The organism is Cognataquiflexum aquatile (assembly GCF_003316845.1).
GTDB lineage: Bacteria > Bacteroidota > Bacteroidia > Cytophagales > Cyclobacteriaceae > Cognataquiflexum > Cognataquiflexum aquatile.
Map to the genome: position 1 here is coordinate 173,015 of NZ_QMIK01000005.1, position 115,343 is coordinate 288,357.

The 115,343-nt window shown below is 41.6% G+C and carries 99 protein-coding genes (2 of these 99 running past the window's edge); 47 read left to right on the forward strand and 52 right to left on the reverse strand.

All coding sequences use genetic code 11. The annotated features are described in order from the left end of the window. The 4 genes in view from DQW11_RS15915 to DQW11_RS15930 are tightly spaced (at most 33 nt apart) and all read left to right on the forward strand, a layout consistent with a single transcriptional unit that may run on beyond the window. On the forward strand, window positions 1-1,093 hold the 3' portion of the coding sequence (locus tag DQW11_RS15915; RefSeq protein WP_113925093.1) for a TonB-dependent receptor. 1,661 nt of this gene lie to the left of the window's left edge; the window shows 1,093 of its 2,754 coding nt (coding positions 1,662-2,754); its start codon lies beyond the left edge, outside the window; it ends in the stop codon at window positions 1,091-1,093. Further along, the gene (locus DQW11_RS15920) at window positions 1,093-2,238 is read left to right on the forward strand and encodes a DUF4249 domain-containing protein (RefSeq protein WP_113925094.1); all 1,146 of its coding nucleotides are present in this window, start codon (window positions 1,093-1,095) and stop codon (window positions 2,236-2,238) included. The genes DQW11_RS15915 and DQW11_RS15920 overlap by 1 nt, the downstream gene beginning before the upstream one ends. Before the next feature lie 33 nt (window positions 2,239-2,271). Beyond that, complete coding sequence (locus DQW11_RS15925) at window positions 2,272-3,429, forward strand: DUF4249 domain-containing protein (protein WP_113925095.1); 1,158 nt, start codon at window positions 2,272-2,274, stop codon at window positions 3,427-3,429. A gap of 10 nt (window positions 3,430-3,439) precedes the next feature. After that, entirely contained in the window at window positions 3,440-5,068 is a 1,629-nt protein-coding gene (locus tag DQW11_RS15930; protein ID WP_113925096.1) for a hypothetical protein, read from the forward strand. Window positions 5,069-5,098: 30 nt separating this feature from the next. Here the strand turns inward: DQW11_RS15930 and DQW11_RS15935 are convergent, their stop codons facing one another. The 4 genes from DQW11_RS15935 to tilS all read right to left on the reverse strand — a co-directional run bounded on the left by DQW11_RS15935 (window position 5,099) and on the right by tilS (window position 10,941). Continuing rightward, window positions 5,099-7,822, reverse strand: a complete 2,724-nt coding sequence (locus DQW11_RS15935; protein ID WP_113925097.1) for a hypothetical protein — start codon at window positions 7,820-7,822, stop codon at window positions 5,099-5,101. A gap of 102 nt (window positions 7,823-7,924) precedes the next feature. Further along, window positions 7,925-8,863 carry a malate dehydrogenase gene (mdh, locus tag DQW11_RS15940; RefSeq protein ID WP_113925098.1) on the reverse strand — a complete coding sequence of 313 codons (939 nt, stop codon included), beginning with the start codon at window positions 8,861-8,863 and terminating at the stop codon, window positions 7,925-7,927. A 233-nt stretch (window positions 8,864-9,096) separates the two neighbouring features. Next, on the reverse strand, window positions 9,097-9,621 hold the full coding sequence (locus DQW11_RS15945; protein ID WP_113925099.1) for a Crp/Fnr family transcriptional regulator: 525 nt from the start codon (window positions 9,619-9,621) through the stop codon (window positions 9,097-9,099). Window positions 9,622-9,624: 3 nt separating this feature from the next. After that, on the reverse strand, window positions 9,625-10,941 hold the full coding sequence (tilS, locus tag DQW11_RS15950; protein ID WP_113925100.1) for a tRNA lysidine(34) synthetase TilS: 1,317 nt from the start codon (window positions 10,939-10,941) through the stop codon (window positions 9,625-9,627). Window positions 10,942-10,991: 50 nt separating this feature from the next. On the opposite strand from tilS, the gene DQW11_RS15955 reads away from it, so the two are divergent. The 8 genes from DQW11_RS15955 (at window position 10,992) to DQW11_RS15990 (ending at window position 19,770) form a co-directional block, all read left to right on the forward strand. Next, the gene (locus DQW11_RS15955; RefSeq protein ID WP_113925101.1) at window positions 10,992-12,608 is read left to right on the forward strand and encodes an OstA-like protein; all 1,617 of its coding nucleotides are present in this window, start codon (window positions 10,992-10,994) and stop codon (window positions 12,606-12,608) included. A gap of 184 nt (window positions 12,609-12,792) precedes the next feature. Beyond that, window positions 12,793-13,500, forward strand: coding sequence for a T9SS type A sorting domain-containing protein (locus DQW11_RS15960; protein ID WP_113925102.1), 708 nt, complete (start codon window positions 12,793-12,795; stop codon window positions 13,498-13,500). A 70-nt stretch (window positions 13,501-13,570) separates the two neighbouring features. Continuing rightward, complete coding sequence (locus tag DQW11_RS15965; protein ID WP_113925290.1) at window positions 13,571-14,479, forward strand: outer membrane protein assembly factor BamD; 909 nt, start codon at window positions 13,571-13,573, stop codon at window positions 14,477-14,479. Between the two features lie 27 nt (window positions 14,480-14,506). After that, window positions 14,507-14,818, forward strand: coding sequence for a DNA-directed RNA polymerase subunit omega (locus tag DQW11_RS15970; RefSeq protein ID WP_113925103.1), 312 nt, complete (start codon window positions 14,507-14,509; stop codon window positions 14,816-14,818). Beyond that, window positions 14,818-16,026 carry a bifunctional phosphopantothenoylcysteine decarboxylase/phosphopantothenate--cysteine ligase CoaBC gene (gene coaBC, locus DQW11_RS15975; RefSeq protein ID WP_113925104.1) on the forward strand — a complete coding sequence of 403 codons (1,209 nt, stop codon included), beginning with the start codon at window positions 14,818-14,820 and terminating at the stop codon, window positions 16,024-16,026. The genes DQW11_RS15970 and coaBC overlap by 1 nt, the downstream gene beginning before the upstream one ends. A gap of 41 nt (window positions 16,027-16,067) precedes the next feature. Then, complete coding sequence (porD, locus tag DQW11_RS15980) at window positions 16,068-16,973, forward strand: type IX secretion system protein PorD (protein ID WP_113925105.1); 906 nt, start codon at window positions 16,068-16,070, stop codon at window positions 16,971-16,973. Window positions 16,974-17,020: 47 nt separating this feature from the next. Beyond that, window positions 17,021-18,673, forward strand: coding sequence for a DNA repair protein RecN (recN, locus tag DQW11_RS15985; protein ID WP_113925106.1), 1,653 nt, complete (start codon window positions 17,021-17,023; stop codon window positions 18,671-18,673). A gap of 281 nt (window positions 18,674-18,954) precedes the next feature. After that, a complete protein-coding gene (locus DQW11_RS15990; protein WP_113925107.1) occupies window positions 18,955-19,770 on the forward strand; it encodes an enoyl-ACP reductase FabI in 816 nt (271 codons plus the stop codon). A gap of 85 nt (window positions 19,771-19,855) precedes the next feature. Here DQW11_RS15990 and truA read toward each other — a convergent pair whose 3' ends face one another. The 10 genes from truA to ilvD all read right to left on the reverse strand — a co-directional run bounded on the left by truA (window position 19,856) and on the right by ilvD (window position 31,974). Beyond that, a complete protein-coding gene (gene truA / locus DQW11_RS15995; protein ID WP_113925108.1) occupies window positions 19,856-20,644 on the reverse strand; it encodes a tRNA pseudouridine(38-40) synthase TruA in 789 nt (262 codons plus the stop codon). 111 nt (window positions 20,645-20,755) lie between these two features. Then, window positions 20,756-21,817 carry a 3-isopropylmalate dehydrogenase gene (gene leuB / locus DQW11_RS16000; RefSeq protein ID WP_113925109.1) on the reverse strand — a complete coding sequence of 354 codons (1,062 nt, stop codon included), beginning with the start codon at window positions 21,815-21,817 and terminating at the stop codon, window positions 20,756-20,758. Then, window positions 21,786-23,405, reverse strand: a complete 1,620-nt coding sequence (locus DQW11_RS16005; protein ID WP_113925110.1) for an alpha-isopropylmalate synthase regulatory domain-containing protein — start codon at window positions 23,403-23,405, stop codon at window positions 21,786-21,788. The genes leuB and DQW11_RS16005 overlap by 32 nt, the downstream gene beginning before the upstream one ends. A gap of 75 nt (window positions 23,406-23,480) precedes the next feature. Beyond that, window positions 23,481-24,071, reverse strand: a complete 591-nt coding sequence (gene leuD, locus DQW11_RS16010) for a 3-isopropylmalate dehydratase small subunit (protein WP_113925111.1) — start codon at window positions 24,069-24,071, stop codon at window positions 23,481-23,483. Window positions 24,072-24,088: 17 nt separating this feature from the next. Continuing rightward, complete coding sequence (leuC, locus tag DQW11_RS16015) at window positions 24,089-25,489, reverse strand: 3-isopropylmalate dehydratase large subunit (protein ID WP_113925112.1); 1,401 nt, start codon at window positions 25,487-25,489, stop codon at window positions 24,089-24,091. Between the two features lie 6 nt (window positions 25,490-25,495). Next, entirely contained in the window at window positions 25,496-27,007 is a 1,512-nt protein-coding gene (locus DQW11_RS16020) for a 2-isopropylmalate synthase (protein WP_113925113.1), read from the reverse strand. 7 nt (window positions 27,008-27,014) lie between these two features. Beyond that, on the reverse strand, window positions 27,015-28,058 hold the full coding sequence (gene ilvC, locus DQW11_RS16025; protein WP_113925114.1) for a ketol-acid reductoisomerase: 1,044 nt from the start codon (window positions 28,056-28,058) through the stop codon (window positions 27,015-27,017). Between the two features lie 11 nt (window positions 28,059-28,069). Beyond that, the gene (gene ilvN, locus DQW11_RS16030) at window positions 28,070-28,579 is read right to left on the reverse strand and encodes an acetolactate synthase small subunit (RefSeq protein WP_113925115.1); all 510 of its coding nucleotides are present in this window, start codon (window positions 28,577-28,579) and stop codon (window positions 28,070-28,072) included. A gap of 16 nt (window positions 28,580-28,595) precedes the next feature. Next, window positions 28,596-30,278, reverse strand: a complete 1,683-nt coding sequence (ilvB, locus tag DQW11_RS16035) for a biosynthetic-type acetolactate synthase large subunit (protein WP_113925116.1) — start codon at window positions 30,276-30,278, stop codon at window positions 28,596-28,598. A gap of 19 nt (window positions 30,279-30,297) precedes the next feature. Next, entirely contained in the window at window positions 30,298-31,974 is a 1,677-nt protein-coding gene (gene ilvD, locus DQW11_RS16040; protein WP_113925117.1) for a dihydroxy-acid dehydratase, read from the reverse strand. 645 nt (window positions 31,975-32,619) lie between these two features. On the opposite strand from ilvD, the gene ispE reads away from it, so the two are divergent. Further along, window positions 32,620-33,426, forward strand: a complete 807-nt coding sequence (gene ispE, locus DQW11_RS16050; RefSeq protein WP_113925119.1) for a 4-(cytidine 5'-diphospho)-2-C-methyl-D-erythritol kinase — start codon at window positions 32,620-32,622, stop codon at window positions 33,424-33,426. A 234-nt stretch (window positions 33,427-33,660) separates the two neighbouring features. Here the strand turns inward: ispE and DQW11_RS16055 are convergent, their stop codons facing one another. Genes DQW11_RS16055 through tgt form a run of 3 tightly spaced genes read right to left on the reverse strand, consistent with a single transcriptional unit; the run spans window position 33,661 to window position 36,786 of the window. Continuing rightward, window positions 33,661-34,578: a DMT family transporter gene (locus DQW11_RS16055; RefSeq protein WP_113925120.1), complete on the reverse strand. Its 918-nt coding sequence runs from the start codon at window positions 34,576-34,578 to the stop codon at window positions 33,661-33,663. 1 nt (window position 34,579) lies between these two features. Then, window positions 34,580-35,653 carry an LptF/LptG family permease gene (locus DQW11_RS16060; RefSeq protein WP_113925121.1) on the reverse strand — a complete coding sequence of 358 codons (1,074 nt, stop codon included), beginning with the start codon at window positions 35,651-35,653 and terminating at the stop codon, window positions 34,580-34,582. A gap of 2 nt (window positions 35,654-35,655) precedes the next feature. Next, window positions 35,656-36,786, reverse strand: coding sequence for a tRNA guanosine(34) transglycosylase Tgt (gene tgt, locus DQW11_RS16065; RefSeq protein ID WP_113925122.1), 1,131 nt, complete (start codon window positions 36,784-36,786; stop codon window positions 35,656-35,658). A gap of 132 nt (window positions 36,787-36,918) precedes the next feature. On the opposite strand from tgt, the gene DQW11_RS16070 reads away from it, so the two are divergent. Further along, window positions 36,919-38,055, forward strand: a complete 1,137-nt coding sequence (locus DQW11_RS16070; protein WP_113925291.1) for a glycosyltransferase — start codon at window positions 36,919-36,921, stop codon at window positions 38,053-38,055. Next, on the forward strand, window positions 38,046-38,657 hold the full coding sequence (locus tag DQW11_RS16075) for an RNA polymerase sigma factor (RefSeq protein WP_113925123.1): 612 nt from the start codon (window positions 38,046-38,048) through the stop codon (window positions 38,655-38,657). Before DQW11_RS16070 ends, DQW11_RS16075 begins: the two co-directional genes overlap by 10 nt. Before the next feature lie 4 nt (window positions 38,658-38,661). Here DQW11_RS16075 and DQW11_RS16080 read toward each other — a convergent pair whose 3' ends face one another. The 7 genes from DQW11_RS16080 to DQW11_RS16110 form a co-directional block, all read right to left on the reverse strand. Then, the gene (locus DQW11_RS16080; protein ID WP_113925124.1) at window positions 38,662-39,561 is read right to left on the reverse strand and encodes a hypothetical protein; all 900 of its coding nucleotides are present in this window, start codon (window positions 39,559-39,561) and stop codon (window positions 38,662-38,664) included. 23 nt (window positions 39,562-39,584) lie between these two features. Further along, window positions 39,585-40,436, reverse strand: coding sequence for a hypothetical protein (locus tag DQW11_RS16085; protein WP_113925125.1), 852 nt, complete (start codon window positions 40,434-40,436; stop codon window positions 39,585-39,587). Between the two features lie 48 nt (window positions 40,437-40,484). Beyond that, window positions 40,485-41,264 (reverse strand): hypothetical protein, encoded by a 780-nt coding sequence (locus DQW11_RS16090; protein WP_157966129.1) that lies wholly within the window; start codon window positions 41,262-41,264, stop codon window positions 40,485-40,487. Between the two features lie 291 nt (window positions 41,265-41,555). Next, window positions 41,556-42,122: a nicotinate (nicotinamide) nucleotide adenylyltransferase gene (nadD, locus tag DQW11_RS16095; RefSeq protein WP_113925127.1), complete on the reverse strand. Its 567-nt coding sequence runs from the start codon at window positions 42,120-42,122 to the stop codon at window positions 41,556-41,558. Between the two features lie 13 nt (window positions 42,123-42,135). Next, on the reverse strand, window positions 42,136-42,708 hold the full coding sequence (gene gmk / locus DQW11_RS16100) for a guanylate kinase (protein WP_113925128.1): 573 nt from the start codon (window positions 42,706-42,708) through the stop codon (window positions 42,136-42,138). A gap of 6 nt (window positions 42,709-42,714) precedes the next feature. Further along, window positions 42,715-42,987, reverse strand: a complete 273-nt coding sequence (locus DQW11_RS16105) for a mycothiol system anti-sigma-R factor (RefSeq protein ID WP_113925129.1) — start codon at window positions 42,985-42,987, stop codon at window positions 42,715-42,717. A gap of 42 nt (window positions 42,988-43,029) precedes the next feature. Beyond that, complete coding sequence (locus DQW11_RS16110; protein WP_113925130.1) at window positions 43,030-43,650, reverse strand: sigma-70 family RNA polymerase sigma factor; 621 nt, start codon at window positions 43,648-43,650, stop codon at window positions 43,030-43,032. 125 nt (window positions 43,651-43,775) lie between these two features. On the opposite strand from DQW11_RS16110, the gene DQW11_RS16115 reads away from it, so the two are divergent. The 4 genes from DQW11_RS16115 to murA all read left to right on the forward strand — a co-directional run bounded on the left by DQW11_RS16115 (window position 43,776) and on the right by murA (window position 48,957). Beyond that, the gene (locus DQW11_RS16115; protein ID WP_113925131.1) at window positions 43,776-44,609 is read left to right on the forward strand and encodes a lysophospholipid acyltransferase family protein; all 834 of its coding nucleotides are present in this window, start codon (window positions 43,776-43,778) and stop codon (window positions 44,607-44,609) included. A 62-nt stretch (window positions 44,610-44,671) separates the two neighbouring features. Further along, a complete protein-coding gene (locus DQW11_RS16120) occupies window positions 44,672-46,924 on the forward strand; it encodes an ATP-dependent helicase (protein ID WP_113925132.1) in 2,253 nt (750 codons plus the stop codon). 56 nt (window positions 46,925-46,980) lie between these two features. Continuing rightward, window positions 46,981-47,652, forward strand: a complete 672-nt coding sequence (locus DQW11_RS16125; protein ID WP_113925133.1) for a DUF4290 domain-containing protein — start codon at window positions 46,981-46,983, stop codon at window positions 47,650-47,652. Next, window positions 47,653-48,957, forward strand: coding sequence for a UDP-N-acetylglucosamine 1-carboxyvinyltransferase (murA, locus tag DQW11_RS16130; RefSeq protein WP_113925134.1), 1,305 nt, complete (start codon window positions 47,653-47,655; stop codon window positions 48,955-48,957). A 109-nt stretch (window positions 48,958-49,066) separates the two neighbouring features. Here murA and DQW11_RS16135 read toward each other — a convergent pair whose 3' ends face one another. Then, window positions 49,067-50,101, reverse strand: a complete 1,035-nt coding sequence (locus DQW11_RS16135; protein WP_157966130.1) for a hypothetical protein — start codon at window positions 50,099-50,101, stop codon at window positions 49,067-49,069. Window positions 50,102-50,508: 407 nt separating this feature from the next. Between DQW11_RS16135 and DQW11_RS16140 the strand changes: the two genes are divergently transcribed. From DQW11_RS16140 to DQW11_RS16190, 11 genes are all read left to right on the forward strand, one after another. Beyond that, window positions 50,509-52,224: an IlvD/Edd family dehydratase gene (locus DQW11_RS16140; protein ID WP_113925136.1), complete on the forward strand. Its 1,716-nt coding sequence runs from the start codon at window positions 50,509-50,511 to the stop codon at window positions 52,222-52,224. A gap of 12 nt (window positions 52,225-52,236) precedes the next feature. After that, entirely contained in the window at window positions 52,237-53,001 is a 765-nt protein-coding gene (locus DQW11_RS16145) for an SDR family NAD(P)-dependent oxidoreductase (protein WP_113925137.1), read from the forward strand. 123 nt (window positions 53,002-53,124) lie between these two features. Further along, window positions 53,125-53,568, forward strand: coding sequence for a DinB family protein (locus DQW11_RS16150; protein ID WP_113925138.1), 444 nt, complete (start codon window positions 53,125-53,127; stop codon window positions 53,566-53,568). A 2-nt stretch (window positions 53,569-53,570) separates the two neighbouring features. Then, window positions 53,571-54,233, forward strand: coding sequence for a hypothetical protein (locus tag DQW11_RS16155; protein WP_113925139.1), 663 nt, complete (start codon window positions 53,571-53,573; stop codon window positions 54,231-54,233). Next, window positions 54,217-54,999: an SDR family NAD(P)-dependent oxidoreductase gene (locus DQW11_RS16160; RefSeq protein WP_113925140.1), complete on the forward strand. Its 783-nt coding sequence runs from the start codon at window positions 54,217-54,219 to the stop codon at window positions 54,997-54,999. The genes DQW11_RS16155 and DQW11_RS16160 overlap by 17 nt, the downstream gene beginning before the upstream one ends. Before the next feature lie 78 nt (window positions 55,000-55,077). Continuing rightward, window positions 55,078-55,725 carry a hypothetical protein gene (locus DQW11_RS16165; protein ID WP_113925141.1) on the forward strand — a complete coding sequence of 216 codons (648 nt, stop codon included), beginning with the start codon at window positions 55,078-55,080 and terminating at the stop codon, window positions 55,723-55,725. A 178-nt stretch (window positions 55,726-55,903) separates the two neighbouring features. Beyond that, entirely contained in the window at window positions 55,904-57,193 is a 1,290-nt protein-coding gene (locus DQW11_RS16170; protein WP_113925142.1) for a M20/M25/M40 family metallo-hydrolase, read from the forward strand. 75 nt (window positions 57,194-57,268) lie between these two features. Beyond that, window positions 57,269-57,841, forward strand: a complete 573-nt coding sequence (locus tag DQW11_RS16175) for a zeta toxin family protein (protein ID WP_113925143.1) — start codon at window positions 57,269-57,271, stop codon at window positions 57,839-57,841. Continuing rightward, the gene (locus tag DQW11_RS16180; RefSeq protein WP_113925144.1) at window positions 57,831-58,028 is read left to right on the forward strand and encodes a hypothetical protein; all 198 of its coding nucleotides are present in this window, start codon (window positions 57,831-57,833) and stop codon (window positions 58,026-58,028) included. The genes DQW11_RS16175 and DQW11_RS16180 overlap by 11 nt, the downstream gene beginning before the upstream one ends. A gap of 107 nt (window positions 58,029-58,135) precedes the next feature. Beyond that, entirely contained in the window at window positions 58,136-60,019 is a 1,884-nt protein-coding gene (locus DQW11_RS16185; protein WP_113925145.1) for an alpha-amylase family protein, read from the forward strand. 87 nt (window positions 60,020-60,106) lie between these two features. Continuing rightward, window positions 60,107-61,018, forward strand: coding sequence for a diacylglycerol/lipid kinase family protein (locus tag DQW11_RS16190; protein WP_113925146.1), 912 nt, complete (start codon window positions 60,107-60,109; stop codon window positions 61,016-61,018). A gap of 49 nt (window positions 61,019-61,067) precedes the next feature. Here DQW11_RS16190 and dnaN read toward each other — a convergent pair whose 3' ends face one another. The 6 genes from dnaN to DQW11_RS16220 all read right to left on the reverse strand — a co-directional run bounded on the left by dnaN (window position 61,068) and on the right by DQW11_RS16220 (window position 71,863). Beyond that, window positions 61,068-62,192, reverse strand: coding sequence for a DNA polymerase III subunit beta (gene dnaN / locus DQW11_RS16195; protein ID WP_113925147.1), 1,125 nt, complete (start codon window positions 62,190-62,192; stop codon window positions 61,068-61,070). 137 nt (window positions 62,193-62,329) lie between these two features. Further along, the gene (gldG, locus tag DQW11_RS16200) at window positions 62,330-64,018 is read right to left on the reverse strand and encodes a gliding motility-associated ABC transporter substrate-binding protein GldG (protein WP_113925148.1); all 1,689 of its coding nucleotides are present in this window, start codon (window positions 64,016-64,018) and stop codon (window positions 62,330-62,332) included. Further along, window positions 64,015-64,737 (reverse strand): gliding motility-associated ABC transporter permease subunit GldF, encoded by a 723-nt coding sequence (gene gldF, locus DQW11_RS16205; protein ID WP_113925149.1) that lies wholly within the window; start codon window positions 64,735-64,737, stop codon window positions 64,015-64,017. Before gldF ends, gldG begins: the two co-directional genes overlap by 4 nt. A 4-nt stretch (window positions 64,738-64,741) precedes the next feature. Continuing rightward, a complete protein-coding gene (gene gldA, locus DQW11_RS16210) occupies window positions 64,742-65,647 on the reverse strand; it encodes a gliding motility-associated ABC transporter ATP-binding subunit GldA (RefSeq protein ID WP_113925150.1) in 906 nt (301 codons plus the stop codon). A 507-nt stretch (window positions 65,648-66,154) separates the two neighbouring features. Then, on the reverse strand, window positions 66,155-68,812 hold the full coding sequence (locus DQW11_RS16215; protein WP_113925151.1) for a DUF5686 and carboxypeptidase regulatory-like domain-containing protein: 2,658 nt from the start codon (window positions 68,810-68,812) through the stop codon (window positions 66,155-66,157). Window positions 68,813-69,067: 255 nt separating this feature from the next. After that, window positions 69,068-71,863: a carboxypeptidase-like regulatory domain-containing protein gene (locus DQW11_RS16220; RefSeq protein ID WP_113925152.1), complete on the reverse strand. Its 2,796-nt coding sequence runs from the start codon at window positions 71,861-71,863 to the stop codon at window positions 69,068-69,070. Window positions 71,864-72,124: 261 nt separating this feature from the next. Here DQW11_RS16220 and DQW11_RS16225 point away from each other — a divergent pair, with 261 nt between their 5' ends. The 5 genes from DQW11_RS16225 (at window position 72,125) to DQW11_RS16245 (ending at window position 80,039) form a co-directional block, all read left to right on the forward strand. Beyond that, window positions 72,125-74,605 (forward strand): TonB-dependent receptor, encoded by a 2,481-nt coding sequence (locus DQW11_RS16225; protein WP_113925153.1) that lies wholly within the window; start codon window positions 72,125-72,127, stop codon window positions 74,603-74,605. Next, complete coding sequence (locus DQW11_RS16230) at window positions 74,602-75,678, forward strand: DUF4249 domain-containing protein (protein ID WP_113925154.1); 1,077 nt, start codon at window positions 74,602-74,604, stop codon at window positions 75,676-75,678. The genes DQW11_RS16225 and DQW11_RS16230 overlap by 4 nt, the downstream gene beginning before the upstream one ends. A gap of 714 nt (window positions 75,679-76,392) precedes the next feature. Next, entirely contained in the window at window positions 76,393-77,142 is a 750-nt protein-coding gene (locus DQW11_RS16235) for a DUF6733 family protein (protein WP_232826770.1), read from the forward strand. A 405-nt stretch (window positions 77,143-77,547) separates the two neighbouring features. Next, window positions 77,548-79,473 (forward strand): molecular chaperone DnaK, encoded by a 1,926-nt coding sequence (dnaK, locus tag DQW11_RS16240; protein WP_113925293.1) that lies wholly within the window; start codon window positions 77,548-77,550, stop codon window positions 79,471-79,473. A 191-nt stretch (window positions 79,474-79,664) separates the two neighbouring features. Next, on the forward strand, window positions 79,665-80,039 hold the full coding sequence (locus DQW11_RS16245; RefSeq protein ID WP_113925155.1) for a co-chaperone GroES: 375 nt from the start codon (window positions 79,665-79,667) through the stop codon (window positions 80,037-80,039). A gap of 107 nt (window positions 80,040-80,146) precedes the next feature. Here DQW11_RS16245 and DQW11_RS16250 read toward each other — a convergent pair whose 3' ends face one another. The 8 genes from DQW11_RS16250 to rocD all read right to left on the reverse strand — a co-directional run bounded on the left by DQW11_RS16250 (window position 80,147) and on the right by rocD (window position 88,213). Then, window positions 80,147-80,497, reverse strand: a complete 351-nt coding sequence (locus DQW11_RS16250) for a hypothetical protein (RefSeq protein WP_113925156.1) — start codon at window positions 80,495-80,497, stop codon at window positions 80,147-80,149. A gap of 227 nt (window positions 80,498-80,724) precedes the next feature. Next, entirely contained in the window at window positions 80,725-81,048 is a 324-nt protein-coding gene (locus DQW11_RS16255) for a hypothetical protein (protein ID WP_113925157.1), read from the reverse strand. A 106-nt stretch (window positions 81,049-81,154) separates the two neighbouring features. Next, window positions 81,155-81,454, reverse strand: coding sequence for a hypothetical protein (locus tag DQW11_RS16260; protein WP_113925158.1), 300 nt, complete (start codon window positions 81,452-81,454; stop codon window positions 81,155-81,157). Between the two features lie 299 nt (window positions 81,455-81,753). Next, entirely contained in the window at window positions 81,754-82,929 is a 1,176-nt protein-coding gene (locus DQW11_RS16265; RefSeq protein ID WP_113925159.1) for a porin, read from the reverse strand. A gap of 128 nt (window positions 82,930-83,057) precedes the next feature. After that, window positions 83,058-84,362 carry an ammonium transporter gene (locus DQW11_RS16270; protein WP_113925160.1) on the reverse strand — a complete coding sequence of 435 codons (1,305 nt, stop codon included), beginning with the start codon at window positions 84,360-84,362 and terminating at the stop codon, window positions 83,058-83,060. A gap of 775 nt (window positions 84,363-85,137) precedes the next feature. Next, window positions 85,138-86,109: a porphobilinogen synthase gene (gene hemB, locus DQW11_RS16275; protein ID WP_113925161.1), complete on the reverse strand. Its 972-nt coding sequence runs from the start codon at window positions 86,107-86,109 to the stop codon at window positions 85,138-85,140. Window positions 86,110-86,157: 48 nt separating this feature from the next. Then, window positions 86,158-86,820 carry an HAD family hydrolase gene (locus DQW11_RS16280; RefSeq protein WP_113925162.1) on the reverse strand — a complete coding sequence of 221 codons (663 nt, stop codon included), beginning with the start codon at window positions 86,818-86,820 and terminating at the stop codon, window positions 86,158-86,160. Window positions 86,821-86,938: 118 nt separating this feature from the next. Beyond that, entirely contained in the window at window positions 86,939-88,213 is a 1,275-nt protein-coding gene (gene rocD, locus DQW11_RS16285) for an ornithine--oxo-acid transaminase (RefSeq protein WP_113925163.1), read from the reverse strand. 88 nt (window positions 88,214-88,301) lie between these two features. On the opposite strand from rocD, the gene DQW11_RS22280 reads away from it, so the two are divergent. The 5 genes from DQW11_RS22280 to ftsY all read left to right on the forward strand — a co-directional run bounded on the left by DQW11_RS22280 (window position 88,302) and on the right by ftsY (window position 90,429). Further along, complete coding sequence (locus DQW11_RS22280) at window positions 88,302-88,460, forward strand: DUF5522 domain-containing protein (protein ID WP_157966131.1); 159 nt, start codon at window positions 88,302-88,304, stop codon at window positions 88,458-88,460. 263 nt (window positions 88,461-88,723) lie between these two features. Further along, complete coding sequence (gene rpmB, locus DQW11_RS16290) at window positions 88,724-88,966, forward strand: 50S ribosomal protein L28 (protein WP_113925164.1); 243 nt, start codon at window positions 88,724-88,726, stop codon at window positions 88,964-88,966. Window positions 88,967-89,000: 34 nt separating this feature from the next. Next, complete coding sequence (rpmG, locus tag DQW11_RS16295) at window positions 89,001-89,183, forward strand: 50S ribosomal protein L33 (RefSeq protein WP_113925165.1); 183 nt, start codon at window positions 89,001-89,003, stop codon at window positions 89,181-89,183. Between the two features lie 45 nt (window positions 89,184-89,228). Then, window positions 89,229-89,381 (forward strand): DUF4295 domain-containing protein, encoded by a 153-nt coding sequence (locus DQW11_RS16300; RefSeq protein WP_113925166.1) that lies wholly within the window; start codon window positions 89,229-89,231, stop codon window positions 89,379-89,381. A gap of 91 nt (window positions 89,382-89,472) precedes the next feature. Then, window positions 89,473-90,429 carry a signal recognition particle-docking protein FtsY gene (gene ftsY / locus DQW11_RS16305; RefSeq protein WP_113925167.1) on the forward strand — a complete coding sequence of 319 codons (957 nt, stop codon included), beginning with the start codon at window positions 89,473-89,475 and terminating at the stop codon, window positions 90,427-90,429. 59 nt (window positions 90,430-90,488) lie between these two features. Here the strand turns inward: ftsY and DQW11_RS16310 are convergent, their stop codons facing one another. The 4 genes from DQW11_RS16310 to DQW11_RS16330 form a co-directional block, all read right to left on the reverse strand. Next, entirely contained in the window at window positions 90,489-91,586 is a 1,098-nt protein-coding gene (locus tag DQW11_RS16310; protein WP_113925168.1) for a DUF4221 family protein, read from the reverse strand. A 195-nt stretch (window positions 91,587-91,781) separates the two neighbouring features. Beyond that, window positions 91,782-93,416: an L-glutamate gamma-semialdehyde dehydrogenase gene (gene pruA, locus DQW11_RS16315; protein ID WP_113925169.1), complete on the reverse strand. Its 1,635-nt coding sequence runs from the start codon at window positions 93,414-93,416 to the stop codon at window positions 91,782-91,784. Window positions 93,417-93,632: 216 nt separating this feature from the next. After that, the gene (locus DQW11_RS16325) at window positions 93,633-94,328 is read right to left on the reverse strand and encodes a YjjG family noncanonical pyrimidine nucleotidase (RefSeq protein ID WP_113925171.1); all 696 of its coding nucleotides are present in this window, start codon (window positions 94,326-94,328) and stop codon (window positions 93,633-93,635) included. A 10-nt stretch (window positions 94,329-94,338) separates the two neighbouring features. Beyond that, on the reverse strand, window positions 94,339-94,722 hold the full coding sequence (locus DQW11_RS16330) for an ArsR/SmtB family transcription factor (protein WP_113925172.1): 384 nt from the start codon (window positions 94,720-94,722) through the stop codon (window positions 94,339-94,341). A gap of 194 nt (window positions 94,723-94,916) precedes the next feature. Between DQW11_RS16330 and DQW11_RS16335 the strand changes: the two genes are divergently transcribed. Further along, window positions 94,917-95,507, forward strand: coding sequence for a carboxypeptidase-like regulatory domain-containing protein (locus DQW11_RS16335; protein WP_113925294.1), 591 nt, complete (start codon window positions 94,917-94,919; stop codon window positions 95,505-95,507). Between the two features lie 330 nt (window positions 95,508-95,837). On the opposite strand, the gene DQW11_RS16340 is transcribed toward DQW11_RS16335, so the two are convergent. Then, a complete protein-coding gene (locus DQW11_RS16340) occupies window positions 95,838-96,446 on the reverse strand; it encodes a hypothetical protein (RefSeq protein ID WP_157966132.1) in 609 nt (202 codons plus the stop codon). A 478-nt stretch (window positions 96,447-96,924) separates the two neighbouring features. Between DQW11_RS16340 and DQW11_RS16350 the strand changes: the two genes are divergently transcribed. Next, window positions 96,925-99,873 carry a DNA polymerase III subunit alpha gene (locus DQW11_RS16350; protein WP_113925175.1) on the forward strand — a complete coding sequence of 983 codons (2,949 nt, stop codon included), beginning with the start codon at window positions 96,925-96,927 and terminating at the stop codon, window positions 99,871-99,873. Window positions 99,874-99,938: 65 nt separating this feature from the next. Here the strand turns inward: DQW11_RS16350 and DQW11_RS16355 are convergent, their stop codons facing one another. Continuing rightward, on the reverse strand, window positions 99,939-100,793 hold the full coding sequence (locus DQW11_RS16355; RefSeq protein WP_113925176.1) for an alpha/beta hydrolase: 855 nt from the start codon (window positions 100,791-100,793) through the stop codon (window positions 99,939-99,941). A gap of 353 nt (window positions 100,794-101,146) precedes the next feature. Here DQW11_RS16355 and DQW11_RS16360 point away from each other — a divergent pair, with 353 nt between their 5' ends. The 3 genes from DQW11_RS16360 (at window position 101,147) to DQW11_RS16370 (ending at window position 104,035) form a co-directional block, all read left to right on the forward strand. After that, window positions 101,147-101,761, forward strand: coding sequence for an NADPH-dependent F420 reductase (locus DQW11_RS16360; RefSeq protein WP_113925177.1), 615 nt, complete (start codon window positions 101,147-101,149; stop codon window positions 101,759-101,761). 292 nt (window positions 101,762-102,053) lie between these two features. Further along, a complete protein-coding gene (locus DQW11_RS16365) occupies window positions 102,054-102,668 on the forward strand; it encodes an NADPH-dependent F420 reductase (RefSeq protein WP_113925178.1) in 615 nt (204 codons plus the stop codon). A gap of 131 nt (window positions 102,669-102,799) precedes the next feature. Further along, on the forward strand, window positions 102,800-104,035 hold the full coding sequence (locus DQW11_RS16370) for a protein kinase family protein (RefSeq protein WP_113925179.1): 1,236 nt from the start codon (window positions 102,800-102,802) through the stop codon (window positions 104,033-104,035). Here DQW11_RS16370 and DQW11_RS16375 read toward each other — a convergent pair. Both DQW11_RS16375 and DQW11_RS16380 read right to left on the reverse strand, forming a co-directional pair. After that, a complete protein-coding gene (locus DQW11_RS16375; RefSeq protein WP_113925180.1) occupies window positions 104,025-104,420 on the reverse strand; it encodes a group III truncated hemoglobin in 396 nt (131 codons plus the stop codon). The two genes, DQW11_RS16370 and DQW11_RS16375, sit on opposite strands and share 11 nt — an antisense overlap. Before the next feature lies 1 nt (window position 104,421). Continuing rightward, window positions 104,422-105,816, reverse strand: coding sequence for an alkaline phosphatase family protein (locus DQW11_RS16380; RefSeq protein WP_232826771.1), 1,395 nt, complete (start codon window positions 105,814-105,816; stop codon window positions 104,422-104,424). 27 nt (window positions 105,817-105,843) lie between these two features. On the opposite strand from DQW11_RS16380, the gene DQW11_RS16385 reads away from it, so the two are divergent. Continuing rightward, window positions 105,844-106,467: a Uma2 family endonuclease gene (locus DQW11_RS16385; RefSeq protein WP_113925181.1), complete on the forward strand. Its 624-nt coding sequence runs from the start codon at window positions 105,844-105,846 to the stop codon at window positions 106,465-106,467. A 224-nt stretch (window positions 106,468-106,691) separates the two neighbouring features. Here DQW11_RS16385 and DQW11_RS16390 read toward each other — a convergent pair whose 3' ends face one another. Both DQW11_RS16390 and DQW11_RS16395 read right to left on the reverse strand, forming a co-directional pair. After that, window positions 106,692-107,783 carry an agmatine deiminase family protein gene (locus DQW11_RS16390; RefSeq protein WP_232826772.1) on the reverse strand — a complete coding sequence of 364 codons (1,092 nt, stop codon included), beginning with the start codon at window positions 107,781-107,783 and terminating at the stop codon, window positions 106,692-106,694. After that, entirely contained in the window at window positions 107,773-108,621 is an 849-nt protein-coding gene (locus DQW11_RS16395; RefSeq protein WP_113925297.1) for a carbon-nitrogen hydrolase, read from the reverse strand. The genes DQW11_RS16390 and DQW11_RS16395 overlap by 11 nt, the downstream gene beginning before the upstream one ends. Before the next feature lie 394 nt (window positions 108,622-109,015). Between DQW11_RS16395 and DQW11_RS16400 the strand changes: the two genes are divergently transcribed. Then, window positions 109,016-111,151 carry a M3 family metallopeptidase gene (locus tag DQW11_RS16400; protein ID WP_113925182.1) on the forward strand — a complete coding sequence of 712 codons (2,136 nt, stop codon included), beginning with the start codon at window positions 109,016-109,018 and terminating at the stop codon, window positions 111,149-111,151. A 254-nt stretch (window positions 111,152-111,405) separates the two neighbouring features. Here DQW11_RS16400 and DQW11_RS16405 read toward each other — a convergent pair whose 3' ends face one another. The 3 genes from DQW11_RS16405 to DQW11_RS16415 form a co-directional block, all read right to left on the reverse strand. Next, on the reverse strand, window positions 111,406-114,081 hold the full coding sequence (locus DQW11_RS16405; RefSeq protein ID WP_232826773.1) for a fimbria/pilus outer membrane usher protein: 2,676 nt from the start codon (window positions 114,079-114,081) through the stop codon (window positions 111,406-111,408). Window positions 114,082-114,304: 223 nt separating this feature from the next. Continuing rightward, window positions 114,305-115,135, reverse strand: coding sequence for a fimbrial biogenesis chaperone (locus tag DQW11_RS16410; RefSeq protein ID WP_113925183.1), 831 nt, complete (start codon window positions 115,133-115,135; stop codon window positions 114,305-114,307). 58 nt (window positions 115,136-115,193) lie between these two features. Further along, window positions 115,194-115,343, reverse strand: the 3' end of a protein-coding gene (locus tag DQW11_RS16415) for a DUF4402 domain-containing protein (RefSeq protein ID WP_113925184.1). The gene runs 378 nt beyond the window's last position; the window shows 150 of its 528 coding nt (coding positions 379-528); its start codon lies off the right edge, out of view — the gene reads right to left on this strand; its stop codon occupies window positions 115,194-115,196.

Sequence of the window (115,343 nt, forward strand, 5' to 3'; positions counted from 1 at the left end):
CGAAGAGGTAAATCCGGAACAGGCCTTGGAAACTTCCATATATATAGGTGATAATTTCGAAGTCACTGATGAATTCTCCATCAATTTCGGTATGCGTTACGCTGTTTACAATTACCTCGGACCCAATACTGTCCGGGAGTATAAACCGGGATTGCCAATTTCTCCACCCAACTTAGTCGGAGAGACGACTTTCAACAATGGACAAACCATCAAAACTTACAGCGGTCCCGAATTTCGAATTTCTGCCCGCTATAGCCTCAACAATATTTCCTCTATCAAAGCAGGGTATAACACCAACAGACAGTTTATCCATTTGCTGACCAACAATGCCGCCATTGCACCGACTGACATATGGAAGCTGAGTGATCCAAATATCCGCCCCCAATGGGGAGATCAGGTTTCTATCGGATATTATAGAAATATCAAAGTGGATAAGTATGAGTTTTCCGTGGAGGCTTATCACCGGAATATGAAAAACCTCATTGACTTCCGTTCCGGAGCTTCTTTAATTCTGAATAATGCCATTGAGCAAAGTGTCCTCCGAACAGATGGCAGGGCTTATGGTGCAGAATTTTTGTTAAGAAAAAATACCGGAAAACTTAACGGTTGGATCAGCTACACTTATTCTAGGTCACTTCTCAGAACCGCCCAAGATGAAATGGCAGAAAAAATCAACGGAGGAGAATGGTATCCCAATAATTTTGACCAACCTCACAATGCTGTATTGGTGGGAAATTATGCCTTGAGCAAGCGCTTCAGCACTTCCATCAATGCCAATTACAGTACAGGAAGACCAATCACATTGCCGGTTGCCAAATTCAATTATGGAGGTTCTGAGCGGGTATATTTCTCGAATAGAAATGCCTACAGGATTCCGGATTACTTCAGAATTGATTTTTCCATCAATATCGAAGGTAACCATAAAGTAAAAAAACTTGCCCATTCCTCTTGGTCGATAGGCGTTTATAACCTTTTGGGAAGGAGAAATCCATACTCGGTATATTTCACCCCTGTCAACGGGATTTTGCAGGGATACCAATTGTCCATATTTGCGGAGCCGATCCCATTTATTACATATAACTTCCGAATCTGATGGGAAAGAGGATATCCTATGTAATTGCTGTTTTGTTGCTGTTCCTGTGGGGAAGCTGCCGTGACCCCTTTGAACCTGAAGTGACCAATGCGGACATAGCCCTCCTTGTAGTAGAGGGATATATAGAAACAAATGGAGAAGAATCAACCATCTATTTGAGCAGAACCAACCCGATAAGAAGTGATTCTGCTGCTCTTCCCGTGATTGATGCTTCTGTATTTCTGATTTCCAGTGCAGGGGAAGCGTGGTCTTTCAGCGAAACTGATTCTGGAACCTATTCCTATACAGGCTTTTTTGATACTGACGATACTTACCAATTGGGGATCAATCTACCCAATGGCAAACAATACCTCTCCGACCCGATGAAGCCTATTGTCACCCCGGAGATAAATGAGCTGAATTTCTTGAGAGATGAAGCGGGTGTTGAAATATTCATCAGTACCAAAGGCACGGATGAAGCTCAATACTTCCTTTGGGATTATGAGGAACATTGGATTTTCAGACCGGGGGTGATTTCCTTCCTGAAGTTTGAAAATGGATCGGTTTCCAAAAGAGGACCTGATGAAAGAATTGACCTCTGTTGGAGCAGCAATATTTTCCCCAAAATAATCCTTCAAAATTCTGCCCGTTTTGCCGACAATACAATCATCCAACGTGAACTTGTCAGAATACCGAACGAGTCTGAAAAATTGACACAGCGGTATAGCATTAAGGTCAGGCAAAGAGCCATAGACCAGGCTACTTATGATTTTTGGGAAATTTTGAGAAAAAACTCAGATGATATCGGGGGCATTTTCAGTCCGCTGCCATCGCTGATAGGCGGCAACATTAAAGCCGTCAACTCCGGTGATGAGAATGCCATCGGATATGTGAGTATGGGCCAATCTGCCAGTCAGCGAATTTATATTGATTATGAAGATGTACAGCCTTGGAGAGTTTTCATACCAGAATATGAATTCTGCTTTGTACTTTCTGATACCATTCCGCCCAATGAAGCAGCGACGGCATTTAACAATATTGACCGGGTACCGGCAAGAGAGATTTTCGACGGGATGTTTTTTCTTGGCTATAGGGCATCCACAAAAAAATGCACCGATTGCACACTAAGAGGAACCAATATAGCTCCTGATTTTTGGGAAGATTGAAAACCTTTTATTAAATAAGTAAAGAAGTTTTAAGTGAAAAGAAAATTAAACCATACCATCAAAAGCCTAGCTTTGGCACTCCTTTTTTTGTCAGGATGCAGGGATCCCTTTGAGCCGGAGGTGACAGACCAGGACATATCCCTGCTCGTAGTGGAGGGATTCATAGAGACCGGAGGTGAAGGGTCAGAGATAATCTTGAGCAGAACAAATCCAATCAGGAGCAACCAAAATTTCTTGCCTGAAAGTGGGGCCTCAGTATTTCTAAAATCAGAGAATGGGGAAGAATGGGTTTTTCAGGAGGCACAGGCCGGAGTATATACTGTTTCTGCATCATTCGATCAGGGACTGAAATACCAATTAGGAATCAATCTCCGTAATGGCCAACAATATCTGTCAGAACCTATGACCCCCATTGTCACACCGGAGATTGAAGAACTTGGTTATTTGAGGGATGAGGCAGGAGTTGAAATTTTTGTAAGTACAAAAGGCAATGAGGAAGCCCAATATTTCCTTTGGGATTATGAAGAAGACTGGATTTTCAGACCAGGTGTCAGGAGTCAGTTTTTTTTCAATCCGGCGACAAAAGATGTGGAATTCAGGAAAGCAGATCAAAAAATAGATCTCTGTTGGAAATCAAATTTGTTTCCCAAAATCATTTTACAAAATGCTTCCCGATTTCAGGACAATACCATTCTCCAGCGGGAGTTGGTACGGATTCCTCTCGAATCTGAAAAACTCATGCAGCGCTACAGTATCAATGTCCGACAAAGAGCAATCAACCAAGAAACGTACGATTTTTGGGAGATCTTAAGAAAAAACTCAGATGACATCGGAGGGATTTTCAGCCCTTTACCTTCACTTATCAGGGGTAATATGAAATCCTTGGACCCGAATGGAAACAATGTCATCGGAATGGTCAGCATGGGGAAATCAACTTCCAAAAGGATTTATATCGACGTGGAAGATGTTGCACCCTGGCCTTATTTTATCCAGGAATATGAATTTTGTAAACTCGATCAAGACACTGTCCTTGTTGCGGATTATGAAAGGGAGTTTGCTTCTGGATCCAGATTACCTGTCATACCAGTTGTAGTGGTAACCACTACTATTGGATTTAGGGCAGCTACAAGACAATGTACCGATTGTACTTTGAGAGGAACTAATATCAAGCCTGATTTTTGGGAAGATTAACATTCAGAAAATGACAACAAAAAAAATATTCACCATTCTGTTATTTGTATTGACTGCCCTACCTAAGACCGGATGGGGCCAAAACAAATTGGAAGAATCGGTATTTGCCCATATATCCAAAAATATAGCCGTCACGGGGGAGACTATTTGGTTTTCGATGCAGGCTTTGGATGCTGATCAAAATTTCTATTCAAAAATAGGATATGCTGAGCTTGTTGACAGAAGTGGCCAACCTGTCCATCAAGTAATCTACCCACTTCATCTTGGAAAGTCTGAAGGATATATTGAAATCCCCAAAGACCTGGAATCTGACCATTATCTTTTGAGATTCTATACCAGAATCAGTCCAAAGATGGGTCAAAAAGGAGTTTTCAGCCAGTTTATCACGGTTATCAATCCCAATAAACCTTCCAAAGCCAAGGCTATGACACAAACAGGAAAAACATATCTACCCATAAAAGCTTCAAATCTGGATCAGGGAAAGGTGATTTCCATGTCCAAAAAATCAAATACAGATTTTGATCTTACCGGTTCCAATTTGGGAAAAGTATCCTCAATTTCCATCTCCATAGCAAATCCTTTCTTACCAGAAACCCATTCAGGCTATTTCCACGGGGAGATTTACCAGCAAATCAAGGATAACCTCGAACTCATTCCCGAACCTTACGGACATATTGTCCATGGGAAAAATCTGAATCCGGAGATTGATACAACAGAAACTTTCTTCCTTTCAGCGCATGGTGTCCAGTCATTTTTAAGTTCAGCCAAACCCAAGGAAAACGGGGATCTTTATTTTGAAATCGGAGCCCTAAAAGCATATAACTATCTGATCGCCCAATCATCAGATATCGAAAAACAGCTCAATTTCTCTCCCGAGTTACCGTTTCTTCCCCTGGAGTTCAAAAAGGATTTCACTTTCCCAGTTCTGAAGTTGGAAGAGAAAGACAGGGATTTTCTTTCTGATTTGATCACTTCAGGTCGGGTAACTGCCTATTTTTATGCCAATGATTCTGTAGAGTTTGCTCCGATTGTGATTGGATTTGATGCCGACAAAACCTATCTGTTGGATGATTATACGCGATTTGAAAATCTTGAAGTTACGCTCAGAGAATATGTGCCGGAAGTATTGGTAAGAAAGCAGGATAAAAAAACGCTGTTCAAAGTTTTGAACAGTCCCCTAGGTTCGGTATTTCAGGAAAATCCACTTATTATGATAGATGCCATGCCGGTTTTTGACACGGATGCCCTGGCAGCTTTCAATCCAGTCAAAATCCAGAAACTTGAGGTAATGACCCGGGAATTTTCATTCAATCAGGACAAATACTCAGGAGTGATGAGCTTTACTTCTTTCGGAAATGATTTTGGGAGTTTTCAGCTTCCCTCCAACGCACTTTACCTCAATTACCCTGAAATCCAGAAAACAAAAAAACCAATTTCTCCCCATTTAAATCCTGATCCTGCACAGCCTAACTTTCCTGATTTCAGAAGCACTTTGTATTGGAATGCTGATCAGGATTTTACCGTTCCACTTAAAATCTCCAGTTCCGAAATTCCCGGAGATTTTGAAATCATCATAGGATTTAGAGATGCTTCCGGAAATATGAAATTTGCCAGACAGTCGGTGGAGGTAAAAAACTGAGTAAACTGACTCAAGAAAATACCCATACCGCTATATGGGTAATTTATATGCTGCAAATCCATTGGATCCAATCGCATAAATAGTGTACTCATTTTGGCTTTCCGAAAATTCAATTTCAACCTTATTGTTTCCATTGATCGGTAAAGGATTCAAAAGCTCGCCGTCCAAACCATAGAGGAATATAAACTCTTGTGTGGGATCTACCACCACGAGGATGTCCCTTTCGGATCCAAATGAAAAATATTGAAACTTCAATTCACCTGCCAACATGGGAATTGAAAATATCTCCTTATAATCGGAGTCTAAAACGGTAATCTTATTGTACTCATGCACAACGAATAAATATCTCCCCTCTTTTTGGTCTTTAACCAAATAAAACCTGCTTTCGCGGTCAGGTCGAAGCAGCTGATTGCGGAAAGTGACCTCACCCAGGAGGTTGACCATGACAACTTCCCCTTCCTTCGTCACAGTTACAAGTTGGGTCTCTTTGGCTGTTCCTCTTTCCAATAAGACATATTCTGAACCCAATTCACCTTTTAACTTTACCGGGCTTCCAGGCTCCACCTCACCCCTCCGGCTAAAAAAATGGATGCTTCCCTTACTTCCCATTGCCACCATTCTGTCCCCAATCCCGGCGACACGGTGGTGGGCTGGTTTGATGGCTAGTGGTGAACCGATTGATTTTGTGTTCCAGCCTTCCAAAACTGCTCCGTTTTTATCAAACAGATAGAGATTTCCTTTTTCAGAAGCAGCAAAAATCCTATAGTTGCGGTTTCCCTCATAATCCAAAAGATTCAAATGGGAAAGGGTTTCACCCGCTATTTGAAGAGGAAATTCAGGCAGGGAAACCCCCATCCGGTCCATTCCATAAATTTTTTCTTTGGTAGCAAAGAGAAGTTGAAGTTTGCCGTTCTTATAAAAATCAAATTGAAAAACTTCGGAAATAACCGGTCCGTCCAAGTCTGACGAAAAAACCTCCTCCCCTTCATTGGTCAAAAGGTAAATCCTGTTCAACTCATCCTGAACGACAAATTCAACGCTGTTGTCATTGAAGTTCCGGATACTTACCGGACCATACACCAACCTGTTTGGAAAAGTAACAGAAACAGTCTCAGAAAGGGAAACACTTTCTTCGGATGGCCCCAGATTCACCTTCTTATAACTGATTCCAATATGCAGGTTGGTCTTTTTGCCATGCTGACTTGTCTTTAAATACAACCTATCAAAGGTTTTTAATTCTTGTTCATACCTTTGGAAAAATGACTTCCACCCAACAGAACTAGCTGTTTCAATGTTGTTCCAGAATTTTTGTATATCCAAAACCATACTGAATCCAGATTCTTCCTGCAATTTTTTTACTGTGTTCTCATAGTTGGAAGACTGGCCCCAATTATTGCCACTTTTCCAATCCTCAATGAATAGTTTGATCGCCTTGCTGCTGTTGGCAAATACAATGACATCATCAATCGATGTAAAATAAGAATCTCCAAAACCTACAAAACTCCCATTAAAAAGATGGGCAGGGAACTCTTCTGTTCCTATTATAAAAATTTCTTTCCCCTGATGGACATCCATCAATTTGGAAACATCCGACCCCGGATTTTCTCCAAAAGCAAATTTTTTGAGCAACTCAAGCTGAACATTCGGATTTTCAGTTTTGAGTATCAAAATCTTATCCTGAGGTTCATTGGGGATTTTTTCCATATTCAGGAAAGCGATATGTCCGGGGAGGTATTTTTTAAATCCCTTTTGGATCAGACCATTTTCGATATCTCCCATGACGATGCTATTGAAAGGAAAATCGGATTCCAATCCAGAAAAAAGCTCAAATGGATCTTCGAGCTGGTATTGAAAATAAGTTGCTGTCCTGCCGGGGATCAAGTTTTTGAAATAGTTAATGGTCGGGGAAGCTATACTTTTTAGACCGGCATTTCCTTTTCCATCGAAAAAAACACCGCCTTCAAGCAACAGGCTATCCTCCTTAAATTCCACTTGGAGATTTGCAGACACTTTGTCCTTTCCAAAATTCCAGACTTTGGACAAATTCTGGTCTGCTGCAATTCCATCTACAATTCCGGAAAGTCCACTGCTCCCAATTCTTAATATTCCCAATCCTTGTGGTTGAGGAGAATCCTCAAAAAGCTCTTCGTAAAATTCACTGAAAACAGAAAGGCCCTCGTTTTGGGAATGTCTGATGGCATCTTCCACCAAGAACGAAGTAAAACTCACCGCCAATAGATTATCGATAATGGCATAAGTCAAGGTAATTCCGTTGCTTTTTATTTTCAGTTCACTGATTTCTATCCCGCTGTAATTTCTGGAAGTTAATGTGCCGCTATCCTTAATCTTACTTTCAATATCATGTAGCAAAGAAAAACTCTCAGGATTTTCATAGGCCAAAACATATAAAAAATCAAATTCTTCTTTTCCCGTAGGATGAAGTGAAACTGCAAGCTGGTTTCCTTTGAGGTTTTTTTGGAGAATCCCTGATTTTCCGGCTAAGCTATCCAAAACCAAAAGGTTCTTTTCGGAATTTTCCAAAGCGGGTATAGCGGATACTGATTGCCAGAAAGGCTGGCTTACCAGCTGATTCCAGGCCAATACTGGTTCGGCAGTTTCAAACACAAACAAAGCTTCTGAAGAAATGACATCAACAGCATTCCTGTTTGATTTCTGAATGAAGATTTTCCAGACCAGTAAAGCTCCGATCCCGAAGAAGACCAAGAGGGAAAGGATGATGATTCTTTTTTTCAATTTTCAACTATTTTGGGGAATGGCTATATTTTCCCCTGAAAGCAATAAAATAAAAAATCCCGATACTTGATCGGGATTTTTTCAATAAAATCAGATTTTTGATTATTTCGAAGAAAGTTTGTCCAAGACATTCATAACTTCTTTCACATGTCCCCTTGATACCTCAAGCATGGCTTTTTCTTCAGCATTGAGATCGAGTTCTAAAACTTTCTCGACACCATTTTTTCCCAAGATCACCGGAACACCAAGGTAGCAGTCATCGATACCATATTCACCGTCAAGTTTGATACAAACCGGGAATACCCTTCTCTGGTTTTTGAGGATGGATTCTACCATTTGGGCAGCGGCGGAACCCGGTGCATACCAAGCAGAAGTACCCATCAATTTGACCAATTCCCCTCCTCCAAATTTGGTTCTTTCGATGATGGCATCAAGTTTTTCTTTTCCGATAAGTTCTGTTACCGGAATACCGGCTACGGTAGTATATCTTGGAAGTGGAACCATGGTATCTCCATGGCCTCCCATCAAGATAGCCTGGATTTCTTTTGAAGATACATTTAGCTCTTCGGCGATAAATGCCCTGTACCTAGCGGTATCTAAGATCCCGGCCATACCAATCACTTTGTTTCTGGAAAAACCAGAGGTAATATGTGCCTGATAAGTCATGACGTCCAATGGATTGGAAACCACGATGATTATGGCATTTGGCGAATGCTTCACCACGTTTTCGGTAACAGACTTAACGATGCCTGCATTGGTTTCGATCAAGTCATCTCTGGTCATTCCAGGCTTTCTTGGAAGACCTGAAGTGATGACTATCACATCAGAATCAGCTGTTTTGGAGTAATCATTGGTACTGCCGACAGTTCTGCTGTCATATTGATTGATCGGCGCTTTTTGCCAGATATCGAGGGCTTTGCCTTCGGCTATACCCTCCTTGATGTCCACCAACACAATCTGTTCTGCAATCTCTCTATAGGCCAATACGTCAGCACAGGTAGCCCCGACATTACCGGCACCAACTACAGTTACTTTTGTCATGATATAAGGTTTATTTTTAGTGTTAAAATTGATTTCAAAAGAGGCGCTAAGTTATTAAACAAAGGTTTCTAAATGAAGCATTACGATTGAATACTTAAAAATAAGCCAAGATGTTTTATCAATCAGAAAAAGAATGAGAACCTGGGAAAAGATTTTTCTTTATCCTATTGAATTTCAGGATAAACGCAAAGTCTGGACTTGAATCCGGGAAAAATGAAAATTACCGAAAAATATCATTGGGGGCTTTCAAACATCTCTCCGAGGTTAAAGAAACCAAAGGAATTTTTATAAGATTTAAAAAGGCGTCTGTTGTTTTCATTGTAATACTCTGCCAATGAAGTCATCATTTTGGCTTTGATTTTTGGGTTGCTGTCAAATACCTCCTGGATGGCAAAATGGGGAATGACCATCAACTCCGCCTGATCAGTACTAACGATGGCCGTGTAAATTCTTTTGGCATTTTCAAGAAGGGAATTTTCTCCGAAAGCCTCTATTTTGCCCAATTCCTTGATCACTTCAAAAGAATCTTTGATGTCTATGGTAAGGTTGATTTTACCGCTTTTAATAATATAAAAAGCTTGGCTTGGATCTCCCCTGAAAAATATCACCTCGTCTTTTAAATATTTCCTCTGGTGTATGGCGGGCAAAAATCTCGCCATCTCGATATTTTTGAGCTTCTCAAAAAAACTGACCTGGGACAGAAATTGAAAAATTTCAAGTTCACTTTCATTGAAGGTCCTGGAAAATGGATTGACCATGGTTTATCTTTTTTTGAAATAAATTACTCTTTTTGTATTTGTCCCACATTTAAAATGCTCACCGATCCTTAGTCCAACCACCCAGGCAATTTCATCACCCGACCACAGTACTAAAACCTGCTTTTTTTGGATCAAGGGCATTTTCAAATCTACTAATAAATCACTGATTTTTTTTGGTTTGTCCATTCCAAGTGGAATAATCCTGTCTCCGGCACCCCATTTTTTGAGGACAAGCGGAAACCGGAGCTTGTCCAGATCGAGCATCGCATTTTCTTTGGATTTATCGGTATCTATGTCACCCTCCAAATGGAGAAGGTCATAAATTTTATCCTTAATCCGGATAGAAATCTCATGTCGCTCAATCTTTTTTTCTTCCCATTCAAAATCATTTTTCCCCAAAATCAAATGCTCCCTGTCCTTATTCAGCATAAAATCCGCTGCATAGAAAGTTTTTCCTGATTCCCCTTTATCAATAGAAGAAAAAATATCCTGAACATCTGCAAAAGAAAAACCAAAATCCCTCAACCAATAATACAACATGGAATGTTTTCCCGGGATATTGTGGATTTCTTCTATAGCCAGATATTGGTATTCTCCTTCTGTGGATATTACTTCACTTTTCCACTTTTCATACAAAGAGAAAAATGCCCGTCCGGTATCTTTCAGTCTTTTGAAACTCATATCCATGATCTGAAGTCCTTCCGGAAATTCCTCTTTCAGTAAAGGAAAAACCCTGTTTCGAAGGATGTTTCTTTTGTATTCATTCTTTTGGTTACTGCTGTCCTCCCTCCATGTATGCGAGTTTTGGATCATATATTCAGTGATCTCCGACCTTGAAAATCCCAGCAAAGGCCGGATGACATTTCCCCTTTGCTCGGACATGCCATAAATCCCTTCAATGCCTGTCCCTCTTAATAAGTTGAGAAAAATCGTCTCCAGCTGGTCATCAGCGTGGTGGGCCACCAAAAGCCCTGTGTAGCCATATTCTTTTATGACCTGCTCAAACCAACCATATCGGAATTCCCTTGCCGCCATCTGGACAGAAATTCCAACTTGATCAATTTCTTCTTTACCAGGTCGGATTACGTGGATTTTCACACCCCATTCATTTGCCAACCCACTGACAAAAGCTTCGTCTTGATTACTTTCATCTCCTCTTAGTCCAAAATTGACATGGGCGGGTGCAAAAGAAATTTTAGCAGACCGTAATAAATATCCCAAACATACACTGTCAATTCCCCCGCTGATAGCTAAGAGATAGGTTTTACTTTCATCCAAAAGTTTTTTTGAACGTATATGGTTTTTAAAAAGCTCTTCCATAAATCAAAAATACCATTTTTGGTTAATTTGCGTCTTGATTCAAAATCTCAATGAATAAATTTCCTTATTTTCTTACCCTTCTTTTTTATGTTGGACTCCATCTAGGCCTCCAAGCCCAAAACATGTTGGAAATCCAAAATGCAGAACTGCTTCAAGGGGCCCAGGGATTTGAGAGGTTACTCATTGATGTCAGGATGAAACATCAAAATTCACTGATTTATTGCGACTCTGCCCATTTCTTTAGGGCCGAAAATCGGGCAATTCTTTTTGGAAATGTCCGAATAGTCGATACTGAAGATCCGATCACCACTACGAGTGGATATGCTGAATACGATGGCAATACGAAAACAGCCAAACTTAGAAACAACGTCATTTTCAAAAATCAAACTACTACCCTGACAACGAATTTTTTGGATTACAACAGGGCTACTGGTGTTGCCAATTATTTCAATGACGGAAAAGTAGTGGACAGTACAAACGTCCTTACGAGTGAAAACGGGACTTATGAAACGCTTTTGGAAAAAATCACCTTTACCGATAAGGTCATTTTGGTCAACCCTGATTATACCTTAAAAACAGATTTTTTGATATACCTGACCGTGCCAAAAACCGCTGAAACTGTCGGGGTTACCAATATAGTATCGAAGGAAGGACATCTTCTTAACGCTCAGAAAGGAAGTTTCTATAATACCGAAAGTAAAGTATTTAGGTTTTATGAAGGGGACGTAGAAACAGAAACTAGCCTCGTCTATGCAGAGACGTTATACTATGAAGAAAAAAACAAATACTACGAGGGAAAAGTAAACGTAAGCCTTTACAACAAGGAAAGGAATATTGAAATATTTGGGGATGAAGGGAAATATTGGGAGGACCGCAAATACAGTATCGTATTTGGAAATGCGCTAGTCAGAAAATATCTGGAAACTGATACCATGTATGTGGCAGCCGACACCCTCATCTCAGAAGAAAAGGAGGAATCAGAGGAAAGGTTTTTGTATGCATTTCACAATGTCCGCCTGATCAAATCGGCTATGCACGCAATATCAGACTCTTTGGTTTATATCAATTCGGATTCTTTGATCCATATGTACAAAGACCCCGTAATATGGGAGGATAAAAGCCAGATTACAGCGGACAGTATTAGTTTTTATATCGTAAATGAAGAAATCGACCGGGTAAATTTAATTCAGAATGCTTTCACCGTAAACCGCGATACCCTTGGTAATTACAATCAGATGAAGGGCAGGAAAATGACCGGATATTTCAAAGATCAAAAGATAAGCAGACTGCACATACAAGGAAACGGCGAATCGATTTACTTTGACCTTGTCAGCGACACTTTGCTGAGAGGAATGAATAAAATGCTGTGCGCCAATATCATGATGTTCTTTGAAGATGGAAACATTAAGAAGATAAATTGGCTGGTAAAACCTGAGGGCAATTTCAAACCGCCCCATTTGATAGAAGAAAAAGACAAGCTTTTGGAGGGCTTTGAATGGAGAGGTGATGAAAAACCGACCATGTCAGCCATCAATGAATGGCGAACACCGAAAAATAGAGACAAAAAAAGATTTAATTTTTTTAATGAACCTGATGCGGTTGTTCCCGCTCCAACTGATGAGGAAATACAAAAACTTTTAGAAGAAAAACTAAAATCAGGAAATTAAATACATCCTGTGAAAATCAGGGACCAAAAAAATCCCTCTCAAACGGAATCCTTTAAAAAAAATTTTATAGAAGGTTAACAATTTTTAACCGCCAATGTATGAAAACACCAAACCTATTTGGTAAATTTATACGTAACAATATTTATTGAGACTCAGCTAATACGGCCTATTGATAGAAATTTACATGAAACGGATTTTCTTACTTTTTTCCTTTTGCTTGATGATGCTTCCCCTATTTTCGGAAGCCCAGGTAAAGGTATTGTCAGAAACCATCGAATTCAGCGGAACAATAGGCAGTTCTCAACGAAAATCCCTCATCATCCAAAACGAAAGCAACCAAGCCCGCGAGTATAGTTTAAAATTTCTCAGGGGAAATATCGGCTCTTCACAAAATGTGAAAATCTGTATTGGAGAAAAATGTTTCGACCCAAAAAGAGACCTTTCCAAAATCAAAATTTCCCTCGGCCCGGGAGAAATTTTCACTGATTTATATTTAGAATTTGAAATGGGAATCACAGAAACCAAAGGAAACTTTGATCTTCATTTCTACAACAGTACCAACATCCGGGATGTATTTGTGATTGAATCAGTATATGAGGTCTTCAGCCCAAGTGCAGACGAAACAAACCACAAGGATATCAGTATCGGCAGTGCTTACCCAAATCCAACCCATAGAACAGCACAGATAGATTACATTATTAAAAATCCGAATGCTGTTGTGAAAATCAGCATCAATAGCTTTATAGGAAACCCTGTCGCAGAATTCCAATTAGACCCTCTTCAAAAGAACCTGGTTATCAATGTCGCTGATTTTAATCCGGGTGTTTATTTTTATACATTATTCGTAGACAATAAAAATATTGTCACCAAAAAACTCGTTGTCAAGAAGTAAGCCCCTCCTGCATTTGATAAATAATTGGTTTCAAATGAATATTCCTTTATATTTGCGCCTCCAAAAAGCAATGAAAAAATTCTCCTTATACATACTCCCATTAGTATTTCTTATTGCTGTTTCAAGTTGCACGGGATTCTATAAATTAGAAAAAAGTACCAACTGGGAAGAACTCTATGAGGCCGCCAACAAGTATTACAACGAAGGAGAATTTAGTAAAGCCATCATCCTTTATGACAAAGTCCTTCCCGTAATCAGAGGAAGCGAAAAGGCAGAGCTTGCAGATTTCAATTACGCTTACAGCCATTTCAAATTAAAGAGATACATAGAGTCGGCAGGTTATTTCAATACCTTCTACCAAACCTACAATAGATCTCCGTTAGCAGAAGAGGCATTATTTATGAATGCCTACTCACTTTACCTAGATGCACCGGATTACAATCTGGACCAAAAAAGTAGCCATGATGCGGTAAATGCCATTCAAATATTCCTCAATAGATTTCCTGAATCTGACTCTTATGAAAGAGCAACAGCAATGATTGAGGATCTTCAGATCAGGTTTGAGGAAAAAGCATACCAAGAGTCAATGTTGTATTTGAGGTTGACAGATGGCTTGTATCCGGGAGATTTCTACCGTGCTTGTATCATCAATTTTCAGAACTTTGCAAAAAATTATCCAGACAGCAAGCACAACGAGGAACTTGGATACAAACTGATAGAAGTTTCTTTGGCATATGGTGAAAGAAGTGTTTTTGACAAAAAAGAAGAAAGGTTGAAAGATGTCTCCAAATATGCGTCACAGTTCAAAAGAAAATATCCTGAAAGCAAATACTTGGGAAGTATAGAGGAAATTGTAAAAAAATCCCAAGTAGAAATACTTGCCCATCAGAAAGTGAAGAAAGAATACGAAGAGGAAGTAGCAAGAGCCAAGGCAGAAGAGGAAGCAGCTAAAAGTGAAAACCTCAGTAAAGACAAATAAAACAGCAGCAATTTAAATCAATCAAATATGGCAGTCAATCCGTCAATCATTACCAGAGATTTGGACAAGATTTCTGAAAAAACAGGAAATTTGTATGAGTCTATCCATATTGCCTCTCAGAGAGCAAAGCAGATTTCTTCAAGCATGAAGGAAGAATTGAACAACAAACTCTCTGAATTTGCTTCGACAGTTGATAATCTTGAAGAAGTATTTGAAAACAAAGAGCAAATTGAGATTTCCAAGTTCTACGAAAGAATGCCTAAGCCATCTTCATTGGCGATGGAAGAATTTTTGGAAGACAAATTATATTTCAGACGTCCTGAAGCACCAACAGAATAATGCTTTTAAAGGGGAAAAAGATTTTATTGGGAGTTACAGGAAGCATAGCGGCTTACAAGTCAGCTATCCTTACCAGACTCCTAATCAAAGAAGGAGCAGAAGTACAAGTCATCATGAGTACTTCTGCTCTTGATTTTATTACCCCTTTAACATTGGCTACACTTTCCAAAAGTGCGGTTCACCATCAGTTTCACGACCCAAAATCCGGAGTTTGGACCAATCACGTAGACTTGGGATTGTGGGCCGATTTATTTTTAGTAGCGCCCATAAGCGCTAATACACTAGGCAAATTTGCCAACGGAATCTGCGACAACTTACTGACTGCCACTTACCTTTCTGCAAGATGCCCCGTTATGGTAGCTCCGGCGATGGATTTGGATATGTACCAACATCCTTCTGTGAGAGAGAATCTCAACAAAATCAAGGCCTTTGGTAACATCATCCTCGAAGCAGAAACCGGCGAATTGGCAAGTGGACTTTCCGGTCAGGGGAGACTTATGGAGCCCGAACATATTCTGGAATATGTAATTTCCCATTTCTCAAAAACCGAAGATTTCAAAGGAAAAAAAGTCTTGATCACTTCAGGACCCACCCAAGAGGCGATTGATCCCGTCAGGTTTATCAGTAATCATTCATCAGGAAAGATGGGGGCCTCACTTGCGGATTCTTTTGCAGAGGAAGGCGCTGATGTCTATTTGGTATTGGGACCTGGTGCAGTGAAACCTGTTGATCCCAAGATTAAAATTATTAAAGTGAAGAGTGCAGAAGATATGTTTCAGGCATGTGACAATCTCCACAAGCAGATGGATATCTGCGTATTTGCAGCTGCAGTCGCTGACTACGCTCCAAAACATGTCGCCTCCGAAAAAATCAAAAAAGAAGGTGATGGCATGACCATCGAGCTCACCAAAAATATAGATATTGCCTATACCCTTGGAAAACAAAAATCCCCATTCCAAATTCATGTGGGATTTGCATTGGAAACTGAGAATGAAGAATTCCATGCAAAAACCAAACTCCAAAAGAAAAACTTTGACCTGATCGTGCTAAACTCTATGAGAGATGCAGGAGCAGGTTTCCAACATGATACCAATAAGGTGAGAATTTTTACCGAAGAGGGGAAATCTTTGGAATCTGAAGTACTTCCTAAAAATGAAATTGCAAAGATAATACTTAAGGAAATTAAAAATCTTCCTGTAAAAATCTGACCATAAGATTATCGTTATCTTTAAAAGAAAACTTATTCTACATGAAGATTCGACTTACGATACTCCTTCTACTTTTTTTATCCAATCATCCTTTATTTTCCCAAGAGCTTAATTTTTCGGTTATCATCAATAGTGAAAGAGCGCGTACCCAGGAAACTGCCATTTTCGAAAATATGAAAACCAGCTTTGAGCAGTTTCTCAACGGAAGAACATGGACAGGTGACCAATTTCAGGCATTTGAAAGGATCAAAGGCAATGTTCTGATCACCATTTCCGATATGCCACAAGTGGGAGTCTACAATGCTACCGTTCAGATTCAAACAGTCAGGCCGGTTTATGGTACTAACTATGAAAGTATGGTCATCAATTTTATTGACCGAAACTGGGGGTTTGAATATCTCCTTTCCCAACCCCTTGAATTCAATAGGTTTGCTTTTCTTAACAACATCAGTTCATTGTTAGCGTATTATGCCTACATCGCTTTGGGTTTTGATTATGACAGTTTCTCTTTAAGGGGAGGAAATCCTTACTTTGAAATAGCGAATGGAATAGTCAACAATGCCCAACAATCCAACAGAGCAGGTTGGATGCCCAACCCAAATGACAGGAGAAACAGGTATTGGCTTATCAATGATATTTATACTTCGTCTGTCTTTACACCGATAAGGGAAGCCATTTATCTCTACCACCGCAAAGGACTTGACATGCTTCTCACCAATCCTGAGGAAGCCTACCAAAATATGATTACCGCATTCCAATTGGTAGAAAGCGCAAACACCGCACAGCCAAACAGTATTTTTGTGATTGCATTTTTGGATGCAAAAAGAGATGAAATAATGCGGGTTTTCCAAAATGCCCCAAAAGAAGTCCGCACAGAAGCGGTAGAAGTACTCCTTAAAATTGATCCAAACAACTCAAAAAGGTACAATGACCTTCTTAAAGGTTGATCCCTTAATTTGTTAGATTCGTCCAATAAAAAAAATAAAGCCATTAAATGCTCCGCTCACTCAGCATTGCCAATTACGCCCTGATACAAAGCTTGGAAATGAAGCCAAGCCAGTTTCTAAACATGATCACCGGCGAAACCGGAGCAGGGAAATCCATCATGTTGGGTGCTGTTGGACTGCTGTTAGGAAATAGAGCCGACACAAAAGCACTGCTCAACCCGGACAAAAAGTGTGTTGTCGAAGGTAATTTCGGAATCGGAAGTTATGGACTGGAGGATTTTTTCAAAAATGAAGACCTTGATTTTGATCCTGAATGCATCATCAGAAGGGAAATCAGCCCGAACGGTAAATCTCGGGCATTTATCAATGATACTCCTGTAAAGCTAGAAACCTTGAAAGACCTTGGTAAGGCACTGATGGATATCCATTCCCAACATGATAACCTGCAACTCGGAGAAGGTGAATATCAATTGGACTTGGTAGATGCATTTTCAAAAAGCCATCAAGAAAAAGCTTCTTATTTATCCACTTTCAGGTCATTCCAGTCTGCAAAAAAGGCATTTGAAAAGCTAAGTCAAGAAGCTTTGGAAATGAAGAAAGAAGCTGATTTCAATAGATTTCAGCTCGAAGAACTTTCTGAAGTAAGGCTTCAGGAAGGGGAACAAGCTGACTTGGAAAGTGAGCAGGAAATCTTGGAAAATGCAGAGGACATCAAATCAAAAATTCTGGAAGTCCTTTCCCAAATGGAAGACGAGCAATTTGGCGCCTTGAAGCTTTTGGCTTTGGCCAATCAAGGTGTACAACAGCTTTCAAAATATGCGCATAGATTTGAGACCTATGGTGAACGATTTCAAAGCGTTTTGATTGAATTGAAAGATATCGCAGCAAGTCTCGAAGAAGAGGATGGACAGATTGAAGTTGATTTTGCAAAGCTTGAGGCTGTCAGGATGAGGTTAAGCAAAATTTACCACCTGCAGAAAAAACATGGCTTGGATACAGTGGAAGCACTGATCGCTTTGGAAAACGAACTGGCCGACAAAGTCTTTTTGGTGGAGAATCTGGATGAAGAACTGGAGAAACTGAAAAAAGCCAAAGAAGCTGCAGAGAAAGAATTGACCGAAAAAGGCAAAGCCCTTTCCGAAAAAAGGAAATCAGCATTTCATCCATTTGCCTCCCAACTTGCAAAACTTTTGCATCAATTGGGTATGGAAAATGCGCAGGTTGAGTTTTCACATCAGCAAGTTTCTCCAACCAAAACTGGAATGGATCAGATTGATATCCTTTTTTCAGCCAATAAAGGAGTCAAACCACAGGCATTGAAACAGGTGGCCTCAGGTGGTGAATTTTCCAGATTGATTTTTGCCATCAAGTATATCATGGCTGATAAAATGGCACTGCCGACTTTGATTTTTGATGAAATAGATACAGGTGTTTCGGGTGAAATCGCCCTTCAAATGGTCCGGATGATGCAGGACATCGCCAAACAGCACCAAGTCATCTGCATCAGCCATTTGCCACAGGTGGCTGCCAAAGGCGACCAACATTACTTTGTATTTAAAGATAATAGTTCGGACAAGACAATCAGTAAAATCAAACTTTTGGAAGGTGAAGAAAGAATCCTAGAAATCGCCAAAATGATAGCAGGCGCCAATCCATCCGTAAATGCTTTTGAAAGCGCGAGGGAGTTGTTGGGGAGTTAATTGATAAAGGGTTGTAATTGTTCTAATGGTTGTAATTGTTGGTCGGTTAATTGGTTATTTGGTTAATGGTTATTTGGTTAACTGATCTTTGCCCTTGTTCCTTTTTTCCTCTTACCTTTCACCTCTCACCATATACTTATACCTCACTTCTTCGTATTTGAAACTTTGTACTTGGTACTTGATACTAGGTAACTACCCTTAATGAACCACCCCCCATATCTCCATATCTTATTTTTTTCCTTATTTTTACACAATATTTGACCAAATCAAAAGAACATATCATGCCAGAGAATTTATTGAAAGGAAAACTCGGAATAATCACAGGAGCTTTAGATGAAAACTCCATTGCTTGGAAAGCAGCACTCAAAGCACACGAACAAGGTGGAAGGTTTGTATTGACCAATGCACCTATCGCCATGAGAATGGGAGCTATAAAGGAATTGGCAGAGCAATGCAACACCATCGTCATCCCTGCAGACGCCACTTCTTTGGAAGATATCGAAAAACTATATACCGAAGCCCGTGAGTATTTGGGTGGTAACTTTGACTTTTTGCTTCACTCGATTGGTATGTCCCCAAACATCCGAAAAGGACGCTCCTATGGCGACCTCAATTACGAATGGGCAGCAAAATCCTATGATGTCTCTTCTGTATCTTTTCACAAAATGATGCAGGTGGCAGAAAAGATGGACGCCATGAACGAATGGGGTTCTATCCTTGGACTTTCCTACATTGCCGCACAAAGAGTTTATCCTTTCTATACAGACATGGCTGATGCCAAAGCACTTTTGGAAAGCATCGCAAGAGGTTATGGATACAGATATGGAAAGCTGAAAAAAGTTCGGGTTAATACCATTTCCCAATCCCCTACCAAAACTACGGCAGGAACAGGAATCGGCGGATTCGATACCTTCTATAATTTTGCAGATTCCATGTCACCACTTGGAAATGCTTCAGCTGAGGCATGCGCTGATTATATCATTACCATGTTTTCAGATTTGACCAGAATGGTCACCATGCAAAACCTCTTTCATGACGGCGGTTATTCCAATACAGGGATTTCTGAAGATATCATGAACAAGTTTATGGACCTTTAAAAACGAAAACTTGTTTCACATTTAATTGGAACCAAAATAGAAATCAAGATGCCGATTCCCGTAAAAAAATAAGAGCTGATTAATTTCAGCCCTTATTTTTTTTGAATTCAACCATTTCTAAAACCAATCCATTTGCAGGAGCAGCAACTGAAATGGAACTTGTTTGGTCTGAATCCAAGGCATTTTTCAAATCTTCTAATGTTATTTTTCCCAATCCCAAGTCCATCAAAGCCGCCATCATTATCCTAACCTGATACCTGAGAAAGCCTTTTCCTTTGACGGAAAAAGTGAAGGCTTTTTCCGGAATAAGGCCGCTGCCCGCTTGGGCATGTTGAAAAATCTCCAATGAGTAAACCTCCCTGACATAATCGTCTGTCACTTTATCGACGGAGCAAAATCTGCGGAAATCATGTTTCCCAACAAAAAGTTTTGCACCCTTTTTCATCAAATCAAGATCAGGTATTCCTTCAAAAAATGTCAGGTTTCCTGCCGCAAATGGGTGAAATTTTTCTCCAATCGCAAAGTGATAACGGTATTCCTTCCAAGCGACATCCTGAATAATATTAAAGGTCAATGGTACGGGATGAAACTCTAATAGCCTTATATCTGAAGACAAAATTGAATTTAATGCATCAAGAAGATCGGGAGAGATTTCATGTTTCAAAAACAACTCGAAGGCCCCACGATTACAGGAAACCCCGGTATCTGTCCTGCTTGCTCCAAGGATGGTAAAATCCTCATGACTCAAGACATACCGGAAAGCTTTCTCCAATGAACTTTGAATTGTTTTGACTCCGGGCTGCTTTTGCCAACCGTGATACCGAAGTCCTAAATATTGCAGGTAAAAAAGATAAGTGAATGGTCTGGTTTGCATTTTGGAATACTGGGGAAATGACAAATAAAGGGATCATGCTTTCCAAATACAAAACCCTCCAAAAGATTTGAACTTTTGGAGGGTTTATCAAAAGATTTAATTATTTCTAGTTTAAATATTAGCCGCCAGCCAATCCCCCACTTCCGAGGTCTTATATGCTTTTCCGCCCTCGGCGATGTCTTCTGTAACGATTCCTTCAGCCAATGATTTATTGACCACATCAGAAATGGCTTTTGCTTCATCTCTCATATCGAATGCATACTCAAACATCATCGCTGCCGAAAGTATCGTGCCCAATGGATTTGCGATGTCCTTGCCTGCAGCTTGCGGATAAGAACCGTGTATGGGTTCAAAAAGCTTGTTGTCAGTACCCAATGAGGCAGAAGGCATCAAACCCATAGAACCCGATATCACTGAGGCTTCGTCTGTCAGGATATCTCCAAACAGGTTTTCAGTGATCAACACATCATATGCTTTTGGCCATTGGATCAAACGCATGGCGACTGCATCTACAAATTCATATTCCACTTTGACATCAGGATATTCCGGAGCCAATTCCTGCACAGTCTCTCTCCAAAGTCTGGAAGTAGCCAAGACATTGGCTTTGTCCACACAGGTCAATAATTTCCTTCTCTTTTGGGCAGCTTCAAAGCCCATTCTTGCCAGCCTTGTGATTTCTTCTTTGGAATAAACATTGGTATCAAATGCTTTAGTACCCTGCTCGTTTCTTCCACGGGGTTCACCAAAATAAATCCCACCGGTCAACTCCCTAAAGAAAACCAAATCCACCCCTTCGATCCTATCCAATTTCAAGGGAGATTTATGTACCAAAGAAGGAAAAGTAAAAGTCGGACGTACATTGGCAAACAATCCCAATTTCTTTCTCATTGCCAATAATCCCTGTTCAGGTCTTACTTTGGCTTTTGGATCATTGTCGTATTTGGGATCACCTATTGCTCCAAAAAGTACAGCATCCGCTCTCAAACAAACCTCGTGCGTCTCATCCGGGTAGGGATTGCCGGTAAGGTCAATCGCAGCAGCCCCTACGGGTGCCTCCTCAAAATGGATGGTATGACCAAATTTCTTAGCTACAGCATTTACTACTTTGACTGCCTGTGCAATCACCTCCGGGCCTATGCCGTCACCCGGCAATAGCGCTATATTCATTTCCATAGAAATTCTTTTTATCTAGTTCAGGGTTTTCATCCGGGATAGTTCCGATTCCCGGCTCTGTATTTTTTATTTTTTCAATGATGTTCAGCATTTTTTCTGTCGCCTTCAATGCAGCAACAGTCTGATCGCTGTCCAAGCCTTTGGTTTTGAATATCTTTCCAAAATCCCAGGTAATGACTGTTTCCACAAATGCATCAGTCTTTCCTCCGGGAGGAATGGTCACACTGTAATTGGTCAAAACCGGCAATTCTTTATTCAAAGATTTATAAATCTTTTTCAATGCCTTCATGAAAGCATCGTATTGACCATCTCCTGAAGATCCTTCTTCATAGCTTTCTCCGTTGATGTTGATCTTCAATTGAACGGTGGGTCTCAAGCCCTTTGAATGGCTGAGGTTGTAACCTTCAATGAATATATCATGGGAGATGGAGTTGTTCTGCAGCACATCAGAAATGATATAAGGCAAATCTTCTGTGGTCACGCGTTCTTTCTTGTCCCCCAATTCTATTATCCTTTGGGTGACCTTTGTCAGTTCGTCGGGTTCTAGAGAAATTCCCAATTCCTGCAGATTTTTGACAATATTGGCTTTTCCTGATGTCTTACCCAAAGCATATTTCCTTTGTCGGCCAAAGCGCTCGGGAAGCAAATCATTGAAATAAAGATTTTTCTTATTGTCCCCATCGGCATGAATTCCGGCAGTTTGGGTAAACACATTTTCACCTACTACCGGTTTGTTGGCAGGGATATGCTGACCGGAAAATTGCTCTACCAACTTGCTGACGCGATAGATTTTGTTCTCTTTGACGTTCAGCTTAAAGTCTGTAAAGTCCTTCAAAACCGCAATGACAGATTCCAATGGCGCATTACCTGCCCTTTCCCCCAATCCATTAACCGTTGTGTGGATACCGCCTACGCCGTTATAAATTGCCTCGAGCACATTGGCCACGGACAAATCATAGTCGTTGTGTGCGTGAAAATCAAAATGGGTATCGGGATATTCACTTGTAATCAGCTTGAGAAAATGGGACACTTCTCTGGGATTGAGCAATCCCAAGGTATCAGGAAGCATGATTCTCCTAACCTGAAGCTGTACCAATACGCCAATCAAATCCATGGTGTAATCCATGGAATTTCTCATGCCATTGGACCAATCTTCGAGGTAAACGTTGACCGAAATACCATTTTGGCGGGCATAGAGCACGCTTTTTTCAATATCCTTGAAATGTTGCTCCGGGGTTTTCCGAAGCTGATGGGTCAGGTGATTGAGAGAGCCTTTGGTCAAAAGGTTGAGAACCTTCCCGCCGGCTTCCTTTATCCAATTGATAGAATCAGGGGTATCGACAAAACCTAACACTTCTACCCTATCCAGATATCCTTTTTCGGCAGCCCATTGGGTAATCCTTTTCACCCCTTCCATTTCCCCTTCAGAAACCCGGGCAGAAGCCACTTCGATCCTATCCACCTTCATTTCATCTAATAGCAGTTTGGCTATCTGAAGTTTTTCTGAAGGAAGAAAGGAAACTCCCGAGGTCTGTTCTCCATCCCTCAGAGTGGTATCCATGATTTCTATTTTCCTGTGATGACCCATTTTTTGGAGTTTGGCACAAAGTTTACAAACGCGTGCTGCTGGATTTAATATTTAAGAAAAATGAATAAAATTCACTTACCTGTTTTCGGCGAAAGCAGCAATTTCATCCTTGATATTCAAGAGATAATCTATGTCGTCGAAACCGTTTTTCATGTTTTCCTTTTTGTAGGAATTGATGTCAAAAGATTCAGATGCTCCTGTGCTGAGCAATGTGATTTTTTGTTTGTCGATATCTATTTCAACTTCTGTCTTTGGATCCGCGTCAACAGCTTTAAACAAAACCTCTGCAAATTCGGGACTGATGGTTACCGGCAAAACACCGATGTTCAAACAGTTATTTTTGAAAATATCAGCAAAGAAACTTGAAACAACTGCCCTGAATCCATAATCATAGATTGCCCAAACTGCGTGCTCACGGCTGGAACCAGAACCGAAGTTTTTTCCTGAAAGGAGAATTTTCCCTGAATAGGTAGGATCGTTGAGTACAAAATCCTTTTTGGGATTTCCTTCTACATCATATCTCCAATCCCTGAACAGGTTGTCTCCGAAACCTTCCCTTTCGGTCGCTTTTAGAAAGCGGGCCGGAATGATTTGGTCCGTGTCGACGTTTTCGGCAGGTAAAGGAACAACTGTGCTGGTAAGTATATTGAATTTATCGTAAGCCATTTTTTCTTTCTTTTTGATTAAAATACTTCCCTTGGATCTGCTATTACGCCAGTTACGGCTACCGCTGCGACCGTGAGTGGACTGGCCAAAAGCGTTCTTGCACCCGGACCTTGTCTTCCTTCAAAATTTCTGTTGGAAGTAGATACCGCATATTTACCTGAAGGAATTTTGTCGTCATTCATGGCAAGACAAGCTGAACAGCCCGGTTGTCTCAATTCGAAACCGGCATCTTCCAATATTTTTACCAAACCTTCTTCATGCGCCATTTTCTCTACTTCTCTTGATCCTGGAACAATCCAAGCGGTAATGTTAGCGGCTTTTTGTTTTCCTTTGACAAAGGCAGCCACCGATCGGATGTCTTCTATGCGACCGTTGGTACAGCTTCCTACGAAGACGTAATCCACTTTTTTTCCTTTGATTGGTTCACCCGGGGCAAAACCCATGTATTCCAAAGATTTGAGATAGGAGATTTTGTTGCTTCCTTCCATTCCTTCAGTTGTCGGGATGTTGCCTTTGATTTTGATACCCATACCAGGATTGGTTCCATAAGTGATCATAGGCTCGATGTCAGCGGCATCGAAAGCATATTCTTTGTCAAAAACAGCACCTTCGTCAGTTTTCAGCGTTTTCCAATAAGCCACAGCTTTGTCCCACGCTTCACCTTTTGGTGCATACTGTTTTCCTTTGAGGTAGGCAAATGTAGTTTCGTCAGGAGCTATCAAACCTCCACGGGCACCCATTTCGATACTCATGTTGCAGATGGTCATTCTTGCTTCCATACTCAGGCTTCGTATAGCCGAACCTGCATATTCCACAAAGTAACCTGTTGCACCTGCGGCAGAAATCTTGGCAATGATATAGAGAATGATGTCTTTGGAAGTCACTCCGGCGCCCAATTCACCATCTACAGTGATTCTCATTTTTTTGGCTTTGGTCTGCATGATGCATTGAGTCGCCAAAACCATTTCCACTTCGGAAGTTCCGATTCCAAATGCAATCGCTCCAAAAGCGCCATGAGTAGAAGTATGGCTATCTCCGCAGACGATGGTCATTCCCGGTTGGGTTATGCCTAATTCGGGACCAATCACATGGACGATACCATGGTGGTCTGAACCCAAATCATGCAGTTCTATGCCATACTTTTTACAGTTTTCCCTCAGTTTTTCAACCTGCATACGGGAAAGCTTGTCCTTGATGGTTTTGTCCTGATCGACAGTAGGTACATTGTGGTCTGGCGTGCCGACTGTTCTGTCGGGATGAAGAACACCAATGCCTCTTTTTTCCAGATTCAGAAATGCTACCGGGCTTGTCACTTCATGGATAAAATGCTTATCAATGAAGAAGACATCAGGACCATTGGGCACGGAACGCACCACATGTGAATCCCAGATTTTATCGAATAATGTATTTTTTTCCATCTTAACTTACGGTACAATCACTTTGTCTTTGACAGGTATTTTGTTCAGGGCATCCACAAATGCCTGTGCTGAAGCCAATACGATATCTGTATTAGATGCAAAACCATAATAAGGTCTGTCACCCTGGATAATCCTCATGTGTACTTTGGCAACATCATCGCTTCCATGTGTTATCGCTTGGATGAGGAATTCCTCCAGCTCAATCTGTGGTTTGACAATTGATTCAATTGCTTTCAAAACCGCATCCACAGGACCGTTGCCGGTTGAGTCTGCCTCAAAATTTTTCTCCCCTACCTTCAGTTCTACATGGGCTTTGATTTCACCGTTTGACTGGTAACTTACTTTCCCAAGTTCAATAAAAGAGGAACCATCCATAAATTTCCCTACAAGAGAAAGTAAATCCTTGGTACCGATATCTCTTTTGGAATCAGCCAAAAGCAAAAACTCCTCATATACTTCCCTCAAAGGTTCCCCTTCAAGCTCCACGCCCAAGGCATCCAAATGGTGCTTGAGTGCTGCCCTGCCGCTTCTCGCAGTCAGGACAATGGTAGATTCATGAACGCCAACTTCTTTTGGGTCGATGATTTCGTAATTTTCTCTGTGCTTAAGGACGCCATCTTGGTGGATGCCGGAGGAATGGGCAAATGCATTTCTTCCTACTATCGCTTTGTTGGGCTGCACCGGCATGTTCATCAACTTTGAGATCAACCTGCTTGTCCCATAGATCAATTCGGTCTTGATATTGGTATGAACCGGAATGGCATGGTGGCACTTGATGGCCATGACCACTTCTTCCAAAGAGGTATTCCCCGCACGCTCCCCAATGCCATTGATCGTAAGTTCTGCCTGCCTTGCACCGTTTTGTACACCTGCTATGGTATTGGCAGTGGCCATTCCCAAATCATTGTGGCAATGTGTGGCAATAATCGCTTTGTCGATATTCGATACGTTTTCTTTCAGGTAGCGGATGATCGCGCCGTATTGCTCAGGAAGACAATAACCGGTAGTATCCGGGATATTGACTACCGTTGCTCCGGCTTTGATCACTGCTTCAATGATTTTTGCAAGGAATGGCAACTCAGCCCTTCCTGCATCCTCAGCGTAGAATTCAACATCCTCGACGAAGCTTTTTGCATATTTCACCGCCCTGACACCTCTTTCGATGATGTTGTCAGGAGTGGATCTCAGCTTGAATTGAATATGGTAAGGGGACACTCCGATGCCTGTATGGATTCTTCCTTTTTTGGCATACTTCAAAGCATCGGCAGCGACTTCTATGTCTTTCTCCACTGCCCTTGAAAGGGCGCAGATGATAGGATTAGATACAGCTTTGGAAATTTCTACTACCGAATTGAAATCGCCTGGACTGGAAATTGGAAATCCTGCCTCGATGATATCAACCCCAAGTTCTTCTAAAGCTTTCGCCACCACTATCTTTTCCTGGGAGTTTAACTGACATCCCGGTACCTGCTCTCCATCCCGGAGGGTAGTATCAAATATCCATAGCTTTTCACTCATAATTATCTCAGTTATTTTCTGGTCTCAATTTTCTGACAGTAGCGCCTGCTTGCCACATTTCAGAATCTCTCAATTCTTTCAATTCAACTTCCAATTTTTCTCTGTAATCAGGCTTGCTATTAGAGTCAATTGATTTTTGCGCTTCTTTTCCGGATTTTACACTGTTATATAATTCCTCAAAAACAGGCTTGGTGGCATCTCTGAAAGGTTTCCACCAGTCCAAAGCACCTCTTTGGGCAGTTGTGGAGCAATTGGCATACATCCAATCCATTCCGTTTTCGGCTACCAATGGCATCAAGCTTTGAGTCAATTCTTCCACTGTTTCGTTGAATGCTTCAGATGGCGTATGTCCATTTGCTCTCAACACTTCGTATTGCGCAGCAAATATACCCTGAATCGCTCCCATCAAAGTACCTCTTTCTCCTGTTAGGTCAGAAGTTACTTCTCTGTAGAAATCTGTCTCAAACAAATACCCTGAACCAACCCCGATACCCAAGGCAACTACCCTGTCTTTGGCTCTGCCTGTTCCGTCTTGGAAAATGGCAAAGGAAGAATTCAAACCACGGCCTTCGACGAACATTCTTCTCAAAGAGGTACCCGATCCTTTTGGAGCAACCAAGATTACGTCCACGTCAGCAGGAGGGATAATTCCTGTTTTTTCCTTGTAAGTGATCCCAAATCCATGGGAGAAATAAAGGGCTTTTCCAGGAGTAAGGTATTTTTTAACGGTCGGCCAAAGTGCAATCTGACCGGCATCAGAAAGAAGGAACTGAATGATAGTGCCTTTTTCGCAAGCTTCTTCCAATTCAAACAAAGTCTCACCCGGTACCCAGCCATCAGCAACAGCTTTGTCCCAAGTTTTGGAGTTTTTCCTTTGTCCGACGATGACATTGAAACCGTTGTCTCTCAGGTTGAGCGCTTGGCCGGGGCCTTGCACGCCATATCCCAATACCGCAATGGTTTCATCCTTCAATACTTCTCTTGCTTTCTCCAAAGGAAATTCCTCTCTGGTGACTACGTTTTCTTCTACTGATCCGAATTTCAGTTTCATAGTGTGATAAATTAGGTTTGATTATTTAAATATTCTGTGATGGAAAATTTGGGTTTGGCGATCGCCACCCTTCCCGAACGGGCAAATTCCAACAGGTTGAATGGTTTTAGAATTTCTAACAATGCCTGGGTATCTTCTTTGTGACCTGTAAATTCCAAGACTACAAATTCTTTTTCTGCCGCAATGATATGGGCATTGAATTGCCTGATGACTTTCTCAAGGCTTGGATCCAAACTCTCGATCGGGATTTTGTACAATGCGATTTCCTGATATACTACTTCATGATCCATGAAGTAATACACCTTGATCACATCCACTACTTTTTCGATCTGTTTTGAAAGCTGTTTGATTTGGTCATCGGTCACGGTGACCTCAATGGTGATTTTATGGATACCATCCAAGCGGCTTTCCGATGCTGTCAACGCATCAATATTTATTCCTCTTCTGGTGAAAATGATAGTGATACGGTTAAGTATCCCTATAAAATTTTCGGTATATACTAATATGGTATATCGGTTCATAAATTCAGTTTCATTCCTAGCTTAACCTTACCTCTTCAACCGAGCAGCCGGTCGCAATCATCGGAAACACGTTGTCTTCTTTCTCCACGACAACTTCAAGGAAAAACGGTCCTTCATGCAAAATCATTTGGGCAACTGCCTCCTTCAACTCGTGTCTCTCTGTCACTTTCACTGCTCTGAGTTTGTAGGCTTCAGCTATTTTGATAAAATCAGGATTTTCAAGTTCTGTAAAAGAATACCTTTTATCAAAGAAAAGCTGCTGCCACTGCCTTACCATTCCAAGGTAATTGTTGTTAAGAAGGACTACTTTGACAGGTGCTTTGGTCTGCATGATGGTTCCAAATTCCTGGATGGTCATCTGAATCCCTCCGTCCCCAACCACACAGATTACCTGTCTTTTGAAATCATGTAACTGCGCTCCCAAAGCTGCAGGAAGTGCAAATCCCATTGTACCCAGACCACCTGAAGTGACTTGGGTTCTTGATTCTTTGTAATTAAAATACCTCCAGGAGATCATTTGGTGCTGACCTACGTCCGTCACGAGAATGGCGTTTTCATCCTTGAACTGATTGATCAATTGGATGACTTCTCCCATATGCAAGCCACCATGGGTAGATTCCAGGTCGTAGGACATGACGGCTGCTTTTTCCTCTTTGTCCAATTCCCTGAATTTTTCAAACCACTCATGATGGGTATTGGAGTTGACCGCATCGGTCAACAAGGGTAAGCTTTGCTTGCAATCCCCCAAAACAGGAACTGCGCATTTTACATTTTTATCAATCTCCGATGGATCCAATTCCAGATGGACAACTTGGGCTTGCTTTGCATACCGCTTCAAGTCACCGGTAACTCTGTCATCAAACCTCATCCCGATGGCAATCAGCACATCACATTGGTTGGTCAGAAGATTCGGTGCGTAGTTGCCATGCATCCCAAGTTTGCCGACATAGGAAGGATGATCCTGTGAAAGGGCACCCGAGCCAAGAAGCGTGGAGGCTGCCGGTATTCCTGATTTATCCAAAAATTCTTTTAGCTCTTTTTCAGCATTGGCAAGGATGACACCTTGTCCGTAAAGCACATAAGGTCTTTTTGCATCATTGATCAATTGGGCTGCAGCGGCTATGGCTGTAGGATTGATCTTGACATAAGGTCTGTAGGACCTTATCCCGAAACAAGGTTCATAATTGAATTCACCGAACTCAACCTGAGCGTTTTTGGTGATGTCCACCAGTACTGGTCCAGGCCTACCTGTCTTAGCAATATGAAATGCCTTGGCAATGGCAGGAGCAATATCCTCCACCCTTCGGACCTGAATATTCCATTTGGTACCGGGCATAGATAGCCCGATCACGTCAGTCTCCTGAAAAGCATCTGAACCCAAAAGGTGGGCCGCTACCTGCCCTGTAATGCAGACTAGAGGAGTGCTGTCGATCTGAGCATCAGCCAGACCTGTGATCAGGTTGGTAGCACCAGGACCTGAAGTCGCAAGCACGACTCCAACATTTCCGGAAACCCGCGCATAACCCTGCGCAGCATGGATTGCTCCCTGCTCGTGACGTGTCAGCACATGCTTGATCTGATCGCTATAATCATACAAAGCATCATAAACCGGCATAATTGCTCCACCGGGATAACCGAAGATGAATTCTGCATTTTCGGCGATCAAGGATCTCACTACGATGTCTGCTCCTCTAATCATAGAATTGGATAATTTAAAATTACTTGTCTGTCACACATCCTTCCGATGCGGAGGACACGAGTTTATTGTATTTTTTTAGTGTACCCTGCAGGTCACTCAAATCCTTATTTTTCCAATGCTTCTTCCTTTCCGCCATTTCAGCATCACTGACCGCACAGCTCAAAGTCAGGGAGTCCGCATCAATGGTGATAATGTCACCGTTTTGAAGAAGACCAATAGGTCCACCGGAATATGCCTCGGGAGTCACATGTCCAACCACAAACCCGTGTGTTCCACCTGAGAACCTTCCATCAGTAATCAAAGCAACATCTGAACCCAATCCTGCACCGATAATCATGGAGGTAGGCTTCAGCATTTCAGGCATTCCCGGACCGCCTTTTGGGCCGATATAGCGGATGACGATAACTTCTCCTTTATTGACCAATTTATTTTTGATCCCCTCGTTGGCTTCCAATTCAGAATCAAAAACATGGGCAGGACCTGTAAAGGATTTTCCTTCTTTACCTGTGATTTTGGCAACAGCTCCCTCGGGTGCAAGGTTGCCTTTCAAAATACAAAGGTGCCCTGTCTCTTTCAAAGGCGTTTCTAAAGGATGGATTACATTGACCATCGATGGCACCACAGGCTCAATGTCAGCAAGATTTTCTGCAATGGTTTTTCCGGTAACTGTCATACAGTCGCCATGAAGCATGCCATTATTCAATAAATATTTCATAAATGCAGGAAGTCCTCCCTGCTCAAAAAGATCTTCCATGAGAAATTTTCCGGAAGGCTTGAAATCACCCAACAATGGAGTCGCCTGGTTTACTCTTTCGAAATCTGCAAGCGTAAAATCCACTCCTGCTGTTTTGGCAATAGCTAAAATATGTAATACAGCATTGGTACTTCCTCCAAGGGCAACTGCCACCCGGACTGCGTTTTCAAGGCTTTTCTTGGTGACGATATCCTTCGGCTTGATATCTTTTTCCAAGAGGATGGAGATGTATTTGGAAATATCCCTGCACTCAGCCATTTTTTCATCGGCAGTGGCGGGAGTCGATGAACTGTATGGCAAAGACATGCCCATTGCTTCAATGGCTGAGGACATGGTATTGGCGGTATACATCCCACCACAGGCGCCGGCACCCGGACAGGCATTCTCAATCACTCCCTGATAATCCTGATCGCTGAGTTCACCCTTTACCCTTTTGCCATAGGCCTCAAAGGCGGATACAATGTTCAGTTTTTCCCCTTTGTAATTTCCGGAACGGATAGTCCCCCCATAGACCATGATCGATGGCCTGTTGATCCTTAACATCCCCATGATGGCTCCCGGCATGTTTTTATCACAGCCGGCCACGGCGACACAAGCGTCAAAAGAATGGCCAAGGATAAAGGATTCAATGGAATCGGCAATGATCTCTCTCGACACCAATGAATACCGCATCCCGGAGGTTCCCATAGAAATTCCATCAGAAATCCCGATGGTATTAAAAACCAAACCGGTCAGACCATGAGCTCTTGTAGCTTCCTTGATCAGACCGGCAAAGTCATTGAGGTGCATATTGCAGGGGTTACTTTCATAGCCACAACTCGCTATCCCTACAAAGGGCTGGTTCATCTGTTTATCAGACATTCCCGTGGCATATAGCATGGCTTTTCCTGCGGGATGTTCTTCATTCTGACTGATTTCCCAACTGTGTTTTTTCAAACTCATGGTTACTTCAGGTTGGTTTAATAGGTTTATAAAAAAAGTGCCCCATCATCTGAGGCACTTAACATTGTATGGTTGTAGGTCAAATATGTCAGGTGCCTCAGTGTTTATTACAAATGAGAATAATAAAGCTTAGAGGAGTGACTATTTGAAACATGTGGTGTGGTTCTTTTTTGTTTGGCTAACGTGCTACAATATTAAACCTCTATTTCCAGAGATACAATATTTAATTTCATTTTTTATGCCAAACATATATTTATAATGAATGAAAAAGTTTTATGTATAGTATTTTATTTGGCAAAATGGACATATGTAAAACTTTTACCTATCCTAGACTCATATTTATTCACAAATCAAAAGAATGTATTGATTTCACATATCACTAACCAAAAGTTAATTTTTTTGAATTTTTTTCAAAAGAAAAATAATCAGGTATCAAATTCAACAATGGATATGGATAATTACTATTCAACCCCCGACGAGCAAAAAAAACAACGTAACCGAATCGGGAACCTTATTTTCACAATTTGTCAGAATACCAAAAAATTCATCACCCTAAGTGGAGAAGGAATCAGCAAATCCAATTTTAAATTCTAATTTCAAAGCTGAAAAATTCGATTCAAAAACCAACAAAACCTATTTTCTCTCATGATTTCATTTCCAAATGCCAAGATCAACCTAGGACTTCACATCACCGCCAAGAGGAAAGACGGTTACCATGACATAGAAACCTGCATGGTCCCTATCCCGCTGTATGATGCCTTGGAAATGATCCTGTCAAATAAAACGGTGTTTGATACTTCCGGACTTTCCATTCCCGGAGAGGGGAAAGATAACCTGATCTTGAAAGCCTTGAAATTGTTGAGGAAAGATTTCAATGACCTACCAAATGTCCATATCCATCTGCACAAAAATATCCCCATGGGGGCGGGATTGGGGGGAGGTTCTGCTGATGCTGCTTTTGCGCTGACGCTGATGAACAACATTTTTGACCTGCATCTGGAAAACTGGTTTTTGGAAGACTATGCAGCACAGCTTGGAAGTGACTGCGCTTTTTTTATCGACAATACCCCAAAAATCGCAACCGGGAGAGGCGAAATCATGGAACCTGTCGAAGTAGACATCAAAGGAAACCACCTATTGCTCGTCAAGCCTCCCATCCATATCGGCACCAAAGAAGCGTATGCAGGAGTAATTCCCACAAAACCGGAGAAGGACCTTGCCAAAATCCTAAAGGACAAAACTGTTTGGAAAACCGAACTGCAAAATGATTTTGAGATAAGCATCTTTCCCCAATATCCTGAATTGGCAGCTATCAAAAAATCCTTGTATGACATGGGTGCATACTATGCCGCGATGTCCGGTTCAGGTTCTACGGTTTTTGGATTGTTTGACAACAAGCCTGAGGCAAAAGAATGGGACAAGGAATATTTCGTTTTTGAAGGAGTGTTGTAAATTGAAATGGGATTTTCCCTTGCCCTTGGCTTGACTCCATTTTCCAATTGGAGAAACCCCATAAATGCAGGAAAGTCAGTGAGGATTCTGACTCGGTGAAGGCTCGAATTCAAGCTATTAACTTTAAAGGATTATATTCCCGTAAATTCATAACTTTAAAGGATTACATTCCCGTAAAGTCAGGAATTTGTACTTAAAAAGCACGACGACCTTGGGAAATCTCCCCCTGTTGGGCTAAGATCCCAACATTCTCTTGGCCATTCTCCTTTTTAAAATGTAATTATATATCGGATAGATCAGCACTGAAATCAAGATAATCACCGTCCCGTAATAGAATCCCGGTGTCATTTTTTCCCTTTCTCCCAATATCAACACCGCAAGGATAATTCCATAGACAGGCTCAAGATTCACGGTCAGGTTGACTGCAAAAGCGGTAATCCTCCGCATCAGTTCAACCGAAACAGAAAAGGCGTATACCGTACAGATTCCACTCAAAATCAACAACCACAACCAATCCATCGGTGCAGGGATGAGCTGAAGCCCATTTTCGGCAAAGAAAAAAGCATAGACCGGAAGCATCATGAATGCAAAAACACAGGCTCCAAGCATCTCATAGAATGTCAGGACATATGGACTGTGTCTTTTGGTAAGCCTTCCGTTGATGACCGAAAACAATGCCCCCATCAGCGCCGCACCGATCGCCATCGACAATCCCAACCAATATCCCCACTCAAATCTGAAAATCACATAAATCCCCGATATCACCAGTAGTCCCAAAAAAACTTCAAATCCTTTGATCTTTTTCTTGTTGATTATTGGCTCGAGAAATGCCGTCCAAAGAGAAGTCGTCGCCATCCCTGCCAAGCAAACTGAAGCCGTAGAAACCCTTGCCGCCCAGAAAAACAGAATCCAATGGATAGAAATAAGGAAGCCTGTGCCGATGATTTTGATCAGCTCGGATTTGGAGACCCTAATGGAAGTTTTTTTCCAAAGGAAAATAAGTCCCAACATGGCAGAAGCAATAAGCGTCCTGTAAAACACCAATTCAATGGAAGCGATACTGATCAATATCCCGAGAATGGCAGTAATGCTCCAGATTGCCACGATAAAATGAAGCATGAGGTAATCCTTCACAGATGCATTTTCTGTCATATTACCTTGGTACAGTTTTATACAAAACCAATCCTGTGGCAGCAAAAACAAAATTCGGAATCCATACGGCTAGAATCGGATAAGTTGTCCCTGCCTCTGCAAAAGTCCTTGAAAGCAAAAAGAGAATGATGTACACAAAGGCCAACATGAATCCCAATGCGATCTGAAAACCCGATCCTCCACGGGTCTTTTTGGAAGAAACTATCACCCCTATAAATGTCAGGATCACTGCCGCAAAAGGTGACATAAAGCGGACGTATTTTTCAATCTTATAAAAATTAACATTGTCAGCTCCCCTTTCTTCTAGTACCTTGATCTGTCGGTTGAGGGCGGGAAGTTTCAGGGTCTCGTGATGATTGATCGGAAGGTCAAAGTCATTGGGCGTGATGGACAACAAGGTATCCAAAGACTCGCCAACAGTATAATGCTCTCCTTCTTCATGGAGAACCCTCATTCTCCAGTTTTTTGCTGACCAGGTATTCATAGCAGTATCCCAGACGATCCGGTCTGCGGATAGCTTGGCAATCAATTTCCCCTCCCGGATTTCTTCCAGAGTAAAATTATATCCGGTGTTGCCGGAAGTATAGTACCGGGAGATATAAGCATACACGTCCGGAGCTACCTTGATATGGATATTTTGCTGGGTAAAAAACTTGTCCTCTTCCAGCCACCTTGACTTAAATTCTGTCACCCCCGCAGTCGCTCCGGGAAGGATCCATCCATTCATGAGGAAACTCACAATTCCGATCATGGAAGCTGAAAAAAGAAAAGGGAAAAGCATCCTTACAAAGCTCGTACCGCTGCTCAAAATGGCGATGATCTCCGTTCGTCCGGCCATTTTGGAAGTGATGAAAATGACAGAAATAAAGACAGTGATCGGAGTCAGGAGGTTATTGAGGTAAAGCCCATAGTTACCCAAGTATCTCAGGATGTCTTTGGCAGGCACTTTATTTCGGATAAAAGCATCGTTTTTCTCGGTGAAGTCCAACACCAATACAATCATGATCAGCATCAAAACCACGAAGAAGTAGGTTTTGAGAAAATCTTTGATGATGAGCTTGTCGAGAATTTTCATGTTTATAACCTTCTGCTTACTTTTTCTACCATCTCATTTTTCCAAGCCAAAAATCCACCTGACTTAATTTTTTCCCTTGCCTGTCCTACAAGCCAAAGGTAAAAAGCCAGATTATGGATGCTCGCAATCTGTGCTGCAAGTATTTCCTTGCCGATCACAAGGTGTCGCAGATAGGCTTTGGAATAAAATGTACTTACGTAAGAATTGATATTTGGATCGATCGGACTGAAATCGTCTTTCCACCTTTCATTTTTGATATTGATGATTCCTTCCGAGGTAAAGAGCATGCCGTTTCTTGCATTGCGCGTCGGCATCACACAGTCAAACATATCGATGCCCAAGGCGATTCCTTCAAGGATATTGGCAGGTGTACCTACTCCCATCAGGTATCTCGGTTTGTCTTTTGGGAGAATATCCGTGACCATATCAGTCATTTCGTACATCATTTCCACCGGTTCTCCTACCGAAAGTCCCCCAATGGCATTGCCTTCCATTTCGCAAGAAGCGACAAACTCCGCTGATTGTTTTCTCAGATCTTTGAAAACACTGCCCTGGATAATCGGGAAAAGCGTCTGGTTATACCCATACACTCCTTCCGTATTGTCAAATCTCTCGATGCATCTTTTCAGCCACCGGTGTGTCAGGTCCATGGACTTGCGCGCATACGTGTAATCACATGGGTAGGGAGGGCATTCGTCAAAAGCCATGATGATATCTGCCCCGATGATCCGCTGGATATCCATCACACCTTCGGGTGTAAAGGTATGTTTGGAACCGTCAATATGTGACTTGAAGATGGCTCCTTCTTCGGTCAGCTTTCTATTGGCTGCCAAAGAAAAAACCTGATATCCGCCGGAATCCGTCAGGATAGGCTTGTTCCATCCGTTGAATTTATGAAGGCCACCGGCTTTTTTGAGAATATCCAATCCCGGTCTCAGGTACAGATGGTAGGTATTTCCAAGGATTATCTGTGCCTTGATATCGTACATGAGTTCCCGCTGATGTACGGCCTTGACCGAACCCGCCGTACCGACAGGCATAAAAATCGGGGTTTCGATGTCCCCATGGTCTGTTTTGAGTAATCCCGCCCTCGCTTTGCTTTCAGAGTCGGTAGCTTCTAACTTAAACTTCATTCTTTGTGAATTCACCTCCGGCTTCAAACCTGTACCGGAGCTGCCTTTTCATTTTTTGAATCACAAAAATATAAGCTTATTCTTAAATGAATGCTCAATTTGATTTTATATTTGCCCCACAATAACAAGCGGATGTTTATACAAATTTTGTGGATCGTTTTTTTTGTCAGCCTTGCCATACAATTATTTTACCTGCTGATACTATTCGGTCGATTCGCATTTTTTTATAAAAAGAAAACTGAAACACCTTCCTCTGAAAAAGAACCGGTGACCGTGGTTATCGCCGCCCATAATGAGCGGTCAAACCTTAAAAAAATCATCCCGCTGCTTTTCCAACAGGATTACCCCAACTTTGACGTGATGGTCATCAATGACAGGTCCTTTGATGGCACCAAAAAAGTCCTTGAACAATTGATGGCGATTTATCCAAAATTAAGAACTGTCACTGTCAATTATACCCCGGGGCATGTGACTCCAAAAAAATATGCGCTGACTCTAGGTATCAAAGTTGCCAAAAACGACGTCCTGCTTTTGACGGATGCAGACTGCACTCCCAAAACTGACAAATGGATTGAATTGATGACAGCACCTGTAAGGCTCGACGGAAAAGATTTTGCCTTGGGATTTTCTCAATATGAATCACAAACTGGCTTTCTTAACAAATGGATCCAACTCGAAACCATCTGGACTGCCATCCAATACGTTTCTTTTGCTTTGTGGAAATCACCTTTTATGGGAGTTGGCCGAAATCTCTGCTATAGAAGGAGTTTCTTTATGGCCAAAAAAGCATTTAAAGGGCTTTGGGATATAGAATGCGGGGACGATGACCTGTTTGTAAACCTTCACGCCAACAGTAACAATGTGGCTGTGGTAGTTGACCCGAACAGCATTACTTATTCTATACCAAAAAATACCTGGGAGGAATATTTCACCCAAAAGAAAAGACACTTTCACGCCGGAAAATACTACTCGACAGGAAACAAACAAAAAGTGGGATGGTATGCCTTTTCCCATTTTCTGTTTTGGGTTTCAGGCTTGGTATTACTTATATTTTCTGTAATTGATCAAAATTGGGAACAAATTTTGGTTATTATGGGTATAATGGTTGTCCGGTCTATATTAATCACCTCTGTATTTCGCTCGGCCAGAAAAAAACTCGAAGGGAATATCCAGGTTTTTTGGTCGCTGATTTTCGATGTCATGTACACGGGGTATTTTTGGATTCTGGGTTCAATGGGGTACCTGTCAAAAAAAGTTAAATGGAAATAAACGAAAGAGGATTTTCAAGCAAGGCCCTAGAGGACTTCGAACTCATAGACAAAGCTGTTATCGGGTTGGACCAACAGGCCTATGCCATGCTGATGAAGCGGTACAAAAAGGCTGTTTATTTCATGATTCTCAAAATGATCAGGGACACGGATGATGCTGAAGACCTGACCATGGAAGCTTTTGCCAAGGCTTTCAAAAACCTCCATAAATTCAAAAAAGACTATACTTTCAGTACTTGGCTATTCCGAATAGCTACCAACAATACCATTGACTTCATCCGGAAAAAGAAACTCAAAACCATGAGTCTCAATACCTCCATGACAGATGATGGCGGCAATTCGGTGACTATTGACGTGGAGGACGATGACAACAATCCACAAGATGAGTTTATCAGATCCCAACGCATCGAGATGGTGAGGATCTTTGTGGATAAGCTTCCCGCTAAATACCGGAAATTGGTGGAGTTGCGCTACTTTGATGAGTTGTCTTACGAAGAAATCGCACAGGAACTGGACAAACCACTTGGAACAGTGAAAGCCCAACTCCACAGGTCAAGAGAGTTATTGTACGAGATAGCTTCCGGAAAAGAGGATCATATTTAGTTACTTATTTGGATTTATTTTCCACAAACATGGCATTTAACTTTGCTTTAGGATTGAAAAGTTTCAAAGTGTTATTTTCCAATACATAATCAAGGGTATTTCCATTAAATACTTTGACAAGACTGTCCGTTTTTTCACTATGCATTCCATAAGTCATTGGATGAGCATATGTAATAGGTACAATTGATATAGCTATTTTATTACTTTCTAAAAGAATAGTAAATATTTTTCTAAAACCCCAACTTTTATGATTTAGGGTTTGAATTTCAAGGCTCCCATCAGCATTGACTGTTGGATCAGTCTTGAATTTTAATGTATTAGGAAACTCGCAAGAAGGATGTGAATAAATCTTTCCATTCTCATCAATAAAGCCAATAAAACTCCACCATATATTTTCTAAAGGTATGTCTCCAGGTATTAGGTCATAAGGGGTTGGACAACTCAAAATCTTTTCAGCTTTTGTCAATACAAAGGGATTCCCAACAAATTTGTCTCCAGCACTAAATTCCTTAATATCCCCTGAAATCCTATACCACATCTTTATACCTGTTCTAAACATATCATATTCCACATTAAAACAATTTTTCAATGGATCAGAACCACAAATTAATCCTTTATCTAAAACGGAAAGGTATTTGAATTCTCCAGCATTTTGTAACTCAAAAACAAATCCAAACTGATTGTTTTGGCGGCTTTCCAATCCTAAAAAAGCAATCTGATCATTGATCTGGCCTACGATCTTTCTTTTCTCAATGGGGGTGTAACCTTCACGTTTGATATCACTTTCGACTAAATCTGCAGCCTTTTGGGGTGGCACATTCTTAGTGGGGATATAACCTTCATCTTCGAAATCACTGCATCCGAAAATTAAAACCAAAAAAACTAAAATTTCAAATCGTTTCATATCAGATAGATTTTGGATTAGAATCAATTCGCTACAAACATGGCATTCAACTTACTTCTAGGATTAAGGAGTTTCAGAGTATTGTTTTCCAATACATAATCAATGGTATCATAATCAATTACTTTTGCTAGACTGTCCATTTTAGGACTTGACCTGTTAGGTGACCGTGGAGGGTCATATGGAACAGGAATTAATGTTAAAGCGATTTTCTTGCTTTCTGATAATATTGAAAACCTCCTAACAAAATCAAAACTCTTCCAACTATAATAAGGTATTTCTACTTTGCCATTAAGGGTAGATGTTGAATCTGTAGTGAATTTTATTAAGTCGATGTACTCACAAGCTGGATGTGAGTAGACTGTCCCAAAGTCATCAAAGAAGCCTATAAACCTCCATAAAACATTTATTAAAGGAACTTCCTCCGGAATCGATTCGTAATGGACCGGACAACTCAAAATCCTTTCAGCTTTAGTCAGTACAAAAGGATTCCCGCTTAATCCATCTTTCGCATTAAATTCCTTCACATCTCCCGAAATCCTATACCACATCGGGTTAAAATGAATCAAATAATCTTGATGGGCAAAAAGACAAGTTTCTTCTGAATAAGCGCCGCAGATTAAATCGGATTCTAAAACAGAAAGGTATTTAAACTCTCCGGGCTTTTGTAATTCAAAAACAAATCCTTTTTTATTGTTGCCAATATTTTCAACGGAAAGAAAAGCTGCGACATTATTGATTTGACCAATAACTTTTCTTTTTTCAATTGTATCTTCCTCAATGACTTGATCAATAATCTTTCCACTATCGCCATCAATATCGTTTTCGATACAGCCAAGGGCAATTGCCATTATTATGAGTATTGCAAACCTTTTCATATCGCTCGCAATCTTTAGAGAAATGAATAATTATGAAAAAAATGAAATTCAATTCGCCACAAACATCGCGTTCAGTTTTTTCTTAGAATTTTGGAGTTTCAGAATGTTATTTTCCAATTCATAATCCAAAGTATCTGTAGAAAGCAAAAGGAAGAGACTGTCTGACTTTTGGATTGTCTCCAAGGTAGTAGGCCCATCATGCATCACATAATTTCTTACTCCAAGAATAAAAAAAGGGGATGATAAATATTTTAGCCTGATTTTGTTACTATTTTCAATCACAGAATAGCTCAATGCTCTTCCTGTAAGGTTAAATAAATAATTCCCGGTATGGACTTCAATTCTTTTCCCATCAGGTAAATTTTGTGGATAATCATCCAATGGTTTTGAGGTAAAAGTCATAATAATCCGGGATTCACAAGCAGGATGGGAATAAACCTTGTTTTTATCATCTACAAATCCTATCATCTTCCACACTGTGTCCATCAAAGGCACCGGAGCGGCAACAACCTGATAATTTACAGGACAACTCAAAATTCTTTCTGCATTTGTCAGTACAAAAGGATTTCCCACAAAATCATCACTTTTATATAATGTCTTTACATTACCAGAAACCCTAAACCATAACCTTCTTCCTGAATTTTTAGATGGCAGTAAGTCATTTTTTGAAATATAGTTTTGCAAATAAGCATTATGCCAACCCATGCAATCTTCCGTAACCATGGCATTACAAATAAGGAATCCATCCAATACGGATAGGTACTTAAATTTTCCACCGGATTGCAATTCCAAAACAAAACTTGGTTTATTCTCCTCAAGAAGTTCCATATCCAAAAAAGCTATCTGATTATTTATATGACCTATAGTTTTTCTATTTTCTATTAAAAAATCATCTTCAAAGCAACTACTTAAAAAAACCAAAATAAAAAAGATTCCGACCCGTTTCATATCTCTTACCGATTTGATAAGAAAGTTACAATCTGTCAATAAGTTATGAAAAAATGCAGCGCCTTTTTTTAAGCAAAAATCAATTATCCGAAAACAAAATTTAATCGAATTTTACTAAATCTATGGTCGGAAAGTCTTGCCTAATTAAAAAATGGCTACCTAATTTATTTATCACAAAAACAGCTTCTTATCCCTGATATAATCCTCTACAGATTGGGGAATAAGATACCTTACGGAGTTCCCGTTTTTGATTGCGTCCCGAATAAATGTCGCAGAAATATCCATCAGTGGCGCCTCTACAAACCTGATGTTGGGATGTGTCAAACCCGGTTGCTCTCCCGGACGGGGATAGACGTAGAGCCCGTACTGCTCCAAGATAACTTCAAAATTTTTCCATTTGTGGAAGTGTGTCAGGTTGTCCCCTCCGACGATCAGTCGAAATTGATGATTGGGATGCTTTTCGGAAAGGTAGGTGAGTGTATCGATGGTATAGCTTGGCCTTGGCATGTGAAACTCCACATCGGAGGCCCTAAAATAAAAATGATCGGCAATGGCGAGCTCTACCATTTTAAGCCGATCAAATTCATGTAACAATGAATTTTGTTTCTTGAAGGGATTCTGCGGACTGACAACAAACCAGATTTCGTCCAAATCAGTCCTGTCCTGCATCACATTGGCGATGATCAAATGGCCGATGTGAACAGGATTAAAAGATCCAAAAAACAATCCTATTTTCAAAATAACTGTATGATTATTTGGCTAGAAAATCCCCTACCAGCTTCTCCGCCTCAGCAAAAGATTTTTCTTTTTCGTCATTTAAGATAATGACATCGAATCTATCCTGAAAGGTACTCTCAAATTTTGCCTTGTAAAGCCTTCTTGAAAGGCTTTCTTCAGATTCTGTCCCCCGGTCTTTGAGTCTTTCATGCAATACTTCCAATGAAGGAACTTTGACAAAAACCGCAAGTGCCTGCTCCCCAAAATACTTTTTGAGATTGATCCCTCCTTTGACATCCACATCAAAGATCACATGCTTGCCTTCGTCCCAAAGCCTTTGGATTTCCTCTTTTAGTGTTCCATAGAAATTACCTTCGTAGACTTCTTCCCACTCGATAAATTCGTTGTTGTCAATTTTATTTTTGAAATCTTCGGGTGTCAAAAAATAATAATCTTTTCCGTTTTCTTCTGTTCTGCCTCTTTTATCCCGCGTAGAAGCGGATATGGAAAAGCCCAGATTTGGAAACTTGCTCAAAAGGTGTCTGACGATGGTGGTTTTGCCCGATCCGGATGGGGCTGAAAAAATGATGGCTTTTCCTGAGGACATGGCGGGTTATTTTTTATCCTGGATGATCTCTCTGATGCTGGCCTCAAGTTCGCTTGGGACAGTTTGTTTGGTACATTTTGTTTTTAGAACATCGCGGATCGCTTGCTCCAAATGGAAATGCTTGAAACAGGGTTCACATTTGGCCAATTTTTCATTGAGCATTTCCTTTGAATTGGGCATGTTCTCCCCGTCCAAAATGCTCTCCAAAAGTTGAAAACATTTACTGACATCTGAACATGAAAGCTTCCTTTCTCCGGATGGTGTAGAATTATCGTCCATTTTTAAACTTACTTGATAAACTGAAATTAAATTTAATTCGCTTTATTCTGAATATTCAGACTCGGGATTGTTGTCCTCCTCATCATTGCCATATCCCATTGTGGATGCATAGGAACGCAGTTGATCTTTCAATAAGTTCCTTGCCCTGTGCAATCTTGATCTGACAGTGCCAATGGGTATATCTAATATTTTGGCCATCTCTTCGTAGGTGAATCCTTCGAGATCGCACAGGATGATCACCGTCCTGAAATCCACTGCCAGACTGTTGAGCGCATTGGATATTTCGTCGCCAAGCATGTCCTTGACAGCATCTACCCGCAGGTCGGTGGTACTGCTGTAATCAACATCATCTGAATTGTAATAAGTTTCAACTTCCTGATAATCAATTTTGGCAGGTTGCTTGCTCTTCTTTCGGTAATCGTTGATGAAGGAATTTTTCAGGATACGGAACAGCCAGGCTTTGGCATTGGTTCCCTGCTCGAAGGAGTTGATAAACCGAAAAGCTTTGAGATAGGTATCTTGCACCAAATCTTTGGCATCATCCTCGTCAAATGTCAGCCTGTAGGCAAAATTGTACATGGAATCTATGTTTGGCATAAACTCCTGATCGAAGATTTTACTCTTTTCCTGTTCGGAATATTTTTTTCTCTGAACTTCAGACATAAGATTCAAAAGTAATCATTGGAAGAATTTATCACTAATATTTTCAAATAAAGTCGGCGGTTTTGGCTTATTTTGAAATTTACATTCCCTTTGCCCTTTAACCTGTCATAACGATTGACTTTCGCATGATTATAGCCAGACTGATATCCTACTTGCCGCTGTGGGTACTGTATTTGTTTACAGATGTTCTCTATCTATTTGGATACCATGTTTTGAAATACAGACAAAAAGTCATTATTGATAATCTTTTACATGCTTTCCCAGAAAAATCGGACAAAGAAAGAAAAGCCATTTCAAAAAAATTCTTCCGTAACCTGACCGATACATTTGCCGAAACACTGAAGTTTTTCACCATCAGTCAGAAGGAAATCGAAAAAAGAATAGTCATCCTCAATGGGCATCTTATGAAAGAAAGGGTCGACCGAGGGGAAATTGTCCTTTTGGTCAGTGGACATTTTATCAATTGGGAAGCGTATGTAATTGGCTATAAAGCACTGCTGGATAACAGACTGGAGACCGTATATTCCAAACTCTCCAATGGGTTTTTCAATTCTCTCATGATGAATATCCGGGGAAGGTTTGGTGGAACATTGGTCGAAAAATCAAACTTCACAAGAAATTTTCTGGAAAAAAGGAACGTTCCGCGGAGTATCGGCCTCGCTGCAGACCAAAGACCTGACAATGCCGATATCAGATACACTGCCAAGTTTATGAATAGGGAAACGGCTTTTTTTGAAGGCCCCGAGAAACTCGCCAAAAGAAACGGCTATGCAGTTTACTATTGCAATATGAAGAGGCCAAAAAGAGGTCATTACATCATGACGTACGAATTGGTTTGTGAACCACCCTATACCGATTCACTGCCCCACAGTGTCACAGAGGCATTTATCCAACTTACAGAAAAAGGAATCCGAGAGCAGCCCGAAATCTACCTTTGGAGCCACAACAGGTGGAAGTAAACTTAATTTCCTTTGGCCATTCAAAATCCCTAACTTTGGGACTTGTTGGATTAAATTGACGCATGGATTATTTAAAAGGACTCAATCCCCCCCAAAGAGAAGCAGTAGAACATACAGATGGCCCGGTGATGATCATCGCAGGTGCCGGTTCAGGAAAGACAAGGGTACTCACCTACCGGATTGCACACCTGATCCATGCCAAAGGAGTCGATCCTTTCAATATCCTGTCCCTTACTTTTACCAACAAAGCCGCTGCGGAAATGAAACTCCGCATCGAAAAACTCATCGGACTCGATGCACGCAATACCTGGATGGGCACTTTTCACTCCACTTTTGCGAAAATCCTCCGGGTAGAAGCTGACAAAATCGGTTATCCCTCCAACTTTACCATCTATGACACCGATGACAGCAAGTCTTTGATCAGAACCATTGTCAAAGAAATGAAGCTGGATGACAAGGTGTACAAGCCAAGCACGGTCCTGTCGAGGATTTCCGGTGCCAAAAACAGGTTGATTGCCTGGGAAACCTACCTCAATGATCCCTTCATCAAGGCAGACGACGAAGCAGCCATGAAACCTAGGATGGGAGAAATCTACAAAAACTACCAAAAACGGCTCTTCCGCTCGGGAGCAATGGATTTTGACGATTTGCTTTTCAATACCAATGTCCTTTTCAGAGATCACCTCGATGTGCTGAACAAATACCAGCAGCGCTTCAAATATGTGATGGTGGATGAGTTTCAGGATACCAATGTCTCCCAATACCTCATCACCAAAAAACTCGCATCGGTCCACCAAAACATCTGTGTCGTCGGAGACGATGCGCAGAGTATCTATGCCTTTCGCGGCGCGGATATCCAGAATATCCTGAATTTTGAAAAGGATTATCCAGACCTGTTTATCGTCAAACTCGAGCAAAATTACCGCTCCACCAAAAATATCGTACAGGCAGCCAACAGCATCATTGCAAAAAATAAAGCCCAATTAAAAAAAGACATCTGGACCAAAAATACAGAAGGTGACCTGATCGAACTGATCAAGGCAAGTTCGGATAATGAGGAAGGCAGGTTGGTGGCTACGACAATTTTCGAAGAGAAAAACAATAAAAAACTCAACAACAGCGACTTTGCTGTGCTCTACCGCACCAACTCCCAATCCAGGTCCATAGAGGAAGCTTTGAGGAAAATGAACATTACCTACAAAATCGTGGGAGGTCTGTCATTTTACCAAAGGAAGGAAATCAAAGACCTTTTGGCCTATCTCCGCTTTGTGGTCAACCATGAAGACGAGGAAGCATTCAAGCGGATCATCAATTATCCCAAAAGAGGAATCGGAGATTCGACAGTCGAAAAAATGCTTGTCGCTGCCTATGAACATGACATCCCGCTTTGGGATGTCATCCAAAATGCAGCCAGTTTCTTGGGAGGCCGTGCAGCCAATTCTGTGGATGATTTCTGCACGATGATCAAAAGTTTTGGGATCGAGGTGGAAAGAAAAGACGCTTTTGAGGCAGCCTCCAGCATTGCCAAACAATCTGGATTGTTGAAGGATTTGTATGAGGACAAAACCATAGAAGGCCTGAACCGGTATGAAAACGTACAGGAATTGCTCAATGCGATCAAAGAATATGTCGACAATCCTGAAAATCCCGAAAAAAGCCTAGGGGCTTTCCTTCAGGAAATCGCCCTGCTGACTGACAATGATCGGGATAAGGACACTACGGATTCTGTCACTTTGATGACAATCCACTCCTCCAAGGGACTGGAATTCAAGCAGGTTTTTGTTGTGGGCATGGAAGAAGACCTTTTCCCATCCCAGATGATGATGCAGAGCAGGGAAGACTTGGAAGAAGAAAGAAGGCTCTTTTATGTGGCTTCTACTCGGGCAATGGACAAATTGTACCTGACTTATGCTTTGACTCGGTATCGTTTTGGTCGGTTGCTGAACTGTGAACCGAGCCGCTTCCTCGAGGAAGTCGATCCGATGTGCATCCGCGTCAATAAAAGGATGACATCTGCACTTGCGGGAGCTTTGAGAAATGAGTCAAGCGAGGGAAAATCGGGTTTTGTGGGCATCAAAAACCAAAGTCAAAGACCGATGACCACGGCCAAAATCCATACCCCAAGTCCTGACTTTAAACCTTCCAATACCAACAACCTTCGGAAAGGGGCCAAAGTGGAGCATCCTAAATTCGGTTTTGGACTTGTGAGCAAAATCGAAACCGAAGGAATTAACAGAAAAGCAACCATTCAATTCGATAATTTTGGAGAGAAGACATTATTACTTAGCTTTGCGAAGCTTCGAATCATCGAATAGACCAATCCCCCATTAAAAGTTTTTTTACTTTAACAATCGTACCAACGGGAGACAACATGAGCAATCAAGAAATTACCGATAAGCATTCAGTCATATTGAAAGAATACGGAAAAAACATCCAACGTCTTTCCATTTACATTTCCGAAATGGAAGACAGGGAAAAGCGCACCCAAAGTGCCTACCTTTTGGTAGAGATGGTCAAGCAGCTCAACCCATCCATGAAAGCAGAAAACGACCAAAAGATTTGGGATGACCTGCATATCATGTCTGATTTCGCTTTGGATGTCGATGGACCTTATCCAAGCCCTCAAAGAGAATTGCTCTATAAAAAGCCCGCTCCGATCGGTTATCCAAAAGGAGAAATCAAATTCAAACATTACGGCAGAAACATTGAAAAACTGATCGAAAAGGCTGTCGAAATCGAAGATGATGAGGAGCAGGAAGCTGCGATCATCTACATCGGCCAGTTGATGAGGAGTTTTCATTCTACCTGGAACAGAGAAAACTTCGATGACGGGATCATTTTGGACGACATCAAAACCCTTTCCAAAGGCAAACTGCACATTGACTTGGAGAAAGTGAGAGAAATGGGACTTTTTGAAACCAATACAAGAAGAGATTTCAAATTACCTTCCGAGCCGGAAGTCAATACCAATACCAACCGCAGGAAATTCAGCGGAGGTAATGAAAGAAGAAGAAACAACGGCGGCCATAAAAAGCGTAGATAAATGTCATCATTCAAAGTAAAAGGCGGCCTCAAACTGAAGGGTGAAATTATCCCTCAAGGTGCCAAAAACGAAGCACTCCAGATCCTTTGCGCGGTGCTCCTTTCTCCCGACAAAATCACCATCCACAAAATCCCTGATATCAGAGATGTCAATAAACTCATTGAGCTTTTGTCTGACATGGGAGTCAAAGTGGAAAAAGTAGGTCCAGAATCTTATACTTTTCAAGCGGATAATGTTGACCTGAACTACCTCGATACAGATGACTTTCTCAAAAAAGCATCTGCACTCAGAGGTTCTGTGATGATCCTCGGACCACTTTTGGGGAGGTTTGGACATGGAAGATTATCTAAGCCCGGAGGCGACAAAATCGGGCGTAGGAGAATGGATACCCACTTTTACGGTTTCCAAAAACTCGGGGCCGAATTCCACTACGACAGCAAAAGAGAGATTTTCCATATCGATGGCAAAAACCTGAAAGGTGCCTACATGCTATTGGATGAGGCGTCCGTGACCGGAACTGCCAATATCGTCATGGCAGCAGTGATGGCAGAAGGCAAAACCACCATCTACAACGCCGCCTGCGAACCTTACCTACAGCAGCTTTGCGACATGCTCAACCGTATGGGTGCAAAAATCACCGGAGTAGGTTCCAACCTTTTACATATCGAAGGAGTCAAATCCCTCAAAGGAACAGAACATACTATGCTTCCGGATATGATTGAGATCGGATCATTTATCGGCCTTGCTGCAATGACCCAATCCGAAATCACCATCAAGGACGCCCAAATCCACCGATTGGGAATCATTCCCGATACTTTCAAAAGGATGGGGATCAAAATGGAATTCCGTGGAGATGATATTTTTATCCCTTCACAGAAGCATTACGAAATCGAAACCTTCATTGACGGATCTATCCTGACTGTCGCCGATGCGATATGGCCGGGATTCACGCCTGATTTGCTGAGTATCATTTTGGTCACGGCTACACAGGCTAAAGGAACAGTTTTGGTACATCAGAAGATGTTCGAAAGCCGTCTCTTCTTTGTCGATAAGCTGATCGACATGGGTGCGCAGATTATCCTTTGTGATCCTCACAGAGCAACTGTTATCGGTTTGGATCGAAAATACCCACTTAGAGGAATCCGCATGACCTCTCCTGATATTAGGGCCGGGGTTTCGTTATTGATCGCAGCACTTTCTGCAGAAGGCACTTCCATCATTGACAATATCGAGCAGATCGACAGAGGCTATCAATTTATCGACAAGAGGCTGAATGCGATAGGGGCAGAGATTGAAAGATTGTAAAATTGGAAGATTGAAAAATTTGAAGGTTCGAAGGTTACTTTTCAAAAACCATCATAAGAAATAGATTAAAAAACCTGAGCCTATCGCTCAGGTTTTTTTATTTGGCCCGTTACCTCGGTGGTAAAAACTTATCAAGAGGTTTGTAGTATCCTCCGCTACAGTTTTTATCAGTAGCCTCACAGCCTGTAGTAACGAAGACTGTTGAATTGTCAAGAAGACTGATAGATGTCACATTGGCACCTTTAAGACCTACTTTATCGAGCGGCAACAATCTTATTGCTTTGTTACTCATGGACAAACGGAAAATCGATCCCCTTTCAATTAGAACAATGGTTTCGTTTATACTTGAAATGTTATCATCAAAAATCCCTAACCGACTTCGGTCTTCTTTAAAGATTTGGCCGGAATTATAAGTACCTATCAACTCAGGATTTTTTCCCGACAGATCAGACTTGTAAACCTTCAAAGGGAATGTTTCCCATCCATCACCTGCAAAAGTGATGATTTCATTTCCCACCTGTACCGATTTGGTATAAGATTCAAATCGCAGTTCCATATTGCCGTTTTGATCGAAATCAAAAGTCTTATTTGCGATCGTGACCCTCATGAAGTTTTCAAATACTTTTAAACCGTAAATACTTACCCAATTATCGAAAAATTCCTCTTTGATCAGTTTCTGTTCCAATATCTCTACTTTACCATCAATGACTGCTGTCTTGAGCCAAAGGAAACTAGGGGTGTATTTCCATTCTCCAGTATTTTTTGGACCTTGATAAGGCACCAATACATTACCTTTTGGATCAATACCGATCTGATCCCCATACCTGGAAACGATTTGGTTGAATCCAAAAAAACCCGGGTCAATATCCTTCATCTTAAGGACAAGGGCATCTTCTTCAAAAGGCTTTCCAAGGGGCATAAGGATAAGCTCATCTGGTTTGATGGTGGCCATATGCTTGTCTGAGATGGGAAGCCTGTATAGGAAATTGTCTGGCAAAAAAGGACTGAGGTCAGAATATTTGTTTATACCCCAAAGTGTCGCCTCACTGTATATTCTGATCTCAGACGCTGCATATAGCTTCCCGTTGATTTCTTTGGCACGGATAAGTCCTTCTGGAAAACTCAGTGACTGTTTCCAAAACACACGTTCTTCTTTTTGTGGAGTTTCAATTGGTACACAGGAAAAAAAAGAAACACTGCAAACGAAAATCAAAAGAATCGGAAAACGGGCTGAACTTTTCATAATGCGAATCCAGGTCTTGGGTATAATCTTCCAACGCTTAAAACTAAGAATTATTACTAAGGATATAAATAACCAATACCGGGTATTTTCAAGGTTCAATATTGTAGTATAGCCATATCTCTATTTTCATTATGAAATTTTTTTCCTTTACTAACTCATATTGAAATATGAATAGCCAACAATAGAAAATATGAAGCGCATGCTAAATATCCATTTGTTTCCGCAGGTCACATTTTTGATTTTCTTTTCCTTTTCCACCAAAACATTTCCTAAATTCTCCTCCAATTCAAACCAATAAACCCATTGTCATGGAAGAAAAGAAATTGCGCAGCCAAGAGTGGTTTGGCCGCAAAGGAAAAGACGGTTTTATCTATCGCGCATGGATGAAAAACCAGGGATTTCCCCACCACCTTTTTGAAGGCAGGCCGGTCATCGGCATCTGCAATACCTACTCCGAACTCACCCCCTGTAATGCCCATTTCCGCGAACTTGCCGAAGCCCTCAAGCGGGGAATCTGGGAAGCCGGCGGATTTCCATTGGAATTTCCGGTAATGTCTTTGGGCGAATGCTCCATCAAACCGACCGCCATGCTATTCCGAAATCTTGCCAGCATGGACGTGGAGGAAAGCATCCGCGCCAATCCCATGGACGGTGTAGTCCTGATGTGCGGTTGTGACAAAACGACACCATCTCTAGTCATGGGCGCCGCCAGTGTCAACTTACCCACTATCGTAGTCTCGGGTGGACCGATGCTCGCTGGAAGATTCAAAGGAAGAAAAATCGGTACTTCTGACCTTTGGAGATTTGCTGAAGAATTCAAAAAAGGGGAACTCTCTCAGGAAGATTTCACTGCGGCAGAAGCTGCTATGGCAAGGTCGCAGGGACACTGCGCCCCAATGGGAACTGCCTCTACGATGGCCGCCATGGTGGAATCACTAGGCTTGGCTTTACCCGACAATGCTACCATTCCTGCAGCCGATTCGAGGAGGAAGGTCCTTGCCCATATGTCTGGAATCAGGATCGTGGAGATGGTCAAAGAAGACCTGAAGATGACCGACATCCTAACCAGAAAATCCTTTGAAAACGCCATCATGGTCAACGCCGCTTTGGGAGGTTCTACCAATTTCATCCTCCACCTTTTGGCTATTGCGGGTCGGATCGGAGTAGAACTGAATATTGATGACTTTGACAAATTCTCGTCCCATATTCCTTTGATAGCCAATGTGCAGCCATCCGGGGAAAATTTTGTGGAAGACCTCTTCTATGCCGGCGGATTGCCTGCTGTGATGCGGGAAGTTTCTTCCTTATTGCACCTCGATACCATCACCGCGAATGGGAAGAAACTCGGCGAAAATGTCCTGAATGCAGAATGCTGGGACAGAAACCTGATAGGTACTTTGGATAAACCCTTCAAACCTGAATCAGGCATTGCGGTACTGAAAGGCAATCTCTGCCCGGAAGGCGCTGTCTTAAAACCTTCTGCAGCGACACCCTCCCTCCTTCAGCACCGTGGTCAGGCGGTAGTATTCGAAGATATTGATGACTATAAGAAAAGACTGGACGATCCCGACCTGGATGTCACTCCTGATTCTGTGATGGTGTTGAAAAATGTTGGACCAAGAGGCTATCCCGGTATGCCGGAAGTAGGCAATATGCAACTGCCAATGAAGATCATCCAACAGGGAGTCAAAGACATGGTGAGGATTTCGGATGGCAGGATGAGTGGAACGGGGTATGGTACCGTGGTGCTTCACGTTTCGCCTGAATCTGCCATTGGCGGCAACCTCGCCTTGGTTCAAAACGGAGATTGGATTCAACTTGACGTTCCTAACCGTACTTTGAATTTGGAAGTTTCGGACGAGGAACTGGCAAAAAGGAGAGCATTTTTTCAGTCTGTACAGCTTGGATATGACAGGGGTTATGTCAACATGTTTATACAGAATGTAACCCAGGCGCATGAAGGCGTAGATTTTGATTTTCTTAAAGGAGCTTCAGGGCCTGAAGTCAAAAGAGACTCACATTAATCTGATTTGATTATGAAAAACCATGATAAAGTTGCCCTGATCACCGGAGCCGGTCAGGGCATCGGCTTGGAAATCGCCAGGGTTTTGGCAAGTAGCGGGCTTCACATTATTTTGAACGATATTGAGAAAAGCCTGACAGAAGAAGCCGTGGCGGAAATTCTGAAAGAAGCCAAAGGAAAAGTTTTGGGGATATCCGGGGATTCTGGAGATACGGTATTCATCCAGGAAATGGTGGGTTTGGCAGAGCAAGAGTTTGGGAAGTTGGATATTGTCATCGCCAATGCGGGAATTACCCTATATGGTGATTTTTGGGAATATTCTCCAAATGATTTTTTTGAGGTAATGCGGGTCAATGCAGGTGGTACTTTTTTCCTTGCCCAAGCAGCAGCCAGGTTGATGAAAAAACAAAAAACCGGTGGCTCCCTTCTATTTACCTCTTCAGTAACTGCCCATCAGGCTCATAAAAACCTTGCAGCTTATGCCATGAGCAAGGCAGCAATTGAAATGTTGGCAAAGAATTTGGTGATAGAATTGTCAGAGTACCACATCAATGTCAATACCATCTCACCCGGTGCTACATTGACTTCCAGAACTGCCTCAGATCCTGATTACGAAAAGACCTGGTCCAGAATCACGCCTATGGGACGACCGGCAACTGTCGTGGATATTGCCCAAACTGCTGCGTTTTTGGTTTCCGAGGAGGCCAGGCATATCACCGGGCAAAACCTGATCATAGATGGAGGTTGGACCTGTATCAGTCCCTCACCTTACAATTAATCAGGAAAATCATTTCTTGCTTTGAAATTAAAACTAATATTGCACGATAATTACCAACTAAAGACTCTAATCTATTTTATAACACATCCGGCCTAACCCCGGAAACCAATCCAACACCCACATATGAAAATTGCCATTAATGACCTTTTGGAGTATATCCAAAAGAGCAACAACGCCACGATTGACCTTTTGGTTGAAAACAAAGCAAACCTTCCACAAAAAGCCATCGAAATCTATAGTCATATGATCAATGCACACCATGTGTGGAATGCAAGGATCTTGGGAAAAAAACCATTTTTTAAAGTCTGGCAAACCCACTCTGTTGAGGTTTTTGCTGAAATGAATGAAGAAAATTACCTGATTTCCAAAAAAATTCTTGATAACAATGAGCTCGATAAAATGATCTCATATCAAAACACCAAAGGTGAGGCATATCAAAACACCATCAAAGACATCATGTTCCACATCATCAACCACTCCAGTTATCATCGGGGACAGGTAATGATGCTTGTCAGAAATGCCGGACTGGAACCTATCCCAACAGATTATATCCTCACAAAAAGATAGCCATGAGCGGACCCCAAAAACCTGAAAATTACTTTGCCGGTCCCTGGAAATTAAAAGGCGAAGGCTTCATCCTCGCCTATAAGTTCAAAAAAGACTGGGTAGAACAAAACGGGTTTTTGACGGACAAACTGAAAGGGAAATTCAAAGGAGGCTTGGGATATGTGATGCTCGTAATGTATACGGTATCCCCTGCCGGACCTTATAATGAATTGCTTTTTATTCCCGGAAAATTCAGTCCTGAAAATAAACAGTCCATCACCAAAATCTATGTGGATTCCAAATCAAGTACTGAAAACGGCAGGTACAAATGGGGAATACCAAAGGAAACTGTACCTATCATCTGGCAAAAAAACGGAAAAAAAGAAACAATAGGAATTGGGTCTGAGGAAGACCCGATTCTTTTTTGCAAGATCAGTTCGGGTGGAATACCTTTTCCTGCCAGCACAAAACTACTTCCCATCAGACTTTTTCAGGAATTGGAAGGGAAAACATTTTTGACCGACCCAAAGGGTTATGGGTGGGGAAAGTTTGCCAAAATAGAATCTATGAAAGTGAATTCCGATTATTTTCCTGACATCAGCAAACTCAAACCACTACTTTGTGTGAAGATCAATCCGTTTACCATGGAGTTTCCTTTGCCCGAACAAAATGGTGATCAGCAATAAGCATATCGTAATCACCGGTTCTGCCTCCGGGATAGGAAAAGAGCTGGTCCTCCAACTTGCGGGAAGCGGTAATAAAATCCTGGCTATTGACATCAATCAAGAAGGTTTGGAATTGCTCCCCAATAAATCTTCCCAAATCCAAACCCTGACTTTAGACCTAACCAAACAGGATAGTGTCTCGGCAATTTTTGATTGGATCGAACTCAACTGGAAAACCGTTGACTACTTTTTTGCCAATGCAGGTTTTGCAAAGTTTGGGACTTGGGAGGAAACCGACCAGCATACTTTCGCCAAAATGCTGCAAATCAACGTCCTTTCCCCCATTGAAACGGCGAAAATTTTGAAACAAACACAGGCACATCATCCCTGTCGGCTTGTAGTGACTGCCTCAGCAATGTCCTATTGGCCTGTTCCGGGGTATGCTGCTTATGCTGCTACCAAAGCCTCAATCCATCAGTTTGTGGAGACGATCAGAAGCGAAGGAGATGGGGATTGGATAACCTTGGTCTATCCAGGCGCTACCGAGACGGATTTCTTCAAAAGTGCCGGAAAAGAAATCCCAAAGGCCTTTCCTGTGCAATCCGTCCAAACTGTAGTGCATCATATCCTCCAAGGTGTTTCCAAAGGAAAAAAGAAAATCTATCCTTCCAGGCTTTTTCAGGCAACTATGCTGATCAACAGAATTCTGCCTGTCTTAAAACCACTCTATTTTTTATTAGAAAGAAAAAAACTGAAGAATTGGAAGGAGAGAAAGAAGGATATTTAATCATACATGGATGGCATCTGTTTTTTCAAAAGAAAACAATAAATTGGAAATGAATCTGAAAGACCAAATCCAAATCTTATGAAATCCAGAACCCTGCCCCTCCTCCTTCTTTCCTTGACAATGATGTTTTCCTGTGCCAAAAAAGAAGAAGATACCCTACCCATTAAAGTCGCGAAAGCTTATGGCTTCGACAATTTTGACAAAATCAACTCGATAGCTTACCAATGGAATGTGCAGCCAAATCCCGAAACCCTACGGACAAGGAATTGGAAGTGGAATATCAAAGAAAGGACTGTGGAATTTGCTGACGCTGACACGAGCTATACCTACAGCCTTGACCTTCCAAAAGAGCAAATGCCGGAAGCTGATGGCGGCTTTATCAATGACAAATATTGGCTGATGTTCCCTTTTCAGCTGGTTTGGGACAAAGGATATACCTTCACCGTAATTGAAAACACCAAAGCCCCTATTTCCGGGTTGCCTACGACGCAGTTGACCATCGTCTACAATGATGTCGATGGCTATACTCCGGGAGATGCCTATGACTTGTTTTTGGATGAAAACCACCTGATCAAAGAATGGGTTTTCAGAAGAGGGAATGGCTTGGAAGGACGACCGATAACTTGGGAAAATGAGCAGGAATTTAAAGGGATCAAGTTTGCTACCGAACATAAAAATGACGCCGGGGTGAAGTTTATCTGGTTTTCAGATATCGTTGTCGAATGATCCAAAAGGAGGCTAGATGTGACTGCAGCCCAAATCCCTTTTCTTCTTGGGACGGAAGTCGGAAGACCGAAGTCCCGAGATAATTGAATTTCGCCTTTGCCTTTGAACCCCAAACATTTCTCCCTTCTTAGTTAGGATGTAAGAACTGAAGAAAATTCGATTTTCAATTAACCCCCCCATGAAAAAACTCATACTGTTTTCAATTTTCCTTTTCTCCATCAATGCCTTTTCGCAAAAACTTACCAAAACGGAAAAGCAACTGATAGAAACAATTGACAAAAACTACAAAGAAACATTGGCGCTGCTGGAGGAGGTAGTGAATATCAATTCCGGGACTTTCAACATGCAGGGTGTACGGGAGGTAGGCAGGGTCTTCGAGAGGGAATTTGCAAAAATCGGGTTTGAAACCGAATGGATTACTCTACCGGATTCGCTCAAAAGAGCCGGACATTTTGTGGCTACAAGAAAAGGTACCAAGGGTAAAAAGCTGTTTTTCATAGGTCATCTGGATACTGTTTTTGAAAAAGACATGCCCTTCTATCCTTTTACCATGGTCAACGACTCCACGGCCAAAGGGCAGGGCGTCAATGACATGAAAGGTGGAAATGTGATGGTCTTTGCGACTTTAAAAGCAATGGAGGAATTGGGGTTGTTAAAAGACCGGACAATAACGGTTTATTTTCCAGGAGATGAGGAAAATGCAGGCAGTCCCTCATGGGTAAGTAGATTGGACTTTGTCGAAAGGGCCAAGCAACATGACTATGCCTTGGGGTACGAGACAGCCCAGGGATTCAACACGGCCACCATTGCAAGAAGAGGTGCAAGTGGATGGACGTTGAAAACTACCGGAAAACAGGTTCATTCCTCGGGTGTATTCAGGGAATCGGTGGGGTACGGCGCTATCTATGAGGCCGCAAGAATCCTCAACCAATTCCGGGAAGAATTGGCAGGCGAACAATACCTGACATTCAATCCCGGCCAAATCATCGGCGGTTCGGATATAAACTATGACGGAGATACGGGCGCCGGTTCTGCTCTTGGCAAAACAAACATCGTGGGAAGAGAGGCTTTTGTTACCGGTGACCTGAGGTTCCTCGGCGAACCACAAAAAGAAGCGGCACGTGAAAAGATGAAACAGATCGTATCCCAAAACCTGAATGGAACTACTGCCAGTATAGAGTTTGAAGACGGGATTCCCTCCATGCCTCCGACAGAAGGCAATATGGGTTTGGTTACCATCCTCAGTCAAGTCAGTGTGGATATGGGATATGGTCAAGTCAAAGCCGGAGATCCGGGTTCAAGAGGCGCAGGTGACATTTCCTATGTTGCAGATTACCTGGATTGCATCGATGGACTTGGCGCATCCGGCACGGGTGCCCACTCCCCTGCCGAGACTATCAACATGAAGCAATACCCCCACCTGATCAAAAGGAGTACTTTGTTTGTTTATCGGTTATTGAATTTATGATTTGTATTGGCACAACCGGATTTTTACTTTGTGTTTTTGTGTCTTTGTGAGAATCTACTTTTTATATTTATCAAAATGAAAAAACTCTACGTCATTGCAGGTCCAAATGGAGCAGGGAAAACAACAGTTTCATATACTGTTTTGCCTGAAATCCTAGACTGCAAGGAATTTGTCAATGCCGATGAAATAGCCAAAGGTCTTTCACCTTTTCAACCGGAAAAAGCTTCCATTGAAGCCGGTAGAATTATGCTTCAAAGGATTAATAGTTTGATGGAATCAGGAGAGAATTTCGCTTTTGAAACAACATTATCTTCCAAAAGCTTTGTCACTTTTATCCATAAAGCCAAAGACAAAGGATATGAAACCATCCTGTTGTTTTTTTACCTCAATTCTCCCGAACTTGCCATAAAAAGGGTTAAGACACGAGTTGCCGAAGGGGGACATAACATTCCCGAAGACGTAATCCGGAGAAGGTATAAAAATGGGCTTGTAAACTTTTTTAAGCTATATAAACCCATCTTGGATAAATGGATATTTGTTGACAATTCAAAAAAACCTTATAAATTGATAGCTAGGAAGAATTCAAGTAAGATTTTCATTTCGGATGGTAACCTTTGGAATAAAATAATTCGTTTTTATGACAACTAAAGAAAAAGAGGCCGAAGAGGAATTAGACAAAATCCTTTTCGGCTTAGATGAAACCTACAAAAACCTGGTCAAATTCAAGCGGGAGAAGAACAGCCCAATTATAGTAGAACAGGATGGAAAAATAGTAGAATTGGATCCTTTTTCTGTTCCGGATAGTCTTACTTCAGAAAATGATAAAGACAAATAATTTTTAAACATGGCAGGTTTTGAAAACCTGCCGTATTTGGTTTTTGCAATCTGTTTTTATTTGTGTTTTTGTGTCTTCGTGGGAAACAACTTTTTATATTTAACCCCATGAACAGACTTCCGACCCAAATCACCTTTTTTGCAGCCTTGCTATCAATCCTGATCGGTTGCAACTCGCCCCAGACCCAAACCCCTGAAGCCAATACCAAAATGGAAACTCCAAATAAAGTGATCGTTTATCAGGTTTTCACCAGGCTTTTTGGTAACACCAATACCACCAACAAACCTTGGGGAACTTTGGAAGAAAATGGCGTTGGAAAATTCAATGACTTCACGGACAAAGCGCTATCAGAAATAAAATCTTTGGGAGTCACCCACATTTGGTACACAGGAGTGCCCCATCACGCTTTGATCAATGATTATACACAATATGGCATCTCCAATGATGACCCCGAAGTAGTCAAAGGGAGGGCAGGCTCGCCTTATGCCGTCAAAGACTACTATAATGTCAATCCTGACCTAGCAGAGAATCCGGAAACACGATTGGAGGAATTTGAAGCCTTGATCGCAAGAACGCATCACCAAGGCATGAAAGTCCTTATAGACATCGTACCCAACCATGTTGCCAGGAGATATGAGGGAAAAAGCAATCCCGAAGGAGTAAAGGATTTTGGCGCAGGTGACGACACTTCGGTTGAATACAAAACAAACAACAACTTCTATTATATCCCGGGCAAGGATTTTAAAGTTCCAGCCCCATTGGACAATTACAAGCCTTTGGGAGGCGAAGCACATCCATTGGCTGACGGAAAGTTTGATGAATCACCTGCCAAATGGACAGGAAACGGTTCACGTGAAGCTCAGCCACATTTTCACGATTGGTATGAAACTGTGAAGGTCAATTACGGAATCAAACCGGATGGCAGCAAGGATTTCATAGAATTGCCGGCTGATTTTTCTCAGAAAGATTGCAAAGCACATTTTGAATTTTGGCAAGGCAAGGAAGTGCCGGATTCCTGGGTCAAATTTAAAGACATAGCCTTGTACTGGATCGAAAAAGGCGTGGATGGCTTCCGCTATGACATGGCAGAAATGGTTCCTGTGGAATTTTGGAGCTACATGAACTCTGCCATCAAGATGAACAATCCCAATGCTTTCCTTTTGGCCGAAATATACAATCCCAAGGAGTACCGGAATTATATCCATTTGGGGAAAATGGATTACCTCTACGACAAGGTGGAACTTTATGATACGCTCAAAAATATCATGCAGGGAAAAGGCTCCACGGACAACATCCTTCCGATCCAAAAGGGATTGGCAGATATTGACCAACACATGTTGCATTTCCTAGAGAACCATGACGAACAACGCATCGCAAGCCCGGGATTTGCAGGAAATGCAGAAAAAGGAAAACCTGCCATGGTAGTGTCAGCTATGATCGGTTCATCGCCAACGATGATATATTTCGGACAGGAAGTCGGCGAATCCGGTGCTGAAAAAGCCGGATTTGGATCTCCGACAAGAACATCCATCTTTGATTATATCGGAGTTCCTCATCACCAGAGATGGATGAACGGAGGAAAATTTGATGGAGGACAATCATCTGAAGCTGAAAAATCCCTGAGAGACTTTTATAGCCGACTCTTAAATTTCACCAAAACAAGTCCTGCTTTAGCAGGAAATTTTACAGACATACACAGCCATAACAGACAAAATACCGAATGGTATAATGACCGGGTTTTTTCATTTGTCAGATGGAATGAAAACCAAAAACTGGTCATCATCACCAATTTTGATGCATCCGAATCCTTCGGATTTGACCTTGAACTTCCCTCCGAAATCATCAAAACCTTGGGTTTGAGTGAAGGCGAATACCCGCTGTCTGAAAAACTGTATGGCGCTGTCAATCCTGTTTTGAAAATCCAGGAAGGAAAGGGAAAAGTAAGGGTAGAATTAAAGCCTTTGGAGAGTTGGGTATTAGAAATCCAATAGATTTACGAAACCAAGCCTGGTAATAGTGCTTTCCGTTTCCCAATAAACCCACCTATATTCTGATACCCTGATCTAGATATACGGAAAATGGCAGATACCCCACACATTGCCTTCATCGTCCACGGAAAAATTAGAGCCAAATCCCGATTATTGGCGAAGCTCTTAGAGCATTTCCAATCTATTGGAACCTTGACATTCTTCACAACGAAACCGGATATGTGTGGATTAAAATGCTCTTCGGAAGCTCTTCGGAAAGGCGCAACTATCTTAATTGCTGTGGGAGGTGACGGCACTGTCAATGAAGTAGCAAATGCCATTTTAACCAATCCAAAAGCTTCAGAGCTAAAAATGGGTATTCTTCCTTTTGGAAAAGGAAATGACTTCTGTAGAAGTTTAGGAATAAGCAAAGACTTGGCCACCCTCCGAAAAAATATTCTTTTCGGGAAATCAAGACAGATTGATGTTGCGGAGTTGGAGTTCACGGAAAAAGGGGGAAAGCCCTCTAAAAGGTATTTTGTTAATATTGCCGATGTAGGGTTAGGTGGATTTGCCACGCAGATGCTTCGAACAGGAAAGTCCATTTGGGGCTCCAGTATGACTTATTTCTTTGTCATTTTACGCTCCTTTTTGTTTTACAAACCAGTCAAAGTCAAATTCTTTTCTGAAAATTTTGAATTAGAAAGTCCGGCAATGAGTATCTGCATGGCAAATGGAAAATACTTTGCTAGTGGTTTGGGAATTGCGCCGGAAGCCAAAGTTGATGATGGATTATTAGATTGGGTTTTTCTCCTCAAAATCTCAGTTTGGGATTACTTGAAAAAACTTCCACAACTAAAAAAAGGGAGAAAAATCCGACATCCCCAAGTATCCTATGGTCAAGGGACGCAATGCAAAATCACCGGTGAACATCCAATACCTATAGATATGGATGGGGAGTTTGTTGGCTTTACACCATTGACATGCCGAATTATGCCCTCCGCTTTAACCATTTTGGCATAAAAAAAAGGAACCGATTTCTCGGTTCCTCTATTTTTTTGAAAATCTAATTTTAGACGTAGTTGTTTAACATTACCGGCATCACCAGCATCAGGATATCTTCATTGTCTGACTTGTCAGATGGTACGATCAATCCGGCCCTGTTTGGTGCAGAAAACTTCAAGGTCACTTCTTTGGAAGAAAGGTTATTCAACATTTCCACCAAGAATTTTGCATTGAAGCCGATCTCAATATCTTCACCGTCATGGTCACATGACAATCTTTCATTTGCTTCGTTGGAGAAATCAAGGTCTTCAGCAGATATCTGCAATTCGCTTCCTGTCAATTTTAACCTTACCTGATGGGTAGTCTTATTGGCATAGATGGCGATCCTTCTCAATGAACCCAAAAACTCCAATCTGTCGATGGTCATGTGGTTTGGATTGTCCACAGGGATGACATTTTCATAATCCGGGAATCTCTCGTCAATCAACCTACAGATCATTTTGATGCTGTTGAACTTGAAGTAAGCGTTGGAATTGTTGAACTCAACTGCTACCGGAACATTTTCAGAAGGCAGAGTTGATTTCAAAAGGTTGAGTGCTTTTCTCGGGATGATGATGCTTGCACCATCTGCTGCTGCCACATCTACCCTTCTGTATCTTACCAATCGGTGTCCGTCAGTAGCAACAAAAGTAGTGTTGGTGCTGCTCAGGTTGATATAAACCCCGGTCATGGCAGGTCGCAACTCATCGTTGCTGGTTGCGAAAATCGTATTCGAGATCGCAGAGCTCAATATTTCAGTAGACATGTCCACTGAGGTTGGGTTGGTCACCGTTGGAATTTTTGGGAAATCCGTTGCGTTTTCCCCTGCCAGCTTGTAGCGTCCATTGTCAGAACTGATTTCGATACTGTAAGTATCTTGGTCAATGCTGAAAGTGACAGGCTGTTCAGGAAGGTTTTTAAGTGTTTCGATCAAAATCTTTGCAGGAACAGCAATGTTTCCGTCCTCCCTTGCCTCGACATCTATCTCTGTAATCATGGAAGTCTGCAAATCAGACGCTGTGATGGTCAATTTCCCTGCTTTGATTTCAAAAAGGAAATTTTCCAAAATCGGAACCACCGGATTGGTAGTTACTACGCCGTTGATTGCTGAAAGCTGTTTTAAGAGTGCATTAGAAGAAACAATAAATTTCATATGGGAGGGTCTTTATTTTCGTTTTTTATTGAACATGGTAAATTTATAAATAAAATTATAAAAGCTGCCCTTGACTTACACTTTAGAGTAAAAAAATCAGAGGCTTGAAGGATATTTTACCAAATGTTTTTTGAATTTCAACTTCTTTTGGAAAATGTCCGCTTTTTGATGCTGATCCAAACCATCCCCAAGATCGAGAATAAAACCACAGGTACAAGAATGTTGATTACCTGCCATTTTGATTTCTCGTTTTGCACCTTGATTTTATTGAGAGGGCGGATCTGAAACTGTTTGGTCCTGGTGGCAATAATGCCCTCAGGTTCTACAAGATAACTGATCGCATTCAATAGAAGCTGACGGTTGGCATACTGCACATTGCTAAATGGATCTTGTCCCAAAGGCAGAGGATTTCCATCTGTGGGAGTGAGATCGCTTTGGAAAAGACTGCCCGTTCCGGCAACAATGACTTTCCCTTGAGATCCAGATTCCTTGAAACCCATTTTGTCGGCAGCATCAGGTAGAAACCGATTTTTGAAAAAAGAAGTAAAATTTCCTTCCAGTAAGTATAGCAAAGGAAGGTTTTTCAATCCAAATTCATTGAGGTCAGGCTCATTTTCCATGTCTACAAAAGCCAATCTTACCGGTGCAGGGGATTTTTTGGAAAAATCCGAACTGAAAATCAAAGGGGTTTTTCTAACGCCATCTGCCTTTACAGTATCCAAAGAACTTGAAAACTTAAACATCACCTGATCCAATCCTTTGGTGATGGGGTGTGAGGCCATCTTCCCTGCCAAAACAAAAAACGGCCAAGGCAATGGTACCAACTGTTGCTGATCTCCAAAATTACCTGCCATGACAGGATAGCGACCAAAATTCATGTCCTGAATCAAATCTTTGTTGACCCTGACGCCATACCTGAAGAGCAACTGGTCCAGACCATTTTCAAAAGGCATAGCCACCGTACCCTCTCCGCCAGCCTGCGCCATGTCATAAGCCAAGGCATCAATCATAAAAATGATGTTTCCCCCATTCATGAGGTATTGGTCGAGGAGATAAATTTCCGTTTCTGTGTATTTTTCCTTTGGCCCCGAAACGATCATAATTTTGAAAGGGTCTAAGTCAGAAGGTTTTTTTGCCTGCTCCAGGGGGACTTTGTACACCTCATAATTATCAGCGAGTGCCTCCACAATCCCAAATCCCTCATCAACACTCAGTTCTCCCTGCCCCATGGCAAGTCCAATTTCAAAAGCCTGTTTGCTGATCAGTTTTCGGATTCCGTTGATCAATTCAAATTCAAGATTTTCCACAGATTGGTTGAGAACCTGATCAGGTCCCATACCCATTTCTCCCCTGAGAAGCAGCGAACCGGTCTCAAATTCTGCATTGCGGATGATTACACCCGGGAAAATGAGTTTTGATTTTTGCCCGCCATCTTCATTGACATAAAGGTTGGTGGGATTGATGCCGTATTCTGACAATCCTACGATATAGTCTTCTTGTTCCTCTTTTGGCAAAGCCAAGGGATCCTGATAATAAAAAGTAATTTTTTCGCTGCTGTAAGCATTGAATGTTCTGATCGTCTCCTCGATGGAGCGCTGAAGCCTCCTCATGCCGCCGGGGAGATTGCCGGTAAGTAATATTTCCACTTCCAAAGGTTCTTCCAATGATTCCAAAACCTCGACGGTCGCAGGATGGAGGGAATACCTTTTGTCTGAAGTCAAGTCAATTCGATAAGGAACCAATGTCGCCAAAACCCAAATCACAACCAGGATACCGGTAATGATTCCAAGGTTTTTGATAAACGATATGTTGGCTGATCTTTTCATTTTCTACGGATTAAAATTCCCGTCAAACCCAACATCAATACAATCACGGAAAGAAAATAAGCAATATTCTGTGCGTCAATCACACCGCGACTCATACTTTGGTAATGGTAGCTGAGGCTCATTTCTTCCAAAAACAAAGCAAACGGACTCATCACCTGAAGCTGCACCAAGGCCGTCAGCCCAAAATAAAGAAGGAATGAAATAAAAACTCCCAAGATAAATGCCACGATCTGATGGGAAGTCAGGGCCGATCCCAATATCCCAATAGATGCAAAAACCGCCCCTATAAACACCAATCCGATCCATGAACCAAAGAAACCTGCATGGTCAATATTTCCGACAGGATCACCCAACTGAACGATACTGTAGTAGTAAACCAAGGTGGGAAGCAAAGCCACCACGATCAAAGTCAGGGCAGCAGCGTATTTGGCAACAATGATTTTGGGAATGGAAAGCGGGGAAGTCATGAGGATTTCCCATGTCCCGGACTTCCTTTCCTCGGCAATCATCTTCATGGTAATGGCCGGTACAAGGAATGTGAAAACATAAGGAGTGTACACAAATAAGGGCTCCAAGTCTGCAAAACCATATTCCAACACAGAAGTGTCAGGAAATACCCATACAATCAAACCCAACGAAACCAAAAAGACCCCAAGGATCAGGTAACCGCTCAGGTTACTGAAAAATCCGTTGACTTCCTTCCAATACAGTGCGCGCATCGGCTTAGCTTTGGGTGATTTGGTGAAAAATAGATTCGAGGTTCTTTTCCTTTAGCTGAATGCTGACGAGTGTCAGATTCCTTTCCTTAAGGATTTGAAGTAATTCTTTTCTTGCAACAGCGGCATCTTTCACCTGAAGCTGAATGGCTTTATCGGAGTTGGAAAAAGTGATTTCGCCCAAGGGCGCAAACCATTCCAATAAAAGAGATTCCTCTGTTTCCAATATCAAAACTGATTTGCCTGCTTCGGATTTTAGGTTTTTCAAAAGGTCAGAAGCAACGATTTTTCCTTTGGATATGATTACCACTTTGTCACAAATGGCTTCCACTTCCTGCATGATGTGGGTGCTGAGAATCAATGTTTTGTTTGCGCTGATATTTTTGATCAGTTTCCTGATTTCTACCAGTTGGTTGGGATCGAGGCCTGTGGTGGGTTCATCGAGGATGATCACCTCGGGATCGTGGATCAGGGCTTTTGCCAAGCCAACCCGCTGTCTGTATCCTTTGGAAAGTTGGGAGATTTTCTTTTGGGCCTCGACTTCCAATCCACAAAGCGGAATCAGTTCTTCAATCCTATTTTTTAGGGAATTTCCTTTTAGTCCGTAAAGTCCCCCGATAAAATCCAAAAACTCCCGGATGTACATATCATGGTAAAGCGGATTGTGTTCGGGCAAATAACCGACCAAGCGGCTGACTTCTTTGGGATTCTGAAGGACGGAAAGTCCATTGACAAGGACATCTCCCTGATCGGGCAAAATAAAGCCCGTCGCAATTTTCATGGTGGTGGATTTGCCGGCGCCGTTAGGACCCAAAAAACCCAAAACTTCTCCCTTCTCTGCCACAAAAGAAACCTCATCCAGCGCCTTTTGGGAGCCGTAGGTTTTGGTCAGCCTGTTAACTTCTAATGACATGTGTGGGATTTGGGTGGCTAAATTAAGGACTTGTCATGGCTTAATCAAAGTCTATAAACCAAAAAAGGCTTCTAAGAAGCCCCGATGAAAGTGAAATAACCAAAGGTTATTCATCTTTATTGATATTAAACCTTACAGCTGCCAATATAGAAGGCTTTGCGGTAAAATCAAAATTTGGGATTTGGTTAATGGGTTATTTGGTTAATTGGTTAAAAAGTTGGAAGGTTGGTTACCGATAACCTTTGAGGTCTTTTATTGACCTCGAAGGTTTTGGGTTTAAGATGATGTTGTGGGTATTTGGTTATTGGTTATTTGGTTAAGGGTTAATGTGGTCGGCAGTCCACGGACCACAGACCACTACTTCCAGGAGGAGGGAAATTCCGAAATATTGATGCCATTTTTTGAAATTGATCATCTCCAATAAGCAATGGATTCAAAAACAATATCTTAATATCACAATATCCAAATATCAAATTCTAGAAAATTTTGCTTCTTACCCAGGAGAAATTAATCTTCAAAATTGACATTGATAAAGCTTGCTATACCAAACCTGAACCCTCCTCTTTGGTAATTGCTGTTTTCGAAGCCGGCACCCATTTCTACCCTGAAGATCCTGAAGAGATTATCTAAAGAGTAACCGACTTCCCAATAATGAGGAGAATTTTGGGTTTTGAGGTAATTGAAAAATATGTTTTCTCTCACTCCCGAAAACCGCAACATCGGCAACTGTGTCAGCAAAAACTTCCTGAACTGGTAATGCACAATCCCGCTTACATATTGGGTTTGGGTACTGTATTGATAGTAATCCAAAAACCTGTAATTGGCCGCCACACCCATATTGGCAAAGATGGTCCTGTTACCGCCAAAATGCTTGAAGTCCATAAAATACACCCTATCATTATTCAGAAAGGCACCGGCACTGACATTGAAATCCAATTTGCCGCTCACCCCAAAGTTGAAGAAATGCTCAATGCTAGCTTCTACCAAGTCAAACTTTGAGGCCATCGCATTATTGAAAACTCCCGGAATAGCTTTGGTATATCTGAAATTGACCAAAGGGGCAGATTCATACAATGGGTTTTTTCTGCCGTTCCTGATATAATACTTCAATCCAGGTCTCCATTCGATGTTATTGGTCCAGATCAATGCATGGTGGTTTTCAAAAGCCACCGGATCAGCTTCAATGTTTTCAGGTCTGTTTGGGGTATATTCCCGCTCAGGTCGATTCCAAAGACTGACATCAGAATTATTGAATAATTCACGCCTGAAGGCATAAGTCACATTGGTTCGGTAAGTTAAACCATCCGTAATGCGGTGGTTGTAATATCCTTTCAGGAAAGATTGCTCATAAAGCTTCATGTAATTTTGCCTGAAAAGCAAGGAATACAACATGTTGACTTGTTCTGAAATTGGGTTGTCTCCATTGAACTGGAAAATGTATTTCCCGCCTGTCAACCCAACAGTATAACCGGGACGGCCTTTGTTGACTGATCTTCGGATATCAAGCGTTCCGTAAGGCTGCTGACTGGAAAATCCATACCTGAACTCAGGCCTGAAATTCCAGGATCTCCTGTGCATGGTCACCGAATCTGCCATTTTGGTGGACTTTTCAATTCGGTAAAAACCTGCCAGGCCAAACTTGAATCCTTCCACTGTATTAAAGGAGATTTTTGTCAGGTTGGTGTGGAAACCTGCTGATTTGCCTTTGCCGAAGGAATAGGATCCTCCCGTCAGGATTTCTCCGGGCTTGAAGCCACGTCTTGCTTTCTTCGCAACTGAATCCACTTCACTGACTTTGGCGGCTTCGATGACTGCCAAGCTATCATCTCTTTGATATCCCCGGATTTCTTTTTCAGTCAGTTTCACTGGACGGATGCTGTCCCAATAGCTCAAATCCCGTTTTTTGGCAAGTGAATCAATCGTGTAATTCCTGTTGGAAACGACTTCTGCTTCCTTGCTTTGTTTTAATTCTTCCTTTTCATATTCATTGACAAGCTTCCTAAAATCTTTCCTTGTCATCTTGTCCGCTTGTGCCATTTGCTCCAGACTTGATACACTTTTGTTGAAAGCAGTCACATCCTTGGGAACTTCGGTGACTTTCTCATCGATGATTTCAGTCTCAGCAATCATGTCAGGGTTGAGTGTCACTTTATAGTCGCGGGTGGATGCGAGGTATTTGTATTCACCGGCAAAACCAAAAAACTTTCCTCCAAAAGTGTAAGTATGCGTCGAGGGCATCCATACGTTCTCGGCTACAGGCTGATAAATCTGCTTCACCCCTATCGAAAATCCAAGCAAAGACGTCGTCAGGTCCAAGCTGTGGATCGCCCAAATGTCCTCAATGATATAAATGTATCCCTCAAAAACCCGCTCCCCTCTTGACCTTGGCGTCACTTTGATCTTATTGACCATGACGCCGTTTTCTACAAATGAGCCTTCATATTTGAATTGATAATACGCAAAGGCAGACGGCGCAAGCGGCGTAACTGCTTCATTGATTTTGGCATTGTAAAAGCTCGTGGCAATGTAAGGGGCCGGAGAAGTGGCGTTGTTGTCCCCGTTTGTCCGGATACTGATTACTTTTTCCTCTACAGTATTGGGCTGCTTGAAAGTAATTTTTGATACTGATTCAGTTGTGTAGGCTTCGTTGAGTTTGACTCCTTCTTTTTCCAATTCCTTTTTCATAAAAAAAGGAGCATCTGTAAGTTGCCCGGTACCCTTGAGGTAAACCATCATGCTGTATTCCTGCACCTGAAGTCGATGGAATTTGGCTTTGGAAATCGCCTTCCGCATAATCGTCAAAGCCGGATCTTCCTGTTTGGTTTTGACGGTGACTTCCTGTAAGGCATATACCTGCTCTTCCAATTCGAAGTTAAGTTCCTCCCAATCTTCTGTGATGACGACTGTTTTGACTTCCGAAGCAAAACCCAAATATTGTGCTAGCACGTCATAAACGCCTTTTTTGAGACGGAATTCATATTCACCGTTTTGGTTGGTCGGAACGCCATCACCCAAGTTGCGGACATAGATGGAGGCAAATGGCAGAGGATCGCCATTTTTGCCGGTAACTTTCCCCCTGATGCCTTGGGCATTACCTTCCGTAAGGATTGCAAAGAGGAAAAAACACAAAAAGATTGGTTTGAAAAATCGAAAATAAGGGCTCATGGTTGTGGTAGTCAATGGTGTTGGAAAAATAATATTTAATGTTCTAACGAGCCAATTTTATTGTGGTTGTTGACAAAAATTAACGATAAGTAAAGGTATTTAAGGATAATTAAAAAGTGGAAAGGGGACGGAAGACCGAAGACGGAAGAATGGGGCAGTTTCTCATTGAAAACATATTATTAAATGGTAAAAGTTTTTAGCTGTCAACCTTGTGTCGTGATTTCGATCTTTCATGGCGAATCTAAGATTCTGTGCTCATTTAACCGGAATTTGAAAAACACGGTAAAAAGGTATCCCGTCAATGCTCATGCCTTCAATCTTCAATAACATGCTTTTGGTAGACTTTGGAAGATTGACTGAGAAAGTAAAGCTTTCATTCTCTACATCGGTTTTGGCGTTAGGATTCCAATAAAGCGATGGTCTAGATTCGGGGATTTCAGATTCACCCAGTTGGACCGGAAATTCTTTGACGGGAGTAAATCCTCTTATTTTAAATATTTGAAATTCTTCACTGTTGAAAACCTGATCAGGATCCTGAGGGGCATTTGCCCCTTTTTTGGTATTTACCATGATTACTCCTGCAAATCCCGCCATGCCAAACTGGGGAGCATTGAAAGTGTAGACTTCAATAGATTCAACTTCGGCAGCAATAAACGTCTTTAATACTGACATTGTAGTTTCATTGGCATCTGTGATATACCTATTACCGTCAATGATTAAGAGCGGTTCTCCATCATTTATTCCCCAATTAAAATTCCCTAAACCACCCCCTTGCATGTTCATACCGATAATCACATCTAACGTTTGCTCCGGAAACTTCTCCAAAAAATCCTGACCTATACTTCGGTCTCCTTTTCCATAACCATAGTTTTTGTCCTCCATGGTTTGCTTTTTTTCCTCTTCCAGAAGGAACTCCTCCAACTCCACATATTCCCCATCAAAAATATCAAGCTTCCCAATTGTGGATTTTGGCTTGGTTTCCAATTGAAGTTTGGGCAATTCCACATTCACAGGCGGGCTTGTTTTTTCAGAGATCGACACCTGTCCAAAGGACTTTCTGTTTTTGTTCAAGGCAGCAAGGGCAACTTCAGCAGAATCGGTAAATGAAAGGCCTGTACCCCAAAAATACCCGCTGCTGTCAGATTTGATGATTCCAAAATCGGTCATCTCTCCCAAAACCACAGTCAAGGGAACTGCCAAGGGCTTTCCCTTTTTATCGGAAAAATATCCCTCCAAAGAAATCCCGAATTCTATTTTGTGTCCTTCCTCCGGAAAATCATACTCGGCGAGTTCTGTTCCTATCCAGTCTAATTCTGTTTCAATGGTCTGCTGCTCGCCGATGAAAGTGGCCAAATCCGCATCAATCAGTGAAATACTGAAATTACCTTCCAATAAAGTACTGTCGGGTTCCTGTACTGATAGGCTGATTGTAGTCCTATTGAAAAGTTCCTCTCTTGTAATCTCTGAGGAAAATTGGATAGAAACTTCTTCTTCACTTTGATCTTTGGTCAGCCAAATATCCGATGCCACCACTTCCCTGTCACCACTGATGAGGGGCAACGGTTTGTAAAAGAAATCTGTTTCTGGAAAATTTCTCATCCAACTGGTGTATGCCCGGATGGAATAATTTCCCGGTGGAAACCCTGCAGGAATCTGAAGCTGACCTTTGGCTGATCCAAAGGCAATGAGGAAGGTTTCCTTCAATACAGCCTCTTTATTCTCATTGACCAGGTCAACGTACAAAACCCTGCTTAGCGAATCTTGAAAAATTGCGTTTTGGTAAAATATTCTAGAAGAAAACCAGACTGTTTCACCCGGTGAATAGTAAGGTTTGTTAAATGTCAGGAAAGGTTTTTCACGGAGGTTGTTCCATTTATCTTGGTTTATCCGACTGCTATCCACTTCCGCCAACAACTTTAAATTCTCCAAATCCGGTCTGAAATCATGGGGCAAAGACCTTGCAACACGCTCTCTTGCGACATACCCGGAAAGTATCAACTCTCGGGGATCCATCATGACACCATTGGCATCCACTTCAAATTTACAATTCGGAGCATTGATCCAAGAGATAGGAAAAGGTCTATTTGTATAATAAGTGCTGGGCCAGTACTTTTTGGTAAAATGAACTTCTACATTTTCCGGCCACTCGACTACGAAATTGCCATTTGGTAAAATTGCAGTTACCAAAGAATCCAAAGGAAGTGGCAAAAGTGAACTGCCTATCTCCTTATCAAAATTATTGGACCGCTGTGTTGATGCGATATTTTGCACTATAAATGCTTCAAACCCCTCACTATCGGCTTCATTGCGTACCAAAGACTGTAAAAGGTGCCGCATTGACCCAAAATACGCTGAATTCCTATATTCATCCCATGTCGATTCTGTCCCATTTTCAGGTTTTTCTATTTCTTTGAAATTGACAAGACCATAATATTGGAAACCATTCTTTGTCTGAAGGTATTCCTGAAGATGGTAGTCAATCTCATAGCCAAGTGCTCTATTGGCCACTTTAAGAGGTTCCGAAGAACTTGCCGCAAGATACCTGCCTATTCCTTCTGCTTTTCCTTCCTCAAAGTCAATGACCCAAGGGTTGAGTATTTCATTCTTTTTGAAAAATGGATCATCCGGTACGGCGAGAAACACGCGCTCAAATTTGCGAAGGTTCCTTTCCCAAGCCTTGTCCCTTTTGGCAGAAAGAGAGACCTCGTCAAGTTGGTCCTCTTTTGGAGTCAATTCAAAATTGACAGTAACCTGGTTTCTCCCTCCAAAAGAAACCTTCCTGTATTTGGTAAAATATCCTACGAAGGATGCCACGACTTCAGGGTTTTGGGGCAAGGAACCACTGATTCTAAAATTCCCATTGATATCAGTCGTGCTTCCCAAAGTAGTATTGTTGATAAAAACATTGGCAAAAGGAAGAGATTCACCGGTCTTTTCATCTACGACCTTGCCTGAAATAACCTGAGCTTCCGAAAAACCATAAACCAGCAAACCCAATGTGAGAAGGGTGATTTTTGCTAGTTTATATTCAAGAGCACATGGTATAATCATTCATGACGGCATTTTGGGCATTGAAAAATAGGAGTGGTAAGTTAAAAAAATCCTACTAATACCTATTCAAAATATTTAATTTAAGACTGCAAGACAATGGTATATTTGGCTTTTCCCAGCCAAGGATTATTTCATTCGGTAATTTTTTAAGTAAACCTAAAGTCAAATATCATTAATCCAAAAAATCTTGAATTGTCACAGAAAGGTTAAATAAATCCTTTAATTTAACATCTCCAATTAGCCCTATAACCACAAAGAGCAGTGACAGTCAAAAATCAAAACATTTTTTCAGGTCTGAATGTAAAAAGCCAACTTACAAGAGGTTTATTCAAGGTGATTTTGCTTTTTGGTTTGACCATACTTACCCAATTTTTCCTTGGTATCCCCAATCTTCAAGCACAGACTGAATTCACGGAGGTGAAATTTGATCAGGGAGATCTTCCAAAAAGAGCCCAATATTTTCTTACGGGAAAAGTAATCCACTTGGAAAATGGTGAACCGCTGTCAGGGGTTTCCATTCACATTGACGGTTTTTTTGCAGGAAACAACACAGACAGAATCGGGCAATATGTCCTTTCCTTAGATTCAGGAAGGCACCGCATTGTATTCCGTCAATTTGGAAAAAGACCCGTCCATTACCTGATCGAACTCTATGGAGACGGCCAATTAGATGTAGGACTTGTCAACCTTGACTTTGAGTTGGAGGCCTTCACAGTTGAAGCCGACGAAAGGGACAGGAATATCCGCAGTCCAATCACAGGGGTGACCAAAATGGACATCAATGATATCAAACTTGTCCCGGCATTTATGGGTGAACCGGATGTGTTCAATGTCCTCCAATCCATGCCGGGAGTGACATCAGTCGGTGAAGGTTCCGCAGGAATGAATATCAGAGGCGGTCAGGCAGACCAAAACCTGATCATGATGAACGAGACCATTGTCTTGAGCAACAGTCACGCTTTGGGCTTTTTGTCTTCCTTCAACGGTGATGCACTCCAAAACTTCACCTTATATAAAGGTGCAGTACCGAGTTATTTTGGCGGGCGGAGTTCTTCAGCCCTGAATATAGAGATGCGGAAAGGTAGCAAAGAAAACTGGAAAGGAAGTGTCTCTTTGGGAACTGCCTTGAGCAAAGTGATGGTGGAAGGGCCCATCGTACCTGAAAAGACCTCAATGATTTTTGCATCCAGGCTATCCAATGCCAATTGGCTTTTGAACAAAGCAAATGAAGTAGATGTACAAAACAGCAAAATAAACTTTCACGATATTTATTTGGGCATCAACCATCAGTTTACTGAAAAAAACAACCTCGATTTTAACCTGCTCAATACCGGTGACTATTTCAGATTTTCCAACCAATTTGGATTTGATTGGAACAATCTCGTGGGTTCACTCACCAGCCGAAACCTATTGACAGATGATTTGTCATTGGTTGGAATGGTGGCCTATGGCTCTTTTAACAATGGCTTTTTTGAGCCTTCCGTCGTGGATCCATCCAAAATCGAAAATGGCCTGTATTATTACCAGGGAAAAATAACCGGACTGTTGACCTTGGAGAAAGTGGATATCAACTTTGGTGCTGAGGCAATCCAATACCAAATGAGGCCAGAATTCTTGAGTCCTTTGACTCCTGAATCAGGCATTGCGGCCAAGACCGTCCAAAAAGAAAGGGGAATGGAATATGCACCTTTTATATCTGCAGACTGGAATCCAAACGAAAGCCTTTCCTTTTCCGGCGGAATCAGGTATTCCAATTATGTGCAGCAAGGTCCTGATTCGATCTTCAGGTACGAAGAGGGTGTGCCGATTTCCAGGTTGACGATTGTCGGGGTAGATTTCGTAGAAAGCGGAAAAGTCGTCAAGTACAGTGGCTTTGAACCGAGATTTTCATTCAGGTGGACTTTCGATGAAGTCAATTCCATCAAAGGCGGCTATTCTGTAATGAACCAATACCTACAGACCATCTCCAATGCCACAGGTCCCACGCCCATTGACCTTTGGCAATTGAGCACGACCTACATCAAGCCACAAAGATCCCACAATGCTTCTTTGGGATTTTTTAGAAATTTCAAAGAAGACGAATGGTCAACTTCTTTTGAAGGTTTTTACAGAACCACAGCCAACCAATTGGAATACCGGGATTTTGCAGATCTATTTTTGAATCCACACATTGAAACTGAATTGATCCAAGGGGAAGGACTTGCCTACGGTGCTGAGCTTTTGATCCAAAAAAACACCGGCGGTATCACAGGTTGGCTTGCCTATACCTTCAGCAGGTCGCTGATCAGGACTACATCTGAATTCCCCGAAATCCAGGTAAATCAGGGAAATTGGTTTGCGACTAATTTTGACAAACCCCACAACATCTCATTGGTTACCAACTTTCATATCGGAAGGGGACGTACTTTGAACACCAACGTCAATTTTTCAACAGGCAGACCGGTAACGGGTCTTTCGTCCAACTACGTAGTGGGTGGAATCTTTGTGCCTAATTTTGGAAACAGGAATGAATTCAGGATTCCTAATTATTTTAGGATTGACTTTTCCTACCTGACCAACGGCTTTGTCAGAAAGTGGGACGACAAAATCAATTTTAGCGTCTATAACCTTACCGGAAGGAGAAACGCCTATTCTGTCTTTTTCCAACGTGAAGGCAGGATTCCGAGATTGGTACCTTATCAGATTTCAATATTGGGATCAGCTTTCCCTTCTTTTACCTATACTGTTGCTTTTGGAAAATGATCAAAACCCATAAAATATCCTTCAGATTCATTTTGGTATTCTTTTTATACCTGTTGCTTCCTTTTTCCTGTATTGACAAGCTTGATTTTGTGGGAGAAACAGAGGAAGGCCAATTGGTAATCTATGGCTTATTGACCGACACCGATGAAAAGCAAGTGGTAAATGTGAGTCAGACGACAATATTTGGATTTCCACCAAAAGGAGTCCCAAATGCCCAAGTCTCCCTTTTGACATCCTCTGGAGAGAGGTATAGTTACTTTTCTATCGGAAACGGCGATTATGAACTGAATGATGTAAAAGCCATCGAAGGCAAAAGTTATGCCCTAGAAGTGGTATTGGATGGAAATGTGTACCTGTCAAAATACGAATCAGTACCAAAATGGCAGGCAGAGGATGTCCTGAGTTTTACCTTTACCAATGAACCATTCCGGACAGAATCTCCCGAATCTGTCTTTACACTTAATTCGGAGACAACACTTCCCGCAACACAGGATCCCATTTACCTAAGATGGACAGTCGAAGAAACTTATTTTTGGCCTTTGGTTTGGTTAAAGGGAACAGGTTTTCCCCCACCACCTCCGCCTCCGTGTTTTATTTCAGATGCCATCGAACCAAACCGTCTCAATTTATTTGACGGCTCGGGGACAAGCACCAGGAAGGCGACTTTTGTGATGGGCAAAAGAATGGTGGACAACTCCTTTTTGTATCCGTTTTTTTTCAGTGTCAAGCAATTGAGCATCAACAGGGAGGCCTACGAATATTGGGAAAAAATCAAAATCGTCATTAACAACCAAGGGTCGCTTTTTGATATTCCGCCTGCTCCTGTTTTTGGGAATATCTCCAATGTTGAAGACCGAAATGAGATTGTGCTGGGGTATTTTGAAGTAGCGAAAACAAAAGTAACCAGGATTAACACCACCAGGGCGGATGTACCCTTTTATCTGGTTGATCCCTGTCTTTGGTCTCCTGTAATACCTGAAGACTCCTATGCTGCCGAATGTAGAAGCTGCGCTGTCAGGGCACAGGGAAGAAGATGGACAAACGACGCCCCTGAATGGTGGAAGTTTGATTAGAAAATATTTCAATCCCAAAATTCAATGCATATATCCCGGATAGTTACAACAGATAAGGTATTTATAAAAATATAGAGTTCCGGGTAGCGTTCTATCCGCATTATTGTATTTGCCATTTCCACCTCGTGTTTTGACAGAATGGAATTTATTGGAAATTTTTATATACCACCTGCTCCTGTTTTGGAATATTACTTTATATCCCAATCCCACAGAAGGAGTTTTGGGCTTGTGATGTTGCAAAAGAAAAATTATAAGGATTTCCACAAATAGGTGCGACATACCTTTTTTTCTTAAGGGCCTTGTGATTTTGTAGCATTTTTCGATTTAACTACTTTTTCAACAGTTAGTACTTTTAATAGAAGCTTAGGGATGGATCTGTTTTAGCTTAAACATATCAAATTGGAAGTTTATATGGCAATGATTAAAACCAAAAACTTAAAATTTCCAGACCAGAATATCACCGGCGATGTCTAAATCACCCGTCTACTATTTCAAATGATACCCTTTCCTGTGTATGAAGTTTTACAAGAATTTTTTTAGGTATAAAAATTTATAATGTTTATTATAGATATGTTTTATAAACGAATTTTAGGTTAAAATGTGTTACTTTTTGATTTGTTAGGTATTTTCGAAGCTATGATTTACATGTTTGACATATAAATTCAAATATGTGGTCAAAAAACAAACCTATATTTTACAAAACCTATTAAACCTATGAAAAACAACTTTACAAACCTCCTTAAAGGAGGAACAGTACTTGGCGTTATGCTTATGGTACTATCTATGACAAGCGTAATGGCGCAGGAAGAAGAAGAAGAAACAGACGACTTCACCTTTAACGTCACCCTGAATTCCGATCAGTTTTTCGGATTTTATCCCGTCTTTCAAGGGGGATACAGTATCAGTGAAAAAACTGACTTTACATTTTATGGCATCCTTTGGTCCGGTGGCACAGGAGCAGCATGGGGAAACTGGACTGAATTTGGAGTCGGTTTAAATTTCAAAGTTGCTGAAGGAGTTGCAGTAAATCCTCAAATCGGTATTTTGGGAGGAAACCTGCTTTCATCCGGTACTGCAGGTAGCGGCCGGTTGGGAGATGGTATCGTTCCAAACCTGACTGTCAATTTGAATAAAACGAAAACTGAAGGACAGATTTATGCAGGTTTGTATGCGCCTTTGAGGAATGAAGCTCCTGCAACCGGTACAACATTATCTTATCTCCATTATTGGGTAAATTATGGATATAAGGTTTCTCCCTTTTTCTCTTTGGGTGGACATTACGAGCACCTGATCAATACAGGAGGATCCAATGTTGAGACATCCACTGATGTCTATCAATGGTTAGGTCCCTATATCCAATTTACAAAACCAACCGGCGGTCCGTTTGCAAGATTTTCGTTTGGTACCGATTTGGTTGAAGGAAACGATTCATTCTTCAAGCTGACTACAGGTTTCAGCTTCTAACATATGAAAGCAAGGCCGGTTTTATTACCGGCCTTTTTTTTTTAAAAGGATACCTGCCTTAAAATCACTCCACCACAAATTTTCTAAACACAATCCCCTATTGGATTTCTACCCACCCAAATGAAGTACGGTGCTCCCAATTTTTACCTTTATAGCATTTCTCCTTTTTATTTATCGACTTTCAAATAGGCTTTCAATTGAGTTTCGAAATCTCACATACCAAAAGCAAACAGCCGAAGTCTGCCATTTCTATGAAATAATTTCAGTATGACGTAATCCTTTTACTAACCTATTGTCATTTAGTCTGTCAAACTGACACGTTAAATAGTGAATTTCTGATTGGCACATGAGTTGTCTAATAGCTTTCAAATCAAAGTCGTAATCAATAACAGAAAATATAAAATCATGGGAAAAATCATAGGTATAGACTTGGGTACCACCAACTCCTGCGTTGCCGTAATGGAAGGTAACGAGCCAGTGGTCATCCAAAACAGCGAAGGAAGAAGAACCACGCCATCAATAGTGGCCTTCCTGGACAATGGAAACGGAGAAAGAAAAGTAGGTGACCCTGCAAAACGTCAAGCTATCACCAACCCCTCCAACACCATTTCCTCTGTGAAGAGGTTTATGGGTAAAAAATTCTCAGAAGTATCTGATGAGAAAAAACACGCATCTTACAAAGTCGAAAAAGGAGCCAACGACACTGTCGTAGTCAAAATCGGTGACAGGTCTTACACACCACAGGAACTATCTGCCATGATTCTTCAGAAAATGAAGAGTACAGCAGAGGATTTCTTGGGACAGACTGTCACAGAAGCTGTCATCACAGTACCTGCATACTTCAATGATGCAGAGCGTCAGGCAACCAAAGAAGCCGGACAGATCGCCGGACTTGAAGTCAAAAGAATCATCAACGAACCTACCGCTGCCGCATTGGCATACGGTATGGACAAGAAAAACCAGGACATGAAAATCGCTGTGTATGACCTTGGCGGTGGTACATTTGATATTTCAGTTCTTGAATTGGGTGATGGTGTATTCGAAGTGAAATCCACCAATGGTGATGTACACTTGGGTGGTGATGACTTTGACCAAAAGATCATCAATTGGCTTGCAGAAGAATTCCAATCTGAAGAGCAGATCGACTTGAGAAAAGACCCAATGGCACTTCAGAGATTGAAAGAAGCTTCTGAAAAAGCAAAAATAGAATTGTCAAGTTCTGCTTCGACAGAAATAAACCTTCCTTATATCACTGCCACCCAAACAGGTCCAAAGCACTTGGTGAGAACCTTAAGCAGAGCGAAGTTTGAGCAGCTTACAGCCGACTTGGTAAAAAGATCAATGGATCCTTGTATCAAAGCCCTCGCAGACGCCGGACTGAAACCATCAGATATTGATGAGGTGATCCTTGTCGGAGGTTCTACAAGAATTCCAAAAATACAGGAAGAGGTAGAGAAGTTCTTTGGCAAGAAACCTTCCAAAGGTGTCAACCCTGACGAAGTTGTGGCCATCGGTGCTGCGATCCAAGGAGGGGTATTGACAGGTGAAGTAAAAGACGTGTTGTTACTCGATGTAACTCCACTGTCCTTGGGAATCGAAACCATGGGAGGTGTTTTCACCAAACTGATCGAATCCAACACAACCATTCCTACCAAAAAATCAGAGGTATTCTCCACTGCTTCTGACAATCAGCCGGCAGTTGATATCCATGTATTGCAGGGAGAAAGAGCTTTGGCCAAGGACAACAGGTCAATCGGTAGATTCCAATTGAGTGACATTCCACCATCTCCAAGAGGGATTCCACAGATCGAAGTGACGTTCGACATTGATGCCAATGGTATCTTGAACGTATCAGCCAAAGACAAAGGAACCGGCAAAGAGCAAAAAATCAAGATCGAAGCTTCTTCCGGTTTGTCTCAGGACGATATCGAAAGAATGAAGCGAGAAGCAGAAGCCAATGCGGCCTCTGATAAAGCTGAAAAAGAAAAAATCGAAAAATTGAACCAAGCTGACAGTCAGATTTTCCAGACAGAAAAACAACTGAAAGAATATGGTGACAAACTTTCCGATGGCAACAAAGCCAACATCAGCGCTGCTTTGGAGGGATTAAAATCCGCTCATGCTTCCAAAGACCTTACTTCCATTGATTCTGCCTCCGAAGCTTTGAACAAAGCGTGGGAAGCTGCTTCTCAGGAAATCTACAATGCCACCCAAGGTGCAGGTGCACAACCAGGACCTGATGCCAATGCAGGTGCGGGTCAAGGGGCATCCAATGCCGGAGACGGTGTGTCTGATGTAGATTACGAAGAAGTGTCTGAAGACAAAAAGTAATTTTCAATTAACCAAATATGCGACGGCATCTGTATGAAAGTATGGATGCCGTTGTTTTTTGAAAGAGCTCAACCCACTCACAAGAATTACGATAAAATCAAGTTTGCAGGGGAGTCTCAAATCTCGCATCTCGCCTCACCCTTCTCGGCTCTAAATCTCAAGACTCATATCTCCCATCTCACGTCTATCCCATGAAACTCACTCCAGATAACAAACTCAAGAAACTCATTATAGTAGGTGACAGGGTTTTGATCAAACTCAGAAAAGCTGACGGAAGAACAGCCACGGGACTTTACCTTCCTCCGGGAGTTCAGGAAAAGGAAAAAGTGCAACAAGGCTATATCATCAAAACAGGACCTGGATATCCGATCCCTATGCCGGCAGAAGACCGGGAACCTTGGATGGAAGCAGAGGAAAAAATCAGGTATGTCCCACTTCAAGCAAAAGAAGGGGACTTGGCTATTTTCCTATTAAACGGTGCATTTGAAGTAATTTATGAGGGGGAAAAATATTTCATCGTCCCACAGCATTCTATCCTGATGCTTGAAAGAGAAGAAGAATTATGATTCCTCATTATAGTTAAGCCATCCGAAAACAATTATTGAATTTTAGTTTTGTTTCGGATGGTTCTTTTTTGGATGGTAAATTCACACGCCAATCCCTATGATTTCCTCTATAACTCCAACAGGGTTTCTTTACCTGCGATTATTTGTACAACCTTGATTGTTTGAACAGGCTGTTCATTTCCTAAAAAATATTCCAATACATAGGTTCCAGGCAAAAGATTTTCAATGATTAAATTGTTGACAATTTGGCCTGTTTTGACCTCCGACCCTACCGGAATAAAACCTCCACGTATCTGGAAAGTACTTTCTGTCGCAAGTCTATATTGCAATATATTCAATGAAGATACCTGCTTCATTCTAAGGGAACCACTAGTTGGGTATTCCGGAATTTCTGTACAAGAAACAACAAATAGAAATGACAGGATTATTAGAATCCGGGAAATTAAATCGGTTTTCATAATAGTTGGTTGATGTGTTTTTAAATCAGAATAGAAGATATCTATTCCAAATTAGCCTTGACTTTGCCTTCAAAAAATCAAATAATGACAAACGAGAAAAATCAAACAGGAAAGTCTAAAATATTACTCCAGTTAATCCAATTGCACAAATCAGTTGTCCAATATTAAGTAGAGAAACAGCCATGCTTCCGGTTAAATTGGAAGCATTAAAAAAAACCTGTTGAAACTCACCCAACAAAAACTTCCACTTGTCTACCTGGAATAATCTGAAAAGTCTTTACAACTCCCCCGGCAACAATCACATAAGTTCCTTCCAATAAATCAGAAACCACAAATGAGGTTCCCAAAATACCGGTCCTAATCCAGGGATTGATGTCGGGAGAGTTTCTTAATTGCACATAAACCTCCGCAGGTGCAATAAAGTATTCTGTATTTGGAGAGAAGTTTCGAGAAGTAAATAACACAGAACCTGTAACGGGCTGATCTTCCCAGTTTATACAGGAAGACATCAAGACCAAAATCAACAATAAACTTATGGCAGAAATTTTCATAGCTGTAGGAATGTTTTGGTTAAAAGTAAAATTAAGTTTACGGAAAGCAAAAAAAAAAAAAAAAAGGACGTATAAAACGTCCTTTTTAATTTATTTTGGATACGGATCAATCATTCTTCCAAGGTTGTCTGTTTTTGGCTTTTGGACCGAATTCTCTTTCATCGCTAACCGGTCTTGATACCAATGCTACTTTTTCGGTTTCCATTTCCCAAGCTTTTGCATTCTTGAATGCCGGACCTTGTTTTTCATTAGGCGTTACATTGACCATGGCGGTCGTTTTTTTGGAATTATCTTTCCATGGTTTATAATTCTTGGCAGCAGGTCCTTGTAGGTCCTTGAATGCCTGGGCGTTTACTACAAATATTGTTAAGAAAAACGCGAGGATAAATAATGGGATCTTTTTCATATTTAAAGTGATTTGGGTTTTCAAATTTTCAGTAATATATACGTGAAAACCAAAAAATGTTTGACCAAAACAGACTTTTATATATTTTTTTACAATAAAAAAGAAATTAAATACTGTTTATGGAAGTATAGAAATTCAAAAATCGGGTAATTTTAAACCATGTTTTCAAAAAAAATCCAACTATATAAAAAAATTGAATTCCGATTGAACCAATTGGAAAGGTTTAGGCATAAAAAAACCAAAACCTGCCTTCTTTTTTATTGAAGACAGATTTTGGAAAAAAATTTAAGAAATTTCGGTTAAAAAGAAAAAACTGCTGCCAAAAGGAAAGAAGAAAGGTTTTTGGAAGGATCAAGTGAATTGTTCAGGAAAGTATCTTCGGAAGTGGTATCCATCCTTAGTTCAGGAATCAAGGAAAAATTCTTGGTTACTTTTACATTGCCTGAAAGTGTCAATGCAAAAACATTTCCATCACCGTCATCATTCAAACCAACTGCACCATCAATACCGGTGTTGAAGACAGAGAAATATTCACCCCTTGCACCAAGTCTGAATTTTTTGGATACTTGGGACTGAAGATAGATAGCCGCTCCATAAAAACCAGATGGATCACCGTTAGCATCCTCAACGTCGTCCGGACCTGTGACAATCTCTCCAGGAGCAATGGTATTGTAGGTGGTGTTAAAACCTAAATAAAATTTCTCAGTAAGGTTAAGACCCGTTGTAAGATCAACTTGGAATGTCCTTCCTGCAGAAACCTGACCTGTATTTATTGGAAAATCTACATCGAATTTGCCATCCTGGTCACCATAAAGGAAATTCAAGTAAGTGTTTCCCATTTCTCCAGCATAACCCAATTGCGCTCCAAAAGTATAAGTCTCAAAATTATTGAATTCCGTCATATCCGTTGGGTTCATAATGGCAGCCATAAAGGTAAATTTCTCTGACAAGTCAATATTCGCTTTGATACCTGTATGGGAAAAAGGTCCATATGAAAACATATAGGAGGTGGAATAATTAAAGTTGGCTGTTGGTGATATAACCTCATAGCCCAAGTAGGTATTGAAATTACCAAAGGTCAAAGTAACCGCATCAGTGACATTCCAATACACATACAGTTGGTTGACCATCTGAGAACTTCCTGCAAAACCTCCTGTATTCATAGGAGATCCGAATACAGCATCCTCCCCACGGGGTCCGAATACCAAGTCAGCTACAACACCGACTTTACTTCCTTCATATTTGGTGATCAAATTGAACATACCGAGAGAAAAACCCGGAAGATTACCAAATGATGTATTTGGGGATTGGGCAAACTCACCCTTTGTGGGACCATTGAAATTTTTGCGGAAATACACGTCTGCAGAACCTGAGAAGGACAATTTACCTTCTTCTTCCTCCTCTTCTTCTTGAGCAATTACAGGAACAGAAATTAACAATAATAGGAATATTATTAGCGCATGAAGATTTTTCATTTTAGTTTTGATTATCGGTTAAACATGATTTAGCTGAAGAGAACCCTGACCCAATCAGAAAGAGAGTCGCGTTTTTTTCCTTGGGCAGGGTTCTTGCTTTTTTGTAATTAGTTGTTTGGTTTTTTCTCCTATTCGTCGAAAATGATGGTATATCCTCTGATTCCGTGTTCGTGTGAATCCAAACCGGATTTTTCATGTGCTTCGGAAACCCTGATACCCACGGTAACTTTCAGGATGTAGAAAATGGCAAAAGCTGAAATGAAGGCTGTCGCACCGCACACTGCTACCCCAATTAATTGGGTTACAAAGGAATGATCAGGGTTAGTAGAAAAAATACCTACTGCCAATGTTCCCCATATCCCACAGGTAAGGTGGACAGAAACGGCACCCACAACATCATCCAATTTCATTTTGTCAAGGAAAACAGCAGAAATAACTACCAAAATCCCGGCAATAAAACCAATTAATAAGGCAGCGGCCGGTGTGAAAACATCAGCACCGGCTGTAATTCCTACCAATCCGGCTAGGATACCATTGAGCACCATACCGAGGTCTAGTCTATTGAATGCAAAGTATGCGGCTAAAAATCCACCCGTTCCTCCGGCGGCAGCGCCGAGGCAGGTTACTACCAACACCGAGGATACAAGCCCCGGATTTGCAGAAAGCACCGAACCTCCATTAAATCCAAACCACCCAAACCATAGAAGGAATGTACCAATTACAGCGAGCGGAATACTTGCTCCAGGTTTTGCAATGGCTTTTCCATCTATAAATTTACCAATCCTTGGGCCAACAAGGATGACGCCCGCCAAGGCACCCCATCCACCTACAGAGTGAACCAATGTGGAACCGGCAAAATCATAAAATCCCATGGCCTTTAAAGCACCACCGCCCCATTGCCAGCTTCCGATAAGTGGATAAATCAAACCCACAAAAAACAAGGTAAAGATGAGGTAAGCCCACACTTTGACCCTTTCGGCTATTGCACCTGAAACTATCGTGGCACATGTTGCCGCAAACATTGCTTGGAAAAGGAAGTCAGTCCAATAAGTGTAACCCCCGCTTGCATAACCGGAAGTAACATCTGCATCTGCCGGACTAAACCAGAACATGCTCCAACCTTCACTTGCGAAGGCAAACCATCCTGGGGTCTCAAATCCCGGATACATAAGGAAAAACCCGCAAATGGCATAGGTTATCAATCCTATTATCGGGGTTACTGTATTTTTGAAAAGAATATTGACCGTATTCTTAGCTTGGCCAAATCCAGTTTCCACAGCCGCAAAACCCAAATGCATAATAAATACCATAGCTGTACAGAGCATCATCCATACATTATTGGTCGTTAAGAGGGTTTGTGCCAGCTCTGCCGTGACATCAACCGCGGCAGGCACATCGCTTACTTGAGCGATCATTGAGTTCATCCACTTCATAGGTTTTAATTTTTACAACAACTTATTTGATAACATTTTGAATAGGTTTGATTTCTTTGAATAGGCTAAATCTAATTACATTTTTTTCAAAAAATAAAACCCATCATTGTCAAAAAGCCAATGATTAATCGATTTAGTTGATTATTTTTTATTGTTTTATTTATAAAACATTAAATTATTCAATTAATACGGCTTATTTTTTGATCCCTAAAAAACCAAATATTATTCTGTTTTTGAAAAAATGTTTTCCGCAATCGATACCGAAAATCATTAAATAAAAATAATATTTACTATTAATAAAATTTATAGAATAATAATCTGAAAATAAGAAAATATTGAAATTTGAACTTTAACAGACTTTGTGTTATTGATTTATTACAAAAAAAAAATTGAAAAAAATCAATTTTTTTTAAAAATAGGTTAATTTAAAAACCTAAAAATCAAAATTTTACATATTTTTTTACTTTTTAGGTAATAAAATAGCCCAACAATTGAAATTTTTATATCACATGAATGATACATAAGTTGTTTTTTTAACCATATACTTTCAAATTTTATAATTTTCGATAAAAGAGCCCCTAATTTTCGGTTTACACAGGTTGATTTATGGCTTAAACCGAATCTATGTGCACATTTCTAAACCTTAGGTCAAAAAATTAACCCAATTTTTCACCAATTACATAAAAAAAGCAAATCCCTTTGGACAAGCGATTAGCCAAAGGGATTTGTGATAGTGAAATCTCAAGAACTGGGTCCTATTAAAATCAAAAATTTGTTACTTTTTGACTAAAGTTGCATACTCTTTTGCAAAATAGCTCAGGATAACATTCGCTCCTGCCCTTTTTATACTCAACAATGATTCTAGCATGGCTCTTTCTCCGTCAAGCCAGCCTTTTTGGGCAGCAGCTTTGACCATGGCATACTCTCCGCTGACATTGTAGGCAGCTATAGGCAGGTTCGAATTGTCTTTCAGCAATTTGATGATGTCCAAATACGCCAAAGCGGGCTTGACCATCAAGAAATCTGCCCCCTCAGCTGTATCCAGTCCAGCTTCGATCAATGCTTCGCTGTAATTTGCCGGATCCATCTGGTAAGTCTTTTTGTCTCCCATTTTGGGTGCGGAATCCAATGCCTCCCTGAAAGGACCATAAAAAGCCGAAGCATATTTGGCAGTGTAGGACATAATGGAAACATCGGTATAGCCGTTTTTATCCAGAACTGACCTGATGAACCCAACTCTCCCATCCATCATATCTGAAGGTCCGAGAATATCAGCCCCTGCCTGTGCCTGTGCCAAAGACATTTTGCCCAAGATTTCCAATGTCTCGTCATTAAGGATTTTTCCATTTTCAACAAGACCGTCATGCCCATCCGAACTGTATGGATCCATTGCCACGTCCGTCATGACCACTGCCTCAGGGAATGTACTTTTGATTTTGAATATCGCTTTGAGATAAAATGTCCCGGGATTATGGCTTTCAGTGGCAAATTTGTCTTTCTTAATTTCAGGATAGGCAGGAAAAATATCAAATGCCATAATCCCAAGTTTCATACACGCTTCTATCTCACCCAACATCAGATCCAAAGAATACCTGTATATCCCGGGCATAGAGGAAACTTCAATCTTTTGGTTGATTCCATCAATCAGAAACATCGGGAAAATAAAGTCTTTGACAGAAAGTCTTGTTTCTTCCACCATGTTGCGGATACCTTGGGATTTTCTGTTTCTTCTTGGTCTAATGAGCATAGTAGTCTGAATTTAGTCAAATCAAAGTTAAATGTTTAGCACTGAAATTTACTTGGAGTATCCAATCAATGAAAAAATCCGGTCTGTATCCATCTCCCTAAAATCTTCAATATATAAGTCACACACCGGCAATTCAGAGCGGGAATGGGAGGACAAAACTCCCACAACTTTCATCCCCGCATTTTTGGCAGCGGTGACGCCTGAAAATGAATCTTCAAAGACGACACAAATACCGGGCTCCACCTGTAGGTTAGCCGCTGACTTGAGGTAAACCTCAGGATCCGGTTTGTGCTTGGTCACGTCCTCACTTGCCAAAATGGACTCCATCCTGTCGATCAGGGATAATTTTCCGGCTATCATTTCAAGGTTGGCAAAGGGTGCAGAAGTAGCGACACCGGTTAAAAATTGGTTGGTTTTGAGTTGGTGGAAAAAATTCTGAAACCCGGCGATCGGATCCACTTTGTCCTTGTAGATTTCCCTGAAGAGGCCTTCTTTCTCATTCTCCAATTCCAACAGTTCTTGTCCGGCGATTTTTCTTCCAAAAAAGTGGCTCATTATATAAGAGTTACTTTTGCCATACATATGCAATTGGAATTCTTCCTCAGTAGGGTGCATATCCCTTCTTGCAAAAAACTCCCTGAAAGCCATAGAATGAAAGGGATTGGTATGGCAAATGACGCCATCCATATCGAAAATAACTGCTTTTTTCATGGATTAATAGGTTTTTCTTGTGGTGGCAAAGCTAACAAAAGGACATTAAAAAACCCTCCGGGACCTCTATTTCTCCCGGAGGGTTTCTATTTCAATTAATCTAAATCTGCTAAAATGTCTATTTTTCAAACTCTTTGACCACTTTCTCGATGATATCGCAGCAGTCGTGCAGCTGCTCTTCGGTCATGACCAAAGGCGGCGCAAAGCGGATGATGTTGCCATGGGTGGGTTTGGCGAGGAGACCGTTGTCTTTCAAAGACACGCACATATCCCAAGCGGTGCTGCTGTTCGGGGAGTCATTGACCACGACTGCGTTGAGTAGTCCTTTGCCCCTGACGAGTTTGAGGATTTTGTATTTATCCACCAAAATCTGCATTCTCTCCCTGAAGATTTTTCCGAGTTTCCGTGCATTTTGGGCTAATTTCTCATCTCTTACCACTTCAAGCGCTGCTATGGCAACTTTCGCTCCAAGAGGATTGCCCCCAAATGTAGATCCATGCTGACCAGGCTTGATGACTTCCATGATATGATTATCCGCCAACACAGCCGATACAGGATAGAATCCGCCTGAGATCGCTTTTCCCAAGATCAACATGTCAGGCTTGGTGTAAGTATCTTGTTTTTCGCAATGTCCTTCACATGTACAATTGCCACAAACCGCCAAAAGGGAACCTGTCCTGGCAATTCCTGTCTGGATTTCATCAGCGATGAAAAGGACATTTTTGGCTTTGCAAGCCTCAGCAGCTCTTCGGATAAAATCTTCAGCTGGAGTATATACACCGGCTTCACCCTGAATCGGCTCCACTAAAAAGGCGACAACATTTTTATCCTCAAGCGCATTTTGCAAGGCTGAAATATCGTCGTAGGGTATTTTTATAAACCCCGGGGTATATGGGCCAAAATTCTTTCTCGCGTTGCTATCAGAAGAAAATGAAATGATAGTAGAAGTTCTCCCATGGAAGTTATTTTCAGCAACGACAATAACTGCCTGGTTTTCGTCCACGCCTTTTTTTTCATATCCCCATTTTCTGGCTATTTTCAAGGCTGTTTCCACGCCTTCTGCACCGGTATTCATCGGGAGAACTTTGTCAAAGCCAAAGTATTCAGTAATGTATTTTTCAAATGGTCCCAAGACATCATTATAAAATGCCCTTGACGTCAAAGTCAAAGTACCTGCCTGCTCGATCAAGGCATCTTTGATCCTTGGATGACAATGCCCCTGATTCACGGCAGAATATGCCGACAGGAAGTCATAGTATTTTTTACCTTCTACATCCCAAAGGAAAACTCCCTCTCCTCTTGATAATACAACCGGCAGGGGATGGTAATTGTGAGCTCCGTGCCTGTCTTCCAGTGCGATAGCTTGGCTACTTGAGTTTATTGTTTCAATCATAATATTTGTAGATTTGTTACCCGTCAAGGATAAATTTCACCGCCCAAAACGGTTTGGCAAATATAGCAAAAGCCTTTAGGATTACAGAATGAACTCAAAAAAGAAGCCTGCAGCACCCATGAAGCTGATTCCCGGGGATTATTACACCAATGAAAAAGGGCTGATGGTTTTTACAGCACAATATCACCTGAGGAGAGGCTATTGCTGTGGCAGCGGCTGCAAACATTGTCCTTATGGGGAGAAGTGATTGGGTTATTAGGTTATTGGTTATTTGGTTATTTGGTTATTGGTTAATGGAGTTGTAGTGGTTGTATTTGTTCTAATTGTTTCTAATACCACTACCAATCCACTGAATACTGAGACTGCCTACTGATTACTTGCCTCTTGTCTCTCCAATTAAAATAAGAATTTTACTGAATATTTTTAGAAGCTAGTATTGGTATTTCAGGTAAAAGTCCGATATTTGCAAACTCAATTGAAAAAACGTCTATACAATTACGATCATATATCATGGCAAAAGTTTGTGACATTACCGGCAAGAGACCTCAAGTAGGTAATAATGTATCGCATGCGAACAACAAGACCAAGCGTAAATTTTATCCAAATTTGCATAAGAAAAGCTTCTACATCCCTGAGGAAGATGCTTGGATCACTTTAAAGGTTTGTACCAAAGCTTTGAGAACCATCAACAAAAAAGGAATTACTCCTGTGTTGAGAGAAGCCCAGGCTAAAGGATACGTTATCATTAAATAATCAGATCAGGTTTACCATTTAAATATATACAGCGATGGCTAAGAAAGGTAACAGAGTACAAGTGATCATGGAGTGCACCGAGCACAAGGCTACAGGCCTTCCAGGTACTTCAAGATACATCACTACCAAAAACCGTAAAAACACCACTACAAGACTTGAATTGAAAAAATTCAATCCGATCTTGAAGAAAATGACGGTTCACAAAGAAATTAAATAATTTAGGACCTAGGTTGCTTCCGGCAACAGTATAAACCTTGAAAATATGGCTAAGAAAGTAGTAGCAACCCTGAAAAAAGAAGGTGGCGTAACATATGCTAAAGTAATCAGAGCAATCAAATCTGAAAAATCAGGTGCATATACCTTCAAAGAAGAAATGGTTCCAACCACTATGGTTCAGGATACCTTGAAAAAATAATTTCATTGCACTTTTTGCGATCGAAAGTCCCTTCAGGCAAAGTCTTTGAAGGGACTTTTTTGTTATATTCGGACTTTAAAAATCACAAGCTATGGGAATTTTCGGTTTCTTTTCGAAGGAAAAAAAAGAAAGCCTTGACCAAGGTTTACAAAAATCCAGCGAAAACATTTTTTCTAGGTTAAGCAAAGCTGTTGTCGGCAAATCTAAAGTTGATGAGGAGATATTGGATGAATTGGAGGAAATCCTCATCACCTCTGATGTAGGGGTCGACACGACCATTAAGGTTATCAGAAGAATCGAAGATCGAGTTGCCAAAGACAAATACCTCAATACGGCAGAACTCGATGTGATCCTAAGGGAAGAAATCATGGGTTTGCTCGAAGAAAACCAAAGTACCGATCTCTCAGACTTTGACCTGCCGGCAGACAAAAAGCCATATGTCATCATGGTAGTCGGTGTCAACGGTGTGGGCAAAACAACCACCATCGGCAAACTCGCCTACCAATTCAAACAAGCCGGAAAGTCAGTAGTCCTTGGTGCTGCCGATACTTTCAGGGCTGCAGCGGTGGACCAACTGATCCTTTGGGCAAAACGTGTCGATGTACCCATCGTGTCCCACGGCATGAATACCGATCCAGCTTCAGTGGCTTTTGATGCAGTCAAGCAAGGGGTAGATACCGGTGCTGATGTCGTGATCATAGACACTGCAGGCAGGTTGCATACCAAAGTCAACCTGATGAACGAGCTGACCAAAATCAAAAGGGTGATGCAAAAATTCATCGACGATGCACCGCATGAGGTGTTACTCGTATTGGATGGATCTACAGGTCAGAATGCCTTTATCCAAGCGCAGGAATTTACCAAAGCGACTGATATCACAGCCCTTGCGATTACCAAACTAGACGGAACAGCCAAAGGAGGCGTCGTTATCGGAATATCAGACCAATTCAAAATCCCTGTCAAGTACATTGGGGTTGGTGAAAAAATGACTGACCTACAGGTTTTTAATCGGAAGGAATTTGTGGATTCGCTTTTTAAGAAGAAGTAATTGAAAATACCATTTAACCACAAAAGGCACAAAAGAAAATTCTTTTGTGCCTTTTGTGGTTAAAAATCAAACCGGACATACCCTTCTCTATCATCGCTTTGCTGTTCTGCCAATTTTAGATAAAATCCATTGGGCGTGAAAAATCCTGAAGGTATGATCTTTTGATTGTCAAAAAAAAGCTCCGCTACTTTTCCTAACTCACTGTCTAAAAGAATAAAGCTGCTTTCATTGGTGTAAGTTTCTATTTCTGATTCTTTGGTTTCAATATTTACATATCTAAAAAGTCTTTTCCGATAAGGATCATATTGGGTGAATTTGTATCTACTTGTCTTCATACTTGGATTAAAAACTGTCCACTCTCCCCTAGGTTCGGTTTTCCCTTTTTCAAAAGTCAAAGTTCTAGCGCTTCGGCCATCCACCCAATAACTTTTGTCCGAATCCAAAATCAATAAGGAATCATTTGCAGGAAAATTGACCACAAAAAGATCGCGGTCAATAATATAGGAATGGGCAAAAACTCCAAGTTCAGGATCATCATAGTGTTCCCTGTATTTTTCGGGATAGTTGAAGCCTACAGAATCAAAATTTCCAGAACGGGTATCCAATTTCCATAACCAATCCCGGTAATTCATATTGGGTTCTTTGAGTACAAATGGAACATCAGCCAAAAACAAGGTCTTGGTTGCAGCATCATAGGTCATGTCATTGCCATTCATCGCAGAAAAATTAGCGGCCAACCTTTCCTCCGGCACCGCAGGCAAAGGAAATCTGCTGATAACTTTCCCTTCAAAATCTGTATAAACAATTTCTTTCTGGTCTGAGATAAAAAACAATCCATCTTTAGTAATCAAACTCCCCGATATAAAAGAGCCGATCCCATCAGGACCTTCTGCAAAGAAATTGGTACTTGAAAGCAATTTGCCGGAGGGGTAACTGTATTTCAAAAGCCTTTTGTCATACCATGCATAAAGTAAACTGCTATCATTCTCTTCAAGGTAAGCGAATTTGGAAGGAAGGTTTTTGGTAAACTCATCCTTTTCGAAGTAAAGGGTATCTGAAATGTATTCAGTCAACTCACCGGATATGAATTCGGGGTTGGATTCCTTGGAATTACAGGAAAAAACCACTGCCAAAAGAAAAAAGAAATACTTACCCATACCTCAATTTTAGTTCAAAAACTATCTTCCTTTCAATCATCCTTGTAAATTTAAAATCATACTTTAATTTTACAAGGATACACTTTGAATTTCACCTGAATTCTAAAAAGAAAAAACCACCAAAGCCTAAATGCTCCGATGGTCTTTTCCCTGTATTGCCTCTTTTCTCTAGCTTCTCGGCTCTCGTTTCTCCTCTCAATCTTTTCCCAAAAACGGATACCTGTAGTCCACCGGGGATACAAACGTTTCCTTGATGGTCCGGGGAGAAACCCAACGCAGCAAATTGATCATGGAACCGGCTTTGTCATTGGTACCGGATGCCCTTGCACCTCCAAAAGGCTGTTGACCCACGACCGCACCTGTCGGCTTGTCATTGATGTAGAAATTACCTGCTGCATTTCTCAGTTTTTTGGTAGCCAATTCGATCGCATACCTGTCTTGGGAGAATACGGCGCCTGTCAAAGCATAAGGCGAAGTCTGATCGACCAATTCCAATGCTTCCTCAAAGTGCTCTTCGTGATAGACATAGATGGTCAATACCGGTCCAAATATTTCTTCGCACATGGTCGTGTACATCGGGTCTTTGGTTAGGAGGACAGTCGGTTGGATAAAATAACCTTTGGATTTGTCATGATGGCCGCCGGCGATGATTTCAACACCCGGGGCATTTTTGGCATTGTCGATGTATTTGGAGATTTTGTCAAAAGACTTCTCGTCGATCACTGCATTGATGAAGTTGGTGAAATCTTCTGTAGGTCCCATTTTCATGGAAGCCAAATCCTCCAACAGGTATTTTTTGACATCAGGCCAGATATTGGAAGGAATGTAAGCCCTAGAAGCCGCGGAGCATTTCTGTCCCTGATATTCAAAAGCTCCCCTCGAAAGTCCGACCGCTACTGCTTTGGCATGGGCAGACTTGTGTGCCAAGACAAAGTCTTTCCCACCTGTTTCGCCCACTATTCTCGGATAGGATTTATACTTAAAGATATTTTCTCCAACCGTTTTCCAGATGTGTTGGAATACTCCTGTGGAACCTGTAAAGTGGATTCCTGCAAAATCGGGATGGTTGAAAATGATACTTCCGGCTGTTGGGCCGTCTACAAAAACCAAATTGATAACGCCATCCGGCACGCCCGCTTCTTTGAAAACCTGCATCAGTACATTTGCAGAGTAAATCTGCGTGTAAGCTGGTTTCCATACGACGGTGTTTCCCATCATGGCCGGAGCAGTAGGAAGATTTCCTGCTATGGCTGTAAAATTGAACGGGGTCAAAGCAAATACAAATCCCTCAAGCGGTCTTTGCTCCAATCTATTCCAAACTCCTGCGCCGGAAACGGGCGGCTGCTGCGCATAGATTTCAGACATGTATTGCACATTAAACCTTAGAAAATCTATGAATTCACAGGCTGCGTCGATTTCGGCTTGAAAGGCATTTTTGGATTGTCCCAGCATGGTGGCCGCATTGATCTTGGCACGGTATGGACCTGCCAAGAGGTCTGCGGCTTTGAGGAAAATCGCTGCTCTTTGCTCCCATTCCATGGTTTCCCAAGCTTCTTTTGCTCCCAAAGCAGCATTGATCGCCTGTTCTACATGGGATGCATCTCCCTCATGGAAGAATCCCAAAAGGTGCTTATGGTCATGGGGAGGGGACATGGATTTTTTAACTCCTGTCCTCACTTCTTCGCTTCCGATATACATAGGCACATCTACAAGCTGCGACCTGAATTCCTTCAGCGTCTGCTGCAGTTCGATCCTCTCGGGAGAACCCGGAGCATAACTTTTTACCGGTTCGTTGACCGGCTTGGGAACGTTAAAAAAACCTTTGAGCATATGAATTTGAGTTTATGATTTCTGAAGGGGCAAAGATAAGGACTACCATCCTGAAAACCTGCCGAATTTCAAAAGTTGTAATGGTGTATTTGTTGTAATTGTTATCAGCTTCGCTCCTGTTACGGAAGATAGGAGAAAACATTATATTACTTCGTTCTTGTTTCTTGCTCCTCCATCTTGATACATGGTACTTGATACTTTGTACTTGATACATTCTCACAATAGCCCTTCCAATTCCTTCAAATGCCGAATTGTATGTGTAGGCTGATGCTCAATTCCTTTTTCGTGGGGATCGAAATAGATTTGGTCGATATTGGACCGGATAGCTCCAAGGATATCCGAATTGGGATTATCGCCTATCATGATACAATCGGCAGATTTCACAGCCAATTTATCCATCGCATATTGAAAGATCCTTGGATCAGGCTTTTTGTGACCTGTTGTTTCAGAAGTCACCACCAGATCAAAATACGGCGTCAAGCCCGAAGAATGCATTTTCTTGGCCTGACTTTCATTGAAGCCATTGGTGATGATGTGCATCTTGTAGTTGGGACTCAAATAATCCAAAATCTCCTTGGAATAAGGAAGCAGATGGGGTTTGGAAGAAGTTCTTTGCATAAAATCTTCTTCCATTTCTTTGGGAACATTGCTTCCACTGACTCCGGCTTTTTCAAAGATGAGTTTGAACCGCGTTTCCCTCAGGTTTTGTTTGTCAATTTTACCCAAATCATATAGTGCCCAAAGCTTAAAATTCACCTGATAGAATGCATCGATGAATGTCTGAAAGTCAGGAATACCTACAGTCGGAAGTTGGTAGATTTCAAACAATTCGGAGAGTGATTCCTGGACATTGGTATCATAATCCCAAAGTGTATGGTCAAGGTCAAAGAAGATGTGTCGGTACTTTTTCAAAAGGAAGTTACTATTTGCGGTATGGGTTATTCTCAATTTTATTGATGGCCAATTCCCGGTTGGTAAGCAGGATATTGTATACATCCTGGTCACGCTTGAAATTCGGATCTTTTTGGATAAACTTAAAAATCTGTTGGATGATCTCTTGGGCTTCGTCCAAGATATAGTAAAAAATCCATTGGTCCACCCTTCGGCTTCCCAACAATCCGGAATTTTTGAGGTAGATCAAATGTCGGCTGGTTTTTGTCTGGGTAAAGTCCAGGATATGTTCCAGATCAGAAATCGACAGTTCTTTGTTTTGGAGCAAAAGATGAAGGATGCGGACTCTCGGCTCTTCGGAAAGTGCCTTAAAAATCCTCATTCCATAGCTTAAGCTGATATTTTTAAGTCGCATTTAGTAAAATTAACGAATAAAACCCGGTCGAAATTAAGCAAATGAAACTAAAATAGGCTAATATTATACCCAAATTAGAAAACCTAATTAGACTGAATTCGGTTCAGCGAATCAATAAGATAAACTGTATTGCCTTGAAATTTAAAGTACACCCGATAGCTGTTTTCCTTTTTTTCACCCTTTTCATTTTGGGAATTGAAGACGGTTTTGCCCAAGATAGAGAAAAAAAAGTGATCCAGCTTTCAGGAATTATCCTCAATGCTGACAGTACGGATGCTGTTCCGGGAGTCAATGTCTATGTTCCAAAAAAGGGACGTGGCACAAGTTCGGGTAGGTATGGCTATTTTTCTATGCCGGTATTGGAAGGTGACAGTGTGATTTTCAGTTTTATAGGTTTGAGAAAACAGTCTTTCAAAGTCCCCGAAAAAGTAGAAGATGACAAGATCTCTTTGATCCTCACCATGCAGGTCGATGAGATTGCTTTGGCAGAAATCGAGGTCATGCCCTATCCTACTGAGGATGAATTCAAAAGACAGGTTTTGGCGATGAATTATGAAGCCCCGATGACTATCGATAGAACAGGGAATCTAAGTCCAGAAACTCTCCTGAGGTATGCGGAGGCAATGCCGGCTTCGGGCAATGAAAATATGAGGTATTTCCAACAGGGACAGGTCATGCAGATCCAAGACCGCTACGGACCTAGACCTTTTACTTTGATGGATCCTTTTGCTTGGTCCAAATTTATCCAATCCATCAAAAGGGGTGACCTGAAGAAAAAGGATTGATATATTCACCTTAGAAATAAAATCAAAAGGCTCAAAATTCATCATTTTGAGCCTTTTTCAATTTTTTGATGGTTTGGTTTTTTTTTGAATGAGAATCCCACGACGCAATAATTACTGATCCAATACAAATAACAGATAGTTTAAATTACTCTAGCAGGCTGCATATCAAAGGTCATCACAAAAAATCCGGCTAAATGCCGGACTTCAGTTTTTAAGTAAGGTTGTATTTTTAGAATTTATGTATGTACGCTTTCACGCACAAACCATATAAAACTCGGATTGAAAATCCATTGTAGTGGCTATGGACTCTCGAAAGTGGTCTATGACTGATTACATTTTGAATCCCAACCTGTAGGTGACCAATAAATAGTAAGGCCAATATCCGTCAAAAGAGGACATACTCACCCCAATCGTATTTCTCCTGTTTGGATTTGCCGGTTGCCAATCAAACGTCACTTGGGACACATACCCCAATCTCCTATGTCTTTCAACCATAAATCCTGCACTTTCCTGTACCCGTGGTTCGCTATCGCTAAGTTGGTAACCGCGGTGGATTACCTCTCCTCCTAACTGGTATGATGGACCAAATGCCAAGCCTAACCTGAAATCCTTTTTGGTACGGATGATGTCATATTGAAATCGGACATCCGTAAAAATCCCCGAAACAAACTCCTCCCTGTCTTCAGGGAAAGTATAGGAAAAATTAGAATTGATGATGGAATGGTAATAAGTAAGGCTCGGATTGATCGAAAATCTATCCCGGACTTTGAAGCTCAGTTCATTGATCACATTAAATCCATAGAATCCCCAATTTCCTTCTACCAGCACCCCTGTGCCTATCCTGTATGTCATGTTGCTGCTCTTTTCTTCTAATTGCTGCGCAAATGAAGTTGCCGAAATCAATAGGAAGATGAAAATTGTTGTGGGGATGTTTTTCATAATGGTGCTTTTTGTGATAGACAAAAATATAACTAAATGTCAGTTTGACAACTTAAGTTTTCCTTTTTATTCCTCCAAAAATTCTTTTCAGAAATAATCCCTTTTTAGCATGATTTCCCGCATTCTGTTTTTTTCATTGACAATTTCCCCCACAAGCTTGACAGCACTTGATTATTTTGTTTACATTATAAACACATAAATGTTTATTTAATAAACATTTTGAAAAATTCCTTGATGTAAATAATTGGATGCAAGCTCCATCATGTCTCGCAATTACATCAAAAGTTAGAACCAGGATTGATGCTGAAACTTATATCGCCGAAGGCATATATCCATTTATATCGCTTCAGCTTATATCATTTAGATTCGCCGAAGGCATATATCCACCTATATCGCTTTAGCATATATCATCTTACATCACTTCACCTTATATCAATTAATATCGCCGAAGGCAAATATCCATTAGTATCCTTTAAATATGTTTATCAACTGCCATTCCTTTTACAGCTTCAAATACGGGACGATGTCCGTGGAAGCACTGATCGCTGAAGCGAAAGGCAAAAAACTCGACTCCCTCGCCCTCACCGACATCAACTGCACCGCGGGCGTGTTTCCATTTATCCGCGAAGCACAGAAAAAAGGCATCCATCCTGTCATCGGCATCGACTTCCGCAACGGTGTCAGGCAACAATACATCGGACTTGCCAAAAACCAAGAGGGCTTCTTCGAACTCAACAAACACCTCTCGCACCACCGCATCAAAGGAATTCCCTTTGAAGCCAAGGCTCCTGCTTTTCAGAATAGTTTTATAGTATACCCCCTGCCTGCGAAATTTTTTGCCCTGCGGGAAAATGAATTTGTAGGCGTCCATCCCTACCAACTCAACAAAATCGTGAAGTCGCCATGGTTCAGGTACAAGGACAAACTCGTCTTGCTGCAGCCGGCGACATTCAGCTCCAAGTTGGAATTCAACGCCCACCGCCTCCTCCGGGCGATCGATGGCAATACCTTGCTCAGCAAACTGGAAACCGAAGAACAGGGCGAAATCTGCGACATGCTCTACAGCTATGCCGATATGGTCGCACGCTGCGAAGGCCACAGCTACCTGCTGTATAATGCACAGAAACTGCTCGAAGCCTGTCAGTTTTCCTTTTACTTCCAAGCAGTCAAAAACAGAAGGGACATCCTCGGTTCGGACTGGGAAGATTACGACTACCTCAGGCAGGAAACATTCAAAGGTGCCCTCATGCGCTATGCAGACCTGACGGCCGAGATCAGCAAGCGGATCGAAAAAGAACTTGAACTCATCCAGCAAAAAGGTTTTGTATCCTACTTTCTGATCAATTACGACATCGTCAACTTTGCCCACAGCAAAGGCTATTACCATGTCGGACGGGGCAGCGGTGCCAACAGCATCGTCGCTTATTGTCTCTACATCACCGATGTCGACCCGATAGAGTTGGACCTGTACTTCGAGAGATTCATCAACCTATACCGTGAAAACCCACCCGATTTTGACATTGACTTCAGTTGGACAGACAGGGACGAGGTGACGGCGTATATTTTTGAGAAATACAACCAAGGAAATCAGGAGCATGTCGCCTTGCTCGGTTCGTACAGTACATTCCAATCCAACTCCATGCTGCGCGAACTTGGGAAAGTCTTTGGCCTGCCCAAAACAGAAATCGAATCCCTGATCTACTATGCCGGCAAGCCTGACTATGTCCCGGACCAATACGGGAAGCTGATTATCAAATACAGTCAGGTCCTCCACGGCATGCCTTCCCACCTGACGATCCATGCTTGTGGCATTCTGATTTCCCACAAACCGATACATTATTACACCGCAACAGATATGCCGCCAAAGGGATTTCCCCTAGCCCATATTGACATGCATGTGGCTGAAGACATCGGACTGTATAAGTTTGACATCCTCAGTCAGCGTGGTCTCGGACATATCAAGAGTGCCATCCAAATCATCGAACAAAATCAGGGCGTCAAGGTCGATATCCGTCAGGTTGAAAAATTCAAAAAAGACCCTAAAATCAAGGAACACCTCCGGAATGGGCATACCATCGGGGCATTTTATGTCGAGTCACCCGCCATGCGCATGCTACTCGCCAAGATGAAGGCCGACGAATACCTTGAGCTCGTGGCTGCAAGCTCCATCATCCGTCCAGGGGTGGCGCGGTCAGGCATGATGCGTGAATATATCCTGCGGCATGTGGACCCCGAGCGCCGCAAAACCGCCCATCCGGTAATGATGGACATCATGCCCGAAACTTACGGCATCATGGTCTATCAGGAAGACGTGATCAAGGTTGCGCACTATTTTGCAGGGCTTTCCCTCTCGGAAGCAGATGTGCTCCGACGCGGCATGAGCGGCAAGTCCCGCTCCAAGGAAGAATTCAAGCATGTACATGACCAGTTTTTTATCAACTGCGAAAAGCTTGGCCGTGACCCCAAAATCACAGCAGAGGTCTGGTATCAGATTGAGAGCTTTGCCGGATATTCTTTTGCCAAAGGACACTCTGCATCCTTTGCAGTGGAAAGCTACCAGAGCCTGTACCTCAAGGCCTACTTTCCGCTGGAGTTTATGGTTGGGGTGATCAACAACTTCGGGGGATTTTACCATACGGAGTTTTATGTCCACGAGCTCCGCATGAACGGCGCCGACATACAGGCACCCCACATCAACGAAAGCGACTACCTGACCAATATCAAAGGCAAAACCGTCTACTTGGGATTTATCCACCTGAAGTTTCTCGAAAAAACAACTGTCGAAAAAATCCTCCGGGAAAGAGCTGTCAACGGACCCTATCTGGGATTGTCCGATTTTATCGCAAGGGTAGAAATCAGCTTGGAGCAGGCGCTGATCCTGATCCGTATTGCCTGCTTCAGGTTTACAGGCAAGAGCAAGCAGGAACTGCTTTGGGAGGCCCACTTTATCCTGAACAAAAGAAAAACCGTAGCTGTCGGCAACGAACTGTTCAAAAAATCAGGTTTCCGTGAACTGCAGGTTCCCGAACTCGAAGCTGCCGACATCCGGCAAGAGATCGTCGATCAGATAGAAATCCTGGAATTTCCGCTGGACTCTCCCTTTCTGCTGGTCAAAGACCAGTCTGTGGCGAGCATCAAGGGAAAGGATATGAAACTGCATCTGGGCAAAACGGTACAGGTCATCGGCTACCTTGTCACCATCAAATACACAAGGACAGTCAAGGGTGAGGTGATGAATTTTGGTACCTTTATCGATCGGGACGGAGACTGGATCGACACGGTTCATTTTCCTCCTGTGGTCAAAAAACATCCCTTAAAAGGCCGCGGCATCTACCTAGTCAAGGGCAAAGTCACGCAGGAGTTTGACTTCTACAGCATCGAAGTCAGCAGCTGCGAAAGGATGGAATACTGGAATGCGGGAGATTGAAATCGTATTTACAACTTTACCTTAATCGCGTATTTATTGTAATCATACTTACAACTTTTACACTATCAATTCTCTTCCATAAACTCCCCAATCCATTTGTAAACCTTGCTTGGGGTGTAGATAAACTGTACGATCATGGGTTTGTGTTTCTTGCCTTTCTGTAGGTAAAAATTAGGCTCAGGGTTTATCTTTTTGTATTCTTCCAAAAACCTTTCGGTCGTCTTTTCTATTCCAGGCAGGGTTTTTCCTCCCATCATGATCAGCATGGGCGGATCTTTTTCGTCCAAATAATAAATTGGTGAGGTATCTTTCCATACCTGTGGGTTGTCAGTGAATGCCCGGAGGTATTGCGTCCCCGGAGCATAATTCATTTCTTTCAAAAACCAATACATATCCAATCCCGCCGCATCTATCAGAATTGTTCCTTTGATTGGGTTTTCTACGCCCAAGGTGTCAAAATATTCATCCCGGACAGAAATCAGACTCGCCAAGTGCCCTCCGGCAGAATGCCCGGACACATAGATCTTGTCCGGACTCCCTCCGTAGGTTTTGATGTTCTCCTCTGTCCACCTGACTGCCTGTGCAGAAGCTTTGGCCATGTCATGCACCTGATAATCCGGGCTGAGCGGATAATCGATAATGACAGCGACAATTCCTTTTCTCGCCAATCTTGCTCCAAGGAAGTTGTAGATGTCCTTATTCCCTGAGTCCCAACTTCCGCCATGGATAAAAAGCATCACATCATTGCTCCCATCGGCATTTTTCGGGGCAAAAACATTCAATTGCTTTTCGGGAAGATTTCCCAAAAATCCTTTTTCCATATAGCTGATATCCTTGCTACGCTGCACGGCCCTGAAAGAACAGGAAAAAGAAACAAGACTAAGAATTGTGAAAAGAAGGCACTTTTTAAAGAAATTCATAAAATGCAAATGGGTTGATTTCGGAAAGATAACAAAGATCAGACTTTAGGGTTTAAAATTTTGGCAGAAGATGTTTTGCAATCACCGATTCGGGCAAAGTCCGAAATTAATTTGGATTGATGTGATCTAAACATTAATTCTGAGTTCTTTATTTGATCAAATTATTATTTCCCGATATTATATTTTGTTTTAATTTTCACAAATGTTAATTTTCACCAGATTCAGGAAACAATACCAAGTTTTAATCACCTTTCGACAGTTAAACTGAATCACTCATCCTGACCATATCGATCAAGCCCTAGAAAGGATATGGCGTATTCATCTTCACTTCAAAAAGTTTGATAATACAGCAAATGAAAATAGGCATATTAGGCGCCACCAAACTGGCTGCCGCATTGGGCAATAAATTCCTTTCTTCGGACACAAGTGTAATTTTTGGTGTCGGGGAAAATTTCGAGGCAAAAGATATTGAGTGGAAAATCCTCAGCAAACATTCCGACAAAGTTTTTGGCTTCAAAGAAGCAATCCGCCGCTCAGATTACCTCCTGATCTGCTGTGACAATGAACACCTGATCCATCTTTGTGAGTGCCTTTCAGAATCCGATTTGGACAATAAAACTGTCATTGACTGTACCAATGCTTCTTTTGGCAATGAATATGACTGCAATTTCTTTTTGATTCAGCACTTTTTGGGAGGCAAGAACATCTACAAAGCATTCAATAACCTCGGCATTGACTACCCCAATTCAGATATCCTTGGACTGATCAAGGAAACATATTTTTGCGGGGAGGAAAAACCTGAAAAGCTGAAAGTCAAAAAACTGATCGAGAAATCGGGGTTCCGCGCCATCGATGCAGGATCTTCCCAAAGCGCATTTCTTCTGGAGGCATTTTTCCATTTGAGCAAAAAAATCGCGGCCAACAAAAAAGAAAAAACCGAATACCACTTCAAGCTTATTTCTGTGTAAAAGCCGTTCCCTCACTTGCTTTTTTCAGTCAAAATGGTACTTTTTCCAAAAACTGAAAAATTTTTTTAGCCTCAAAAAACCCTTCTTATTTTGTTATTTGGCAGTCATGATTACTAATTTGCATTTCATTTTTTGATCAAATTTTTATCAAAAAATAATTTTGAGTTAGAAACCTAATTCTCTATATTTCAATCTCTTCTGCATCTAAAATACTCTACTCGCAACCCAGAAGGAATAAATTATCATCCACCAATTGGCTTTTTCACCCAAAAGTCAAGCAACTTAAAATGATATGAAAATAGGAATCTTAGGAGGAACAAAGCTTGCCTCCACGCTTGGCAACAAAATGCTCGCCATGAACCAAACTGTGGTTTTTGGGGTCCGCGAAGACTTCGTAACCAAGGAGATCGAATGGAAAATCCTCAACATGTACCTTGACAAAATTTTCAGTTATGAGACCGCCATCGAAATGTCTGATGTGCTTCTGATCTGCTGCGAAAATGAACACCTCCCAAAAGTATGCAACAGCCTGGCTGTTTCTGATCTGAAAAACAAGATTATCATCGACTGCACCAACGGTGCTTACACAGCGGAATTTTCCTGCAATACAACACTGATCAAAAAAAGTATCGGTCAAAACAAACTCTTCAAGGCGTTCAATAACCTTGGGATCGACTATCCAAAATCTGATCCTATGGGTCTTGTGAAAGAGACTTATTATTGTGGACCGGATTCTGCTGAAAAGCTGAGTGTCAAAAAAATCATTGAATGGGTTGGTTTCAGGCCTGTAGATGCAGGAGAAATCGAAAACGCGATGTTGCTCGAGGCATTCTATCACCTGAGAAAGACCATTTCTTTCCAAAGACCTGAAAAAATGGACTGCCACTTCAAACTGATAGCAGTATAAGGCACCTTTACACTCCCTCCGTTTGATAAGCTTTCATCCAAACCATTGTTAAGTTCCACAATTGGTTGATATTACCTTTTTTTAGCTACTTTTAGGTTTGTCTTATTTTTCAAAACCAATCTGAGTGTTCAGTGGAAATCAATGAAACAACCAAATCCGAGGATAATTCGGAGGAATTGACATGGCTTAAAAATCTTCAGAGAAACAGCTGGGAACCGGAAGTAATCATTTCGGGTTTGTCGCTTGCATTTATTTTTGCCTTTCCTGCGCAAGTCTATGATTTCGCTGTCAGATTGACGCAAGATTATGGATTGGAGTTTACCGGGGCATATCTGGTATTGATCTACCTGTCAATGACCGTCAGTGTATTCAAGATATTTTTCATTTCCCATTTGATACTCAGATTTACATGGGCCGGCTTATTGGGGTTGAGTTACGCCTTTCCAAAAGGAGTAATCAATGAAAACCTTTTTAAAAGCGGACGGGAATACCAATATAAAAATCCGCAGCAATTGGTTTTGAAGCTGGAAAGATTTTGTAGTATGGCTTTCGCCTTTCCAATGATGATAGGAATTATTTTCAGTGGATTCACCCTTTACCTTGGACTGCTTCTTTTGCTTTATTGGTTTTTTGATCTTAATTTCTTTTTGATTTACCTGATTTTTATGGCTTCACTGCTCGGATTTGCCCTGTTTTCTTCAATTTCAAAAAAGAATAAACTCAAAACATGGCTGTTTTCTACCACATTTTACACTGTTCAGGCTACTTACCAAAGTAATCTTGGAAAATGGGCCATCTCCATTTACATGTTTTTTATCTTATGCGTGACGGTGCCTTTCATAAGATCAGATGCACAGGGATTTTTCAATTATGCCAATGCAGCCAACTTAGATGCTGAATATTTAGAATGGGAAGACAAATCCCAGTATTTTGAAGATAAAAGAGATTCAAAGAAAAGATTCCCACGGGCACTTATGCCGACTGATCAAGTTTCCGGTAATATGACCACCATTTCATTGGCACATTACGAAGAGGATTCAAAAAACCTCCCAATAATCATGGATCTGTTTCCCACCATTCCCGATTCCTTGGGTTGGCATGCATTAGAAAAGCCGCAGGACCTTTATAGAATATACCTCAATGAAAATCCTGTTTCTGATAATAATTCTAAATGGCAAAAAGTAATCACAGGAAAATCCGGCCAAAAAGCATATCAGTTTATGCTTGACATCGAGCAATTAAAGCCCGGAATCCATGAAATCAGGATTGAAAAAATCATTCTTTTCAGTGCATTGGGATTTTCGGAACCCGAAATCAAGTTTAAAAAAAATTGGGCAAAATTTTCTTTTATCAAAGTCACATCTTGATGCCTCTTGCCTCCATGATCCGAAAAAACAGGATATGCGCCATGTTTCTCGCATGTTCTTTGGCATAATCGGCATGCTTTCCTTCAAAATTTGTATCCAAAGTTGAAAACCAAAGTTCCAGCCAATTGCCAAAATGAGCCTGCGTGATGGTATTTCCGGTTTTTGCATCCACTTCCTTATGAACAGGAACCGGACTGAACTTACCCGCACCGGGCCCGGACTGCAGCAAAATCATCTCCCAAAAATCCGTCAATCTCTCCAGATGTGATTCCCAATCCTGTACAACTTCGTTGAAAATCGGGCCAAGGGAATCGTGTTTTCTGATCCGGGCATAAAAACTCCTGACCAAAAGCGACACGTCTTCTCTGTTCTCGATTTCCTTCATTTTATTTTTCTTTCAAAATCGGTTCTAACACTTTCAATTTTCCATCAATTCCTGCAGGAATAGGCAATCCCAGAATCGTCGCCAAGATGGGGTAAATGTGGATATTTTCGAATGAAGGGATCAAAAGTCCTTCCTTTACCATCGGTCCATTGGCATAAAATATCCCGTGCATATCCTTGTACTCAGGACTGAATCCATGCTCACCATAGACTTCTGTTTTGAACATTGCTGACCTGTTTTGGTATGAAATCATTCCTTTGGAGGTCGTCATGTAATACCCCAAATCAGGGATAATAATCAGGTCACCAAAGCGGTTTCTATACTTTTCGATATTTTTATAATACTCCCTGTCCTCCACTCGGACTACTTTATAATGCGCAGCTTTATCTGTCAGCTCTTTGTAGACTTTTTCAAGTTCTTCTATATTTTGTAAATGAAGATGTGCCAAAGCCCCGTTATTGACTACCCTTCCATCAATGCCTTGCGTGATTTGATCCAAATTCAAAAGATTTCCCTTTGGGATATTGGTCATCCCATGGTCAGAGACTAGAAATATGTTGATATCAAGGTCAAAACTCTTCAATCCTTCAAATAAAGCCCCAAGTTCCCGGTCTAATTTTTCCAGTCTTCCGCTGATTTCCTTGTCATTATCAGGACCATACCGATGCCCGATATCATCCATATCCGAAAAATAAAGGGTAATCATCCGCGGTCTTTCCTCTTCAGGAAGCTGCAACCACTCAAAAACCTTGGAAATCCTCGTGAGATTGGAAACTGCACCATCATAGCTGAAATAATAACTCGGCCGGATTCCCTGTACCGGTGCTTCCGAACCTACAAAAAAGTAGCTTGCGGCCTTGATTCCGTTTTGTTCTGCCAAAACCCAAATCGGCGTTCCTCCATACCAATAGCCATCTTCTATCACATCCCTATTTCCCATGGTATACACAATATCCTTTTCCGGTTCATAGAAGGAGTTGTCCACCAATCCATGATTTTCAGGCTTCAGTCCGGTGGCAATGGTATAGTGGTTTGGGAAAGTTTTGCTTGGAAAGGAAGGAATAAGAGCCTCTGCAGAAGTTCCGTTCTGGATAAAGCGGGAGAGATTCTCCGGTTTGAACCTTTGGACATAATCATGTCTGAATCCATCAAGCGAAATCAGAATCACGTATTGTTCCTTTTCCTGTGAAAAAGCCGAATTGCTAAAAAAAGCAAGGAAAAGAAATAATGCCAAAGGGAATTTCATCAGGGACATCTGAAATAGGTTTGATTTGGGTATAAAAGTAGCAGAAGAAAATTTGGCAGCCAATATGTTTTTTACCTTCGGAAAATTAAATCCAATAATCTCAGGTTGCCGGTCCTTGTCAAAAGAAACTTCATGGATAAACTTTTTCAACTACAATCATTTTCTTAACTTAGTTGAATGAAAACCTTTGATCCAAATTCAGAAAACCAAAGCAAAGTCGAGGAGCCATCTTCTGAATATGGCATGTATACTTATGCGGACTATTTGACTTGGGAATTTGATGAAATGGTGGAGCTTATCAAAGGAAAAATTTTCAAATCTGCTGCAGCCGCACCAAGAAGAATTCATCAAAAGGTCTCAGGAAATATTTTTTTCAGATTATATCAGCATCTAGAAAACCATCCATGTGATGTTTTTTCGGCACCTTTTGATGTCCGTCTTCCTGTCAAGTCAAAAAGAAATGAAGATATTTTCACTGTTGTCCAGCCTGATATTTCAGTGATTTGTGACAAATCCAAATTGGATGACTTGGGATGTATCGGAGCCCCTGACCTGATTGTGGAAATCCTTTCACCAGGTAACAATAAAAAAGACCTCAAAAATAAATATGAAGTTTATGAAGAAAGCGGAGTCAAGGAATATTGGGTCATACATCCTACCGAATATTCACTCTTGATTTATTCCTTAGTGGATGGAAAATATGTTCCCTCCAAACTTTTTACGGTGGGCGATATTGTCGAATCGAAATGTATCTCCGGATTCAAACTTGACTTAGATGAAGTTTTCGACGACCTTGATTAAATAATTGATAGATATATGCTTCCTTGCCAATAATCCTAAATTTTTCTTCAGTCGGGACAGAAGACCGAAGTCGGAAGACCGATGTACCGGACATTTCAGTCCGCAGACAAGAATAAAAATGGATATCCAATCTAATGGCATCAGCGCATACATTCATAAAAATGATTAAACAAAAAAATCCCAAGTTTCAGCAACCTGGGATTTTTGTTGGTATGAATTTGACCTTAAACCAGAGGTTCCTGCTGACTGAGGCAATGGAACGAACCCAAACCCCAAATCAGATCTAAAGAATTCACCCCAACTACCTTTCTATCCGGAAAACAGGAAGTCAGGATCTCCAACACTTTATCGTCATTCTTGTCCTGAAAAGTCGGGACAATCACTGCGTGGTTGGCAATATAGAAATTGGCATAAGAAGCCGGCAGCCTCTGATCCTCGTAGTATTTAGCAGAAGGCATGGGAAGCTCAATGATATTCATCTGCTTGCCGTCTTCCAATCTTAATTCGTGGAGTAATTCCAGATTTTCCTTCAATGGAGCGTAATTCTCATCTGATTTATTATGCTCGACCACTGTCACGACAGTGTCTTCATTGACAAAACGGGTCAGGTCATCGATATGCCCATCAGTGTCATCTCCGATGATGCCATCTTTCAGCCATAAGATATTTTCTGTACCATAATATCCTCTGAGATATTCCTCAATCTGATTTTTGGATAAGCTCGGATTTCTGTTTGGGTTCAGTAAACAAGCTTCTGAAGTCAGCAAAGTGCCTTTTCCATTAAACTCGACAGAACCACCTTCCATGACAATACCCGGTTGGAAGCAGGGAATATTTCTAAAATCAGCGATTTTGATCGGAATCTGATTGTCCAAGTCATAGGGAGGGTATTTGTCTCCCCAAGCATTGTAATTCCATTTCACCAGGACCTTCTTTTGATCTGCCTCAGGGTTGATCAAAAATGCAGGACCGTGGTCTCTGCACCATGCATCGTTGGTGGGGAAAAAGTGAAAGAAAACTTTGCTCAGATCAACACCTGCATTTTGCAAATGTCCCAAAGCAAATGCCCTCATCGCCTCATCTTTTACATTGATATGGACTTCTTCCCCCAAAGCCAAATATTTGATAAACTCCGCATAGGCGGGGAAAATGGTATGGATTTTTCCCGGCCATGATTCTTCTTTGTGCGGCCAACTCAGCCAAGTCGCCTGGTGTGGCGCAAATTCAGCAGGGAAATAATACCCCAATTCAGCGGGTGTCATTTTCCCTGATTTGGCCATTTCAAATATGTCTGCAGCACTGTAATTAGTCTTCATCAATAAATCTCTTAAGGATCGGGGAATAGGAATCAATGCGTCTGTCCCTCAAAAAAGGCCAATGGGTTCGGTATCGATCGGAATTTTCCATGTCGAGTTCCTGCACATGGACTTCTTCAGCTACATGGTCTGCTTGGTACAAAACCCTTCCAAAAGCATTGGTCGCAAAAGATCCTCCCCAGAATTGCTGATTCCCTTCTGTTCCAACCCTGTTGACAGAAACTACCGGAACCCCGTTTGCCACGGCATGGGAGCGCTGTATGGTCTGCCAAGCTTGGTATTGTTCGTCGTTGGTTTCTTTGGTTGCCTCCCTATGCCAACCGATTGCGGTTGGATAAAACAGGATTTCTGCACCCATCAAGGAAGTGATTCTCGCTGCCTCGGGATACCATTGGTCCCAACAAATCAACACTCCGATGGTTCCGACTTTGGTTTTGAAGACTTTGTATCCCATGTCTCCGGGAGTAAAATAGAACTTCTCATAATATCCCGGATCGTCAGGAATATGCATTTTGCGGTATTTTCCCAGATACGTCCCATCTGAATCCAATACCGCTGTAGTATTGTGGTACAATCCTTCTGCTCTTTTTTCAAACAAAGAAGCCACAATGACCACTCCCAATTCTTTTGCCAGAGAGGAGAATGTATGGGTCGAAGGACCCGGAATAGCCTCGGCCAATTTGAAATTGTCATGATCCTCCACATCGCAGAAATACAGGGAACCGAAAAGCTCCTGCAAGCATACGATCTGCGCACCTTTGGCGGCAGCTTCACGGATTCCCGCAATGGCTTTGGCCATATTGTCAGGGAGGTCACTGGAACAAGATGTTTGCACCATGCCTACTTTGATGGTTCTTTTTGACACTTCGAAGAAATTTTGGTTTCTGACTTGATTCTAATAGGCTTCAAAATTACTTTATATATTCAAAAAATTAAACCCATTTCAAAATTGATATTAAGGGATACTGGATATTGATTGATACTTGACTTGAGCAAAACTTTAATTCTATCTGTTTGACTTTTTTATTAATCCACTTTCCATTAGTCTCAAAAAAACCTTTTGATAGAAAATAAAAGATTTAAAACTGATTTTTTTACGGGGGAAGTATTGTTCTATGGCCTGTCAACTATTGACTAAAACAAATTCTATGACAGCTATTTGAAAAAACCTTACTGCACACGCCTCCTCAATTTTTGCATATATTTGCAGGCGAACCCAAATGTATGTTCTCATGAAAAAAACAATTATTGCACTTGCAGCTTCCGGAGCTTTGCTCTATGCCTGCGGTGCCAAAGAAGAAAAAACTGAAAATATGAATCCATTCTTTGAAGCGTACGATACGCCTTTTGAAGTTCCTCCTTTTGACAAAATCGAAAACGAGCACTTTTCTCCTGCCATCTTAGAGGGGATCAAACAACAACAGGCAGAAATCGATGCAATCGTCAACAATCCTGAAGACCCGACTTTTGCCAATACTATCGAAGCCATGGAAAAATCCGGAGAACTTTTGACCAAAGTCTCCACGGTATTCTACAATTTCAATTCCGCCAACACCAACGATACTATTCAGGCAATTGCCAAAGAATTGGCTCCTGAGATATCCAAACACTCTGACAACATCAGCCTCAATGAAAAACTCTTTGCAAGGGTAAAAAGCATTTGGGAAAAGAAAGACAACCTTGGCCTTAATGGAGAACAACAAAAACTGCTGGAAAAAACCTACAAGTCTTTTGTCCGTAACGGAGCCAACCTCAATGAAGCAGACAAGGAAAAACTGAGAAATATCAATTCCAAAATGTCAGTCTGGAGCCTTACTTTCGGTCAAAACTTATTGGCAGAAACGAATGACTTCAAGTTATTTGTTGACAATGAAGCGGATCTTACAGGACTTCCCCAAGAACTCAAGGATGCTGCAAAAGCAGATGCGAAAGCAGCAGGGGAAGAAGCCAAGTGGCTCTTTACCCTTCAGAATCCAAGCATCATGCCTTTTCTTCAATATGCCGAAAACAGGGAATTGAGGAAGCAGATATGGGAGGCTTACCAAAGCCGCGCCAACCATGACAATGACAAAGACAACAAAGCTATCGTAGTGGAAATGGCTAACCTGAGAAGGGAAAAAGCCCAGCTTCTCGGTTATAAAACTCATGCTGATTATGTCTTGGAAGAATCTATGGCCAAAACCTCCGAGCAGGTTTATGACCTATTGAACCAACTTTGGACTCCTGCATTGGCAAAAGCCAAACAGGAAAAAGATGAAATGCAGGCGATCGTTGCGGCAGATGGAAAGGACTTCAACATAGAACCTTGGGACTGGAGATATTATGAAGAGAAACTCCGTCAGCAGAAATTCAACCTTGACGAGCAGGAAGTAAAACCTTATTTCGCTTTGGACAAGGTGCAGGCGGGTGTATTTATGGTTGTCAAAAACCTGTTTGGATTGACATTTGAAGAAATCAAAGACATCCCAACCTACCATCCCGATGCCAAAGCCTATGAAGTCAAAGAAGCGGATGGAACACACGTGGGGGTTTTATACATGGATTTCCATCCAAGACCTTCCAAAAGAGGCGGTGCCTGGATGACTTCTTACCGTCCACAGCAAACCATCGATGGCGTCAGAAAAGCTCCTGTCATTTCGATCGTCTGCAATTTCTCCAAGCCAACAGGCGATGCACCGGCATTGTTGACCTTTGATGAAGTGACGACTTTCTTCCATGAGTTTGGACATGCACTTCACGGATTATTGTCCAATGTGCAGTACAGAAGTCTTGCAGGCACTTCCGTTCCGAGGGATTTTGTCGAGCTGCCTTCACAGATTATGGAAAACTGGGCGACCGAACCTACAGTCCTGAAGCAATATGCCATCCACTACAAAACAGGCGAACCTATCTCTGATGAGTTGATTGAAAAATTGAAAAACTCAGGTACTTTCGGACAAGGATTTGCCACTACGGAATATTTGGCCGCCTCGCTTTTGGATTTGGACTACCATACCCAAGAAAAAGAAATCGTAGGAAGTGCCAATGATTTTGAAAAAGCATCTTTGGAGAAAATCGGACTGATGGGCGAAATCATCCCAAGATACCGCAGCACTTATTTTCAGCACATTTTTGCAGGAGGTTATTCTTCAGGCTATTACAGCTATATCTGGTCAGGAGTATTGGATACAGATGCTTTCCAGGCTTTTAAGGAAACAGAACTCTTCAACCCTGAAAAAGCTTTGGCCTTCAGAAAAGAAATCCTTGAAAGAGGCGGAACAGACGAGCCGATGAAAATGTATGTCAACTTCCGTGGAGCCGAACCAAAGATCGATGCACTTTTGAAAAAAAGAGGTTTGGATCAGGTGAGTGTTGAAAGGAATAAATAAAAAAATGACCGATGACCGATGACGGATGTTATAGATCACATTAAGTTAAACTGAGATCAATCGGATCCTCTTCATTTTCCTCATTTCAGAATTCAACAATTAAAACCATCCTAGCTCAAAAGCGGGATGGTTTTTTATTTTGTTAATTCCATTTGAACCAAGTAAAAAACATTTGAAGGAGAGTTACATCGGTCATCGGACATCCGACAAATTACTTGAACAAAATTTCAAAAAATCTCAATTTAAGTCCGCTCCTACTTGTACTTCAGTTTAAAATTCAAATTCTCCAGGTAATCTCCATCAGCCAAGGCTTTGATCTCAAATTCCAGGACTCCAGGTTCGGAGGTGACATTCATAAACTCCAATTGCTTCGGATCGGCATAAAGTCTGTATTTGCCAGGCATCAGTCCAAAGACATAGAAACCCCCATCTGTAAATGTCCTCAAAAGTTGTAGCGGTTCGCTGTCATTCAGCTTTTCCAAAACCAAACGCAAACCACCAAGTCCCTCGTCTTTGCCGTTATTGTCAACCACCACAAACCCTTCAATAATTCCTGTCTGATAGAGTGGGATGTCAATGCTTCTAAACCTGTTTGGTTCAGCGACAAATGTAAACCGTTTCATTTTTGGTGCTAGGTTGGGATTGGGAAGCGCATGGATATCGACTTCCATCTGGTATTTCCAATAGGACTGCAATTGGGTAATCCTCAGAATCCCGTCAGAACCTAAAAGCATGTTTGCAGATCGGTCCAAACGTACCGCTTTGGCAGGAACTACTACTTCTCCTTGATCAAATTTCCCATTTTCATTGGCGTCAATAAAAAGACGGACTGCCACACCCGATCTGGTGACCTGATCCCTGTTGTCAGGCAATATGTATCCTGAGGGGTCAATTCCCAATGAGCCTGTGATTCCTTGTTGGATAGCATAAGCATTCCTGCTTGCCGAAAACTGCGTAGAAGTTCTCAAGCCTCTAAAATCATACAGGAACCCCAATTGAAACTGGCCCTTTCCCCTTACAATGTCTTTGTCATATCCCATTGTCAACCTACCCATCTTAAATAAAGTCTGGGACAACATAATATTATAGGAATTTGGGGTTTTGAGGTAGGTATCGTATCTAAACTGTCCTCTAAAAAACATTCCCCTTACAAATACCGGAATACTTGGGTCTCTTTTCAGTGTGTAAGTTGCTGACGCTGTAAATTGACCAAATGCAGCATACATATTTGGTGGCTCTTGACCTGTCCCGTTGTCATTGAATCCGCTGATTCGACCTCGGTAGTTAATTCTGGCAACAACCCTGCCGATCTGGGTGTTAAAATCAGTCTGAAAATTTGTACGAAATCCATTTTCGAAAACCTGCCTTTCTCCGGTTAATCTAAATCCTGAGAATCTTCCAAATGTCTTGAAAGGAAAAAATGCATTCAAATTGGCTTCCCTAACCTGACCCATTAAGTTGAATTCAGATCCGGGTATAAATTCGGTGTATTGGGCATTGATGCTTGTATTGTTTGCATAAAAAACCGAGGCCGAAGCCTGGTAATACCTGTCAGGCAGTACATCTACATTGAAAAGGTATTGCTGCAAGATCCTTGCAGAAAGTCCGAGCATTCCATAAGTTGTCTCTTTCCCAAAAACAGGCCCGTTGTCAACCCCTGCCCTGACAGTCAGCGCATTGGTAATACCGTAGGCGATATCGGCATGGCCGACGAGTTCCTTCCCAAGGCTATCGAGTCCAATCTGTGGCATTCCTCCCTGAACATTATAGGTTACAAAGCCTTTTGGTAGAAAAGTGAAAGGAATCTGCAGCTGTCTTTCTTCAATCTTCACCTCACCCTGCGGGGTATATATTCTGACCGTAAGTCTGACCACCCCGAAAGTAATGGGAGCATTGAACCTGTAATATCCCACATCATCCGCTCTGAGGAAATCAACCAACTGACCGCCAATCAATAGCTCTACTTCGGAATCAGGTTCGGTATAGCCATCTACGACAAATACATCGAGCTTGAATCTTGGAATCACAGGATTATTGGAAAGTGCTACACCTACAATCTGTGCAGAATTGTTTAATCCTGTAGTATTGATCTGTCCTACAGAAATACTGGTGAGTCCGACGTTTTCATCCGGAAGCAGTCCTCCCGGCAAAACATACCTCCACCTTGCCCCGGAAAAAGAAGAATATAGATTTCCTTCCCTGACATTTCCTGAATATATCCCCTGCAAATCACCTCCCAAAAGCTCCATTCCAGCTTTCATGAGCATGGTGAGATTCCGGTTATCTTCAGCATATGCATAATTGACGTTATAATCCAGCATGCCCGGCGCAAAAAACTTCCTGTCTCTCCCATAAATCAGCGGAGCTTCTGTCTGGTCTTTATTGGCGGCGGATTGCTGCATTTTTTTTCGCATGGCTTCCCTTTTTTGTCTTTCATCTATAGGAAGCTGATACTCGGCAGTAAGACTCAGCGAAAGTGCATTGAAATTCACAACGAATTTCAAACCAAAAATCCTTGCGTAATAATCAGGATGGAGAAAGATGTCCATGTTTCCAAGATAAAATTTATCCGCAGGAAGGGTTTCCCTATTTCCCTTGATGGTAATCAATCCCAAAATCGGATCTACAATCCACTTGTCATTTTTAGAGGGAAAAAAACCCTGAAGCCCTTTGCCGTTTTCGGTCTTGTCATTGCCGATATACAATAGGCTGAGCACTTCACCCAACGGCAGATAAGGGACATCGTCAAAAAACACCACATTCAGGTACGCCTGTCCCAGGGAAGGATACGAAAAAGTAAGCATGGCTTCGCCATCAGGTTCTTGCTGTGCTTCTGCGGTTTTGGATGAAAACACCAAAAAAACAGTCAAAAGCACAGATAGAACCCCTGCTAGTTTCCTGATATGGGCTAAAAGAAATGGGTGAATCAAGGTAATATGTTAAAAAAAGCGAGATAAATTATTTAATGTTAGGACGGATCCTGATAGCTATCGGGACGGAAGTCGGATGACCGATGTACCGGAGCTTGCGGATCCAAACAGCTGTACTGCAGAAGAATCTCTTTAATTCATTAAGATTCTTCTCCGCCGCGGCGGATCAGTGTGACTACAAGGTTGTTTAGGTCAATCTAAATCAAACTAATCCTTGTAATTTTTAGGGAATCCGAACCAAAACCCTTTTGGTGACTGGACTACCCTGGACAAGGTCCGAAGAAGGTATGTCTGTCCGGTTGGTTTCAAAGCGAAGTTCGAGTTGGTATTCTCCGGAAGGCAAATTTTCAGGAATGCTTACTTCCACCCCTTTTTTTCCATTAAAATACATGGCCACAGTTTCCTCTTTTTGGGAAACAGTCTTTTCGGATGCATCTTTTAGCGAAGCGGATATACTTCCTAAAAACGGAGAGTTTCCTGTGGTCACAAATTCAGCGATTGCCCGGACTTTGCCGTCTTGAATTGAAGTGGTCACATTTCCGATTTCCAGTCCGGTTGTTGTCTGTCCGTTCTTGTAAAAGGCTGCTATCACCTGATCAAACTTGAAATTGATCTGCGTAGCTACTTCTGTTTGGTTAGTTTGATCCACATCAGGAGCCTGGTTATTGGAGGTCACTTTGACCCTGGTAAAGTAAGTGCCTGCGGGCAATGACCTATCAGGTCGCAACTGTAGCCTTACGGTCTGCTGCTGCTGGGGTGCGAGGACAAAGGTTCTTGGAAATGCCCTCAAACGGTCTCCCAATCCATATTGCTTGTCTTTGATACTGTCCCCATAAATCATAATCAAATTGCCCAATTCATCATTGCCTGGATATCCAAACAAGAAACTCACATTGATCTCTTGAGTGATATCCGATGGGTTGGTAATGTACAGTGATGCAATGCCATTTTCATCCATAAATACCGAAGTTGGTGCTATGGAAATCTGCGCCATAGTAGGTACCGCCAAAAACAGGAATAAGCTTATTGATAAAGCTAGAAATATCTTTTTCATATAATTGAAGAGTTAAAAAGTCGGCGGGGTAACCGCCGACTTGAGGTTTTTTGTAATCCTAGTTATACTCAGCACTGACGTTGAAAGTACCTACATAAGTACCCACAACTTGGTTAGTAAGCGCCGGAATTGAACCACCAACCCATAAGAAAAACGCGTTACTTACCAAAGTCACAGTACTACCGCTGGCTACTGCGCCGGCAGTTGC

Bases quoted from the DNA above. Each gene is read 5' to 3' on its own strand.
- DQW11_RS15920 (WP_113925094.1), top strand. From the start codon at position 1,093: ATGGGAAAGAGGATATCCTATGTAATTGCTGTTTTGTTGCTGTTCCTG.
- DQW11_RS15930 (WP_113925096.1), top strand. From the start codon at position 3,440: ATGACAACAAAAAAAATATTCACCATTCTGTTATTTGTATTGACTGCC.
- mdh (WP_113925098.1), bottom strand. From the start codon at position 8,863: ATGACAAAAGTAACTGTAGTTGGTGCCGGTAATGTCGGGGCTACCTGT.
- DQW11_RS15945 (WP_113925099.1), bottom strand. From the start codon at position 9,621: ATGGTCAATCCATTTTCCAGGACCTTCAATGAAAGTGAACTTGAAATT.
- tilS (WP_113925100.1), bottom strand. From the start codon at position 10,941: ATGGAAGAGCTTTTTAAAAACCATATACGTTCAAAAAAACTTTTGGAT.
- DQW11_RS15955 (WP_113925101.1), top strand. From the start codon at position 10,992: ATGAATAAATTTCCTTATTTTCTTACCCTTCTTTTTTATGTTGGACTC.
- DQW11_RS15960 (WP_113925102.1), top strand. From the start codon at position 12,793: ATGAAACGGATTTTCTTACTTTTTTCCTTTTGCTTGATGATGCTTCCC.
- DQW11_RS15965 (WP_113925290.1), top strand. From the start codon at position 13,571: ATGAAAAAATTCTCCTTATACATACTCCCATTAGTATTTCTTATTGCT.
- DQW11_RS15970 (WP_113925103.1), top strand. From the start codon at position 14,507: ATGGCAGTCAATCCGTCAATCATTACCAGAGATTTGGACAAGATTTCT.
- coaBC (WP_113925104.1), top strand. From the start codon at position 14,818: ATGCTTTTAAAGGGGAAAAAGATTTTATTGGGAGTTACAGGAAGCATA.
- porD (WP_113925105.1), top strand. From the start codon at position 16,068: ATGAAGATTCGACTTACGATACTCCTTCTACTTTTTTTATCCAATCAT.
- recN (WP_113925106.1), top strand. From the start codon at position 17,021: ATGCTCCGCTCACTCAGCATTGCCAATTACGCCCTGATACAAAGCTTG.
- DQW11_RS15990 (WP_113925107.1), top strand. From the start codon at position 18,955: ATGCCAGAGAATTTATTGAAAGGAAAACTCGGAATAATCACAGGAGCT.
- truA (WP_113925108.1), bottom strand. From the start codon at position 20,644: ATGCAAACCAGACCATTCACTTATCTTTTTTACCTGCAATATTTAGGA.
- leuB (WP_113925109.1), bottom strand. From the start codon at position 21,817: ATGGAAATGAATATAGCGCTATTGCCGGGTGACGGCATAGGCCCGGAG.
- DQW11_RS16005 (WP_113925110.1), bottom strand. From the start codon at position 23,405: ATGGGTCATCACAGGAAAATAGAAATCATGGATACCACTCTGAGGGAT.
- leuD (WP_113925111.1), bottom strand. From the start codon at position 24,071: ATGGCTTACGATAAATTCAATATACTTACCAGCACAGTTGTTCCTTTA.
- leuC (WP_113925112.1), bottom strand. From the start codon at position 25,489: ATGGAAAAAAATACATTATTCGATAAAATCTGGGATTCACATGTGGTG.
- DQW11_RS16020 (WP_113925113.1), bottom strand. From the start codon at position 27,007: ATGAGTGAAAAGCTATGGATATTTGATACTACCCTCCGGGATGGAGAG.
- ilvC (WP_113925114.1), bottom strand. From the start codon at position 28,058: ATGAAACTGAAATTCGGATCAGTAGAAGAAAACGTAGTCACCAGAGAG.
- ilvN (WP_113925115.1), bottom strand. From the start codon at position 28,579: ATGAACCGATATACCATATTAGTATATACCGAAAATTTTATAGGGATA.
- ilvB (WP_113925116.1), bottom strand. From the start codon at position 30,278: ATGATTAGAGGAGCAGACATCGTAGTGAGATCCTTGATCGCCGAAAAT.
- ilvD (WP_113925117.1), bottom strand. From the start codon at position 31,974: ATGAGTTTGAAAAAACACAGTTGGGAAATCAGTCAGAATGAAGAACAT.
- ispE (WP_113925119.1), top strand. From the start codon at position 32,620: ATGATTTCATTTCCAAATGCCAAGATCAACCTAGGACTTCACATCACC.
- DQW11_RS16055 (WP_113925120.1), bottom strand. From the start codon at position 34,578: ATGACAGAAAATGCATCTGTGAAGGATTACCTCATGCTTCATTTTATC.
- DQW11_RS16060 (WP_113925121.1), bottom strand. From the start codon at position 35,653: ATGAAAATTCTCGACAAGCTCATCATCAAAGATTTTCTCAAAACCTAC.
- tgt (WP_113925122.1), bottom strand. From the start codon at position 36,786: ATGAAGTTTAAGTTAGAAGCTACCGACTCTGAAAGCAAAGCGAGGGCG.
- DQW11_RS16070 (WP_113925291.1), top strand. From the start codon at position 36,919: ATGTTTATACAAATTTTGTGGATCGTTTTTTTTGTCAGCCTTGCCATA.
- DQW11_RS16075 (WP_113925123.1), top strand. From the start codon at position 38,046: ATGGAAATAAACGAAAGAGGATTTTCAAGCAAGGCCCTAGAGGACTTC.
- DQW11_RS16080 (WP_113925124.1), bottom strand. From the start codon at position 39,561: ATGAAACGATTTGAAATTTTAGTTTTTTTGGTTTTAATTTTCGGATGC.
- DQW11_RS16085 (WP_113925125.1), bottom strand. From the start codon at position 40,436: ATGAAAAGGTTTGCAATACTCATAATAATGGCAATTGCCCTTGGCTGT.
- DQW11_RS16090 (WP_157966129.1), bottom strand. From the start codon at position 41,264: ATGGAACTTCTTGAGGAGAATAAACCAAGTTTTGTTTTGGAATTGCAA.
- gmk (WP_113925128.1), bottom strand. From the start codon at position 42,708: ATGTCCTCAGGAAAAGCCATCATTTTTTCAGCCCCATCCGGATCGGGC.
- DQW11_RS16105 (WP_113925129.1), bottom strand. From the start codon at position 42,987: ATGGACGATAATTCTACACCATCCGGAGAAAGGAAGCTTTCATGTTCA.
- DQW11_RS16110 (WP_113925130.1), bottom strand. From the start codon at position 43,650: ATGTCTGAAGTTCAGAGAAAAAAATATTCCGAACAGGAAAAGAGTAAA.
- DQW11_RS16115 (WP_113925131.1), top strand. From the start codon at position 43,776: ATGATTATAGCCAGACTGATATCCTACTTGCCGCTGTGGGTACTGTAT.
- DQW11_RS16120 (WP_113925132.1), top strand. From the start codon at position 44,672: ATGGATTATTTAAAAGGACTCAATCCCCCCCAAAGAGAAGCAGTAGAA.
- DQW11_RS16125 (WP_113925133.1), top strand. From the start codon at position 46,981: ATGAGCAATCAAGAAATTACCGATAAGCATTCAGTCATATTGAAAGAA.
- murA (WP_113925134.1), top strand. From the start codon at position 47,653: ATGTCATCATTCAAAGTAAAAGGCGGCCTCAAACTGAAGGGTGAAATT.
- DQW11_RS16140 (WP_113925136.1), top strand. From the start codon at position 50,509: ATGGAAGAAAAGAAATTGCGCAGCCAAGAGTGGTTTGGCCGCAAAGGA.
- DQW11_RS16145 (WP_113925137.1), top strand. From the start codon at position 52,237: ATGAAAAACCATGATAAAGTTGCCCTGATCACCGGAGCCGGTCAGGGC.
- DQW11_RS16150 (WP_113925138.1), top strand. From the start codon at position 53,125: ATGAAAATTGCCATTAATGACCTTTTGGAGTATATCCAAAAGAGCAAC.
- DQW11_RS16155 (WP_113925139.1), top strand. From the start codon at position 53,571: ATGAGCGGACCCCAAAAACCTGAAAATTACTTTGCCGGTCCCTGGAAA.
- DQW11_RS16160 (WP_113925140.1), top strand. From the start codon at position 54,217: ATGGTGATCAGCAATAAGCATATCGTAATCACCGGTTCTGCCTCCGGG.
- DQW11_RS16165 (WP_113925141.1), top strand. From the start codon at position 55,078: ATGAAATCCAGAACCCTGCCCCTCCTCCTTCTTTCCTTGACAATGATG.
- DQW11_RS16170 (WP_113925142.1), top strand. From the start codon at position 55,904: ATGAAAAAACTCATACTGTTTTCAATTTTCCTTTTCTCCATCAATGCC.
- DQW11_RS16175 (WP_113925143.1), top strand. From the start codon at position 57,269: ATGAAAAAACTCTACGTCATTGCAGGTCCAAATGGAGCAGGGAAAACA.
- DQW11_RS16180 (WP_113925144.1), top strand. From the start codon at position 57,831: ATGACAACTAAAGAAAAAGAGGCCGAAGAGGAATTAGACAAAATCCTT.
- DQW11_RS16185 (WP_113925145.1), top strand. From the start codon at position 58,136: ATGAACAGACTTCCGACCCAAATCACCTTTTTTGCAGCCTTGCTATCA.
- DQW11_RS16190 (WP_113925146.1), top strand. From the start codon at position 60,107: ATGGCAGATACCCCACACATTGCCTTCATCGTCCACGGAAAAATTAGA.
- dnaN (WP_113925147.1), bottom strand. From the start codon at position 62,192: ATGAAATTTATTGTTTCTTCTAATGCACTCTTAAAACAGCTTTCAGCA.
- gldG (WP_113925148.1), bottom strand. From the start codon at position 64,018: ATGAAAAGATCAGCCAACATATCGTTTATCAAAAACCTTGGAATCATT.
- gldF (WP_113925149.1), bottom strand. From the start codon at position 64,737: ATGCGCGCACTGTATTGGAAGGAAGTCAACGGATTTTTCAGTAACCTG.
- gldA (WP_113925150.1), bottom strand. From the start codon at position 65,647: ATGTCATTAGAAGTTAACAGGCTGACCAAAACCTACGGCTCCCAAAAG.
- DQW11_RS16215 (WP_113925151.1), bottom strand. From the start codon at position 68,812: ATGAGCCCTTATTTTCGATTTTTCAAACCAATCTTTTTGTGTTTTTTC.
- DQW11_RS16220 (WP_113925152.1), bottom strand. From the start codon at position 71,863: ATGATTATACCATGTGCTCTTGAATATAAACTAGCAAAAATCACCCTT.
- DQW11_RS16230 (WP_113925154.1), top strand. From the start codon at position 74,602: ATGATCAAAACCCATAAAATATCCTTCAGATTCATTTTGGTATTCTTT.
- DQW11_RS16235 (WP_232826770.1), top strand. From the start codon at position 76,393: ATGAAAAACAACTTTACAAACCTCCTTAAAGGAGGAACAGTACTTGGC.
- dnaK (WP_113925293.1), top strand. From the start codon at position 77,548: ATGGGAAAAATCATAGGTATAGACTTGGGTACCACCAACTCCTGCGTT.
- DQW11_RS16245 (WP_113925155.1), top strand. From the start codon at position 79,665: ATGAAACTCACTCCAGATAACAAACTCAAGAAACTCATTATAGTAGGT.
- DQW11_RS16250 (WP_113925156.1), bottom strand. From the start codon at position 80,497: ATGAAAACCGATTTAATTTCCCGGATTCTAATAATCCTGTCATTTCTA.
- DQW11_RS16255 (WP_113925157.1), bottom strand. From the start codon at position 81,048: ATGAAAATTTCTGCCATAAGTTTATTGTTGATTTTGGTCTTGATGTCT.
- DQW11_RS16260 (WP_113925158.1), bottom strand. From the start codon at position 81,454: ATGAAAAAGATCCCATTATTTATCCTCGCGTTTTTCTTAACAATATTT.
- DQW11_RS16265 (WP_113925159.1), bottom strand. From the start codon at position 82,929: ATGAAAAATCTTCATGCGCTAATAATATTCCTATTATTGTTAATTTCT.
- DQW11_RS16270 (WP_113925160.1), bottom strand. From the start codon at position 84,362: ATGAAGTGGATGAACTCAATGATCGCTCAAGTAAGCGATGTGCCTGCC.
- hemB (WP_113925161.1), bottom strand. From the start codon at position 86,109: ATGCTCATTAGACCAAGAAGAAACAGAAAATCCCAAGGTATCCGCAAC.
- DQW11_RS16280 (WP_113925162.1), bottom strand. From the start codon at position 86,820: ATGAAAAAAGCAGTTATTTTCGATATGGATGGCGTCATTTGCCATACC.
- rocD (WP_113925163.1), bottom strand. From the start codon at position 88,213: ATGATTGAAACAATAAACTCAAGTAGCCAAGCTATCGCACTGGAAGAC.
- DQW11_RS22280 (WP_157966131.1), top strand. From the start codon at position 88,302: ATGAACTCAAAAAAGAAGCCTGCAGCACCCATGAAGCTGATTCCCGGG.
- rpmB (WP_113925164.1), top strand. From the start codon at position 88,724: ATGGCAAAAGTTTGTGACATTACCGGCAAGAGACCTCAAGTAGGTAAT.
- rpmG (WP_113925165.1), top strand. From the start codon at position 89,001: ATGGCTAAGAAAGGTAACAGAGTACAAGTGATCATGGAGTGCACCGAG.
- DQW11_RS16300 (WP_113925166.1), top strand. From the start codon at position 89,229: ATGGCTAAGAAAGTAGTAGCAACCCTGAAAAAAGAAGGTGGCGTAACA.
- ftsY (WP_113925167.1), top strand. From the start codon at position 89,473: ATGGGAATTTTCGGTTTCTTTTCGAAGGAAAAAAAAGAAAGCCTTGAC.
- DQW11_RS16310 (WP_113925168.1), bottom strand. From the start codon at position 91,586: ATGGGTAAGTATTTCTTTTTTCTTTTGGCAGTGGTTTTTTCCTGTAAT.
- pruA (WP_113925169.1), bottom strand. From the start codon at position 93,416: ATGCTCAAAGGTTTTTTTAACGTTCCCAAGCCGGTCAACGAACCGGTA.
- DQW11_RS16330 (WP_113925172.1), bottom strand. From the start codon at position 94,722: ATGCGACTTAAAAATATCAGCTTAAGCTATGGAATGAGGATTTTTAAG.
- DQW11_RS16340 (WP_157966132.1), bottom strand. From the start codon at position 96,446: ATGAAAAACATCCCCACAACAATTTTCATCTTCCTATTGATTTCGGCA.
- DQW11_RS16350 (WP_113925175.1), top strand. From the start codon at position 96,925: ATGTTTATCAACTGCCATTCCTTTTACAGCTTCAAATACGGGACGATG.
- DQW11_RS16355 (WP_113925176.1), bottom strand. From the start codon at position 100,793: ATGAATTTCTTTAAAAAGTGCCTTCTTTTCACAATTCTTAGTCTTGTT.
- DQW11_RS16360 (WP_113925177.1), top strand. From the start codon at position 101,147: ATGAAAATAGGCATATTAGGCGCCACCAAACTGGCTGCCGCATTGGGC.
- DQW11_RS16365 (WP_113925178.1), top strand. From the start codon at position 102,054: ATGAAAATAGGAATCTTAGGAGGAACAAAGCTTGCCTCCACGCTTGGC.
- DQW11_RS16375 (WP_113925180.1), bottom strand. From the start codon at position 104,420: ATGAAGGAAATCGAGAACAGAGAAGACGTGTCGCTTTTGGTCAGGAGT.
- DQW11_RS16385 (WP_113925181.1), top strand. From the start codon at position 105,844: ATGAAAACCTTTGATCCAAATTCAGAAAACCAAAGCAAAGTCGAGGAG.
- DQW11_RS16390 (WP_232826772.1), bottom strand. From the start codon at position 107,783: ATGAAGACTAATTACAGTGCTGCAGACATATTTGAAATGGCCAAATCA.
- DQW11_RS16395 (WP_113925297.1), bottom strand. From the start codon at position 108,621: ATGGTGCAAACATCTTGTTCCAGTGACCTCCCTGACAATATGGCCAAA.
- DQW11_RS16400 (WP_113925182.1), top strand. From the start codon at position 109,016: ATGAAAAAAACAATTATTGCACTTGCAGCTTCCGGAGCTTTGCTCTAT.
- DQW11_RS16410 (WP_113925183.1), bottom strand. From the start codon at position 115,135: ATGAAAAAGATATTTCTAGCTTTATCAATAAGCTTATTCCTGTTTTTG.